This is a genomic window from Mycobacterium montefiorense (assembly GCF_025823255.1).
In the GTDB taxonomy this organism is placed as follows: domain Bacteria; phylum Actinomycetota; class Actinomycetes; order Mycobacteriales; family Mycobacteriaceae; genus Mycobacterium; species Mycobacterium montefiorense.
This window is the reverse complement of sequence record NZ_JACKVL010000006.1, coordinates 458,228-572,493: the sequence shown is the minus strand read 5'-3', so window position 1 is coordinate 572,493 and position 114,266 is coordinate 458,228. Positions and strand designations below refer to the sequence as shown.

Here is a 114,266-nt window from a genome sequence, read left to right as displayed (position 1 = left end):
AACGTGGTGGGCAGGCTATCGGTGCCACCGACCTGGGCGTCGGCGACCCCAGCAATCCGGATGGTCAGCACGGCGCTGCCGGCCGCCGGCCTGGCCGCGGCTCCCGCGTCCGGGATCCCGGGAAGCCTCTTTGGTCCGATGGCACTGGGCAGCCTGACCGGCGGGGCGCTAGGTGCGGCGTCGCCGCAAATCTTCGGCGGCGGCGCCCGCGTCAGAGCCAGCGGCGGGAAGTGTGGTGAGCCTGTCAAACTCGACGATGTCATCGCGAAGCTGCAGAAGGAACCGGAAGCCGTGCAGCACTGGAACGTCGATAAGGCGGGGCTCGACGCGCTGCTCGACCAATTGTCCAAAAAACCCGGCATTCATACAGTGCATGTCTCCCGGGGAGAAACGCCGAAGGTGACCTTGCCCGACGTCCAGCTTCCCAGCACATGAAACTGCTGCCGGCGCTGGTAGTCGTAATTGGCGCGATCGGTCTCGCGACGCCCGCGCACGCCGAGCCGGAGGGCGACGATTCGCTATTTCTGGCCAGGCTCGGCGATGCCGGCATCACCTACAGCAGTCCCAGCCAAGTCATCGCGTCCGCCAAAGCGGTGTGCGGGATGATGGGCAGGGGCGAGACGGGCCTGCAGGTTGTCAGTGACATCAAGGACCAGAACCCGGGGATGACGTTGGATGCCGCGGCCAAATTCGCAGCGCTCGCATCGGATGCGTACTGCCCCCACCACCTGGCACCCAAAGCCGGTTAACCTGAGTCTCGCCAAACGTCCCCGGGGAAGGAGCGCGGTGTGACGCAGACGTTGAGCGTCGCCGATTTCGGGCTCCGGCTCGGCGTCGGGGTGGGATGCGGCGCCCTGGTCGGCATAGAGCGGCAATGGCGAGCTCGCAGGGCCGGGCTACGGACGAACGCTCTGGTCGCCGCAGGTGCAACCCTGTTCGTGTTGTACGCGGTTGCCACCGCGGACAGCAGCCCCACCCGAGTCGCGTCCTATGTGGTGTCCGGTATCGGGTTTCTCGGTGGTGGCGTGATCCTGCGCGAGGGCGTCAACGTCCGGGGCCTCAACACCGCCGCCACTCTGTGGTGCTCGGCGGCGATCGGCGTCCTGGCCGCCTCCGGGCACCTGGTATTCACGTTGATCGCCACCCTGTCCGTCCTCACCATCCACTTGATCGGTCGCCCGCTGGGGCGGGTGATCGACCACGACAACGACGCCGAAGAGGACGAGGGCCGTCAACCCTTCCTGGTGCAGGCCATCTGTCGTCCGAAGTCCGAGAAATACGCCCGCGCCCAACTGATCCAGCACGCCAGCAGCAACGACATGACGCTGCGCGGCATCCATACCGGGCGGGTGACAGACGACGAGATCACCTTGACCGCACACCTTCTCGTGGACGGACATACCCCGGCCAAACTGGAGCGATTGGTCGCCGAGCTGTCCTTGCAATCCGGCGTTCGCGCGGTGCAGTGGTACGCCGGCGACGAGCGACAGCCGGAATGATCGCGCCCGGCTATGGGCGGTCCTGTAGCTCCGGTGCGGCCGCCGCGAGCAGGTCGGCGCGGACGCCGGTCAGCGGGGGATAGATTCGCCTGCGGTTGATGGTCTGCTTGGTGGCCTTGGCGTGCGCTCCCGTCGAGACCACTGCGCGATCCCATCCCTCGGTGTAAACCGCACCGGCCGGCCCGAGATCGAGAACCGTGACATACCAAGGGATTCGAAGGGCCAGCAGGGGCGCGTCAAACAAGTCGCTAATCACGTTGTAGCCGGCATAGCGGCCCATCGGCCGCCCATGCTGACACGACATCACCGACAGGTGTTCGTCATCCATGCGCGCCGCGGCCACGTCACCCGCGGCGAATATCGACTCGACTCCGATCACCCGCAGGTGGTCATCGACGAGCACCCGGCCCGACCGGTCGCGGGCCACCGGCAGCTGTTCGGCGAGCGAACTCGCCCGCATGCCCGCGCACCACACCACGGTTGCCGCCGCCAGCTGCTCACCCGAGGACAAAGACACCGCGGTGGGGCCGACTTCGGTGACACTGGCTCCTGTTCTGGTCTCAATGCCATTGTCCGACAATGCCTTTTCGATCACCGGTCGTGCCGAGGGGCCCATGTCGGAGCCGACCACCGGATTGTGGTCGACGAGAACCACCCGGGGAGTGATTCCGGAGAATAACGCGCGCAACCGGTTCGGCAGCTCGCATGCCGTCTCGATACCCGTCAGCCCGGCACCGACCACGACGACCGTCGCCGCTTCGGGCGCCGGCGGACCGCCGGCAAGTCCCTGCAGATGCCGCTGCAACGCGACTGCGCCGTCATAGGTGTCGACGTCAAAACCGAACTCCCGCAGCCCCGGTATGACCGGTTTGAGGACTCGGCTACCCGACGCCAGCACCAGCCGGTCGTAGCCGAATGTCTCACCGGCCGCGGTTCCGACGGTTCGGGTGTCCGCGTCGACGGTCGTCACCTCGGCGGCGATGTGCGCCACCCCGGCGGGATCGAGCAGCTCGGAGAGCGGGATCCGGCAGGCGCGCAGATCGGCCTCGTAGTTGCGGACCCGGATGTCGTGGCACCCCGTCGCGCTGAGCACGGTGATATCGACCGTTCCCGGCGGCACAGCAAGCTCGTCGAGTCGCCGGGCGGCGCCGAGCGCCGCCCATAACCCCGCGAACCCGGAGCCGACCACCAGCACAGCCGTCCCGCGATTGATCGCCGTCATCAGCCACAGTCTGGACCGTCGAGGCGCCCGAGCGACAGATCGGATTGATGAATGCCGCACCGCAGGCCTTACCCTGTCTGTGTGGGTGCCATCACAGGGTTCTTAGCCGTATTACCTCCGCAAATGCGGGACCCGGTGCTGCTCGCCATTCCGTTTTTCCTGCTGCTGCTGATTCTCGAGTGGACCGCGGCCCGCAAGCTGGAGCATCTGGAGGCGGCCGAGGATCCCCGCCCGGCGTCGGGTGCGTATCTGACCCGCGATTCCTGGGCGAGTATTTCGATGGGGCTGGTCTCGATTGCCACCACCGCCGGCTGGAAGACCCTGGCCCTGCTGGGGTACGCCGCGATCTATGCCTACCTGGCGCCGTGGCACCTGCGGGTGGACCAGTGGTACACCTGGGTCATCGCGATCGTCGGCGTCGACCTGCTGTACTACGCCTACCACCGCATCGCCCACCGGGTGCGACTGATCTGGGCCACGCACCAGGCTCACCACTCCAGCCAGTACTTCAACTTCGCCACCGCGCTTCGCCAGAAGTGGAACAACAGCGGCGAGATCTTGATGTGGGTTCCGTTGCCGCTGCTGGGAATTCCGCCCTGGATGGTGTTCTTCGCCTTCTCGCTGAACTTGATCTACCAGTACTGGGTGCACACCGAACGGATCGACAAGCTCCCGCGGCCGTTCGAATTCATCTTCAACACGCCGTCGCACCACCGGGTGCACCACGGCATGGACAAGGTGTACCTCGACAAGAACTACGGCGGCATCTTCATCGTCTGGGATCGCTTGTTCGGCAGTTTCCAGGCCGAGCTGTTCCGTCCGCATTACGGCCTTACCAAGCAAGTGGACACCTTCAACATCTGGAACCTGCAGACCCGTGAATACGTCGCCATCGTGCGCGACTGTCGGTCGGCGAGCCGGTTTCGTGACCGGTTGGGCTATGTTTTCGGACCGCCGGGCTGGACTCCGCGCCTGGCCGGTCAACCCGATGACTCCGTTCGGCTGGCGACGTCGATGTAACGCCGGCCCCGGCTATCGCGATTAGTTCGATGTCGAAACAGTAACGACGTAATCTCGAGTTGTGGTCGGTGCCCGCGCAGGCCTTGACGGAACGGAGTCCGTCCGTGATGTATCGCATGGCACTTCGCGTACTGGCCGCAGGCGTTGCCGCCCTGGCATTCACCCCCGGTCTGCCGGCCGCAAAGGCCCACGCAGACCCGGTCGCGGTGTTCCCGGGCATGGAGATCCTGCAGGACAACCGTCTGTGCACGCTGGGCTATGTCGATCAGGCCGCCCGAATCGGATACACCGCGGGACACTGCCGCAGCACCGGAAACGTCGTGACCGACAGGAACCGCAACGTCATCGGCCATCTCGCAACCTTCCGCGACGACACGCCCAGCGGTTCGACGGTGGCAGTCGACCAGGCGATCAGCGACTACGAGGCGATCGTGCTCGACGGCAACGTGTCGATGAACGACGTGCTGCCGGGCGGACGGCCGCTGGTATCGAGCCCGAACATCGCGCTCGCGCCGGGGCAGCCGATCTGCCACTTCGGCGTGTCCACCGGAGAAACGTGCGGCACCGTCGAAGCCGTCAATAACGGCTGGTTCACCATGTCTCACGGTGTCCAGAGCCATCCGGGCGACTCCGGCGGTCCGGTATACCTGGCCCCTCCGGGAGGTCCCGGACAGGTCGTCGGGATCTTCAACAGCATGTGGGGCGACTTCCCCGCAGCGGTGTCGTGGCGGTCCACATTCGAGCAGGTCCACCAGGACATGGCAGGGCAAGTTAACGTCGGCTAGGGCGACCCGAGCACAAACACCGGTATCGATGGGGCGGCAGCCCGCAATTGCTCGTCGGTGGATTCCGGCGTCAACCCGGCCACGTGACCCTTAACCTCCCAGTACCACCTGTCGAGGTAGCGCTTCACCAGTTCCGGTTTGCCCGCATCGTCGACCTCGGTCGCCACCACGCTTTGCCGGCGCCAGCGTGGCCCCAGTTCGACGACACCCGCGGCCCTGACGTTGCGTGCCCACTGGGTGTTGCCTCGGGGCGAAACGAGATAGTCGACGCCGTCGCTGGTCAAGACGTTGATCACCACCGCTCGCAGCTTCCCGGTCTTGCGCCCGCGGACACGCAGCGCGCGGGTCCCGGCGATGCTGACCCCAAGGTCGGCGAGCCAGCGGATGACGACATTGCTGGCCCGAGCGGTCCGGTTGGGTTGTTCATAGCGGGTGGACATCGTGGATCCTCTCGGCCGGCCGTTCGAAATTGTGAGAGCAGTGCTCTCTTGCTTGGTCACAATGGCACAACACTCAACGAAAAGCAAGAGCGGTGATCTCGAATTGTGTCAGACTGCCTACGTGGGCAAACGCCAGGAATCGCGCGAACAGATCGAGACGCGCATCGTGGAGCTGGGACGTCGCCACCTGGTCGATCGCGGCGCGTCCGGGTTGTCGCTACGTGCGATTGCGCGTGATCTGGGCATGGTCTCCTCAGCCGTGTACCGATACGTGTCCAGCCGCAACGAATTGCTCACCTTGCTGCTGGTCGACGCGTATTCCGACCTGGCCGAGTCAGTGGACCGGGCCCGCGAGACCGTGGGCGAACTGTGGAGTGACGATCTCGTCGCCATTGCGCAGGCGTCGCGGCGCTGGGCTGTGCAGCATCCTGCGCAGTGGGCCCTGCTGTACGGCAGCCCGGTGCCGGGATACCATGCCCCTGCAGAGCGCACCGTCGGAGTCGGCACCCGCGTAGTTGGAGCCATCTTCGACGCCATTGCTGCGGGAATCACCACCGGTGATATCCGGCTAACGAGTACCGTTGTCCCACAACCGATATCATCAGACTTCGATCGAATTCGGCAGGAATTCAGCTTCCCCGGTGATGACGCCGTCATCACCAAGTGTTTTTTGTTCTGGGCAGGGGTGCTCGGTGCCATCAGCCTCGAGGTGTTCGGGCAGTACGGCACCGACACCCTGACCGACCCGGAGACAGTCTTCAACACTCAGCTCGAGCTGCTGGTGGACGTGCTCGCTCGGCATTGACCGCCGGCGGCCGGAGACCCGGAATTAGAACGTGTTCACCTAACGATTCCGGGCACCGAACCCCGGATTACGGCAAAGATTTTATAGGTCTTTCTGGCGGCCCTCGGACTGGGCTATCCTGCCAGACGATGACGCTTGAAGTTCGATCACCGACACAGATCGCCTGGGTTACCCAGCGTCTTGACGCCACCGAAACAGCTCTCACCGGCTTGTTAGGTGTCCGGAAGTGGGTTCGGATACCCGAGGTGCACTTTGCTCCGGACAGCTGCAGCTACCGCGGTAACCCCGCCGATTTCGTCGCCAGCATCTCGCTGAGCTATCTCGGCGACATGCAGCTGGAACTGATCGAACCGGTCAGTGGCGAGAACATCTATAGTGAATTTTTGCGTGACTGCGGGCCGGGTTTGCACCATATCTGCGCGGAGGCCGACAGCCCCGAGCAATTCGCTGCGACGCTGGCCGACGTCGCGAACCATGGCGCCGCGGTAGTGCAACAGGGCGTGATGCCCGGGGGAATCCAATTCGCTTACCTGGCAGCACCACAGGCGGGTGTGCCGTTTCTGGAGATCGCCTACGTCTCGCCCGAGATGAGGGCGTTTTACGACTACATCAAACAGGAGCAACGGTGAGCCGCGCCAGCAACGATGCAGCACAAGAAAGCAATGTGGGGGCAACTCCCGCTTGCGGGGGAGAGGAGTGGCGCCAATGAGCACCGAGATTCCAGCAACGGTCAACGAGAGCACAGTGACGTCCTGGTCGGACGAAGTCGACGTGCTCGTGATCGGTTTCGGCATCGGTGGTGGATGCGCGGCGGTGAGTGCGGCGGCGGCCGGCGCGCGGGTGCTCGTCCTCGAGCGAGCCGCCGTGGCGGGCGGGACCACATCGCTTGCCGGCGGCCACTTCTACTTGGGTGGCGGCACCGCGGTCCAGGAGGCGACCGGTCATTCCGACTCGTCTGAGGAGATGTACAAGTACTTGGTCTCGGTGTCCCGTGAGCCCGACCACGATAAAATTCGCGCGTACTGCGAGGGCAGCGTCGAACATTTCGATTGGCTCGAAGAGTTGGGTTTTCAGTTCGAGCGCAGTTACTTTCCCGGCAAAGCGGTGATCCAGCCCAACACCGAGGGGCTGATGTTCACCGGCAACGAGAAGGTATGGCCATTCCTGGAGCAGGCGGTGCCGGCACCGCGCGGCCACAAGGTGCCGGTACCCGGCGACACCGGCGGAGCCAGCATGGTGATCGAGCTGCTGCTCAAGCGGGCCGCGAGCCTCGGCGTGCAGATCCGCTACGAGACCGGCGCCAGCGAACTGATCGTGGATGATTCAGGCGCGGTGACCGGGGTGGCGTGGAGGCAATTCACCGAAACCGGTGCGATCAAAGCAAAGTCGGTCATCATTGCCGCCGGCGGATTCGTGATGAACCCGGAGATGGTTGCCAAGTACACGCCGAAACTGGCCGAGAAGCCGTTCGTGCTCGGTAACACCTACGACGACGGCCTCGGCATCCGGATGGGTGTGTCGGCCGGCGGCGCCACCCAGCACATGGATCAGATCTTCATCACCGCTCCGCCGTACCCGCCCTCGATCCTGCTGACCGGGATCATCGTGAACAAGCTCGGACAGCGGTTCGTCACCGAGGACTGCTACCACTCCCGGACGTCCGGGTTCATCATGGATCAGCCGGACAGCTCGGCGTTCCTGATCGTCGACGAGGCGCACCTCGAGCACCCATCGATGCCGTTGGTGCCGCTCATCGACGGCTGGGAGACCGTCGCCGATATGGAAGCGGCCCTTGGCATTCCGGAGGGCAACCTGGTCGCAACGCTGGACCGCTACAACACCTACGCGGCCCGCGGCGAGGACCCCGACTTCCACAAGCAACCGGAATTCCTTGCGGCACAAGACAAGGGTCCCTGGGGCGCGTTCGACATGTCATTGGGCAAGGCGATGTACGCGGGCTTCACCGTCGGCGGACTGGCCACCTCCGTGGACGGTCAGGTGTTGCACGAAGACGGCACGGTGGTGCCCGGCCTGTACGCGGTGGGGGCGTGTGCATCCAACATCGCGCAGGACGGCAAGGGCTATGCCAGCGGCACGCAACTCGGCGAGGGCTCGTTCTTCGGCCGCCGCGCCGGAACGCATGCGGCCCAGGAAGCCGGCGGCGCTTAGCCCCGTTAAGACGCAGCGCCGGAACGCACGTGGGAAAGCAGCGCTAGACCCTCGCGGGCTCCGGACCGACCGGGCCGAGCCGCCACTGGCCGCCACCAAGCAGCTGCAGCTGTTGTTCATGGTGCTGTTCCACGGTATGGCGATGGCTGACACTGACCACGACACAATCCGGTAGCTCACTGCGAAGCAGTTCATAGAGCGCGAATTCCAGACCCTCATCAAGGGCCGAGGTGGACTCGTCGAGGAACACGGCCCGTGGCTTGGTGAGCAGAATCCGGGCGAACGCAACACGCTGCTGCTCGCCGGGAGAGAGCACCTTGGCCCAGTCGTGTTCTTCGCCGCGCCGTTCGATCAGCGGGGCCAGCGCCACCTTGTTCAGCACGTCGTGCAGTTCGTCGTCGGTGATGGAGTCCGGCGAATTCGGGTAGCACACCACGCCGCGCAGATTGCCCAGCGGCACATACGGCAACTGCGACAAGAACATCGTCGCGTTGTCACCCTCGGGGCGGCACAGGGTTCCTGACGCATACGGCCACAATTCGGCCAAGCTGCGCAGCAGCGTGGTCTTGCCGGCGCCGGAACGTCCGGTGATCACCAGCGTGTCGCCCGTGTCGAGCTCTATGTCGAGCGCGTCGATCAGCTGGTCCCCGTCCGGCGTGCGGACCTCGATACCGGCCAGCTCCACCGCCTTTTCCTGGCTCGGTTTCACCAGCACCGCGGGTAGCGCGCGGCCCTGGGCGTTGGCGTCGACCAGCCCGTGCAACCGGATGATGGCGGCACGGAATGAGGCGAACGCGTCATAGTTGTTCCGGAAGAACGACAGCGAGTCATGAATATTGCCGAAAGCCGTTGCCGTCTGGCCGACATCGCCGAAGTTGATCTTGCCGGCGAACAAGCGCGGTGCCTGGATGATCCACGGCAACGGGACGATCGCCTGTGACACCGACCAATTCCAGCCGTTGAAGATGATGGTCCGCCGGACGAACTTGCGGTAGTTACCGATGATCGGCGTGAAGCGCCGCCACAGTTGCGCCCGCTCAACCCGCTCGCCGCGGTAGAAGCCGACCGCCTCCGCGGCGTCGCGCAGCCGCACCAGGGCATAGCGGAATGCAGCGTTGAGCTTCTCGTTGTTGAAGCTCAACCAAATCAATGGGCGCCCAAGCCAAATCGCGACGACCGTCGCGATCAGCACATAGACCACAACCGTCCAGAACATGGCTCTTGGCAGCGTGATGCCGAAGAGGGTCAAGTCGCCGGACAGATTCCACAGAATGGCGGCGAACGAGATCACCGAAGCGACGGCGTTGACGGCCCCGAACAGCAACGTGCTGCCCGTACCGTTGGCTGGATTGTTCGGCGTTCCGCCGGCGTTCGCGGTGAAGATGTCGACATCCTGCTGGATACGCTGGTCGGGGTTGTCAATGGTGTTGTCGATGAAAAGATCTCGGTAGTAAGCCTTGCCGTCCAGCCAGTCATCGCTGAGGTGGGCTGTCAACCAGACGCGCCAGGCGATGATGAACCGCTGGGTGATGTAGATGTCGAGCATGAATCGGACGACGTAGAGCGTCGCCAGCAGGCTGAAAATCAACAGCGACATGTAAAAGCCGTGAATACCAGACTGTTTGACGGCATCATCGCCGGCGGCCGTCCCCTGGACCGCGATCTGCACCGACGTGTACAAGTCGTTGCCCTGGTAACTGAGCAGCACGACGAGCCGCACCGCAAGCAGCACCGACAGCAGCAGCACCCCGAGTAACAGCCACACCTTGACACTGGCCGGGCCGACGAAATACCCGCGGGTGATCCGCCAGAACTGCCGCCCCCAGGGTGTGAAATATCTGAATGCGACCAACACGACGATCAGCGAAACCGCGCCGATCGCCCAGGCAATGGCGACCCACTGCAACGAGTCCGCTAGTGCCGACGACCAGTCGATGGATGGCTTGAATAGCGTGGGACCCAACTTCGACGTCTCCTTGCTATCGAGGCCTCTTGAGGAGCCTCGTGGCGAATGCTTCCCAGCGAAGGTACCCGAGACCGGCGGATAGGCTGCCAGGATGAGCATCGACGCTCCGTCCAGCCAGATCGTCCACGCCGGCCGACTCATCGCCCGACGCCTGCGAGCCAGCGGTGTCGACACCCTGTTCACGTTGTCCGGTGGCCATCTGTTCTCCATCTACGACGGCTGCCGCGACGAGGGCATTCGTCTCATCGATACCCGCCACGAGCAGACGGCGGCGTTCGCCGCGGAGGGCTGGTCGAAGGTGACCAGGGTGCCGGGCGTGGCCGCACTCACCGCGGGCCCCGGCGTCACCAACGGAATGAGCGCGATGGCGGCAGCGCAGCAAAACCAGTCACCGCTGGTGGTTCTGGGTGGCCGGGCACCCGCACAGCGATGGGGGATGGGATCGCTGCAGGAAATCGACCACGTGCCGTTTGTGGCGCCGCTGACTCGCTTCGCGGCCACCGCGCAGTCCGCCGAGGATGCGGGCCGCCTCGTCGACGAGGCATTACGTGCCGCGGTAGGCGCCCCGTCGGGCGTGGGATTCGTCGACTTTCCGATGGATCACGTGTTCGCCGTCTCCGAGGACGACAGCCGTCCGGGCGCGCTGGGCGAGCAGCCACCGACACTGGCTGCCGATGGCAACGCCCTGGACCGTGCCGCCAGCCTGCTAGCGACCGCACAGCGGCCGGTGATCATGGCCGGCACCAATGTGTGGTGGGGACACGCCGAGGCGGCGCTGCTGCGCCTCGCCGAGGAGCGGCGAATCCCGGTGCTGATGAACGGGATGGCCCGCGGCGTCGTACCCGCCGATCATCCGTTGGCGTTCTCGCGGGCGCGGGCCAAAGCGCTGGGCGAGGCGGATGTCGCCCTCGTCGTCGGCGTGCCGATGGATTTTCGGCTCGGCTTCGGCAAGGTGTTCGGGCCCCAGACTGAGCTCGTCGTGGCGGACCGGGCCGAACCAGACCGGGAGCACCCCCGGCCGATCGCGGCGGGCCTCTACGGCGACCTCACCGCCATTCTCTCGGCGCTGTCCGGGCCGAGCACGGCCGACCATCAGGACTGGAATGCTGCGCTGCGGACAGCTGAGACGGCCGCGCGAGATCCGGAAGCAGCCGATCTGGGTGACGACCGAATCCCGCTGCACCCGATGCGGGTCTACGCCGAACTGGCGCCGCTGCTGGACCGCGACGCGATCGTGGTGATCGACGCCGGCGATTTCGGTTCGTACGCGGGCCGGGTGATCGACAGCTACCAGCCGGGCTGCTGGCTGGACAGCGGCCCCTTCGGCTGCCTTGGCTCAGGTCCTGGCTACGCGCTGGCCGCCAAACTGGCCCACCCGAACCGTCAGGTCGTCCTGCTGCAGGGCGACGGCGCGTTCGGTTTCAGCGGCATGGAATGGGACACCCTGGTGCGCCATCAAGTACCGGTCGTGTCGGTGGTCGGCAATAACGGAATCTGGGCGCTGGAGAAGCATCCGATGGAGGCGATCTACGGCTATTCGGTGGTCGCGGAGCTGCGTCCGGGCACCCGCTACGACGAGGTAGTTCGCGCGCTGGGCGGCCACGGCGAACTGGTTTCGGCACCCGCTGAGCTTCGCCCCGCACTGGAGCGTTCCTTCGCCAGCGGCCTGCCCGCCGTCGTCAACGTGCTCACCGACCCGAGCATCGCCTATCCCCGCCGATCGAACCTGGCCTAACGGGTCGGCGCAGCTCACCGCGTACGGTTGACCTGTGTCAAAGACCACCCGCACTCAGCCGGGCCGCCTGAGCAGCAGATTTTGGCGACTGCTCGGCGCCAGTACGGAAAAGAACCGCACCCGCTCCCTCTCGCAGGTCACCGACTCGTCCGAGTACGACGAGAAAGCCGCCGATCTGTCCGACGAGCAGTTGCGCAAGGCCACCGGGTTGCTCAACCTCGACGACCTCGCGGACTCCGAGGACATCTCGCAGTTCCTGGCGATCGCCCGGGAAGCCGCGGAGAGGTCAACGGGGTTGCGGCCGTTCGACGTTCAGTTGTTGGGCGCGCTGCGCATGCTCGACGGCGATGTGATCGAGATGGCGACCGGCGAGGGCAAAACCCTGGCCGGCGCGATCGCGGCGGCTGGGTACGCCATCGCCGGCCGGCACGTGCACGTGGTCACCATCAACGACTACCTGGCTCGCCGCGACGCGGAATGGATGGGCCCGCTGCTGGAAGCGATGGGGTTGACAGTCGGCTGGATCACCGCGGAGTCGACAAGCGCGGAGCGCCGCACGGCCTACGACTGCGACGTCACGTACGCCTCGGTCAACGAGATCGGCTTCGACGTGTTGCGGGACCAGCTGGTGACCAACGTCGACGACCTGGTATCGCCGAATCCCGATGTGGCCCTTATCGATGAGGCCGACTCGGTGCTGGTCGACGAGGCGCTGGTGCCGCTGGTGCTGGCCGGCACCACGCACCGGGAGACGCCGCGGCTGGAGATCATCAAACTCGTCGGCGAACTGGACGCCGACGCCGACTACGACACCGACTCCGACAGCCGCAACGTGCATCTCACCGATGCCGGCGCCCGCAAAGTCGAGAAGAGACTCGGAGGCATCGACCTGTACTCCGAGGAACACGTCGTCACCACGCTCACCGAGGTCAACGTCGCGTTGCATGCGCACGTGCTGCTGCAACGCGACGTGCACTACATCGTCCGCGACGATGCCGTGCACCTGATCAACTCCTCCCGCGGCCGCATCGCGCAACTGCAGCGCTGGCCGGATGGCCTGCAGGCCGCTGTCGAGGCTAAGGAAGGCATCGAGACCACCGAGACAGGCGAGGTGCTGGACACCATCACGGTGCAGGCGCTGATCAACCGCTACACGACGGTGTGCGGAATGACCGGCACTGCGCTGGCCGCCGGTGAGCAGCTGCGCCAGTTCTACAAGCTCGGCGTGTCGCCGATTCCGCCGAACGAGCCCAACATTCGCGAAGACGAGTCCGATCGGGTGTACGTCACCGCCGCGGCCAAGAACGACGCGATCGTCGAGCACATCGCCACCGTGCACGAGACCGGGCAGCCGGTGCTGGTCGGCACCCGGGACGTGGCCGAGTCCGAGGAGCTGCATGAGCGGCTGGTGCGTCGCGGGGTGGCGGCGGTGGTGTTGAACGCCAAGAACGACGCGGAGGAAGCCCAAGTGATTGCCGAGGCCGGCAAATACGGCATCGTCACGGTATCCACCCAAATGGCGGGGCGAGGCACCGATATCCGCCTTGGCGGATCCGACGAAGCCGACCACGACAGGGTCGCCGAACAGGGCGGGCTGCACGTGGTCGGCACCGGCCGCCATCACACCGAGCGGCTGGACAACCAGTTGCGCGGGCGGGCCGGCCGCCAGGGCGATCCCGGCTCGTCGGTCTTCTTTTCGAGCTGGGAGGACGACGTCGTCGCGGCCAACCTCGATCGCAACAAGCTGCCGGAGCAGACCGACGAGGACGGCAAAATCGTCAGCGGCAAGACCACCGAATTGCTCGATCACGCGCAGCGCGTCGCCGAGGGCAGGCTGTTGGATGTGCACGCAAACACCTGGCGCTACAACCAGTTGATCGCCCAACAGCGCGCCATTATCGTGGATCGACGAAACACGTTGCTGCGCACAGCAACTGCGCGCGAGGAGCTTGCCGAGCTGGCGCCGAAACGTTACGAGGAACTGGCCGAAACTGAGGGCATCTCCGAGGAACGCCTCGAGACGATCTGCCGGCAGATCATGCTCTTTCACCTCGACCGCGGCTGGGCCGATCACCTGGCCTATCTCGCCGACATCCGCGAAAGCATCCACCTGCGCGCGCTGGGCCGGCAGAACCCGCTGGACGAGTTCCACCGGATGGCGGTTGACGCGTTCGCGTCGCTCGCCGCGGATGCGATCGAGGCGGCTCAGCAGACGTTCGAAACGGCCAACGTCCTCGAAGAGGAGCCGGGCCTGGATCTGTCCAAGCTGGCGCGGCCGACGTCGACGTGGACATACATGGTCAACGACAACCCGCTGTCCGACGACACGTTGTCCACCCTGAGCCTGCCCGGAGTGTTCCGCTAGCCTGCTCGTCCCGCGGTGCGCACCGCAACGTCACCGGGCTAGTGTCACGGCTCATGGAGCCGGATCCGCCAGACCGGGTACTGACAGTGCCCAATCTCTTGAGCGTCGTCCGCCTGCTGCTCATCCCGGTATTCATCTACGTTCTGATCTTCGCGCACGCCAACGGCTGGGCCGTGGCGATCTTGATGTTCAGCGGGGCCTCCGACTGGGCCGACGGCAAGATCGCCCGCACGCTGAACCAGTCATCGCGGCTGGGCGTCCTGCTGGACCCCGCGGTTGATCGCCTCTACATGGTCACCGTGCCGCTGGTGCTGGCGCTGAGCGGGATCGTGCCGTGGTGGTTCATCATCACGCTGGTGGGCCGCGACATGCTGCTGGCCGCCACACTGCCGCTGCTGCGGAGCCGCGGCTTGTCGGCGTTGCCGGTGACCTACGTCGGCAAGGCCGCGACGTTCGCCTTGATGTCCGGCTTTCCGCTCGTTCTGCTGGGCACCTGGGACGCGTTGTGGAGCCGGGTGATCGGCGCGTGCGGTTGGGGTTTTCTGATCTGGGGTATGTACGCCTACCTGTGGTCATTCGTCCTCTACGCGGTGCAGATGGTCCTGGTGCTGCGCCGGATGCCCAAGGTCACCCAGCATCCGCTCGCCCCCAAGGTGGGTGAGCATGGCTGAACTGGACCGCATGCTCGGCGGCTACGACCCCAACGCGGGCCGCAGCGCGCATACCGCGGTACGCCCAACGCTCATCCCGGTGCCGTCCCTGCTGCGTGCGCTGCTGTCGGAGCATCTGGATCCCGGTTACGCCGCGGCAGCCCAGCGACGCGGCGACACAACCGCCGCACCGACCGGGCGAACGCGCGTTTTCGGCTGGCTGTGGCAGGGCTTGGCGGCCATGCTGGTCGCCACCGTGTTCGCCGCCGCGGTCGCGCAGGCCCGCTCGGTCGAGCCCGGTGTGCGCACCGCCCAGCAGCTACTGGTGCGCAGCGTGCGGTCAACGGAAAACGCTGCCACCAAATTGGCTCAGCAGCGCAGCAAGCTGTCGAGCCAGGTGGACGACGTACAGCGACTCGCGCTGGCCGACGATGCGGAGGGTCAACGGTTGCTGACCCGTCTGGACGGACTCGGCCTGGCGGCGGCCAGCACAGCGATCATCGGCCCGGGCCTGACCGTCAAAGTGACCGATCCCGGTGCCAGCCCGAATCTGTCCGACGTGTCCAAGCAACGGGTGAACGGCAGCCGGCAAATCATCCTCGACCGCGATCTGCAGCTCGTGGTCAACTCGTTGTGGGCCAGCGGCGCCGAGGCCATTTCAGTGGGCGGAGTGCGGATAGGGCCGAACGTGACGATCCGTCAGGCCGGGGGAGCGATCCTGGTCGACAACAACCCCACCAGTAGCCCCTACACGGTCCTTGCGGTCGGGCCGCCGCACGCGATGCGCGACGTTTTCGAGAACAGCCCCGGGTTGCAACGTCTTAGGCTGCTGGAGGTCTCCTACGGTGTCGGTATCGCGGTGAACGTCTCTGACGGTCTCTCGCTGCCGGCCGGATCGGTCCGGGAAGTCAAGTTCGCCAAACAGATTGGGCCCTAGTGAGAAAAGTCCTCGTGAGGCTGGGGGAAATGCGGACGGGAAACCGCCCATGATCGGTATCGCGGCGCTGGTGGTCGGCATCGTGCTGGGCCTGGTCTTCCACCCAGCGGTGCCCGAGGTCGTTCAGCCGTATCTGCCCATCGCGGTGGTCGCCGCACTTGACGCCGTCTTCGGCGGGCTGCGTGCCTATCTCGAGCGGATTTTCGACCCCAAGGTCTTTGTGATTTCGTTCGTGTTCAACGTGTTTGTGGCGGCACTGATCGTCTACGTCGGCGACCAGTTGGGCGTCGGCACGCAGCTGTCCACGGCCATCATCGTCGTGTTGGGTATCCGGATCTTCGGCAACGCCGCGGCACTGCGGCGCAGGCTCTTCGGGGCATAGCGCGCGCCGGCGACGATGCAGAGCGAAGCGATGAGGAGGAGCGGCGCCATGATCCGGATGGGGGCAGCGTGAGCCAGGACCAGCCATCGGGCGCGGCCGACGAAAGTCGTGACGCGCCAACCGGGCACGGGGCTGACGCCGACGACGCTGCGCAGCATGGTCGCCACGAATTGCCCGCGAAGACTCCGCGCCCCGAGATCGGAGCGGTGCGCCGGACCGGCATGTCCGGAATGCTGCGTGGCGGCCGGTCCCGGTTGATGTTCGGAACGCTTGCGGTGCTGCTCTGTCTGGTCCTCGGCGTCGCCATCGTCACCCAGGTACGCCAGACCCGGTCGGGGGACTCGTTGGACACGGCGCGCCCCGCGGATCTGCTGGTGCTGCTGGATTCGTTGCGACAGCGTGAGGGCACACTGAATGGCGAAGTCAACGAATTACAGAACACCCTGAATTCGTTGCAGGCGTCCGGCAACACCGATCAGGCTGCGATCCAAAGTGCACAGGCCAGACTGGCAGCGCTGTCCATCCTGGTTGGCGCGGTGGGTGCCACTGGGCCCGGCGTCACCATCACCATCGACGACCCCGGCCCCGGGGTTTCACCAGAGGTAATGCTCGACGTGATCAATGAACTGCGGGCCGCCGGAGCCGAGGCGATCGAGGTCGATGGCGCACAGAAGTCCGTGCGGGTGGGTGTCGACACCTGGGTGGTCGGCACGCCCGGTTCGCTCACCATCGACAACAAGGCGCTGTCGCCGCCGTATTCGATTCTGGCGATTGGCGATCCGCCCACACTGGCTGCCGCGATGAACATTCCCGGTGGTGCCGAGGACAGCATCAAGCGGGTCGGCGGAAAGATGTCCGTGCAGCAGAGCGACCGCATCGACGTGACCGCCTTGCGACAACCAAAACCACACCAATACGCTCAGCCCGTCAAGTGAGACACCAACCAGAACAGGATTACCGTGAGCGATATCCCACCCGATCTGCACTACACCGCCGACCATGAGTGGGTTCGCCGGAGCGGTGACGACACCGTGCGGATCGGAATCACCGACTTCGCGCAGTCAGCGCTGGGCGACGTTGTTTTCGTCCAGCTGCCCGACGTAGGCACCGACTTGACCGCGGGCGAATCTTTCGGCGAAGTGGAATCGACGAAATCCGTGTCGGATTTGTACGCACCGATATCCGGCAAAGTGACTGCCGTCAACGGCGATCTGGAAGGCGACCCGCAGTTGGTCAACTCGGATCCGTATGGCGCTGGCTGGCTGCTGGATATCCAGGTCTCGGAAGCATCCGAGTTGGAGTCCGCCATTTCGGGGCTGCTTGAGGCCGAGGCCTACCGCGGCACACTCACCGAGTGAGGTGTTGCTAATGTCCCTGCCAGCCCAGCGCATGACAACGCCTGCAGTTGGGAGCGCGCCGGGGAGAGGGGGCCGGCCGGACGATCGCCTTGCGATCCTGCCGGTGGCTAGCACATTCCGAACCACCGCGCGGTACGGTCAACACAACAGCATTACAAGGCAAGTGATCGGCAATACAAGGCAAGTGATCGGCAATACAGGGTTAAGAACCTAGTGGGAAGCCGGCCGAACGGCCCGGTCAGACAACGCCACAGCGGCCAGTGAGGAGCAGCGGGTGACGGACATGGACAACGACCAGACTTCGGATGAAGTCACCGTGGAGACGACTTCGGTATTCCGCGCCGACTTCCTGAATGAACTGGACGCGCCCGCGCAGTCGGGTGCCGAGAGCACGGTGTCCGGGGTTGAAGGACTTCCGGCGGGCTCGGCGTTGCTCGTCGTCAAGCGCGGGCCCAACGCCGGATCTCGCTTCCTGCTGGACCAGGCCATTACCTCGGCCGGCCGGCACCCCGACAGCGACATCTTCCTCGATGACGTCACCGTGAGCCGCCGGCACGCCGAATTCAGGTTGGAAAACAACGAATTCCACGTGGTCGATGTGGGTAGCCTCAACGGGACGTACGTCAATCGCGAGCCGGTGGACTCGGCCGTGTTGGCAAACGGCGACGAAGTGCAGATCGGCAAGTTCCGTTTGGTGTTCCTCACGGGGCCCAAAGGTGACGACGATGGAGGATCTGGAGGCTAGTGAGCGCACCCGATAGCTCGGCCCTGGCCGGGATGTCGATTGGGGCGGTCTTGGACTTGCTGAGGCCGGATTTCCCCGATGTCACGATTTCCAAGATTCGCTTCCTGGAAGCCGAGGGACTGGTGACGCCGCAGCGCGCCGCGTCGGGATACCGCAGATTCACCGCTTACGACTGCGCGCGATTGCGCTTCATTCTCACCGCGCAGCGCGATCACTACTTGCCGCTGAAGGTGATCCGGGCGCAACTAGATGCCCAACCCGACGGTGAGCTACCAGCGTTCGGATCGCCTTACGGCGTACCGCGATTGGTTTCGGTGACCGACGACGACGCCGCCTCCGATAACGGATCCGACGCCGCCGCGGTGGCACCCACCCGGGTCCGGTTGAGTCGAGAAGACCTCCTGGAACGCGCGGGCGTGGGCGAAGATCTGCTTACCGCACTACTCAAAGCCGGGGTCATCGCGAGCGGTCCCGGCGGATTTTTCGACGAGCACACCGTCGTGATCTTGCAGTGTGCGCGAGCCCTGTCTGACTACGGCGTCGAGCCACGGCATCTGCGCGCCTTCCGCTCGGCCGCCGACCGGCAGTCCGACCTGATCGCCCAGATCGCCGGACCGCTAGTCAAGGCCGACAAGGCCGGTGCGCGCGACCGCGCCGACGACCTGGCGCGCGAGGTTGCCGCACTCGCAATTACTTTGCACACGTCGCTGATCAAGTCCGCCGTTCGCGACGTTCTGCGACGCTGAGGACTAGACTTCCCTCAACAGCTTGGTGTTGAGCGGTATGGAGAGAAATGGTGTTCCAGCGGGTCGTCGCGCCGAGCGTAAGTCGGACACGGCGGCATGTGCGGAGGGCAGACGCAAATGGGTGAAGTTCGTGTTGTCGGCATTCGCGTCGAGCAGCCGCAGAACCAGCCGGTGCTGTTGTTGCGCGAGGCCAACGGCGACCGCTACCTGCCGATTTGGATCGGCCAATCGGAGGCGGCAGCCATTGCGCTCGAACAGCAGGGCGTCGAGCCGCCCCGCCCGCTCACACACGACCTGATCCGGGATCTCATTGCAGCCCTTGGTCATTCACTAAAAGAGGTGCGGATCGTCGATCTGCAAGAAGGCACTTTCTACGCCGACCTGGTCTTCGACCGCAACATCACCGTGTCGGCGCGCCCCTCGGATTCGGTGGCGATCGCACTGCGGGTCGGCGTTCCGATCTATGTCGAAGAGGCCGTTCTCGCTCAAGCCGGTCTGCTGATCCCCGACGAGAGCGACGAGGAATCCAGCACCGTCGTTCGCGAGGACGAGGTGGAGAAATTCAAGGAGTTTCTCGACAGCGTGTCGCCCGATGACTTCAAGGCCACCTAAACCCGTGTCGCGGCGGCCCGGCCGCAATGAGTGTGACGAAACAGCGGGTTAGTTGGGGTGCCGGCGCCGGTTAAGCTTGGACGTCGATATCACGGATCCGTCTCAACTGACACTGTGATCTCGACACGCCTACTGGCTAGCACGCCCGTTGCCCTTACGGCAGCCATACTTTGCAAGACGAGTTAGGGCACGGCAGCGATCGAACAGCGTAAGCTCACTAGCACTCGGGCCTTAGCCAACGTGGCTGTCAAGGCAGCCAGTGGACGCAGCTAGTGACGAGCGCGATCGGCGAGAGGAACCACTGTGAGCGACCAGCCACGTCAAGAACAGCTGGAACTTGCTGAACACGCGGATGCCGCAACCAATGGTGAACCGAGCGTCACCGTGGCCAGCGGACCCGTCCAGCCTGGCCTGTTTCCTGACGATTCGGTGCCTGACGAGCTGGTCGGCTACCGCGGCCCGAGTGCCTGCCAGATCGCCGGAATCACCTACCGCCAGCTGGACTACTGGGCACGCACGTCGTTGGTAGTGCCATCGATTCGCAGTGCGGCGGGATCCGGCAGCCAGCGGCTGTACTCATTCAAGGACATCCTGGTTCTCAAGATCGTCAAGCGGCTGCTGGACACCGGCATCTCGCTGCACAACATCCGTGTCGCGGTCGACCATCTACGCCAGCGCGGCGTTGAGGATCTGGCCAACATCACGTTGTTCTCGGACGGCACCACCGTCTACGAGTGCACGTCCGCCGAAGAGGTCGTCGACCTGCTGCAGGGTGGCCAGGGCGTGTTCGGCATCGCCGTATCGGGTGCGATGCGGGAGCTGACCGGCGTTATTGCCGACTTCCCAGGTGAGCGCGCTGACGGCGGCGAGTCGATTGCGGCACCGGAGGACGAGCTGGCCTCGCGGCGCAAGCACCGGGACCGCAAGATCGGCTAGTCGCCGACACTTTGGCAATTTCGTTCACCGCGCTGCCACTCACAGGTAAACTAGACTTCGTATCACGCCAGCGCGGGAGAGTTCTGTGGCAGCCAGCCATGGACGCCGAAGGAGCAACACCTCTCCGTCAACCTCTCAGGCACCAGGGACCGCGCGAAGGTGACGATACCTCTGGAAAGCGGTGCCACGTTGAGTGGTACACCCGCCGATGGGGAAAGGCGCTCGGGGGGACGTGCGCCGAATCTCTCAGGCGCCCGTGAATGGGTGAGGACAGAGGGGGAGGGCCGTTAGTAGTCCCTCCGTCCATGTCAGGGGTGCACGTGTCCGACCACTCAACTTTCGCCGACCGCCATATCGGACCCGATAGCCAGGCCGTCGCGGCCATGCTCGACGTGATCGGCGTCAGCTCGCTCGACCAGCTGGCATCCAAGGCCGTCCCGGCCGGAATTCTCGACAAACTCTCTGAAAGCGGCGTCGCGCCGGGTCTGAGCACACTGCCGCCGGCCGCTAGCGAGGCCGAGGCGCTGGCCGAACTGCGGACGCTGGCCGACACCAACACGGTCGCGGTGTCGATGATCGGACAGGGCTATTACGACACGCTCACCCCGCTGGTGTTGCTGCGCAACATCATGGAGAACCCCGCCTGGTACACCGCCTACACGCCGTACCAGCCGGAGATCAGCCAGGGCCGTCTGGAAGCGCTGCTGAACTTCCAGACCATGGTCACCAGCCTGACCGGCCTCGAAATCGCCAATGCCTCGATGCTCGACGAGGGCACCGCGGCAGCGGAGGCCATGACGCTGATGCGACGCGCTGCCCGCGGCACCGCCAACCGGCTGGCGGTCGACACCGACGTCTTCACGCAGACCGCTGCGGTGCTGACCACCCGCGCCCGGCCGTTGGACATCGAGATCGTGACCGCTGATCTGCGGGACGGCCTTCCGGATGGCGACTTCTTCGGTGCCATCGTCCAACTGCCCGGGGCCAGCGGCCGGATCACGGATTGGTCCGCGTTGATCGCCCAAGCTCACGACCGGGGCGCCTTGGTCGCAATCGGCGCCGACCTGCTGGCCTGTACGTTGATCACCCCGCCGGGTGAGATCGGCGCCGACGCTGCCTTCGGCAGCACCCAAAGGTTCGGTGTACCAATGGGATTCGGCGGCCCACACGCCGGGTATCTGGCCGTGCCGGCCAAGCACGCCCGTCAGCTGCCGGGTCGGCTGGTCGGCGTCTCGGTCGACAGCGACGGCTCACCGGCCTATCGCTTGGCGTTGCAGACCCGCGAGCAGCACATCCGCCGCGACAAGGCGACCAGCAACATCTGTACCGCGCAGGTTCTGCTGGCGGTGATGGCCGCGATGTACGCCAGCTATCACGGCGCCGACGGGCTGACCGCCATCGCCCGCCGGGTGCATGGCCGCGCCGACGCTATCGCCGCCGCACTGGGCGATGTGGCAGTGCATGAGACGTACTTCGACACGGTGTTGGCGCGAGTGCCGAGGCGCGCGGATGAAGTGGTTGCCAAGGCCAAGGCCAGAGGTGTCAACCTCTGGCGCGTTGACACCGACCATGTTTCGGTCGCGTGCGACGAGGCCACCACCGATGCCCACGTGGCCTTGGTCCTGGACGCTTTCGGGGTGTCGCCTGCCGAATCTTCGCCGACCGATATCGCCACGCGCACATCGGAATTCCTGACCCACCCCGCCTTCACGCAGTACCACACCGAGACGGCAATGATGCGCTACCTACGCGCGCTGGCGGACAAGGATATCGCCTTGGACCGCAGCATGATTCCACTCGGCTCGTGCACGATGAAGCTCAATGCCGCCGCCGAGATGGAGTCCATCACCTGGCCGGAGTTTTCCCGGCTGCATCCGTTCGCTCCGGCGGCTGACACCCCGGGGCTGCGCCGCCTGATCAACGATCTGGAGACCTGGCTGGTGCACATCACCGGCTATGACGCGGTATCGCTGCAACCGAACGCTGGATCGCAAGGCGAGTACGCCGGCCTGTTGGCGATTCACGAATATCACGCCAGCCGCGGCGAGCCGGACCGTGACGTCTGCCTGATTCCGTCCAGCGCACACGGCACCAACGCGGCGTCGGCCGCCCTGGCCGGGATGCAGGTCGTCGTGGTGGGCTGCCACCAGAACGGCGATGTCAATCTCGATGATCTGCGCGCCAAGATCGGCGAGCACGCCGATCGGCTTTCGGCGCTGATGATCACCTACCCGTCCACGCACGGGGTGTACGAACACGACATCGCCGATATTTGCGCGGCCGTGCACGACGCCGGCGGCCAGGTGTACGTCGACGGCGCCAACCTCAACGCGCTGGTGGGCCTGGCCCGGCCCGGCAAGTTCGGCGGCGATGTGAGTCACCTGAACCTGCACAAGACGTTCTGTATCCCGCACGGTGGCGGCGGCCCGGGTGTCGGTCCGGTCGCGGCGCGTTCGCATCTGGCGCCGTTCCTGCCGGGTCACCCGTACGCCCCCGAGCTGCCGGGGGGTCACCCGGTGTCCTCGGCGCCCTACGGCTCGGCGTCGATCCTGCCGATCAGCTGGGCCTACATCAGGATGATGGGCGCCGATGGGCTGCGGGCGGCATCGCTGACCGCGATCGCCTCGGCCAACTATATCGCCCGCCGGCTCGACGAGTACTTCCCCGTGCTGTACACCGGCGAGAACGGCATGGTCGCCCACGAATGCATCCTGGACCTGCGCGGCATCACCAAGACGACCGGCGTAACCGTCGACGATGTCGCGAAACGCTTGGCGGACTATGGCTTTCATGCGCCAACCATGAGCTTCCCGGTAGCCGGGACATTGATGGTGGAGCCTACTGAGAGCGAGGACCGCGGCGAGATCGATGCGTTCTGTGAAGCAATGATCGCCATCCGCGGCGAGATCGATCGCGTCGGCGCGGGCCAGTGGCCCGCCGACGACAACCCGCTGCGGGGCGCACCGCACACGGCCGAGTGTCTGCTGGTCGCCGACTGGGATCACCCGTACACGCGGGAAGAGGCCGCTTATCCGCTCGGCAAGGCTTTCCGGCCCAAGGCGTGGCCGCCGGTGCGTCGCATCGACGGCGCCTACGGCGACCGCAACCTCATGTGTTCATGCCCACCCGTGGAGGCGTTCGCATAGAGCGCCCTTTGGCCTGCTAGATCAACCACAGCGCTCGACGATCGCCGCGGCGATTCGATACGGCGCCGCGTGTGATAATCCGATAGCCGGACTCGATGTGTTTTGCGCCAGAACGCAATTGCTGAAGAAGGCCAGAGCGCGGTGTTCTTGCCGGTGGCGGGATGCTGGTACCAACTGCGGCATCCTCCCGCCTGCCAGACGGAATGCACGAGACGTCCCTGCAACCAGTCGTTGAACGCCCGCTCAATCGGCGGCCGAACCACTAACACACCGAGCTTTCGGCGCCGAGCCGTCTTCAGGCAACTCAGGATGTACCGCGTCTGGGCTTCGATCATGAAGATCTGCGAGTTGTGGCCGAGCCCCGAATTGGGACCGAGCATGACGAAGTAGTTTGGGAATCCCGACACGGTGGTGCCCAAGTAGGCCGAGGGGCCCTGCTGCCAGCGATCGGCCAGCCTTTCACCGTCGTGTCCCACGATCTCGATGTCGGAGAATGCGAACTGGGTGTCGAACCCGGTCGCGTAGATGACGACATCGGCACCGTGTGACTGTCCGTCCGCGGTGATCACCTGATCGGCGGTCATCTCGGCGACCGGCGATGTCACCACGGTGACGTTGTCGCGGGTCACCGCCGGATAGAAATCGCTCGATATCAGCAGACGCTTGCACCCGAGGGCGTAGTCGGGCGTCAGCGCTGCCCGCAACTCCGGGTCAGCCACCTTGCGCTGCAACATCGTTCGCGCCAGGCGCTCGGCGTCCGCCATCGGGGCTGAAGGGTCGATGAAGCCTTTGACACGTTGCTCGTGAATCCAGAACAGCCGCGCTCGGGTGTACCAGCGGTAAGGTGCGAATCTCCGCAACTGTTGTTGACGAGGTGAGAACGTTCGATCCGCCTTCGGCACGATCCAACCCGGCGTGCGCTGAATGACGGTGAGCTGCTTGACATCCGCAGCAATGCGGGGCACGAATTGGATTGCGCTGGCACCGCTGCCGATCACCGCGACGCGCTTGCCTTGCAGCGTGACCGAATGATCCCATCGCGCCGAGTGAAACGCATTGCCAGCGAAGATCGAGCGCCCGACGATGTCAGGATACAGAGGGCGACGAAGCAGCCCCGTCGCCGAAACCAAATAGCGGCACTCCAATACGGTTCCCGACGAGGTCTGCACCGTCCAGCATTGTCGGGATTCCTGCCAGCGTGCCGAAATCACCGCGGTGGCGAAATCGATGTGCTGTGTCACGCCTTCCCGCGCGGCGACATCGTGCAGGTACCCCAAAATCTCGGGCTGGCTTGCGAACAACCGCGACCAGTCCGCCCGCTGGGCGAATGAGAAGGAGTACAGCGGTGCGGGGATGTCGCACCCGCATCCGGGATAGGTGTTGTCGCGCCAGGTTCCGCCGAGGTCGTGGGCCTGTTCGAGGACGCGGTAGGAAAACCCGGCACGCTGCAGATGGTGCGCGATGCAAAGCCCACTGACACCGGCACCGATGACCACCACGTCAAGCGTCGCAGGACGAACCTCCCGCAGCGGTGCCTGGCTGCCAGTTCCCCTACTCACCGGCGCGTCCAGCCCGGCTGGGACCGACGTAGAGCGAATTCAGCTGCAACCCGCCGTCAATGCCGATCTCCTGCGCGGTGATGTAGCCGGACCCGTCGCGCACCAGGAAGGCGACCAGATCGGCCACTTCTTCCGGACGCCCGAAGCGGCCGCTGGCCACCGTGGCCCTGATGCGCTCTTGATCGGCCTCGGGCAGTGCCAGCACCGGTGGGGTGGCGATCATGCCGGGCAGTACGCAGTTGGCGGTGATCCCGAGTGAGCAGTTCTCGATCGCGATGGTTCGCACCATCCCGTACAGGCCGGCCTTCGATGCCGCGTAGGCAACCTTGCCCGGCGAACCAAGTTGAGCGGCCATGCTCGAGATCGCGACGATGCGTCCGAAGCGCCGCTCCCGCATCCCCGGCAGGCAGGCCTGGATGGCGCGAAACGATCCGGTGAGATTGACGTCGATATCGCGCGACCACTTCTCCGCCGACATCGAATGCGCCGGGGCGAAGGTGTCGACGACGCCGGCAACGGACACGCATATGTCGACGTCGCGTACCGCGTCTGCCGGAATCGGGTCGGCGGACAAATCCATCACCACGTCGGCTGGGCCTGCCATATCCATCGTTCGCACCGTCACATCGGCCGCACGCAATTGATCGCAAACAGCCGACCCGATCCCTCCGTTGGCACCCGTCACCAGCGCCGTCCGCTTCGTCACATCATCTCCTCACCCAATATGCAGGCGCCTCAGGCTATTTCGCACTGAAGCCCGCGTCGACCGGAAGGGCCACCCCGGCGACGTACTTGGCGTGGTCGCTCACCAACCAAAGCACCGCGTCGCTTACATCTTCGGGCGCGATCATGGAAACCGGAAGAAGGTTCGTGACCGCCACGGTCACTTCCGGGTTGTCGGCCACCCAAGCGCCCACTGCGTCGTTCATGATCATGGGTGTCTCGACGCCGGTGGGGTGGATCGTGTTGACGCGAATGTTGTCGTTCGCCAACCAATGCGTGAAATTCCGCATCAACCCGACGACACCGTGTTTGGTAGCGGTGTACGCGCAGCTTCCCGCGGTCCCGTCGGCACCGACGCCCTTGAGACCCTGGGTGGAGCTGACCAGGACGATCGAGCCGCCCTTGCCTGCTGCCCGCATGCTGGGCACGGCAGCCATGACCGTGTTCCATACGCCGATTAGGTTGACATCGACGATGTCGCGGAATATCTGGCTGGGATCGAATACCTTTTCACCGGGTGCGGCGATTCCCGCATTCGCCACGATGATGTCGATCGGGCCGAGCAGCTCCGTGGCGTCGGCGACAACCCGGTTCATTTGTGCCGCGTCGCGGACGTCCGCCGTTCGGGCAGCGATCCGGCGACCCTGCGCTTCGACCGCCTTGATCGTCTGATCGAGATCCTCAGTAGTCGCCAACGGGTAAGGGACCGAATCGATCTGGTCGCACAGATCGACGGCGACGATGTCCGCGCCCTCCTCGGCTAAACGAATGGCGTGGCTTCGCCCCTGGCCGCGTGCGGCGCCGGTGATTAAGGCAACCTTGCCGTCGAGCATGCCCATGGGTCTTCCCTTCTCGTTGCTATCCGGTGATCGAAATCAGCTGCCGGTCGCATTGCGCGGCACCGCAGCAGTTGCTGCAGGCTGCGACCGCAGGAAATCGAGGGTCAACTCTGCGAACCTCTCGGCGGCTTCCACTTGTGGCGCGTGGCCTACCGCCCGCAAGAGGTGAACCCGGGCGTGTGGAAACAACCGCCGTGACGCGTCGATCTGCCTCCCGGGCAGGAAGCGGTCGTGATCACCCCAGATGATCAACGTCGGACGACGGCGTTTGGACGCCACCGAGATCAATTCGGCTCGCCACTGCGGTCTGACGCCCCGGATGGTGGCAACGGATCGCGCGGTCTCGTGCATAACCGCGCCGGTGTCGGGTCGCCGCGCGAGCGTCACAGCGCGGTCTATGCGCTCATCGGTCGCAAAGGACCGATCGACATAAATCTGTCGTTCCGTCATCCGCGCAGTTGCGCGGTTGGTGTGACGGGTCGCGACGGCGCCAATCAACGGTGTGGCCGCCAACCGCAGTATCGGATGTAATGCGGAACCGAATCCGCCACTGCTGACCAGATTCAGCGTGGCCACCCGGTCGGGATGCAAGGCCAACAACTGCAGCGCGACCGCACCGCCCAACGAGTGACCTATCACGTGCAGGCGCCGGGTCTCACCAATCGCATCAACGGTTTCAAGCACGCCCTGGGCAAGCCCGGGCAGCGTGGTGTAGGTGGGAAGGCGGTCGGAGAATCCGGAGCCCGGCAGGTCAGGAGCAATGACCCGATAGCCCGCCTGTCGCAACGGCACAAACTGCGTCTCCCAATCCTCGATGCTGCGGCCGATCCCGTGCAGCAACAGAATTGGAGGATGGTCTACATCGCCCGCGACGAAGACACGGGTATGTCTACCTTTGACATTGATCGACTTGATTGATTCCACGCGTGTACTCCCTGAAGTGACAACGCTATTCGCGATCGCCTTAGACTCGGATCCGACAACACATCTGTCTCGCAACAGGATTCGAAGTCCTATTGTGTTGTGTGCCGTGACACAATTCGACGAGCAGGTTGATGGTTCGGATTGGTAGACGTTGGTGGGCAATGCCGTATTCCTCGGCTTAACAGCCGGATTCCTCCCCACAGATTCGACGATACGGGGCATCAACACCAGCAAAGAGGAGTTGGCAAGACGAATTGAATATGACTTGCGCCGTTGTCATTGCATCCTCCTTCGTCTCAGAGGCCTCCGATTCGGTTGGCGTGGGCCCACATTGCGTTGCGTTCGGCCTTGGCTGCTGTTCGCATCCACCACCCAATCGTCGAACAGCCGCTCCCGCTGTAACAGGTCGCGAGATTCCTGGGTGGCGTGCACCCACCACATTTCGTCCGCGGTTACCCTGCGGACAGCTGTCGCAGAGCACGTTCGGAAGGCGATCCCGGTTGAGCCCAAAAGGCAACCAGCAGATGCCCGGTGTGATCGAGCCGCATATGTTGGAAGTGCAGCGTCATTGGCCCGACCTCGGGATGCATAAGTTTCGCTCTCCCGCTGTTGTCGTTCGTGACATCGTGGCGGGACCAAAGCATCCGAAACAGCCTGCTTCGATGCAGGAGTTCCTCGATCACGTCGGTTAGACCCGGGTCCGGATTGCGTGCCGCGTAAGCCCGAAGCCAGCACGCCCCCCACCTGGTCAGCTTTTCCCAGTTCCGATAGAACTTCGGCATCTCCGGGTCTAGAAACAGCGACAATGCCGGGTTGTCTCCGGGGGCAAAGTGCGGAAAGACCGCGCGAGCAAGGGGATTGGTAGCCACGATGGTCAGCGAAGAATCATGAATGTACACCGGCGTGAGCGGCCAGCTATCGATCAACGAAGAAATCGCCGGGTTGAGCTCTTTCGCAGGCCACCGTTGCCCAGATCGTGGCCCTCGCACCAGGTCCCGCAGGTATGCGGCGCTGTCGTCATCGAGCTTCAATGCCCGTGCGATGCCGTCCAAGACTTGATCGGAGGGACTTCTTTCGCGGCCCTGCTCAATGCGCAGGTAGTAGTCGACACTCACGCCCGCCAGTGCCGCAACTTCCTCGCGGCGCAGTCCGGCGACCCGCCGCCGGCCTCCGCTGGGTAGTCCCACGTCACACGGCTGAAGTTCCGCGCGACGGTTGCGGAGAAACTGTGCTAACGCTGAGCCTTTTGACGCACACCTGCCCTTGGATGTAGAGCCCGGCCGAATGCCGGTTGAGCCGGGTCTCGGGATCCGGTCGTGCGCCGAGCTGCCACCTACGTCGACGAGTTCTAATCGGCGGCCTAACGCCTCGGTATCGCTCACTGGACCAAAGCCAAGGCGACGGAGCCCATCATGGTGGCGAACGGCACGTCCAGCGCGGGGTTGTCAGCAATGAATCTGGTCCGGCTCATGTCGTCTCCTTTGCTTTCGGACGCCCACACCCCTGCGCCACGCAACACACAACACTGGGGTATTTAGTAACTATTCCTGACTATCTTCAGCAGCTAGTTTGGCTCGAGCGGCGCGGCCAGGTGGCAGCTGGTTCCCACGGGTTCGACCAGGCCTACGGCGTGGGGCGCTCGTGCGCGTCGGTCATTGCGGCGCGCTGGTGATCGATGACGGCCCGAAAATCGGCGAGAAACCCGCGGAACTCGGCGGCACCGAGGTTGCTCGCGTGCCGATCCATCATGTCGGCCATGATCGAGTCGGCGGCATCCATCTGCCGTAGGCCGCGGGCGGTGGGTACGACGAGCTTGGCGCGACGGTCAGCCGGGTCCGGCTTGCGTTGCACATAGCCCATCGCTTCCAGGTCGTCGATGATCAGGCCGATCACCTGCTTCACCTGCCCGGACAGCCGCGCCAGATCAGTCGCCCGAACGCCCTCGGGACACATGTACGCAAGCACCGCGCCATGCCGCGGGACGATATCGTCGAATCCTTCGTCGCGCAGCCGGCGGAAGAGCTCGCCTTGCACCGCGAAAAGTAGGCCACCGGCCAGCGCGCCCAGATCGTTACCTCGACCAGCCTCGCCGTTCATTGCCGCCCTCCACTATCAAGTCATCGGGCCAGCGAGCCGGTTACGGCTACCGAGCCGCATCAATCAGCTTGATGCGGCCGGTGCTGTAATGCCGGACAGGCTCGCTGCTTCAGCCCAAATATGTGCTGAGTGCCGTGGCGAGATCGGGGGAGGCCGACGTCGCAAGGTTCTGGTAGCTGCCGCCGCTGAGCTGGGCGACCGCTTCCCATGTTGCCCGGTCCGGATCGGCGCCGAAGTCGATGATGTTGACGGCGATCGGTTTGGCCGGGTCCGCACTGGCCCGGATGAAATTCTGCAGCCCCGGTCCGTCGAGGGATTGGTCGGTGTGCGGCCCCGCCGTGATCAGAAGAATCGAATTCGTTTGTCCGGCATGGTAATTAGTTTGTATCTCCTGATAGATCATCCGCAGCGTGGTAAATGACACCGCACCGCCGGCCGACGAATATTGCTTGTCAAGGTCGGCGGCCAGCGCGGCCGGGCGAGGCTGGCCGTTGACCTGGTCCGCCAGGGGGCCGGTCGCGACCTCCGAGCGGCCCTCGTGACCGTCGAACGTCCACAACCCCAGAATCGCATTCGGAGGTAGTGCTTTGATCCGGTCTTCCAGCGCAGCGACCACGTTGGCCAGCCGGGATTTTCCGCCTTCATCGCCGGGCATCGACTGGTCCAGCATGATCGTGGCAGCCAGTCCGCTGGACGGGGCGGCCATGGCGTCCGCCAGCGTGGCACGCATGGAGTCGTCACCGACCGACAGCGTGGAACCCAGGGCCGCGAAGCTCGTGACCGGGCTGCTCGGCGGTTTCACGCCGTTGACGCGGAAACCGGCTTTGGCAAGTTTCGCGAGTTGTTCGGGCTTGCGGATGAAGTGGGCGAACTCGCTTGCCGCTGAGGTCTGTTCGCGTGTCAACCAGGATCCGCTGAGCAACACCGTGGGATAGTCGGCGACCGGTGCCGGGCCCTGCGGTAGCCAGGAAGCCAACGTGCTCTTGGCGTCCGACAGCGATTCGCCGCGCGCGAACACCTGCTGCTCGGTGGTGATCACCGCGTGCACCGGCGCGGTTGCCACATCACCGGGCTTCAGCAGCGTGTTCATTGCCTCGGTTAGCGAATTGTCGGCCAGTTTGGGCGCTGCGCCCGTTAAGGAGCGCAGCGCGGCGGTGCCCTGGGTGGCCGGCGCACCAGACGGCACGGACGCGGCCGCCACCGCTTCGCCCGCCAAATAGGAGGCATCGCTGTTGCCGCTCGTCGGCAATGCCAGTCGCAGCGATCCCCACGCCGGTAACTTCAACCCCGCCAATGCATTCGGATTGTTTTGCAGGCCCGGCAGCGCGCCCCAGTTTTGGTTGGAAAGCACCTGCTGCAGTTCGGGCCGAATGGCAAGCAACACCGGCGACGTCACCAGTGAGCGACTGTCGCTGATCGTTTTCTGGCCCGTTGCCGCGGTCAGCCGCGCGGCCGACACCGAACTGCCCGGGATCCACAACGCGGGCTGCGCACCCAATTCCGCAGGCCACTTGCCGATGAAGCCGGCGATGACGGCATCGGAGCCGGCCGGTTTGACGTCAAGAACCATGCAGTGGTCAGCGACGGGGCCGGCCGAAGAGTTGTAGCCCTCCGCGAACTGCTGAACCTGTTCGGCGATCGACGGATCGACGACGATGGCGACGGTCTCCTTGCCTCCGACACAGCGTGCGGCGGCGGTGTGTGAGCGATCAGACAGCGCGTCGCCGAAAAAGCTCCACAGGATGACGGTGCCGACCACCGCGATGACCGCGACCAGAGCCACGATCACGCCGATGCTGACTCCTCGTCGCCCGCCGGCGCTGCGGTGACCACCCCGCCAGTCGCCGAGCACTCGGTGGCCGGACCCGAAGAGACCCGGCCGTGCGTCCTCGGGCGGCCCGGAGCTCTCCGGCCGAGGCGGAAAGTCGGGGTATTCGTCATCGATGCCTTCCGCCGCATACCTATCCTCGGCGGCGGCGAAGTCCTCGTCGGCATAGCCGCCGACCTCATCCGGGTAATCGTCGTAGTCGGCGTCGTCATCCTCGTCGAGGTCATCCCAGTGCGGCTCGACGTGGGGATGATCCTGTTCCTCCTCGAATCGGGAAACAAGATCGCGGGCGGTAAACCTGTTCGTTTCGGACTCGTCGGCAGGCTCGTCGGACGACTTCCCGGGCATGCTGTGCCTACCCATCCCGGCGCCCGCCACCTTTCCGCCGACCCATCAACTTCGCCGTCGCGAAATCGGCACCGAGTCTAGTCATCAGAAGCATCGCCGCAGCTTGAGCCCGAATCAGGCACCGTTGCGGGCCTTGAGCTCACGCCGTCGCCTATGCAGGATCGGCTCGGTGTAGCCGCTGGGCTGCTGCGCGCCGGACAAGATCAGCTCTTGGGCCGCCAAGAACGCGATGCTGTCGTCGAAGTTGGGCGCCATGGCGTGGTAGTCCGCATCGCCGGCGTTCTGCTGGTCCACCATCGGGGCCATCCGCTCCAGACTGGCGCGGACGTCCTCGCTGGTGATAATGCCGTGACGCAGCCAGTTCGCCAGCAATTGGCTGGAGATCCGCAGCGTGGCGCGGTCCTCCATCAGGGCCACGTTATGGATGTCGGGCACCTTCGAGCAGCCGACACCATGGTCGATCCAGCGCACCACGTACCCCAGGATGGACTGGCAGTTGTTGTCGACCTCCTCGCGGATCTCCTCGGGAGCCCAGGCCAGCTCCTTGGCCAGCGGGATGGTCAGCAATTCCTCGATGGTCGTGCGCTTCTTGCCCTCGAGCTCCTTCTGCACGGCGAAGACATCCACCTGGTGATAGTGCATCGCGTGCAGGGTGGCCGCGGTCGGGGACGGCACCCACGCGGTGGTGGCGCCGGCCTTCGGCTGGCCGATCTTCTGCTCGACCATGTCGGCCATCAGCTCCGTCATCGCCCACATGCCCTTACCGATCTGGGCCTTGCCGGACAATCCGGCGGCCAGGCCGATGTCGACGTTGGCGTCCTCGTAGGCCTTGATCCACGCAGTGCTCTTCATGGCACCCTTACGGATCATCGGACCGGCTTCCATCGAGGTGTGGATCTCGTCGCCGGTGCGGTCCAGGAAACCGGTGTTGATGAACACAACCCGGTCGGCGGCCGCCTTGATACACGCCTTGAGGTTGACGGTGGTGCGCCGCTCCTCGTCCATGATGCCGACCTTCATGGTGCCCTGCGGCAACCCCAGCACATCCTCGACACGGCTGAACAACTCGCAGGTGTACGCCACCTCCGCGGGACCGTGCATCTTCGGCTTCACGATGTAGATGGAACCGGTGCGGCTGTTGGTCAGCGGCCCGTTACCGTTGCCGGTCTTGAGGCCGTGAATCGCGGACAGACCGGTGAACAGCGCGTCCTGGATGCCCTCGAACACCTCTTTTTCGCCGTCACCATCGGTTATGACGATCGCATCGTTGGTCATCAGGTGCCCGACATTGCGGACGAACAGCAGGCTGCGCCCGGGCAGCGTGAGTTCGCCGCCGTCGGGGGTGTGGTAGCTGCGGTCCTGGTTGAGTACGCGGGTGAAGCTCTTGCCGTCCTTGCTGACCTCTTCGATCAGGTCGCCCTTGTTCAGACCGAGCCAGTTGCGGTAGCCGAGCACCTTGTCGTCAGCGTCGACCGCGGCCACCGAGTCCTCGAAGTCCATGATCGTGGTGATCGCGGATTCCAGGATCACGTCCTTGATGCCGGCCGGGTCGGTCTTGCCGATCGGCGAGGACGGGTCGATCAGGATCTCGATGTGAAGTCCGTGATTGACCAGCAGCACCGACCAGCTGGGGGCGCCCAGCTCACCGCTGTACCCCACGAATTTCTCCGGGCTGGCCAACTCGGCGGAGTCCGCACTGATGGCGATCTTCAGCTGGCCGTCCTCGATGCTCACGCCCGTCGCGTCTGCCCACGAGCCCGACGCCAGCGGTGCCGCCTGGTCGAGGAACTTGCGCGCGTAGGCGACCACCTTATCGCCGCGAATCCTGTTGTAGCTGTTGCCCTTTTGAGCACCATCATCTTCCGGGATCACGTCGGTGCCGTACAACGCGTCGTACAGCGAACCCCAGCGGGCGTTGGCCGCGTTCAGCGCGAACCGGGCATTGAGCACCGGCACCACCAGCTGCGGCCCGGCGGTCGTCGTGATCTCATCGTCCACGCCGGAAGTCGTGATCGTGAAGTCGTCCGGCTCGGGCAGCAGGTACCCGATGTCGGTGAGGAACTGGCGGTAGGCCTCGACGTCGAGCGGCTCGATGACACGGTGGCGGTGCCACTTGTCGATCTGGGCCTGCAGCTCGTCACGGGTGTTGAGCAAACCCTGGTTCTGCGGAGTGAGATCGGTGACGACCTTGTCGACACCGGCCCAGAAGCTGTCCGGGTCGATACCGGTGCCGGGTAGCGCCTCGTTGTTCACGAAGTCGTAGAGCACTCGGGCGACGCGCAAGTTCCCCGCCGACACGCGGTCAGTCATTTTTCTCCTCCACATATTGCCTCATTGGTCCCATTCGGCCCCCGATTGGCCCCAACTAGCTACGCCATCAGCCTACCGGCCAACAGCGCCAACGCTGGTATTCGACCAACCCGCAACAGCAGGTCACGGTGCACCTGACGGACTTCACCGTGGGGTTCCCGGCGGGCCCCGCGGAGCGCCTTTGGCAACACGTGTGCTGCGGTAAGCACCCAGGCCCCGTCTTGCGCCGGCGCCGTTCAATCATACGGGCTGTACGCGGCCCTCTTCGGGGGGCGGCCCGGCGGCTGGTTTCATTGCGCATCGCGCATGCTGCCGACCAGATCTTCCACCAGGTCCTCCATCGCCACCATGGCGACGCCGCCGCCGCCATCGATCACGAGTGCCAGATGGCTGTTTGTGCGGCGCATTCGCGACAGGGCATCGGCCAGCGGCAAGGTGAGGGGCACCCGTGGCAGCGGGCGCACCAACGCGAGATCGATGACGGTCTGGGGATCGTCGCCGAGCGGCAACATGTCCTTGATGTGCAGGTAGCCGATGAACCGCCCGTCGGCGGCCGCGACGGGAAAGCGGGAGTAGCCGGTCTCGGCCAGGGCACTCTCGACGGCGCCGATCGTCGGCCCGGAACCCGCCGCCGCCACTGGTACCGCCCGGACGTCGTCAAGCGAAACCGCCACATCGCCGACCACCCGGCTGCCGATCTGCAGCGCCCGGGTCAACCGGGTGTGCTCCTCGGGATCCAGCAGGCCTTCGGACACCGATTCGGCGATCATCGCGCTCAGCTCCGCCGGTGAGACCGTGATGTCGATCTCGTCTTTGGGTTCCACCCGCAGCAGGCGCAGGATCGCGTTGGCGCATTTGTTGTAGAAGACGATGAACGGCCGGGCGACCCGGACGTAGGCCAGGTAAGGGGGCACCAGCAGCATCGCCGTGCGCTCCGGCCCCGCCAGCGCGATGTTCTTCGGCACCATCTCGCCCAGCAGCACGTGCAGCGTCACCACCACCGCCAGCGCGATCACGAACGACAAGGTGTGCAGCAACGCCGGGGGCATACTGGTCAGCCCAAACGCCGACTGCAGCAGGCTGGCGACCGCAGACTCTCCGATTCGCCCGAGCAGCAGCGAGGCCACCGTGACGCCCAGCTGCGAGCCGGCCAGCATGGAGGCCAGCTGTTCGCCGGCGCGGATCACGGTGACCGCTCGCTTCTTGCCCTGCTCGGCCAGCGCCTCGAGGCGGTCGCGACGGGCCGAGATCAGCGAGAATTCCGCGCCGACGAAAAAGGCGTTGGTCCCGATCAGCAGGATCGCCAGCAGCACTCCCAGCGTGTTGTTCATCGTCGGCCGTGCTCCACGGGTGTGTCGCTACGACGGCTCAGTTCGGTCAGCTCGAGCAGATCGATCCGCCGGCCATCCATCCGAACCACCGCGGCTTTCCAGCGAATTTCACTGTCCAACAAGCCATCTCCGTCGAGTGCGGTCAGCTCGACCGTTTCACCGACCGTCGGGATGTGACCGATCTCCCGCAGCACCAGCCCGCCGATCGTCTCGTACGGCCCTTCGGGGGCTCGATAACCGGTGGCGGCGGCAACCTCGTCGATGCGCAGCAAGCCCGACACCTGCCAGCCGCTGCCCGCCGCCACGACATCCGGTGTGGCGTCGTCGTGTTCGTCGCGGACGTCGCCGACGATCTCTTCGATCAGGTCCTCGACGGTGACAATCCCTGCGGTGCCGCCGTATTCGTCGACGACCATCGCGGTCTGCAGCGGGTTGGCTCGGATCTCGGCCATCACCGCGTCACCGTCCAGCGTCGACGGCACCACCGGCACCGGCTGCACGAGCGTGGTCAGCAGCGTGCCGGCGCGCTGCGCCCGCGGCACCTTGAATACCTGTTTCACGTGCACGATGCCGACGGTCTCGTCCAGGTCGCCGTCGACCAGGGGGAAGCGGGAGAATCCCGATTCGGCGGCCGTGGCGATCAGGTCGCGGACCGTGTCGTCGGTTTGCAGCGCCACGATCTTCGACCGCGGTGTCATCAGTTCCTCAGCGGTACGGGCGCCGAACTGCAGCGAGCGCCGTACCAGTGCGGCGGTGGCGGGGTCCAGAGTGCCGCTGCGCGCCGAGCTACGCACCAGCGAGAGCAACTCCTGCGGTGAGCGGGCAGACCGCAGCTCCTCGGCCGGCTCAATTCCCATTTTCCGAACGATCCAGTTCGCCGCCCCGTTCGTCAGCCGGATCACCGGCGTGAGCAACAGCGAGAACATCAGCTGAAAACCGGCGACGGCACGACCGGTCGACAGCGGCCGAGCGACTGCCAGGTACTTCGGGACCAGCTCGCCGAACACCATCGACACCGACGTCACGATCACCATCACCATGAACGCGGTGATCCCGTCGGCCACCGGATCTGACACGCCGAGGGCGTCTAGCCACGGGTGCGGCAGGTCGGCCACCATGGGTTCGGTCAGGTAGCCGGTCACCAGCGTGGTGATTGAAATGCCTAACTGAGCCCCCGACAGCTGGAAGGACAGCCGGTCCTGCGCGCGCTGGATGTAGCGGTCGCGCCGGCCACCCTTGCGGGCGTTGGCCTCGACGGTGCTGCGGTCGAGCGCGGTCAGCGAGAACTCGGCCGCGACGAATACGGAGTTGCCGAAGATCAGCACCGCAATGGCGAGGACGCTGATGACGGTGACGGTGAGGTTCATGGTGGGCTGGGCTATCGCGATGGCCCGGGGGCCAGACGTCGAGCCGGGGGAGCTGTGGGTAGCCGCTTCGCCCGGAAACCGACGGGCTCGACGGGTGCCTGCGGCACGTCATCCCTTTCGCTTGATGCCACGCAGCGCGTTGCTGCGGGCGGGAAGATCGGTAAATTCACATGGTAGCGAAGAGATCTGGCCGGACCGGGTACGACGTGCCCTCACCGCGCCGCCGGCGTCACCAGCCCAGGGGCAACGGGTGGCCCTCGGCGAACCCCGCCGCCGATTGGACACCGACGACCACTCGCTCGTGCAACTCGGCCAGCGTCGAGGCGCCCACGTAGGTACAGGTGCTGCGCAGGCCGGAGGTGATGTGGTCGATCAGGTCCTCGACACCGCCACGGTCGGGGTCCAGGCCCATCCTCGACTTCGAAATGCCCTCCTCGAACAACGCCTTGCGGGCGCGGTCGAACGCGCTGTCCGCGGCGGTACGGGCGACGACCGCCCGCTTGGACGCCATGCCGTAGCTCTCCTTGTACGGCTGGTCCTCGCGGTCGCGCATCAGGTCACCGGGTGACTCATAGGTGCCGGCGAACCAGGACCCGATCATGACGTTCGACGCCCCGGCGGCCAGCGCCAGCGCGACGTCCCGAGGATGACGGATTCCACCGTCGGCCCATACGTGCCCGCCGAGATTCCTTGCAGCAGCTGAACATTCAAGTACTGCGGAGAATTGAGGGCGCCCGACACCGGTCATCATCCGGGTGGTGCACATCGCGCCGGGCCCGACACCGACCTTGACGATGTTGGCGCCGGCGTTCAGCAGGTCGCGGGTGCCCTCCGCCGAGACCACGTTGCCCGCCGCCAACGGCAGGCCCAGCCCCAGCGACGCCACCGTTTTGATCGCGTCCAGCATCCGGCGTTGGTGCCCATGCGCGGTATCGATCACGAGCACGTCGACGCCGGCCTCGGCCAGCGAACGGGCTTTGGCTCCCGCATCGCCGCTGATGCCGACGGCCGCGCCGACGCGTAGCCGGCCCACGGCGTCGGTGGCCGGGGTGTACAGACCGGCGCGCACCGCCCCGGTACGGGTCAGCACACCGGCGAGCTTTCCGTCCGCGGTGGTCACGACGGCGACCCCGATCGGGGCGTTGTCGAGCAGGTCGAAAACCTTGCGTGGTTCGGTGCCCAGCGGCGCGCTTACGAAGTCAGACACGGCAATATCGCGAACCCTGGTGAAACGGTCCACGCCCGCACAGGACGCCTCGGTCACCAGGCCGATCGGGCGGCCCTCGAAGAGCACCACCGCGGCGCCGTGCGCCCGTTTGTGGATCAGCGCGATCGCATCCGACACCGAATCGTCGGGGGCCAGCGTGACCGGCGTGTCGAGCACCAGGTCTCGGCTCTTGACGAACTCCACCGTTTGTTGCACCGCGGTAATCGGAAGATCCTGAGGCAGCATCACGATGCCGCCGCGCCGCGCGACCGTCTCGGCCATCCGGCGCCCGGCCACCGCCGTCATGTTGGCGACGACCACCGGGATCGTGGTGCCGGAGCCGTCGCTGGTGGACAGATCGACGTCGAACCGCGACGAGATATCAGACCGGTTCGGCACGATGAAGACGTCGTTATAGGTCAGGTCGTAGCCGGGCCGGTGTTCGTTGAGAAACTTCATCGCAATCGCCCCACCCTTTGCAGCCCCTGTATCAGCCTAGTTGGCCCGCTAAGCCGGCACTTCGCTGCGGTCTCCGCTCCACAGCGTGTGGAAGCGTTTGTCCGGCTCGCTGTCGATGCGCCCATAGGTGTGTGCGCCGAAGAAGTCGCGCAGACTCTGGGTCAGCGCCGCGGGCAGCCGTTCAGTGCGCAGACCGTCGTAGTAGGACAGCGCGGAGGAGAAGCCGGGGATCGGGATGCCGAGCTCGGTCGCCGTCACCACGACGCGGCGCCAGCTGTCGATCGATTCCTCGATGGCCGACCGGAAATACGGCGCGACGATCAGCGACGGCAGGTCGGCGTTCTCGTCGAATGCGTCTTTGATCCGGTTGAGGAACTTCGCACGAATGATGCAACCGCCGCGCCAGATGGTCGCCATGTCGCCGGGCGTGATGCCCCAGTCGTACTCGGTGCTACCCGCCTGGATCTGATTGAAGCCCTGCGCGTAGGCGATGATCTTCGACGCGTACAGCGCCTTGCTCACGTCGTCGATGAACTGCGTCGCATCCGTTGGCTTTTGGCCCAGCTCTCCAGAAGCCAGCCCCGTGGTGGCCTTGCGCTGGGCCACCGACCCGGACAGGGCGCGCGCGAACACCGCCTCGGCGATACCGGTGACCGGCACACCGAGGTCGAGCGCGGACTTCACCGTCCAGCGGCCGGTGCCCTTCTGCTCGGCCTCGTCGAGGATGAGATCCACCAACGGCTTGCCGGTCTTGGCGTCGGTCTGGCGCAGCACCTCCGCGGTGATCTCGATGAGGAAGCTGTCCAGGTCGCCCTTGTTCCACTCGGCGAAGACGTCAGCGATCTCGGGCGCGGTCTTGCCCAGGCCGTCGCGCAACAGCTGGTAAGCCTCCCCGATCAGCTGCATGTCGGAGTACTCGATGCCGTTGTGCACCATCTTGACGAAGTGGCCGGCGCCGTCGGGGCCGATGTGGGTGCAGCAGGGCACACCGTCAACGTGTGCGGATATCTCCTCGAGCAGGGGGCCCAGCGACTTGTACGACTCGGCCGGACCACCCGGCATGATCGACGGGCCCTTCAGCGCGCCCTCCTCGCCGCCCGAGATGCCGGCGCCGACGAAGTGCAGGCCGCGCTCACGTATTGCCTTCTCGCGCCGGATGGTGTCGGTGTAGAGCGCGTTGCCGCCGTCGATGATGATGTCGCCTTCTTCCATGGCGTCGGCGAGCTCGTTGATGACGGCGTCGGTGGGGCCGCCGGCCTTGACCATGATGATCACCCGTCGGGGCTTTTCCAGCGCGTCCAGGAATTCTTCGATCGTCTCGGAGCGGACGAACTTGCCCTCGTCACCGTGCTCTTTGAGCAGCGCGTCCGTCTTGGCGATCGACCGGTTGTGCAGCGCCACGGTGTAGCCGTGGTGGGCGAAGTTGCGGGCGAGGTTCGAGCCCATCACGGCCAGGCCGGTGACACCGATTTGTGCGGTGCCAGTCCTCGATTTGGGCTCGGTATCCGACGAACTCATGTCTTCGCCTCTCAGGTTGGAGAACTTTTGCTACACGGTTTCCGTCACACTGTGGCACAGCGGAGTTCCGGTCTTCCAAAGAGATTCGCGGTGGGCTGCGTCAGAGGTTGAACAGCCGCTTGAGCTCGGTGAGCCACGGCACCGCCAGCGCTACCGTTGGCACCACCAAAACAGCCGCCGCGGTCAGGTAGGCGGCCGTGGAAAGCATCATGCTGTTGCCCCGTCCGGCCAGCCGCCGGACCCGGACCACCGTGCTGGCACCGCCCGCGGCCAGCGCACCCGATGGGGCCCGCCCGGCGGCACAGGCGACCAGCGCCCGGGCCAGGGGAGTGCGTCCGGCGGTGCGCACCGCCGCGTCGTCAGCGAGCAGCTCGACCAGCAGTTGCACCGCGCCCAATGCATTGGAGCTGCGGACGAGGCGCGGGAAGGCGGCGTGCACCGCGGTGAAAGCTTCCAGGACCAGGTCGTGGCGGGCGCGCAGATGGGCCCGCTCATGGGTGAGGATCGCCGAGACTTCGTCGTTGGTGAGCTGGGTCAGCGTTCCCTCGCTGACGACCACGCGACTGCGGACTCCGGGCAGGCAGTAGGCGAGCGGCTCCGCCACCTCCAAAACGCGCAGGTCCCTGCCGCGGGCGCAAGGCTGAGCAAGGACGGCGTCGTGTCCGACCCCGACAAGATCGACCACCATTCGGTGGTGAGCCCGCCGGCGCCGGTTGGCGATGACCACCCGCAGGACTGCGACCACCAGTCGCACACCCACCAACACGGTCAGCGTGAACGCGGCGATGTAAGCCGTCCACAGCGGCCAACCAAGCCGCCCGGCCGCACCGCCGACGCTAGCCGTGGGCCGCCCATCGGGGCCGGGCATCAAAATCCGAGTGGCGATCGCAATACCTGCGCTGAATGCCGACAGCACAGCGGCCACGGCGATGGCTTGCCACAGCACCATCGCCGCACGCGGGGCACGCAGTGGCCAGGACGCTCGCGCCAATACAGCCGGCGCGGGGCCAATCAGCAGTACCGCGAGGAAGGTAAAAGCCAGCGCGGACACATAGCTAGTGTCCCTCAGCCCTCCGGTGAAATGCCAGCGGATGGCGTATTACGTTGATTCGCTTCCAGTTCAGCCAGCGCGCGCCGCAGCGCCTCGGCCTCGTCAGCACCGACACGCTCGACAAAGTGCACCAACGCGGCTTGTCTGCCCCCGGAGTCCTCAGCCTGGGACAGCGCGTCGACCATCAACCCGGCGACCAGTTCGTCACGGCCGTGCACAGGTGCATAGCGGTGGGCACGGTCATCGCGGATCTGGGACACCAAATTCTTCTTGGCCAGCCGCTGCAGCACGGTCATCACGGTCGTATAAGCGAGGTCGCGGCGCGCCGACAAGGCCTCGTGCACCTGGCGGACGGTCTGCGGTTCTTGGGTGGACCACAAGTGGTCCATCACTGCGCGTTCCAGGTCCCCCAGCCGTGTCAGCTTGGCCATAGTTCGTTCATCTCCTGAGAGTCGAAATAAGCGTACTCCGGCTTACTACCGGCGGTCGTATATACCGCCGGCCGATTCGGTGTCCGACAATCGGTGCGCATGCGCCCGGTCGACGTGATCACAGACTACCCCTTGCAAAGTTAGGGCAGCCTTGCCATACTCATGGAGGTCGAGCGCAACAGACCGCCGGAGTGTCCAGAGGGCTGCTGTGACCCCCGGTCTACTCGATCGGCGAGCCCCGTGCCTTAGTGCACGGGGCTCGCCTGTTCTTTATGGCCATTTGCGGCCGACCGTGATCACCAGCTTGCGCGATGGTGTAGACAACAGAGGGTGTCAACGTCTCCAGATGCAGTGATCCCGCTCGGTTTCAACGCACCATTCGATGACCAGCTGGGCCTGCAATTCACCGAACTCAGCCCCGATGGCGTCCGCGCCCAGCTCGAAGTCACGCCCAAATTGCTACAGCCGATGGGCCTGGTACACGGCGGCGTCTACTGCTCGATGATCGAGAGCATGGCCAGCGTGTCGGCCTATATCTAGCTTTCCGCGCACGGTGGCGGCGAGGTTGTCGGTGTGAACAACAACACAGACTTCCTGCGTTCGATTCGCTCCGGGACGGCATTCGGCGCCTCCGAGCCACTTCACCGCGGCCGGCGCCAGCAGTTGTGGTTGGTCACGATCACCGATGACAAGGAGAAGGTCATCGCCCGAGGGCAAGTGCGGCTACAGAATCTCGAGCCCCAGGGCTGAGTAGCAGGCACAGGATTCCCCCAGGCCGGGGTGGCAGGATCACAGACCATGCGCCTGACGCCGCACGAGCAGGAGCGACTGCTGTTGTCCTATGCCGCCGAATTGGCTCGCCGTCGCCGTGCCCGCGGCTTGCGATTGAACCATCCCGAGGCGATCGCGATCATCAGTGACCACATCCTTGAAGGCGCGCGCGACGGCCACACCGTTGCCGAATTGATGGCCAGCGGCTGCGACGTGCTCGGTCGCGACGACGTGATGGCCGGAGTGCCGGAAATGCTGGCCGACCTGCAGGTCGAAGCGACCTTCCCGGACGGCACGAAGCTGGTCACCGTGCACCACCCGATCGCATGATTCCCGGCGAGATCCTCTACGGCAGCGGAGATATTGAGATCAACGCGAGGGCTCAACGCCTCGACATGCTGATCGTCAACACCGGCGACCGCCCGGTTCAGGTGGGTAGCCATGTCCACCTTCCACAAGCCAACTCGGCGCTATCGTTCGATCGCGCCGCGGCTCACGGCTACCGGCTAGATGTACCCGCTGCCACCGCAATTCGCTTCGAACCCGGTGTGCCCCAACATGTTCAGCTAGTGCCATTGTGCGGTAGCCGCGAGGTGTACGGCCTTAGCCTGAATCCACCTGGACGGCTGGGCATCTGATGGCATACCTGTCTCGGGAGCGATACGCCCAACTCTACGGCCCAACCACCGGCGATCGAATCAGGCTGGCGGACACCAACTTACTGGTCGAGATCACCGAAGACCGCAGCGGGGGACCGGGACTGGCCGGCAACGAAGCGGTGTTCGGCGGCGGCAAGGTGCTGCGCGAGTCGATGGGCCAGGGTCGTGCTTCCCGCGCCGAGGGCGCACCCGACACAGTGATCACCGGCGCGGTGGTAATCGATCATTGGGGAATCATCAAGGCCGACATTGGCATTCGCGATGGGCGGATCATCGCGATCGGCAAGGCCGGCAACCCCGCCACCATGACGGGTGTGCACCCGGACCTGGTGGTCGGGCCCGGCACCGAAGTCATCGGTGGCAACGGCAAGATCGTCACCGCGGGTGCGGTCGACTGCCATGTGCATCTGATCTGCCCGCAGCTCATGGCCGAGGCGCTCGGATCCGGGGTCACGACGATCCTGGGCGGCGGGACCGGCCCCGCAGAGGGCAGCAAAGCCACCACCGTGACCCCCGGTTCGTGGCACCTGGCCCGGATGCTCGAGGCGCTCGACGGCTGGCCGGTCAACTTCGGGCTGCTGGGCAAGGGGAACACCGTCAACAGCGACGCCCTTTGGGAGCAATTGCGCGGTGGCGCTTCGGGTTTCAAGCTGCATGAGGACTGGGGTTCCACCCCGGCGGCGATCGACGCCTGCCTAACCGTCGCCGACGCCGCGGGAGTACAGGTGGCGTTGCATACCGACACGCTCAACGAGATGGGCTTCGTCGAAGACACGCTGGCCGCAATCGCGGGACGCTCGATCCACACCTATCACACCGAGGGCGCCGGCGGCGGCCACGCTCCCGACATCATCCGGGTTGCCGGGCAGCCGAATGTGCTGCCCAGTTCCACCAATCCGACCCGCCCGCACACGGTGAACACCCTCGATGAGCATCTGGACATGCTGATGGTCTGCCATCACCTCAACCCTCAGGTGCCCGAGGATTTGGCCTTCGCCGAGAGCCGGATTCGGCCGTCGACCATGGCGGCCGAAGATCTGCTGCACGACATCGGCGCGATCTCGATGATCGGAAGCGACTCCCAGGCAATGGGCCGCATCGGCGAAGTGGTGCTGCGTACCTGGCAGACCGCACACGTAATGAAGCACCGGCGCGGAGCGCTGCCCGGCGACGTCTCCGGTGCTCGGGGTGCCGACAACATGCGGGTGCGGCGCTATGTCGCCAAATACACGGTCTGCCCGGCCATCGCCCACGGACTCGACGGTGAGATCGGCTCGGTGGAGGTGGGCAAACTGGCCGACCTGGTGCTGTGGGAGCCGGAGTTCTTCGGGGTCCGCCCGCACGCGGTGCTCAAGGGCGGCATGATCGCCTGGGCGGCGATGGGCGACGCGAACGCGTCGATCCCGACACCTCAGCCGGTGCTGCCGCGTCCGATGTTCGGCGCTGCGCCCGCAGCGGCCGCGGCCACTTCGGTGCATTTCGTTTCGCCGCAGGCGCTCGAGGCAGGCCTGGCCGAAAAGCTAGCGGTCAACCGGCAATTGGTCGCTGTGCGGAATACCACCGGCGTCGGCAAAGAGTCGTTACCGCTCAACGACGCGCTGCCCGACATCGAGGTGGACCCGGACACCTTCACAGTGCGTATCGACGGCGAGGTCTGGGAAGAGCAGCCAGCAACCGAACTGCCCATGGCGCAACGCTATTTCCTGTTCTGAGACATATGTCTGCATTGGCGACGCTGCTCAACCTGGCCGATTCACGACTGCCGGCCGGCGCCCACGTGCATTCCGGCGGCGTGGAGGAAGCCGTCGCCAGCGGCCTGGTGACGAATCTGGAAACGTTAGAAGCGTTCTTGCGCCGCAGAATTCGCAGCCACGGCTTGGTCACGGCGTCGGTCACGGCGGCGGTTCACCGCGGTGAACTCGACCCCGAGCGGGCTGATCAAGAGACCGATGCCCGAACACCGGCACCGGCGGCGCGGCACGCATCGCGCAGCCAGGGGCGTGGGTTGGCGAGGCTGGCACGACGGGTCTGGCCGAATGCCTGCTGGGACGATCTGGGTTCCCAGCCGCATCTTGCTGTCGTGGCCGGGCGGGTCGGCACCGTCAGCGGCCTGACTCCCGAGCAAAGCGCGCTTGCGATCGTGTACACCACGATGACGGGCTCAGCGACCGCGGCTCAGCGCCTGCTCGCGCTGGACCCGGCCGACGTGGCGGCGCTGACGTTTCGGCTCGCAGATTTGTGCGAGCGCACTGCGGCGCAAGCATCCGTCGAACTGGCCGACTTGTCGGACCCGTTGCTCGATACGTTGGCCCAGCGCCACGCCCAGCGCGATCGACCGCTGTTTTCATCATGAGATATGTTGTGACGCCACTCTTCTCATAGCGGCGTCACCGCTTCGGAATGGCGTCGGCGTGCGGCGCTTCGCTCTTGGCGTGAGCTCCCGTGAAGATGAGGTACAGAATTCCAAAACCGATAACGGTCACCGACATCAACAGAATGATGTAGTCGTCGTACCAGGGCTGGTGGGAGTCCCGCGGCCAGCACAGATTGACGATCGCCGCGACGCCGTAGATCAGCGCGCCGATATTGACGGGCACTCCCCACCTTCCAAGCCGGTACTTGCCGCTCGGCACCCACCCCTTGATCCTGGCGCGCAGGGCGGCCAGCACCACCATCTGGAACGCGATGTAAACGCCGACCGAACCGAAGCTGACGAGCTTGGTCAGCGCGTCGGTGGAGATAAGCGAGCCGACGATCAGGAACGCCGGGATGATGACCGCGATCAGCAACGAGAAAGGCGGCACGTGGCGTTTGTGGTCGAAGCGTGCCAGCAGCTTCGATCCGACGATCATGTCGTCACGACCGTAGGAGTAGATCAGCCGGCTGGCGGCGGCCTGCAGGCTCAACGCACACGACACGAACGAGATCAACACGATACAGAGGACGACCTTGGAGCCGACGCCGCCGAACGCCGTTTTCAGAATGGTGTCGATCGGATCGGCGTCTTTGCCACTGATCACCGCGCCGAAATCGGTGACCGACAGGATCAGGCTCAGGCAGACGAAAGTGGCTGCCGAGCCGCCGATGTAGATAGTACGGCGCATCGCCCTCGGGATTTGCACGCCGGGATTACGGACCTCCTCGGCGACGTCGCCACAAGCCTCGAAACCAAAAAACTGGTAAAGGGCGATCAGGCTGGCGGCCAGGAAGGCGTAGGTGTAGCTGTGGTTGCCTTCGGCGCCGAAGCTGTGGAAAAGCACCCCAAGGTTGTGGTGACGTTGGGTGCACAGCAGCCAGATACCCACTGCCAGAGCGCCGATCAGCTCGGCGCTAAAACCGAAGATGGCGAAGTAGCCCAGCATCTTGGTGCCAGTCAAATTGATGGCTGTGGCAATCGCCAACATGACCAGCGCACACAGAACCGTGGCGTGTTGGGACGGCCTGAAGCCGAACACGTCAGCCACATACGGGCCCGCACCGTAGGCCGCGTCGGCCAGCAGAGCCAACAGTGTGAACATGTATACCCAGCCGGTCATCCACGCCCATTTGCGTCCCCACAACCGTCGCGCCCAGGGATAGACGCCACCGGCCACCGGGAACTGTGCCACCACTTCGCTGAACACCAATGCGACCAACAGCTGCCCGACGCCAGCGATCAGCAGACTCCAAATCATCGGCGGGCCCGCCGCGGACAAGGCGAACGCGAACACCGTGTAGATGCCGACGACCGGTGACAGGTAAGTGAAGCCCAGCGAGAAGTTCGCCCAGGGGCTCATGTCTCGCTTGAAGTCGGACTGGAAGCCAAGGGCCTTGAGCTGCGCCTGGTCCTCGTCGTCGAGCGTCGCCCCGTTGGCAGCATCCGGCAATGACATTGCGGACTCTATATCCTCCTGGACTCCAATGGGTTCCGAGTCGACAGCCATGTCGCTTTCCCAACGTCCCGCAGCCCGTGTGACCGGTTTTGTGAAGAACATCTGTGCTGAGTTCCAATCGTCGATGCGTCAAAACGAGGTGTGCACTTGAAGTTCCGTCACTCGATCAGTGATCAAATGACGGCCGTCACTACTTCTGTGTTGCCTCCTTAATCAAGGTCGCTGCCGTGCGCTTGAGGACATCGCGCTGTCTGGTGACATCGGCCATCGCCCTGCGCAGCGCGATGAGTTCGTCGCGTTCGCTGACCGCGCCGTCGCCGTCCGCGGGCGCCGTCGGCTCGACCCACCGGGCCGCGGGGTCGGAGTGCATGCCCGATTCCGCGGCCGGAATCACCTTGTGGCGCGCGCCGGCCCGGAGTCGGCCCTGGTCGCCTCGCGGTGCATTGACCACACTGGCCACCGGCCCCATCGGCGGCATGCCACCGTAGAAACCCGGCCCGATCGGCCCGGTCTGCGGCGGCGCGGCCAGCCCAGCGGTGGGAAATTGGGCGGCGGCCAACCGGATCGCGGGGGAGCTGCCCCACGACTGTGGTACCGATAATTGGCCCACCGAAGACGCCTCGGCTAAGCCGGCCGACACCCCGCCGTTGCCCAGGCCGGCCGATGCTCCATACGAGTTCGCCAGGGTTGAACCAGAACCCGACACCGATGACGCCGCAGTCGCCGGCGCCGACAACGAACTGACTAACGGATTCCAGGCCGTGGCCACCGGCGGCGCCAGGGTCAGCAAGGCGCCGGACGCGTCGAAGTTCAAACCCTCGGAGAGGATTTGGTAGCCGATGGTGTTTGCGCTGAAATTGTTGAACAAGTCCAACAGCGAACCCCCCGAAGACGCTGCGGACGTCGTGGAAGGCGTGGTGGAAGGCGATCCCGATCCGACGGACTGCAGCAGGTTGGGTACCTGGGAGAGGGTTGATTGGACGCCCTGATTGGTCCCTGACATCGCGGCCCTGGCGACCGTATTGTTCTGGTTCGTCGATCCGCTCGAATCGGTGGTCTGCGGCGCAGAGTCGAATGCCGTCAACCTCGTCGCCGCCGACGAGGCGCCGGCATAGCCGTACATCGCCTCGGCATCCTGGGCCCACATCTCGGAGTACTGCGCCTCGGTGGCCGCGATCGCCGAAGTGTTCTGCCCCAAAGTGTTGGTGGACACCAGCGATGCCAACAACGCCCGATTGACCTCGATCACCGGCGGTGGCACCGTGGCGGCAAACGCCGCCTCGTAAGCGGCCACCGCGGACTCCAGCTGGCCGGCGGTCTGCTGTGCTTGTGCCGCAGTGGTATTCATCCACGACACGTACGGAGCCACCGCGGCGGCCATCGCCCCCGACGAAGGACCCACCCAGGGCTGACCCGTCAGTTCGGATACCACCGCCCGGTAGGACGCTGCCGTCGAGCTCAATTCGGAGGCCAATTTCTCCCAGGCCGCCGCGGCAGTCACCAATGACGCTGCCCCGGCACCCGCGTACATCCGCGCGGAGGTGACCTCGGGGGGCATCCCCGCAAAGTCCATCGGTGCGGTCACAGCATCGCCTCCTTGATCAGGCGGGCTGCCGCGTCACGCTCGGTCGCCGCTTCAGCGATGTCCTTGCGCAGCTTCTCGAGTTCGTCGCGTTCGGCTTCGGTCAGGGCACTGGCGACATGGCGGCGAGCCGGTTGCGGCCGAGCGGCCTGGCCCGAAGCCTGCTCGGCAGCGCCGGACTCGCCGGGCATTGTCGGGACGACCTTCTGATCCGGGCCGCTGCGAGCACGCGGCTGCTCACCCCTGGGGGCGTTGACCAGACTGCCGATCGGGGGAATGCCTCCGAAAAACCCTCCGGGCCCGGCCATCTCGGCCTGCGGCAAGCCGCCTAGTCCGGCGGTCGGCAGCGGCGATGCGCTGGCGGCCAGCCGGACAGCGGGGGAGGTACCCCAGGATTGCGGCACGGACAACTGGCCGACCGTCGCCGACTTGCCCAGGCCCGCCGATACGGTGCTCGCTCCCGCGCCGTGCGAATCGACCAGAGTGCCCAGGCCGGCGTCCGCCGGAGTCACATCGCTGGCCGCCGCCGCGGCCGTCGCCGGCAGCGCGAGGGTGTACAAACTCCCCATCAGCGGCGTGATGCCCGAAGCAGTGAACAACGGCCCACTGATGACAAGGGCCCAGTTCCCGACGTTTTGGGTGAACAGGTTGAGACCGGTGGGGCCGCCGCTGGGGGCATCGAGCAGGCTGCCCAGCCCCGGATCGAGGTCCGCTGGGGTGGCAATCGACCCGGTCGAAAGACTCTGTAGCGCGTTCGGCACATTCGCCAGTGCCGATTGGGTACTCGGCCCGGCCGAGGACGCCGCGGCTTGGTTGACGGCGGCTGCTTGCAGCTGCGTCCCGGATGAATTGGTGGTCTGCGGCGCAGAGGTGAACGGCGTCAACCTCGTTGCCGCCGACGAGGCGCCGGCATAGCCGTACATCGCCTCGGCATCCTGGGCCCACATCTCGGAGTACTGCGCCTCGGTGGCCGCGATCGCCGAAGTGTTCTGCCCCAGAGTGTTGGTGGACACCAGCGATGCCAGCAACGCCCGATTGACCTCGATCACCGGCGGTGGCACCGTGGCGGCAAACGCCGTTTCATAGGCGGCCACCGCCAACCCGAGCTGGCCGGCGGTCTGCTCGGCCTGCGCCGCAGTGGTATTCATCCACGACACATATGGAGCCACCGCCGCGACCATCACCCCCGACGAAGGACCCACCCACGGCCCACCGGTGAGCTCCGACATCACCGCCCGATATGACGCTGCCGCTGAGCTCAGCTCCGCCGCCAACGCATCCCAAGCCGCCTCGGCCGCCACCAAAGGCCCGACCCCCGCGCCCGCATACATCCGCCCGGAGTTGAACTCGGGCGGGAGCGCCGCATAATCCACTAGCTGACCCCCGTAATAAGCCGTCCAGGCGCCAAATCAAACGCACCCGATCCGAATAGGGCGATGGCTTGATGCTCAGGTTCGTGCACGATGAATCGCTCACGAATGGTGCGATACCTCCCCAGGAACGTCGACGCGCGCGCGGATAGAACCGCGCTCTGACGTCGACAATGTCGCACAAATAGGAATATTCACCGATATATCTGTAATTACTATGGTTAACGACTGGCAATTAGCTGAGAGGCATTTTCTAGCTAAGACACCCGCCGCTGGCTGATCGGTGTTGCGACCCGCTGGCGGCGTGTCATCGGTGGCTTAATGGCTATTAAGCTCTCGCTTTGGCCGGGAGCAACGCGCCCGTTCGACCGGGACGGAGCACACCGCGGAGAATTTGCACAGCCCGAACGCCTATTTTAATAGTTTGCTAAACAGCCACTGAGTTATTCACTCACTGGCGCTTATCCCGAAGCCTCTGGAACCACGGGCCCGAAGTAGCCGGGTTAGGCGAAAACAGGCAATTCAGTCACCATGATTCCGGTCGGCAGCATATTCATTGCTCATAGCTCAGCCGATTGCCGGGAGGTGAACGCAAATGGGCGCGCACCTCCTCGCACCCACAAAGCTGCGGCCATCGTTGATCCGGCAGCGGATCTTCATACGCAATCGAGGGGATCACTAGTCGGCGTAGGGTCCCCACGCCTGGCGCTTCAGCGCGGCCGGTTTTTTGCCGAGTTTGCCCGCCCGCACCATGACGGCCAAGCTATCCAGGATGCCCCGGCTGCTCAGCAGCGCGGTCTGCTCCGCCCAGTCGTAGGGCGGCGAGCACTCCACCACCTCGATGCCGTTGAGCCCGGGTTCGGAGATCAGCCGAATCAGGTTGAGCGCTTCGCGCGGCAGCAAACCGCCCGGCTCGGGCCAACCGGTGCCAGGCACGAATCCGGCGTCGATCACGTCAATGTCGAACGACAGATAGACCGCCTTGGCGTCTTTCCACGCGATTTCCAAGGCGGTTTCGGCGATCTTCTCAATCCCGACGCGCTCGACATCCCCGACGGTGATGACGGTGCTGCCACGCTGCCGGCCCACCTGGACGCCCGCGCGCGGCGCCTGCCATCCGCCGATGCCGATCTGTACCAGGTTGGTGGCCGGTGCGTTCTTGATGTTGGTGGCGTGGAACCACGGCGTGGTGTGCATCCGCTCGTCCAGGTCGGTTTCCTGCGTATCGACGTGGCGGTCGAAGTGGATGATGCCGACGTTGCCGTCCATGTGCGGAGCCAGACCGCGCACCGTCGGGAAGCCAATGGAGTGATCGCCACCCAGGATCACCGGGAACACACCCTGGGAGACCACATGCGACATCGCCGTGCTGATCTGGTCGAACGACTTCTCGATGTTGGCGGGAATGGTGACTACGTCGCCGATGTCGACGATGTTGAGCTGCTCTCGGAGGTCGACACCAAGCTCATAGCAATAGGTGCCAAACAGGTTAGTGGAGCGACGGATTCCCATCGGCCCGAACCGAGTACCCGGTCGGTAGGTGGTCCCCGCGTCCAGCGGCGCGCCGAAGACGGCCACCTCGGCGTCCCCCACGTCGTGCACGTCCTCCAGGAACGGGCACTTCAGAAATGTTCCGCGTTCCCCGGCGAAATGCGGCAGCTCGCCGCGGGAAAAAGTAGACAGCGTGCGGTCGTTGATGGTGGGGGCCGCTTCCAGCCCATGGGAAAGGCAGCGCTCGATCTCTTCCTTGTGGCGCCGGGTCGACAGCTCGGCTTCGGCCTGCTGTGCCCAGGCACCTTCACGATTAGGAATATCGGCGTGGCCGGCGAACGGATTGATCATCGTTTTCCTCTCGTCGAGTACCAACTCACGGTGGAGGATGCCCCGACGACCAGGATCAAACGAAAGAAGAGTTCAACGATGGTATTCGGTTGACCGGCGCGCTAGGCATCCCGCTGTCACCGTCTTGTCGCTCTCCGGGTACGGCGAACTCGTCCGGGCGGCCGTCTCGGCGCGCCGCGATTCAAGCTACCTGCTTTGCCTCGGGCTTACGCTTTCGCTAGCCGTCAGACGGCTGTGACTTTCCTGGGAATGACCGCCGATGTATGCCTACCTGAACAAAACGAGCCATCTTTTGGCCTATACGCTGGCATAACACCATGCCGAACGCGAGCGACTCTAATTGCCTTCTGAAAGACACGACATGCCAACACATTCCCACAGCCATCCGCATCCACAGCTCGATCGGCCAAAGCGCGTCCGCCAGCCGGGGGAGCCGCTGCGCATCGGCGTCGGCGGTCCGGTCGGCTCCGGAAAGACCGCGCTGGTCGCCGCGCTGTGCCGCCAGTTGCGCGACGAGCTTTCGGTGGCGGTGCTGACCAACGACATCTACACCACCGAGGACGCCGACTTCCTGCGCAAGCACGCGGTACTGCCGATCGATCGGATCGCGGCCGTGCAGACCGGTGGCTGTCCGCACACCGCGATTCGCGATGACATCACCGCGAACCTCGACGCGATCGACGACTTGATCGCCGCCCACGAAGCGCTGGACCTGATCTTGGTCGAGTCCGGTGGCGACAACCTCACCGCGACATTCTCGTCCGGCTTGGTGGACGTCCAGATTTTCGTCATCGACGTGGCCGGCGGCGACAAGGTGCCGCGCAAAGGCGGCCCAGGTGTGACCTACTCGGATCTGTTGGTCGTCAACAAGACTGACCTGGCCCCGCTGGTGGGTGCCGACCTGGATGTGATGGCGCGCGATGCCGACACGGTGCGTGATGGCCGCCCCACGGTACTGCAGTCCCTGACCAGGGATCCGGCCGCCACCGAAGTGCTGGCGTGGGTGCACTCGCAGCTCGCCGCCGATGCACTCTGAGGTTTTACTGATCGCATCCAGCGATCGCTTGCCGCGCATCCAGTGCAGCGGCGGTATCCAGGCCCGCTGCACCGGGCCCGACACCGTGCATCTGGTGTCGGCGGCCGCCACCCCGTTGGGCGGGGACACCATCACCATCCGGGTCATCGTCGAAACCGGTGGCGTGTTGAAGCTGCGCAGCGCGGCCGCCACCCTGGCCCTGCCCGGCGCGGAAACCCCTACGTCGCATGCGTGTAGGGACATCCAAGTGAGCGGAACTCTCGACCTCGATCTCGAACCGACCGTGGTGGCCGCCGATGCCCGACATGTGTCGGCGGCGACGTTGGTCCTGCGCGACGACGGCCGCATCCGCTTCCGCGAGCGTGTGCAGATCGGCCGATGCAACGAGCGCGAAGGCTTCTGGTCTGGATCGCTGCGAGCCGACCGGGACGATCACCCGCTGTTGCGGCACCGGATGGAATTGGGCGCCGGGTCGGTCGCCGACGACAGCATTGCGGCCCCACGCGCAACGATCAGCGAATTACGCTACCCAGCAACAGAATTCACTGACATGCCCGACGCCTCCACCGTACTCGAGTTGGCGGGCGGCGGGACGCTCAGCACGTGGCAGGCCGACCGGCTGGTCGGCTAACTGGCGGCTCGGGCGGTCTCTGACTCGCGGGCTTCGGCAGCCATTTCGGCCAGCTGTTCGAGCCGTGTCCGGGCAAAAGCCTGCTGATCGGTGATCGTCAGCTGACCACGCCGTGTGCTCAGGAACGTCACCGTCCACGAAAGCAGCGTGGTGATCTTGGTCTTGAACCCGATCAGATACACCAGGTGCAGGACCAACCACATCAGCCAGGCGATAAAGCCGCTGAATTCCAGCGGTCCAATCTTGGCCACCGCCGAGAATCGCGACACCGTGGCCATCGAGCCCTTGTCGAAGTATTGGAACGGCTCGCGCTGCGTGGGGTCGGCCCCGTCGAGCTCTGCCTTAATCGCGCCGGCGACGTACTTGGCGCCCTGAATCGCGCCCTGCGCGACTCCTGGCACTCCGTCGACCGCGGCCATGTCACCGACAACGAACACGTTGGGGTATCCGGGTACCGACAGGTCGGGCAGCACCTTGACCCGCCCGGCCCGATCGAGTTCGGCGGGCGACTGTTCGGCGATGTCACGACCCAATCGGCTGGCCTGCACACCGGCGGACCAGACCTTGCAAGCGGATTCGATGCGCCGGATGGTGCCGTCGGAATCCTTGACCGTAATGCCGTTGCGGTCCACGTCGGTGACCATGGCGCCCAGTTGGATCTCGACGCCCATCTTCTCCAGCCGTGTTTTTGCTCGCTCACCGAGCTTTTCGCCCATCGGCGGCAACACCGCCGGCGCGGCGTCGAGCAGAATCACCCGCGCCTTGGTCGAATCGATGTGGCGGAAAGCGCCTTTCAAGGTGTATTCCGCCAATTCTGCAATCTGCCCGGCCATTTCGACGCCGGTGGGGCCGGCCCCGACGACGGTGAAGGTCAGCAGCTTCTTACGGCGCTCGGGATCACTCGACCGCTCGGCCTGCTCGAAGGCACTCAGAATGCGGCCGCGCAGCTCGAGCGCGTCGTCGATCGACTTCATACCGGGCGCGAATTCGGCGAAGTGGTCGTTCCCGAAGTACGACTGGCCGGCGCCGGCGGCGACGATCAGGCTGTCGTAGGGAGTGTCGTAGCTGTGGCCCAGCAACTCCGAGACGACGCACTGATTGGCCAGGTCGATGTGGGTGACGTTGCCGAGCAGCACCTGTACGTTGCGTTGATTGCGCAGGACAACCCGGGTCGGGGGAGCGATCTCACCCTCGGAGATGATTCCGGTGGCGACTTGGTAGAGCAACGGCTGAAACAAGTGATGCGTGGTGCGGGCGATCAACTTGATGTCGACGTCGGCCCGTTTGAGTTTCTTTGCCGCATTGAGCCCGCCGAATCCTGACCCGATGATGACAACTCGGTGCCGTCGCTTCGGTTCAGCTGTGGCTTCCTGCTGAGGGCTCATTACTCTGGATGCTCCTGGTGGGGCTTCATGTCGTACGGATTCAGTTAGCTGCTACGGTAGTCAACGCGCTGCCGCGATACCCAGGTCGTAAGCCTGTGCAATCAACCACATCATCCCGTCGGCCCTGGTCACGCCGACGTGATTCGCGTCATGTTCGGCGCCGAATGCGACCCCGGTTACATACCGAGCAGTGGTCGCAGCGCCTCGGCGGCAGTCGTGATGACACCTGGGGTATACCCATGCCCGGCGAGGCTAATGATCACACCGTCGATGCCGGTGTCGATCACCTTAGTCCTGATCTGCTCGGCGACGCTCTCCGGGTTGCCCACCACCAGAAACCCTGGCGCGTTGGGAATGTGGTCCACCTTGATGTCCTCGCTGAAGATGATCGTCAGATACGCGGTGGTCTCGAGTGTCGAACGGTCGCGGCCCGCCTCGTCACACCTGTCAGCCAGCGCCTTCAACTTGCCGGGCAGTTCGTCGAGGCCCGCGATGATGTTGAGGTGGTCGGCGTGGCGCGCCGCGATCGCGAAGGTCTTCTTCTCGCCACCGCCGCCGATCATGACCGGGATGCTGTCCCGGTAGCGCGGGTTGGCTAGTGCGGATTCGGTGTTGTACCACTTTCCCGAGAACGTGGGGCGCTCACCCTTGAGCATCGGAAGGATGATTTGCAGCGCCTCGTCGAGCCGGTCGAACCGCTCGCTGAAAGTGCCGTACTCGAAACCGAGCTGCTGGTGCTCGAGCTCAAACCAGCCGGCGCCGATGCCCAGAATCGCCCGGCCAGCGCTGACCACATCCAGCGTGGTGAGGATTTTGGCCAGCAGTGCAGGGTTCCGGTACGTGTTTCCGGTGACCAGGGTCCCCAGCTGAATCCGTTCGGTAGCGGTGGCCAGCGCACCCAGGGCGGTGTAGGCCTCCAGCATTGGCTGGTCAGGCGACCCCAACGACGGCAATTGGTAGAAGTGGTCCATCAGGTACAGCGAGTCGTAGCCCGCCGCTTCGGCCTCGCGCGCCTGAGCGATCACCGCTGGGAAGAGTTCGTCCACCCCGGTGCCGTAGGAGAAGCTCGCAATCTGCAGACCAAGCCGAATAGCCACGGCTCCTACCGTAGCGAGCGGCTATGGAAATGAAACGAAATACGCTCTAGGCGAAACGCGCGAGCGCGCCGTGGCTGACGTGCAGCGTCTGGCCGGTGATGTGGCGGGCCGCCGGAGTGGAGAGGAACAACGCCAACCGGGCAACCTCGTCGGCTACGGAAGGCGATGTGCGCGAAAGACCTTCGTATCCGGCCTGGGTGCTGCGGCCGCTTGCCACGGCGTTCACGGTGATGCCGCGGGTGCCGAAAACGCCGGCCTGCCCAACAATCCAGCCCGACAGTGTCGCTTTGATCGCGGCCTCGACGCTGGCGGCGGGCGGGTTTTCCGGCACGACGCTGATGATGGACCCACCGGAGCGTATGTGGTCACCGACTGCTTGCACCGTCAGCACCGCTGACAGCACGGTCGCGTCAAGGGTGTTGCGCCAGGCGTTGGCAGTGTCAGCCATTGAGTAAGTGCGGGGGTCGCCGGCATCCCAGCTGGGGGCCGGCACGTTGACAATGGTGTCGAGGTGATGGGGGAACAACCCACGGGCCTCTTCGAGGCTGGCCGCGTCGGTGGTGTCGCAGACGATCGCGTCGACATCCAGCTCTTTGGCGGCGACCTCGAGATCGCTGCGCCGTGCACCCACGAGGGTCACCTTGTGACCGTCATCGCGGAAGCCCTCGGCTACTGTCCGCCCCAGATCCGTGTCGCCGCCGGTGACCAGCACCTCCACTGCCATGACCTCCTCGTGTTCAACGTTGAACCCAGACCCTGCACACGGCAGGAGCGATGCCCGGGATCTCAGCGTGTTATGGCGTCGATCTAGGTCGATGTTACTGGACAGTAGCTCTAAGGGGAAACTAAGGACGCCGCGACGCGCGGACAAATTTCGATAACTCTTTGGCCATCACTGCCTAACCATTCGCAAGCTAGGGTCTGACCATGCGTCGGATCGGGATCCTGGCCGGGTTGGTATCGACGATGCTCATCGCGGGATTGGTGGCCTGCGGCCCGAAAGCCCCATCGTCGTCACCGGGCCAAACGCCGCCGGCCGCCGGCTCGATCGTCGTCTTCGCCGCGGCTTCGCTCAAGCCCGCGTTTACCCAGATCAGTCAGCAGTTCAAGACCGACAACCCCGGTAGCGGTGTGGAATTCGAGTTCGCGGGTTCCTCCGAACTCGCCACCCAGCTGACCCAGGGTGCGACCGCCGACGTCTTCGCGTCGGCGGACACCGCGCAGATGGACATCGTCGTCAAGGCCGGGTTGCTGGCCGGGAATCCGGCCAACTTCGCCGCCAACACATTGGTCATCGTGACCGCGGCGGGCAACCCGAAGAAGATCGGTTCCTTCGCCGACCTGGCCAAGCCGGGAATCAGCGTGGTGACCTGCCAGCAGCCGGTGCCTTGCGGAGCCGCGACCCAGCGCATTGAAAACAGCACCGGAGTGCATCTCAACCCGGTCAGTGAGGAACCCAGCGTGAGCGATGTCCTCAACAAGGTCACCACCGGACAAGCCGATGCCGCACTGGTCTACGTCACGGACGCGAAAAATGCCAAAGACAAGGTGGCGACCGTCAACTTCCCCGAGGCCTCCGGTGCGGTCAACGTCTATCCCATCGGGGTGTTGAAGAAGGCACCGCAGGCGACGACAGCGCAAAAGTTCGTCACCCTGGTGACGTCGGACGCGGGTCAGAAAACCCTGGCTCAAGCGGGCTTCGCAAAGCCCTGACCTCGTGCATCAGCCCACGAATCTGCCCCGATGGGTGTTTGTCCCTGCCGCCGTGGGGGCCACTTTCGTGGTGTTGCCACTACTGGCGATCGCGATCAAGGTCGATTGGCCGAATTTCTGGTCGCTGATCACCAGCTCATCGTCGCAAAGGGCATTGCTGCTGAGCGTGAAGACCGCGACCGCCAGCACCGTGCTATGCGTGCTGCTGGGCGTGCCGATGGCGCTGGTGCTGGCCCGCAGCACCGCACCGCTGGTCCGGCTGCTGCGGCCGCTGATCCTGCTGCCGCTGGTGCTGCCGCCGGTGGTGGGCGGGATCGCGCTGCTCTACGCGTTCGGCCGGCTCGGATTGATCGGGCAGTACCTGGAGGCCGCCGGGATCAGCATCGCCTTCAGCACGACCGCCGTGGTGCTGGCGCAGACCTTCGTCTCGTTGCCGTTTCTGGTGATCTCCCTCGAGGGCGCGGCTCGCACCGCGGGATCCGATTTCGAGGTGGTCGCGTCCACGCTCGGCGCGCGGCCCAGCACGGTGTGGTGGCGGGTCACACTGCCGCTGCTGCTGCCGGGGTTGACGTCCGGCGCGGTGCTGGCGTTCGCCCGGTCATTGGGGGAGTTCGGCGCGACGCTGACCTTCGCGGGTTCGCGGGAAGGCGTCACCCGCACCCTGCCGCTGGAGATCTATCTGCAGCGGGTGACCGACGCCAATGCCGCTGTGGCGCTGTCGATTCTGCTTGTCGCGGTGGCTGCGCTGGTGGTGCTCGGCTTGGGCGCTCGACGGTTGACCGGAACAGACGCGAGGTAGTGGGGAAGTGAGCGAGTTAGGGCTCCGCGCGGTCGTGGCAGACCGCCAGTTGGATGTCGAGTTCTCGGTGTCCGCCGGCGAGGTGCTCGCGGTGCTCGGACCCAACGGCGCGGGTAAATCGACCGCACTGCATGTCATCGCCGGGCTGATTCACCCCGATGCGGGCGTGGTGCGGCTGGGGGATCGGGTGTTGACCGACACCACAGCCGGGGTGCACGTGGCGACGCACGACCGCCGGGTGGGGCTGCTACTTCAGGACCCGTTGTTGTTCCCGCACCTGAGTGTCGCGGCCAATGTGGCGTTCGGACCGCACAGCCGCCGCGGCGTCTTTCGATCCGCGCGCGCGAAGGACAAGCAGACGGCGCTGCGCTGGCTGCGCGAAGTGGATGCCGAGCAGTTTGCCGACCGGAAACCGCGGCAACTGTCCGGCGGTCAGGCGCAGCGGGTGGCGATCGCGCGGGCGCTGGCCGCCGAGCCCGAGGTGCTGCTGCTCGACGAGCCGCTGACCGGCCTGGACGTCGGTGCGGCCGCGGCCATCCGCGCGGTACTGCGCAGCGTGGTCGCGCGCAGCGGCTGCGCGGTCATCCTGATAACCCACGACCTGCTTGACGTGTTCACCCTGGCCGATCGGGCGTTGGTGCTCGAGTCCGGGAAGATCGCCGAAGTCGGGCCGGTGCCCGAGGTGTTGACCGCGCCGCGCAGCCATTTCGGGGCCCGCATCGCGGGCGTCAACCTGATCAACGGGACCATCGGGCCGGGCGGCGCGCTGCTGGCCCGCTCCGGCGAGCATTGGTACGGGACCGCGGCCCAGCAGCTGGGCGCCGAGCTGACCAACGGGCAGGACGCGATCGCGGTATTCCCGCCGACGGCGGTCGCGGTCTATCGCGAACAGCCGCACGGCAGTCCTCGCAACAGCGTCGAAGTCACCCTGGCGGAGCTGGACATCCGCGGGCCCGCGGTCATGGTGCGTGGCCAGGAGCAGCCCGGTGGGGCTCCCGGGCTAGCCGCCGAGATCACCGTCGACGCTGCCGCCGAACTGCAGCTGATACCGGGGGACCAGGTCTGGTTTTCCGTCAAAGCTCTGGAAGTGACGTTGTATCCGGCGGGGCCGCGACGCACCCACCCGCGATGAACTGCACAGACTTGGCAAAGGTTGCGCTCCGGCAACATCGGGAAAACCCTCAGCAAGGCATCCTTGCGTCGCCGCGCTAACACGGTAGGTTCGTCGCCATGGATCAGGTGGACTCAAACTCGACACGTCGCAAAGGTCTGTGGGCGACGCTGGCGATCGCCACGGTGACCACTGCCAGTGCCGTCACCTTCGCGTTGCCGGCCCCCGCGAAGGCCGACCCCGAAGTGCCGACTCCGGTTCCGGCAACGACGACCGCGCCCGCCCCGGCCGCCGCTCCGGCACCGACGACGGCGCCTCCCGCGGCGGGTGCCCCGGCGCCTGCTGGGCAGCCCGCAGTGGGCGACCCGAACGCGCCCGTGCCGCCGCCCCCACCGGTCGACCCCAACGCGCCGGTACCGCCGCCAGTCGACCCGAACGCGCCCCCACCCGTGGATCCGAACGCTGCCCGCATCCCCAACGCCGTCGGCGGGTTCACCTATCTGCTTCCCGGCGGCTGGGCCGAATCGGACGCGTCCCACCTCGACTACGGCTCGGCGCTGCTCAGCAAGATGACCGGCCCGCCGCCGGCGCCCAATCAGCCGGCACCGGTCGCGAACGACACGCGCATCGTGATGGGGCGACTGGACCAAAAGCTTTACGCCAGTGCCGAAGCCAACGACGGCAAGGCGGCGGTCCGGCTAGGCTCGGACATGGGTGAGTTCTTCATGCCGTATCCGGGCACCCGGATCAACCAGGAATCCACTCCGCTCACCGGCGCCAACGGAATCACCGGAAGCGCGTCGTTCTACGAGGTGAAATTCAGCGACCCGAGCAAGCCGAACGGGCAGATCTGGACAGGGGTTGTCAGCGCGCCCAATGCGGCCAGTGCCGGTGGACCACCCCAGCGCTGGTTTGTGGTGTGGCTCGGGACCGGCAACAACCCGGTAGACAAGGTCGGGGCCAAAGCACTGGCCGAGTCGATCCTGCCGTTCACCGCGCCGGCCGCACCGCCGCCCGCGCCGGCTCCGGCACCGGGCCAGGCACCCGCCGGCGAGGTCACCCCTACGCCGAGCCCGTTGCCGCAGCGGACGTCGTTTACCGCCTGATCGACAAACATGGCCGTCCTGGCAGCTTCCGAGTACCTGGCCCTTTCACCGCCGACTGCGGTGAGTTGGCTCGCCTACCTCGTCATTGGCGGAATCGCCGGCTGGATCGCGGGCAAGATCGTCAAAGGCGGCGGCGTCGGCATCTTGCTGAACATCGTCGTCGGCGTCATCGGTGGCTTCATCGGCGGGATGCTGCTCACCTGGCTGGACTTCGACGTGGAACGTGGCCGCAAATGGTTTACCTTCTTCACCGCGCTGCTGGGGTCGGTGATCCTGCTCTGGATCGTCGGCAAGGTGCGAAAGCCCCGCTAAGCGCCGCCCCGCCAAGGCAAGTCGCGAATCGGCGATGCGGTTGACCCGACCTCTTTCGGGTATACCTTCCAGGTCCCTCCAGCGGTCAATACTCGAAGGAGCCGATCGTGGTTATGCACATCATCTGGCTAATTGTCTTGGGCCTCATCGTCGGCCTGGTTGCCCGTCTCCTGGTGCCGGGCAAGCAACCGATGGGCTGGGTCGCAACCGTGCTGCTCGGCATCGTCGGCTCGTATGTCGGCGGCACCCTGGGCAGCGTCGTCTTCCCACCGCATCAGTTCACCATCACCCCACCGATCGAGCACTCGTTCCTCGGCGCACTGGTCGGGGCGGTGATCCTGTTGTTGATCTTCAAGTTCGCCACCTCGCGCACCAAGACGTTGTAGGCACAACGCCTTTGCGGTCATGCCAATAGCGGCATGATTGGGTGATGGCTTCAGCGGCGACCACCACGATGAATGCGTGGCGGGTGCGCCGGCCCGGCCCGATGGATACCGACCCGCTGGAGCGAGTCACTGACGACGTGCCGCGGCCCGCACCCGCGGAGTTGCTGGTGGCCGTGCGCGCCTGCGGCGTTTGCCGCACCGACTTGCACGTCACCGAGGGCGACCTCCCGGTGCACCGCGAGCACGTCACCCCCGGCCACGAAGTCGTGGGGGAGGTCGTCGAGGTCGGCTCAGAGGTCAACGCCGATGCCGGCTTCCGGGTAGGCGATCGGGTGGGCATCGCCTGGCTGCGCGCCACCTGCGGTGTGTGCACATACTGCCGGCGCGGCGACGAGAACCTGTGTCCACAGTCCCGCTACACCGGCTGGGATACCAACGGCGGTTACGCTGAATTCGCCACTGTTCCAGCGGCTTTCGCGCATCAACTGCCGGACGGCTACACCGACAGCGAACTCGCCCCGCTGTTGTGCGCCGGCATCATCGGATACCGCTCGCTGCTGCGCGCCGAGCTGCCGCCGGGTGGCCGGCTGGGCATCTACGGTTTCGGCGGTAGCGCGCACATCACCGCACAGGTCGCGTTGGCGCAGGGCGCCGAAGTACACGTGATGACCCGCGGCGAGCGGGCGCGCGAGCTCGCACTCGAGCTTGGCGCCGCGTCGGCTCAGGGGGCTGCGGATCCACCGCCGGCACCACTGGATGCCGCAATCCTGTTCGCCCCGGTTGGCGAACTGGTGCTGCCCGCCTGCGAAGCGCTGGACCGCGGTGGCACCTTGGCGATCGCCGGGATTCATCTGTCGGATATCCCGCCCTTGAACTATCAGCGTCACCTGTTCCAGGAGCGCCAGATTCGTTCGGTCGCGTCGAACACCCGGGCCGACGCGCGGGAGTTTCTCGCCTTCGCGGCGCGCCATCGCATCGAGGTAACGACGCCGAAATATCCACTCGGGCAAGCCGATCGGGCGCTGGCCGATCTCAGTGCCGGCCGTATCTCCGGGGCTGCGGTGCTGCTGGTGTAGCCAGACTCAGTTCGACAGATGCCAGACCAGCGCCGCCGCCAGCGCGCCCAGCCCATTCAATGACCAGTGCAGTGCGATCGGAGCGATCAGACTGCCGCTGCGCCGACGCAACCAGCTGAAGACGAAACCCGCACTGCCCGTGGCCAGCACCGCCAAGGTCACCCCGGCCGCCATTCCGAAAAAGCCGCCGCCGAACAGCCGGGTAAAGCCGACGTTGCTGCTGGTCAGCCCGAGTGACGTGGCGACGTGCCACAGACCGAACAGCAACGAGCCAACGAGTGCGACCCCGCGAAATCCCCAGGCCCGATGCAGCGCGCCGTGCAGCACACCCCGGAAGGCCACCTCCTCGGGGATCACGGTTTGCAGCGGAATGATGACCATCGAGGCGATCAGCGCACCGGAGACCGTCGCGTAATGGTTGTTCAGGAACATCGGCCGCGTCGTGGGCAGCAGCACGCCGACCGCGATGACCGACGCCACAACGGCTACGGCGGCCAGCGCATAGCCCAGGCCAGACTTCCAGTGCTCGCGGCCCAGGCCCAGGTCGACCCAGTCCAGACCGGTGGTGCGCATCAATGCCACCAGCCCGACGGCAGCCACCGGCACGGTCGCGACGCCCGCCCATGGCGTGGTGAAGTGCGCGATCAGGTTCGTCAGCACCAGCACCGCGACCACGACGGCGATGTCGAAGTACAGCCTAAGCCGGTGCAGTGCCGACAATTGCGACACCACCGGGTGGAGGTCAACGGCGTCGAAGGCCGTTGCAGCGTGCTCAGACATCGTCGCCGAGTTTACCTGCGCGTCCTCGTCGCGCAGGTCACCTGGAATTCCAGGTCCAGTGCGCGATGCGCGGGTCGTCTTCGCCGTGCTCACGCGTGTAGCGGCGGGCGTCCAGCCGCGCGTCGTCCATTCGTTGCCGCAGCAGCGCGGCCCGGCCCGCCAATCCGTCGACCCGGTCGATGACGTCCATGACCAGGTGAAATCGGTCGAGGTCGTTGAGCATCACCATGTCGAACGGCGTCGTCGTAGTGCCCCGCTCTTTGAACCCGCGCACGTGGATGTTCGAGTGATTGGTGCGGCGATAGCTCAGGCGGTGGATCAGCCACGGATAGCCGTGGTAGGCGAAGATGACCGGTTTATCGCGGCTGAACAATGCGTCGAATTCCTTGTCGGGCAAGCCATGTGGGTGCTCGGAATCCGGCTGCAGGCGCATCAGGTCGACGACGTTGACCACCCGCACCGCCAGGTCGGGCAATTCACGGCGCAAGATGTCGGCGGCGGCCAGCGTCTCCTGGGTGGGGATGTCCCCGGCGCAGGCCAGCACCACGTCGGGTTCGCCGGTCGCGGTGCTGGCCCACTCCCAGATTCCCAGGCCGCGGGTGCAGTGCGCGATCGCGGAGTCCATGTCGAGGTAGGCCAGCGCGGGCTGCTTTCCGGCGACGATGACGTTGATGTAGTCGCGGCTGCGCAGGCAGTGGTCGGCCACCGACAGCAGCGTGTTGCCATCCGGCGGCAGGTACACCCGCACGATCTCGGCGCGCTTGTTGGCGACCAGGTCGATGAATCCGGGGTCCTGATGCGAGGCGCCGTTATGGTCCTGGCGCCACACGTGCGAGCTCAACAGGTAGTTGAGCGACGCGATCGGCTGCCGCCAGGGCAGCTCGCGGCTGGTGGACAGCCATTTCGCGTGCTGGTTGAGCATCGAGTCGACGATGTGCACGAACGCCTCGTAGCAGTTGAACAGCCCGTGCCGCCCAGTCAGCAGGTAACCCTCCAGCCAGCCCTGGCACAGGTGTTCGGAGAGCACCTCCATCACGCGGCCATCCGGCGCGAGGCCTTCGTCATCGGGCTCGGTCCGCGAAAGCCACACCTTGTCGGTGGACTCGAACACGGGCGAGAGCCGGTTGGACGCGGTTTCGTCGGGCCCCATCAGCCGAAAGCGGTCCGGGTTGCCGATAATGACGTCGCGCAGGAAGGTTCCCAGCACCCGGGTGGCCTCATGAGTGGACGAGGCCGGCTTTTCGACCGGCACCGCGTAGTCGCGGAAGTCCGGCAGGTCCAGCTCGCGCAGCAGCAGGCCGCCGTTCGCGTGCGGGTTGGCGCTCATCCGTCGCCGGCCCTTCGGCGCCAGCTCGCGCAGCTCCGAACGCAGCACGCCGTGGGAGTCGAACAACTCCTCGGGCCGATAGCTGCGCAGCCACTCTTCCAACTGCGCGCGGTGCGCGGGGTTGTCCTTCGTCTCGGAGAGCGGCACCTGGTGTGCGCGCCAGGTGCCCTCGACGTGCTTGCCGTCGGCCTCCTTGGGTCCCGTCCAGCCTTTCGGCGTGCGCAGCACGATCATCGGCCAGACCGGACGGTTGGTCGTGGTGCCGCCCCGCGCCGCGCTCTGAATGCCGGCAATGTCGTCGAAGGCGTCGTCGAGCGCGGCGGCCAGCTCGCGGTGCACGGCGGCCGGATCGTCGCCGGCGACCGTGATCGGCCGGTATCCGTAGCCGCGCAACAGCGATTCGAGTTCGGCGTGCGGGATGCGGGCCAGCACGGTCGGGTTCGCGATCTTGTAGCCGTTGAGATGCAGGATTGGCAGCACCGCCCCGTCGACGGCGGGGTTGAGGAATTTGTTCGAGTGCCAGCCGGCCGCCAGCGGCCCGGTCTCGGCCTCGCCGTCACCGATCACGCACGCGACCACCAGATCGGGGTTGTCGAACGCCGCCCCGAAGGCGTGCACCAGCGCATAGCCGAGTTCGCCGCCTTCGTGGATGGATCCCGGAGTCTGGGCGGCCACATGGCTGGGGATGCCGCCGGGGAAGGAGAACTGGCGGAACAGCCTGCGCAGGCCTTCGGTGTCCTCGCCGATACCGCTATACACCTCGGTGTAGGTGCCTTCGAGATAGGCGTTGGCCACCAGGCCGGGGCCGCCGTGGCCCGGCCCGGTGACGTAGATGACGCTGGCGTCGCGGTTGCGGATGATCCGGTTCAGGTGCGCATAGACGAGGTTGAGCCCCGGGGTGGTGCCCCAGTGCCCGAGCAGCCGGGGCTTGACGTGTTCGGCCGCCAGCGGCTCGGCGAGCAGCGGGTTGTCCAGCAGATAGATCTGCCCGACCGACAGATAGTTGGCGGCGCGCCAATACTTGTCGATCAGGGTGAGTTCGTCGTCGGAGAGTACTTCTGGCGCGGTTGTCGGGGTCTGCGGGCTCACTTGCCCGATTGTCCGCGCCGCCGATGGACGCCGCTAGGAGCGAAAGTCACTCCTCGCCGCGAGCACGGGTCTCGTAGGCCTGGCGCTTTTCAACGTCGATGTCATCGGTGAAGATATGCTCGCCACCCATGACGCGGTTCAGCCCTTCGGAGACGACGCGGGGCAGGAACTTCTGCGAGGCGATCAGCGCGCCGGCCGCCTTCGTGACGCGCACCCGGGGCTTGGGGCGGGCGACGAGCCCGACGATCGCGTCGGCGATGTCGGACGGCTCGGCGTTTCTGAATCCCTTCATGCCCGCGGTACCCGCGACGAGTTCGGTGTTCACGAACGTCGGCAACACCATCGAGAATTTCACTCCGGCCGGGCGGTACTCCAGCCTGGCGGCGTCGGTGAAGCCGATCACGGCGTGCTTGCTGGCGCCGTAGGTCGCCAGTCCGACGGAGTAGATCTCGCCGGCCAGGGAGGCGACGTTGATGACGTGTCCGGATCCGCGGGGGACCATGCGCTGCGCCGCCAGCTTGCTGCCCAGGATCACGCCGTAGACGTTGATGTCCAGAATCCGCCGGGTGACGGCGTCCGGTTCGTCGATGACGCGGCCGATCGGCATGATGCCGGCGTTGTTGACCAGCACGTCGATCGGGCCGAGCTGGCGCTCGACCTCGTCGAGGAATTCCGAGAACGAGTGCGGATCGGTGACATCGAGTTTCCCGTAAACGTCGAGGCCGAGCGCGGCGCCAGACTCCTTGACCCTGACCTCGTCGATGTCCCCGATCGCGACCTTGGCGCCCAGGTTGTGCAGGGCGGTCGCGGTGGCCAGGCCGATTCCCCGTGCACCGCCGGTGATCACGATGACCTTGCCCTGAACTTTGAGGCCGATGGATGCCGTGTCTGCCATCCGCTAAGCACAACACTCGGCTTCGGGTGGCGCAATGACGGCCCGCCGAGCGCGCAACATCAACGGCGGCTGCCGGGTCCCGCGCAGCGGAGTCGATACTGCAAATATGCCCAGCGTGCGACGAGCCGTCCCGGCCGATGCGCATGACGTGGCTGGCGTACACATCCGGTCTTGGCAATGGGCCTACCAAGGGCTGCTCGCGCAGGAGTACCTCGACGGCCTCGAGCCGGAAGCCTGGGCCACCAGATACACCTTTGGCCGGATGGGGTTTGCGCTACCGTCCACCCAGGTCGCGGTCGAGGGCTCGACGGTGTGCGGCCTGGTCACCACCGGTCTTTGCCGCGACGGCGACTTGTCGAATTTCGGTGAGCTGATGGCGATCTACGTCGATCCGCCATATCTGCGTAGCGGCGTCGGCCGCTTGTTGATGACCGCCGCCCGGCTTCGGCTGCGCCGGGTCGGTGTTTCGAACGCCGCGCTGTGGGTGCTGGACGGCAATGCCCGCGCGCGCCGGTTCTACGAACGCGACGGTTGGGGGTGCGACGGGACACACCGCACCTCGGTCTACGGCGACGAGCCGGTCGACGAAGTGCGCTATCGATGCACGCTTTAGCGGACTAGCGCAGGGTCAACCAGGCGAGGCTCCCGGCCCCGAACAGCGCGCAGTAGATGGCGAACGGGATGAGGGTGCGGGTTTCGAAGTACCGGGTGAGGTAGCGGACAGCCAGGTAGGCGCAGATGAACGAGGCGAGGCTGCCGGCCAGGACCTGGCCGCCGATCCCGGCGCCCAGCGGCCCGAACAGATCGGGGATCTTGTACACCCCGGCGGCCAGGATGATTGGCGTCGCCAGCAGGAACGAGAAGCGGGCGGCGTCTTCGTGCGACAGGCCGCGCCATAGGCCCGCCACGATCGTGATGCCGGAGCGGCTGATGCCGGGTAGCAGCGCCAGGATCTGAGCGCTGCCGATCAACAGGCCACGGCGCAGCGGCACCTCGGCAAGCCGGTGGTCGACGGCTTCGCCGGTGTGCACGGCTCGGTCGTCGGCAACATCGGGATCGGGCGCGGCCGCGCGGCGGCGGCGCAGCAGCTCGCCCGCGTACAGGGCAATTCCATTGAGCAGCAGGAAGGCCGCTGCGGGAATCGGTTTGCCCAGCGTGGTCCGAAACAGCTTTTCCAGGAACAGACCAGCCAGGCCCACCGGGATGGTGGCGACCACGATGAGCCAGGCCAACCGCTCGTTGATGGTCTGGATTCGGCGATGTCGCACCGAGGATACGAATCCGTCCAGCACGCGCAGCCAGTCTCGCCAGAAGAACACCAGCAGCGCGGCGGCGGTGGCAACGTGCAAGCCCACGATGAACGCCAGGTACGGCGACTGGGGTGCGGCGACGTCCAAGTCGCGGGCCCATTGGCCACCGACCAGCGCCGGCACCAAAATCGAGTGCCCGAGGCTGGAGACCGGGAACAGCTCGGTCACACCCTGGGCGGCGCCGACCAAAAGAGCTTCGACGTAACTCAAGTGCGCACTCACGAGCCCGGTCTCTCCATTCCTGCGCGTCGGACAACAAACTACGGAGCGTAGCCGGTCGGCGATCCCCATCCGAACCAGGTTGAGCGGCTGTGCATTTGGTCACGGCCGACCGGTACGGTGGGCGGATGGCCGACAGGTTGCTCGCCGGGGTGCGCGTCCTCGACTTGTCGGGCGGGGTCACCGATGCGGTGACCCGCCTGCTCGCAGACCTTGGGGCCGACGTCGTCAAGGTGGAGCCCCCGGGCGGCAGCCCGGCTCGCGACGACCGCCCGACACTGGCCGGCGCCGGCATCCCATTCGCCGTGCACAACGCCAACAAGCGAAGCGTGGTGTGCAACCCGCTCGACGACGACGACCGCCGCACGTTCTTCGAGCTCGTCGGGGACACCGACATCGTGGTAGACGCCGGCCCGGCAAGTCAGGCCGCGGCGTTCGGGACCACGTGTGCCCAGCTGGCGGATCGCTACCCGCACCTGGTCGCGCTGTCGATCAGCGACTTCGGCACGACCGGTCCGCGCAGTTCGTGGCGCGCGACCGACCCCGTGCTGTTCGCGATGTCGGGTTCGCTGTCGCGGTCCGGACCGACGACCGGCACCCCGGTGTTGCCGCCCGACGGCATCGCCTCGGCTACCGCCGCCGTGCAAGCGACCTGGGCCGCACTCGTCGCATACTACGACAGACTACGTTGCGGCACAGGCGATTACATTGATTTCTCGCGCTTCGACGCGGTCGTCATGGCGCTCGACCCGGCCTTCGGCGCGCACGGTCAGGCCACCGCCGGACAGCGCAGCAGCGCGTGGCGGGGCCGCCCGAAGAATCAGGACCCCTACCCGATCTGCCCGTGCCAGGACGGCTACGTCCGGCTCTGCGTGATGGCGCCCCGGCAGTGGCGCGGTCTGCGCCGCTGGCTGGGGGAGCCGGAGGAATTCCAGGACGCCGAGTACGACACGCTCGGTGCCCGATTCGCCGCGTGGCCGCAGATCAGCGTGCTTGTCGATGCGCTGTTCGCCGACAAGACGATGAAGCAGCTGGTCGCGCAGGGGCAGGCACACGGAGTCCCCATCTCGGCGGTGCTAACGCCGTCGCGGATCCTGGCCTCCGAACACTTCCAGGCCGTCGGCGCGATCACCAATGCCGAGCTGGTCGCCGGGGTGCACACCGACGTGCCGACCGGATACTTCGTCGTCGACGACGAGCGCTCCGGCTTCCGGACCCCGGCCCCGGCCGCCGGGGCGGACGAGCCGCGCTGGCTAGCCGACCCAGTGGCAGCATCTCCGACGGGCCAGCCCGGCGAATACCCGTTCAAAGACCTGCGGATCCTCGATCTGGGCGTAATCGTCGCCGGCGGCGAGCTCAGCCGGCTCTTCGGGGACCTGGGTGCGCAGGTCATCAAGGTCGAAAGCGCGAACTACCCCGACGGGTTGCGCCAGTCACGCGTCGGCGCCGTGATGAGCGAGTCGTTCGCCTGGACCCACCGAAACCACTTGGCGCTGGGCCTCGACCTGCGCAGCGAGCAGGGCAAGGAGATCTTCGCGCGTCTGGTCGCCGAGGCCGACGCGGTATTCGCCAATTTTAAGCCGGGAACCCTTACCTCGCTTGGGTTTTCCTTCGACAAACTGCGCGAGTGCAACCCCCGGATCGTGCTGGCGGGCAGCAGTGCATTCGGAAACCGGGGGCCGTGGAGCAGACGCATGGGTTACGGCCCGTTGGTCCGCGCCACCACCGGCGTGACCAGTCTCTGGACGTCCGAGGAAGCTTCCGCGGAAGCGCGTGCCGCCGGCGCGCGGCATGCGTTCTACGACGCGACGACGATTTTCCCCGACCACGTCGTGGGGCGGGTTACCGCCATCGCCGCACTTGCCGCACTGATACGGCGCGACCGGACCGGCGACCCTGCGCACGTGCACATCTCGCAGGCAGAGGTCGTCGTCAACCAGCTGGACACCCTGTACGTCACCCAGGCCGCGTTACGCGCCGGCGTCGCCGAAGTCAGCGATGACACCAGCGTGCACGCGGTCTACCCGTGCGCCGGTGATGACGAGTGGTGCGCCATCTCGATCCGTTCGGACAACGAATGGCGTTGTGCCACTGCGATATTTCAGCAGCCGCAATTGGCCGACGATCCACGCTTCGCGACGGGGGAGTCGCGGGCCACACATCGTGCGGAGTTGGTGGAGCTCGTCACCCGCTGGACCCGCACCCACACGCCGGTGCACGCCGCCGAAGCGCTGCAGGCGGCCGGGATTGCGGCCGGCCCGATGAACCGTCCGCCGGACGTTCTGCAGGACCCGCAGCTGATCGAGCGAAAAGTGCTCAGCGACATGGCGCATCCCCTGGTAGAGCGGCCGCTGCCGGCCGAGACCGGCCCGGCGCTGTTCCGCCACATCCCGCCGGCCCCACAACGTCCCGCGCCTCTGCCCGGTCAGGACACCCGCGAACTCTGCGGGAAACTACTGGGAATGAGCGCAGCGGAGATCGACCGGCTGATCTCCGATCAGGTGCTGTTCGCGCCGGCCACGACGGCCTGAGCCGGCCCTCGCGCCTGGGCACCGAGCCGCCAGCAGGGCCCGCGCCTTCACCAGGATAAATTCGTGCTATGCCCGTCGACCCCAGAACACCGGTGCTGATCGGCTGCGGCCAGGTCAATCACCGTGACGAGATCGACCCCGAAACGCATTCGGTCGAACCTGTCGACCTGATGGTCGCCGCCGCCGCCGAAGCCGCCGATACCCGGGTGCTCGAGGCCGTGGACTCCATTCGGGTGGTGAACGTCTTGTCGGCGACCTACCGCGACGCCGGGCTGCTGGTCGGCGAGCGAATCGGCGCATCGAAGTTCACGACGCTGTACAGCCCGGTCGGCGGCAACGTGCCACAGACGCTGCTCAACCAGGCGTGCCTGGACATCCAGCAGTGCCGCGCCGGGGTGGTGCTTCTTACCGGCGCCGAAACCTGGCGCACCCGGCGTGGACTGAAGGCCAAAGGCAGCAGGCTCGAGTGGACGCCGCAGGACGAATCCGTGCCGATGGCGCGGGTCAGCAGCGAGGACGTGCCGATGGCCGGCGACGCCGAGATCCGGATCAAGTTGGACCGGCCGGCCTACGTCTATCCACTGTTCGAGCAGTCGCTTCGCATCGCCAACGGCGAGTCGGTCTCCGACCACCGCAATCGCGTCGGCGAGCTGTGGGCGCGTTTCAACGCCGTCGCCCTCAGCAATCCGCACGCGTGGATCCGCAAACCGGCGACCGCGGCGCAGATCTGCGAGCCCGGCCCGCAGAACCGGATGATCAGTTGGCCGTACCCGAAGCTGATGAATTCCAACAACATGGTCGATCAGGGCGCCGCGCTGATCCTGACGTCCGTCGAGCAGGCCAAGCGGCTACAGATCCCCGCCGAGCGGTGGATTTACCCGCACGCCGGCACCGACGCCTACGACACGCCTTCGATCGCCGAGCGGTACGAGCTACACCGCTCTACGGCCATCCGGATCGCCGGTGCGCGGGCACTGGAGCTGGCCGGCCTCAGCATCGACGACGTCGACTACGTCGACCTGTATTCGTGCTTCCCGTCCGCCGTTCAGGTGGCGGCGGCCGAACTGGGATTGAGCACCGACGACCCCGCCCGGCCGCTGACCGTCACCGGCGGGTTGACGTTCGCCGGCGGCCCGTGGAGCAACTACGTGATGCACTCGATCGCCACGGTCGCCGAACTGCTGGTGGCCAATCCCGGCCGGCGCGCCCTGATCACCGCCAACGGCGGCTACCTGACCAAGCACAGCTTCGGCGTCTACGGCACCGAACCACCGAGCGAATTCCGTTGGGAGAACACTCAATCCGCGGTGGAGCGGGAGCCAACCCGGGAGGCGTTGGTGCAGTGGGAAGGTGTCGGCACCGTCGAAGCGTGGACGACGCCGTTTGACCGCGACGGGCGGCCGGAGAAAGCCTTCGTTGCTGTGCGCACGCCCGGCGGGTCCCGGGCGCTGGCGGTCATCGCCGACCCCGACTCGGCGCAAGCGACTACTCGTGAAGACATCGGTGGCGCAAAGGTTGCCGTCACCGCGGACGGCAGCGCCACGCTGCAGTAGGCCAGCCGGGAAATAAAACTCGAGGCTAGAGCACTGTTACCGGCGTTACAGTCGCGCAGTGATAGTGGCGCGCATATTGTCGAATCAGACGTTGGGGGAGGTGAGCCCAGGTGCACATCCTGGTTACCGACGCCACCGGCACAGTCGGGAGGCTCGTCGCACGGCAGCTGATTGCTGCCGGGCATTCGGTCACGGGCATTTCTGAGCGCCCCGACGCCCGGTTGGACCCAGCGGTCGAATTCGTCTGCGCACCGCTGAGCGACCCCGTCCTGCAAGAACTGGCCAACGAGGCCGACGCGGTGATCCATCTGACCCCGGTCGATCCCAGCGCACCGGGCAGCGCGGACATCACCGGGGTGGCCCATGTCACGCACACGGCCGGCCGCGCCGGTGCCCGCTTACTGTTCGTCTCCCAAGCCGCAGGCGCCCGCGAGATTTACCAACCGGCCGAGGATCTGGTATCCAGCAGCCTTGGCCCGAGTCTGATCGTCCGAATCGCGCCGCCGGTGGGCCGCCAGCTCGACTGGATGGTGTGCCGCACCGTGGCCACACTGCTGCGCGCCAAAGTCTCGTCGCAGCCGATCAGGGTGCTGCACCTGGACGACCTGGTGCGCTTCCTGGTGTTGGCGCTGAACAGCGACCGCACCGGTGTGGTCGATCTAGCCACCCCGGACACCACCAACGTGGTGACCGCGTGGCGGCTGCTGCGGTCGGTCGACCCCCGGTCCCGAAATCATCGGATTCGCGGTTGGTCAGCGCTGATTCCACCAATGGATATCGTTGCTGCACAGGAAGATTGGATGTTCGAGTTCGGCTGGCCAGCGTTCGATGCGGTCGCCGACACCGCGCGGGGACTCGTCGGCCGCCGACTCACCGCCGACGGCGCGATCAGCCACGGCGTACAGATGGCGCTTCCCGTGGAGGTCGTCCCGCGCCCCGCGCCGTCTGACGAGTTGCGCAGCGCCGCTCCCGAGGGCGTGGAGGGCGAGTTCGACGACCGCATCGATCCACGGTTCCCGGTCTTCGCCACCAACGGCCTCATCGAAGCGCTGCCCGGCCCGCTGACCCCGATAACGCTGGATATCCAGTTGAGCGGGCTGCGCACCGCCAGCCGGGTGATGGGTCAGGCGCTGGCGCTGGGCGGCGTGGTGGATGACGAATGGGGGAGTAGGGCCATCGCGGTGTTCGGTCATCGGCCCTATGTCGGGGTGTCGGCCAACGCCGTCGCCGCCAACCAGCTACTCGTCTGGGATGACAAGGCCCTGGTCCGCAATGCCTTGGTCGATCAGCCGCAGGTTGGGGACGTGCTGCCATTCGGTCGGCCCCGGCTGGCCGGCGGAGCGCTCGGTTCGGTCGCCAAGGCGGTGGCCACGACACGATCGCTGGCTCTGCTGCGCCATCTCAAGGCCAACACGCGCTCCTACAGCGCCGTCTCTAACGTCGAACATGCCGACGCCACGCAGTTGGGCTTGTTGCCCGACGCAGGCCTCGGAGTTCGGGTGCGGCTGCTGCGGGACCGGATTCACCAAGGCTGGATTCTGACGGCGCTGTGGTTGATCGACGCCGGTGTCACCGCGGCGGCGCTCGAGCACACCGCTGCGAGATCCCGCGTGCCCGGGGTGGGCGCGATCATGGAAAGCGACCGCGTCGCCGACGAGATCGCCGAGCTGACGGCCGCGTTACGTGCAGACCCGCCACTGCGTGCGATGGCACAGGAAGGCAACCTCGCCAGCATCCGTGCGTTGTCTTCATCCACCGCCGGTCTGCTGGACGTCGCGATCGGCCGGATCGGGCACCGTGGTCCCGGGGACGCCGAGCTGGCCAGCCAGGTCTTCAGCGACAACCCGGCGATGCTGCTGGCCGCGGCCGCCGAGACAGCCGCCGCACCGACCGAGCCAGACCCGCCGGCGACGTTGGTCCAGCGGATCGCCAACCACGCGCGCATTTCACGCGAGCTCGCCCACGACACCACCCTGCGTTTTACACATGAGCTTCGAATGACGTTGCGCGAGCTAGGCTCTCGTCGGGTCGACGCCGACCTGATCGATACCGTCGACGACGTGCACTACCTGACCTGCGATGAACTGGTCACAATGCCGGCCGATGCCCGGTTGCGGATCAAACGCCGCCGCGCCGAGCGGGAACGCCTGCAGGCCCAGCACCCGCCCGATGTCATCGACCACGACTGGATACCGGTCGACCGATCGTCAGGCCAGCAGATCAGCCAGGGGTGAGGACGGGTCAGCCAGTTTGTCAGGGTCGACGTACACCTTGGACCGGATCAGGGCTTTGACGTCGTCGAGCACATCCCAGATGTTGACGTTCATCCCGACCCGCACCCGGTTGCCAGCGCCGAGCCAGAATGCGACGAACTCACGACCGGCGACGTCGCCGCGGAAGACCACCCGCTCGAAGTCGGGTGCGTGCCCGGCGTACTCCATCCCGAGGTCGTACTGGTCGGTGAAGAAATAGGGTAGCTCCGCGTATTCGCCTGGCTTGCCGAGCATTCCGGCCGCCGCCACCGCGGGTTGCTTGAGGGCATTGGCCCAGTGTTCGGTGCGGATGCGGGTGCCGAACACTGGATGCTCGGCGGCCGCGATGTCACCGACCGCGTAGATGTCGGGGTCGCTGGTACGCAGCGACGCATCGACGAGCACGCCGCCATCACCCATGGACAGCCCGGCCTGCTCGGCGAGTTCGACGTTCGGCTTGGCACCGACGGCCACCAATACGGCATCGGCGGCGACGGTCGAACCATCGCGCATCCGCAGCCCGGTGGCCGTCCCGTCCGCCACGGAGATCTCCTCGACCTGTGCCTGCAGGCGCAAATCCACCCCGTGGTCGCGATGCAGGTTGGCGAACACTTCGCCGACGGTTTCACCGAGCGCAGCCGCCAACGGTTGTTTGGCTGCCTCGACGACGGTCACCGCGACGCCCCGCTGGCGGGCAGCAGCGGCCACCTCGAGGCCGATCCATCCGGCGCCAACCACGGCCAGCGAAGATCCTTCGGTCAGAACAGAATTCAGTCGCTCCGCATCGTCGTAGCTGCGCAGGTAGTGAACTCCGTCGGCATCCGATCCGGGGATCGGTGGGCGCCGCGATGCCGACCCGGTCGCCAGCAGCAGCTTGTCGTAGCTCGCCGTGGTGCCGTCGCGAAGTTCGACGGTGTGCGCGGCGGGGTCCAAGCTGGACACCCGCGATCCCAGCCTCAAGTCGACCTTCTGGCCGAAGTACCAGTCGGAGTTGCGCACCGTGAAATCGGTCAGCGACTTCTTCCCGGCGAGATACTCCTTGGAGAGCGGTGGTCGCTCGTAGGGCAGATGTGCCTCGTCGGCGAATAGAAGGATTCGCCCATCAAAGTCGTTGTCGCGCAATGCTTCTACTGCTTTTGCTCCGGCAAGTCCACCGCCGACGATGACGAATGTATTCGAGCTGGCCATATTCGCTGCTCCGTTCGTGTCGCATTTCCACCCTACTCGCGCCGGGCAAACTCACCAGATCCCGCGGCAACACCCGCGGGATCTGGGCGACTTGCTCATAGATCGGCGCGTACCCGCCACGCACACCGGCAAACAGGTTCGGTTACTTCGGCGGCAGGCCGCGCGCGTACCCGACACCGCGGGTAACCCAACTCTCAAGCTGGCGTTTGGTTTTGACGCCCTCGGCGTCGACACGCAACCACCCCCGGGTTTCGCGGCCGGCCATCACCATCGGGCTGACGTGGGCGCGAGCCACCAGCTTGGCGGTGTCCTGGGGCGGCACCCGCACCATCAATCCGCCCTTGCCGCTGGCCGCTACCGCCAGGTGTCCGCCGACCAGGAAGGCGAGTCCACCGAACATCGACTTCTCGTCGACACCGCGCTGCGCGGCCAGCAACTCGCGGATCCGGTTAGCGAGTTCGACGTCGTATGCCATGCGTCGACGCTAATCGCCCGCACCGACACGCTGACCGGGTCAGTCCAGATCGACCCGGATGGTCAGCAGCTCGCTGCCCATCATGCGGACCACCGCGCTGTTGAGCCGCGGCAGATTGCCCAGCCGCTGCACCGCGTCGTCGTCGGGCAGCAGGTGAGCGGTTCCGTTGCGCCATTGACCGCCGAGACGCACCCGTACGCCCGGGTTGGCCTTGATGTTGCGCACGTAGTCCGAGTGGTCGCCGTGTTCGGAGACCATCCAGAACTTGTTGTCCACCACGCGTCCGCCGACGGGGGTGTGTCGTGGCTGGCCACTCTTTCGGCCGGTTGTTTCGAGCATGGTCACCGGCAATTGCCGGCCTACTGGATTGACCACCAGTCGTTGAACGCGGTGCACTACTTGCCGTTTGAGATCGCCGAGGTCGGTCATAACGCCCATTGTGCATCGGTCGTCAAATGCGCTGCACTTAGCCTAGGCCGACCGCGGGGCGGGGACGCCGACGGCACGCAAAACCCACTCGCGCGGAACAGCGAACGCCAGCGACCGGCGCGGGATAGAGGTCAGCACCGGCTCGGGAATCGTGGTCTTGTAGCGCAGGGACAGCTGACCGGAGAACGCCGGGTCGATTTGGCCGACGTCCAGCTGCAGCACCAGCCCGTCCTGGGAGAACTCGGCTGTCACCGGTCCGTCCTGGGGCGCATCCCAGCGCTGGTCGATGGCCCGGCCGGCGAGTTTGGGAACCGTCGACAAGGTGCCGAGGACCCGCTGGGAAGTTAATACCAGCGCCCCGGCGTAGCTGCGGATATTTCCTTTGGAGACGAATCCCGGTACCGAGCCACTGAAGCGGAAGGTGACGGGCACGAACTCGGCGAGGTGGATGATTCCCTCCGGTTCGACTTCGCTCCGCATATCGGCGGGAAGCTTGCCAATTCGAAGGATTCTGCGCAGCATCAGGACCATCCACGCACTTTAGCGGCTATGGCCGGGATCGCGAAGTGTTTGCTGTGCGATCCCGACCAAACTCACGTCAGGCAGCCACCGTGGCGGTCTGCGCCGCCGGTTCCAATGCCTGCACAACGATCTCCGCCACGTCGGTCATCGGTTTGACGGTCAGCGCCTCGAGCACCTCGGCCGGCACGTCATCCAGGTCCGGCTCGTTTCGCTGCGGGATGAAAACCGTTGATAAACCAGCACGTTGGGCGGCCAGCAGCTTCTGCTTGACGCCACCGATCGGCAGCACCCGACCGTTCAGCGTGACCTCACCGGTCATGCCGACGTCCGAGCGGACCTGACGTCCGGTGGCCATCGACACTAGCGCGGTGACCATCGTGACACCGGCCGACGGGCCGTCCTTGGGCACGGCGCCGGCGGGCACGTGCACGTGGATGCGTCGGTCCAGTGCCTTGGGATCGACGCCCAATTCGGCGGCATGGGAGCGGACGTAGGACAGCGCGATCTGCGCGGATTCCTTCATCACCTCACCCAGCTGACCGGTCAATTGCAACCCGGGCTCGCCGTCGGTGGCCCCGGCTTCGATGTAGAGCACATCGCCGCCCAGGCCGGTGACCGCCAGTCCGGTAGCGACGCCGGGCACCGCGGTACGTTCCGCCGATTCGGGGGTAAACCGCGGCCTGCCAAGGTAATCCACCAGTTCAGGCTCGTCGATGGTCTTGGGGCTCGGGTCCTCGGCCAGCTTGGTCGTCACCTTGCGCAGCGCCTTGGCCAGCAGCCGCTCGAACTGCCGAACGCCCGGCTCGCGGGTGTAGTCGGCGGCTATCTTGCGTAGCGCGGCGTCCGTAACGGCGACCTCGTCGGCGGTCAGTGCCGCCCGCTCCCGCTGCCGGGGCAGCAGATACTCGCGGGCGATGGCGACCTTGTCGTCCTCTGTGTAGCCGTCGATCGTCACCAGCTCCATACGGTCCAGCAGGGCCGAAGGAATGTTCTCAATCACGTTGGCGGTCGCCAAAAACACGACGTCGGACAAGTCGAGGTCCAGATCCAGATAGTGGTCACGAAACGTGTGGTTCTGCGCCGGGTCCAGCACCTCGAGCAGTGCCGCGCTCGGGTCGCCACGATAGTCGGAACCGACTTTGTCGATTTCGTCTAGCAGCACAACGGGATTCATCGATCCCGCCTCGCCGATCGCACGCACGATGCGGCCGGGTAACGCGCCGACGTAGGTACGCCGGTGCCCGCGGATCTCGGCCTCATCGCGCACACCGCCCAGTGCGACACGCACGAACTTGCGGCCCAGCGCCGTGGCCACGCTCTCGCCCAGCGAGGTTTTACCGACCCCGGGCGGACCGGCCAGCACCATCACCGCGCCGGAGCCTCGGCCGCCGACGACTTGCAGGCCACGCTGGGCACGTCGGGAACGCACCGCCAGATATTCGACGATGCGATCCTTGACGTCGTCCAGTCCGTGGTGGTCTGCGTCCAGGATGCCCCGCGCCGCAACAAGATCCGTCGAATCCTCGGTGCGGACGCTCCAGGGCAGTTCTAAAACGGTGTCCAGCCAGGTACGAATCCAGCCGCTTTCCGGGCTTTGGTCACTCGAGCGTTCCAGCTTTCCGACCTCCCGCAGCGCGGCCTCGCGGACGTTGTCCGGCAGTTCGGCGGCCTCCACCCGGGCCCGGTAGTCGTCGGATCCGTCGGGTTCACCCTCGCCGAGTTCCTTGCGGATCGCGGCGAGCTGTTGGCGCAGCAGGAACTCCTTCTGCGTCTTCTCCATGCCGTCGCGCACGTCGTCGGCGATCTTGTCGTTGACTTCGACTTCAGCCAAGTGGTCGCCGGTCCAGTCGATCAGCACTCGCAGCCGCTCTGCGACGTCCACGGTCTCCAGCAGCTGCCGCTTCTGCACATCGGTCAGGTACGACGCGTAGCCCGACGTATCAGCCAGCGCCGACGGGTCGGTCAGGCTGTTGACGTAGTCGATGATCTGCCAGGCTTCGCGCCGTTGCAGCATTGCCAGCAGCAGCTTCTTGTACTCCGCCGCGAGCGTCTTGACCTCATCGCCGGCATCGGCGTCGTCGATCTCGGTCACCTCGACCCACAAGGCGGCGCCGGGGCCCGACGCGCCCGCCCCGATCTGCGCCCTGCGTTCGCCACGCACCACGGCGGCGGTGCCGCCACCGCCGGGAATCCGTCCGAGGGTAAGAATCTTTGCGATCACACCGTGGGACGGGTAGCGGTCCTCCAGCCGGGGGGCGATCAGCAGTTCACCCGAATCACTGGCCCGGGCCGCGTCGATGGCGGCCCGCGAGGAATCGTCCAGGGCGATCGGCACGACCATTCCGGGCAACACGATCGTGTCAGTAACGAAGAGCACCGGCACCGATTTAGGTTCAGACATCTTTTCTCCAAAGGTTTAGTCTGTTGCGCTCAACCTTTGCCAGATGGCTTTTGTTCCCGGCCGATCTCGGGCGTGCGGTGTGACCTAGCTCAATCGGCAGTTCAATTGGCAGAAGCGCGCTGGCGGGCGCGGAATGCCTGAACCTTCACTTTGTTGCCGCAGGTGGCCATGCCGCACCAGTGGCGATTCTTGGCCCGCGAGGAATCGACGTACAGCAGCGAGCAGTTCGGGTGGTCACATCGCTTGACGTTGTCGATGTCGGACCCGGCGAGCAGCTCGAGCAGATCCGCGGCCAGGCTGGCAAGCAGTTGCGACGCGGTGCCCTCGCTGCTCGTCCCGCCGTCGGGCAGCAGCCGTGGTGTCAGCTGGGGTTGCGATGCCTGGGCGTTCAGCAGTTCTACGTCGGCCGGCCTTGGCTTGCGGTCGTCCAGCCGCGCGATAGCGGTCCGGTAGATCGCTTCGCGCACTTCGATCGCGGTGACGAGATCGTCGTCGGTGACCTCGATTCCGGTGTCCACCAGCCCCGCCTGGCGGGCCCATTCCGAGAGCACCGCAGGCTCGGTCAACTGCTCGTCGCGAGAGGTGTTGCGGTGCTTCAGCGTGCCGGCGAAGTTGAGGCACATCCGGCCGCATACGAACCCGAATTTCACGTAACCACCTTGGCAGGTTTCAGGCTGACCCGCAACCGGAACCGGCAGCCGTTCAACGGCCGGCTTGAGCGCATTCCCGCGCCGAGCGTGCGGCCAGCTTCACGTTCGGCCGGCCCGGCTTGCCACGGTTACTCGACCGGCGCCAGCCGCCGTAGCTGCGTCACATGGGCGGGTGACAGCTCCTCGAGGCAGGTCACGCCCAGCAGACGCATGGTGCGCAGCACCCCGGTCTGAAGAATCTCGATGGCGCGGTTCACACCTGCCTCGCCGCCGGCCATCAGTCCGTACAGATACGCCCGCCCCACCAGCGTGCACCGCGCCCCCAGCGCGATCGCGGCCACGATGTCGGCACCCGACATGATGCCGGTGTCCACCAGGATCTCGGTGTCCTTGCCGACCTCGCGCGCCACCGCCGGCAACAGGTGGAATGGCACCGGGGCCCGATCCAACTGGCGGCCACCATGATTGGACAACACGATGCCGTCGGCGCCGCGGTCGACCACCGCACGTGCATCGTCGAGCGTCTGGATGCCCTTGACCACGAGCTTGCCGGGCCATTGCTCCTTGATCCAGGCCAGGTCGTCGAAGGTGAGGCTGGGGTCGAACATCGTGCTCAGGTATTCGCCGACGGTTCCCGGCCAGCGATCCAGCGACGCGAATGCCAGCGGTTCGGTGGTCAGTAGGTCGAACCACCATTTCGGGTGCGGCACCGCGTCGAGCACGGTGCGCAGCGTCAACGACGGCGGGATTGTCATCCCGTTGCGGTTATCACGGAAGCGTGCGCCGGAGACCGGAACGTCGACGGTGGCCAGCAAGGTGTCGAATCCCGCGGCGGCGGCGCGCTTGACCAGCGCCATCGACCGCTCGCGGTCCTTCCACATGTACAGCTGAAACCATTTGCGGCCCTGCGGGACGGCGGTGACGAGGTCTTCGATCGCGCAGGTGCCGAGCGTGGACAGCGAGAACGGGATGCCGGCCTGGGCCGCCGCCGCCGCGCCGGCGATCTCACCCTCGGTGTGCATCAACCGGGTGAATCCGGTCGGCGCGATCCCGAACGGCAGGGCGACCGGCTGTCCCAGCACGTTCCACCCCGCGGTCACCTTGCTGACGTCGCGCAGGATTGTCGGATGAAACTCGATGTCGCGGAAGGCTTGTCGGGCGCGCACGATCGATAGCTCGTCCTCGGCCGCACCGTCGGTGTAGTCGAAGGCCGCCCTGGGGGTGCGTCGTTTGGCGATGCGTCGCAGGTCGTCGATCGTGAATGCGGCGTCGAGCCGGCGCTTGGTGGCATCGAACTGGGGCCGCTTGAACTGCATCAGTGGCGCGATGTCGCGGGCCTTGGGCATGCGTCGTTTGACCACCATATATGCCACCGTAGTCATATGGACTCGACAGACGACCCCTTCGATCTGACACGTTTCGTTGTCGCCCAGGCTCCCGTCTACCGCAGCGTCGTCGAAGAGTTGCGCGACGGACGAAAACGCGGTCACTGGATGTGGTTCGTCTTCCCGCAGTTGCGCGGCTTGGGCCGCAGCCCGACGGCGGTCCGGTACGGCATCTCGTCATTGCAGGAGGCCCGCGCCTATCTCGGGCATGAGCTGCTGGGGCCGCGATTGCGTGAGTGCACCCAACTGGTCAACCTGGTGCAAGGCCGTACCAGCACGGAGATTTTCGGTTCACCCGACGATCTCAAGCTGCACTCGTCGATGACGCTGTTCGCCCTCGCCACCGACGACCGCGAGGACTTCACCACACTGCTGGACAACTACTACCGCGGCCAGCAGGACTCCCTGACGCTGGCCCAGTTGCACGACTAAGCGGGGCGCAGGATTCGCCAGCCGTGCGCCTCGACGGTCACCTCATCGACGATCTCGCTGGGTGGGGCAGCGGAGCCGGCGACCACCTCGACACGCGCCGGACCCAGCTCCGAGGGCATCAGCCGCAACGGCTGGTCCTCGATGTTGAGCGCCACCAACAGCGATTCGTCGCCGCTGCGCGTCTCGTAGACGTAGTGCTGGTTAGCCAGCCGTAGCGATGTGGTGGTGGCCGCATGCAGCCAGGGGTGCCGTCGCCGCAGCCCGACGAGGAATTGGTGCAGTCGCCACATCTCGGCGCCTAAGTCATCCAATGGCATTGGGGGAGAGAAGAACTCCGGGCGCACCGCGTCATCGCCACCGTAGCGCTCCTCTTTGACAGCGCGAAATCCGAACTCGTCGCCCGCGTACACGCTCGGCACACCGCCGATCGTCAACAGCAGCACCAGCGCGTGCGACAGATGATCGACGTTTTCCAGTTGGCTGGCGATGCGGGTGACGTCGTGATTACCGATGAAGGTCAGCGGCGCGAAGCTGGCCAAGAACTCACTGTGCCGCCGCAGGGCCCAGTCCAGCTCGAAGAAGTTGCCGTCGTTGAGGCTGCTCCAGATCGCCTTCCACAACTCGTACTGCGTGGCCGAGTCGAACGTGGCTCCCTCGACGATCGCCGCGTAGTCGCCATGGATGAGTTCGCCGACGAACCAGCCGTCGGGATGCCGCTCGCGCACCTTCGGCAACACCTTCGCCCAGAATTGTTGTGGTACAGCATAAGCCGCGTCCAGCCGCCAGCCGTCCGCGCCCCGCTGCAACCAGTGCGCCATCACGTCGACGACGTAGTCGACGACCTCGGGGTTGTCGTGGTTGAGGGTAATGAGCTCGGAATGCCCCTCGAAGTTATGAAAGCGACCGGGGCGCCCACGAAACCAGCGTGCCGCCGCGTCGTCGTGTGGCGCTCGGGAGTATCGCGAGAAGTCCACACCGACATGGTTGAACACGCCGTCCAGCAGCACCCGCAAGCCGCGGCTACGGGCTTGCGCGATCAGATAGTCGAAGTCCGCGTCGTCACCGAGCCGGGGGTCAATTCGGTAGTGGTCGGTCGTGTCGTAACCGTGTGCGCGCGAGGCGAATATCGGCCCCAGCGCAATTCCGGATGCCCCCAGCTCGATGGCGTGATCGAACCACTCGGCGAGTCGCCGCAACCGGTGTTCGCCCGCGCCCGGCGGGGCCGATCCCTCGGGTGTGGGAAAAGCTCCCACGAAGCCCAAGGGATAGACCTGCCACCAGATCGCATGTGAGACCCAGGTCGGCGTCACGAAGTGACGATCAGCCGACGCTTGCCAGTGTCTCGGCGGTGGTGATCGCCTGGCCCACACCGGAAACGATCGCGGCGGCCTTCAGCGCTTCCAAGATCACTTCGCGATCCACACCGGCCTCACGAAGCGTGTGCTCGTGGGCGACGACGCAGTGCGAGCAGCCGTTGATCGACGACACCGCGAACGACCACAGCTCGAAGTTGGCCTTGTCCACGCCCGGGTTGCCGATGATGTTCATCCGCAATCCGGCGCGCAGGTCGTCGTACTTGCCCTCCAGGAACCCGCGGCCACGGTAGAACACGTTGTTCAGGCCCATGATGGACGCGGCCCCAAGCGCCGCTTGGTACGCCTCTGCAGACAGATTGTCTGCTGCCTCGGACCCAATCTCGGCTAGCACCTGGGTGTTTCGCGTTGCCGCGGCACTGGCCAGCAGGGTGCCCCATAACTGCTCGTCGTTCAGCACGGTAGTACGGGTGATCGAGCCGAGGTTGAGCTTGAGGTCCTTGGCGTACTCCGGCAGCGCTTCCTTCAGATTCTCGATGCTCATCACAACCTCCAGATCTACGCCGAAGCCTTGAGCAGTTCGCCGGCATCCAGGGTCGGGTCGCCCTTACGCCAGTTGCAGGCACACAGCTCGTCAGATTGCAGAGCATCCAGGACCCGCAGCACCTCGTCCACGTTACGCCCCACGGATCCTGCGGTCGCCGAGACGAATTGGACCTCGTTGTTGGGGTCGACGATGAAGGTGACGCGATCAGCCACGCCGTCGCCGTTGAGCACTCCGGTGGCCAAGGCGAGTTCGCGCTTGATGTCCGAAAGCATCGGGAACGGCAGCTTCTTGAGGTCGTCGTGCTGGGCACGCCACTGGAAGTGCACGAATTCACTGTCAACCGAAACGCCGAGCACCTGTGCGTCGCGATCCTCGAACTCGTCGTTCAGCTTGCCGAATGCGGCGATCTCGGTCGGGCAGACGAAGGTGAGGTCCTTCGGCCAGAAGAAGACAATCCGCCACTTGCCCTCGTAGTCGTCGCTGGAGATGGTTTTGAAGTAGTCCTCGGGCTGCTGAGCGTCGACCTTCGACAGGTCGCCACCGATCAGCCCGGTGAGCTCGTAGGCGGGGAACTGGTCGCCGATCGTAAGCAGTGTCATGTCCGCTCCTTATCTGGATTAATTCAAAATTAAGTATCTGTCACCATATTGCCGGGAGCGATGTCTGAAGTAAAGGTGATATATCGCACTATACTTATAGGCATGACCGATAAGAGTTTTCAGCCGACCCTGGCCGGGCTGCGGGCGTTTGCCGCTGTAGCCGAAAGACATCATTTCGGCGGTGCCGCAACGGATCTCGGCGTCAGCCAGTCGACGCTCTCGCAATCGCTGGCGGCGCTGGAGACGGGCCTGGGCACCCGCCTCGTCGAGCGCTCGACGCGGCGTGTCCGCTTGACGCGGGAAGGCATCCAACTCCTGCCGCTCGCCCAATCCGTGGTCGAGGCCGCGGAGGCGTTTACCGCCGCGGCGGGCGGCACCTCGGATCCGCTGCAGGGCACCCTGCGACTGGGCATGATCCCCACCGTCGCGCCGTATGTGTTGCCCACCGTGCTGGCCGGGTTGTCCAGTCGGCTGCCCGCACTGACGCTTCGGGTCATCGAGGACCAAACCGAACGGCTGCTGGCGGCGCTGCGCGAGGGGTCGCTGGACGCGGCATTGATCGCGCTGCCCGACGGCACCAGCGGGATCACCGAGGTCGGAATCTACGAGGAGGATTTCCTGCTCGCGGTGTCACCCGGGCACCCGCTGTCCGGCAAACGCCGGGTGCCGGTATCGGCATTGGCCGACCTACCGCTGCTGCTGCTGGACGAGGGCCATTGCCTGCGCGATCAGGCCCTCGATGTCTGTCAAAAGGCCGGTGTGCAAGCCGAACTCGCCGATACCCGGGCCGCGTCGCTAGCCACCGCGGTGCAGTGCGTGACCGGCGGCCTTGGGGTGACGCTGATCCCGCAGAGCGCCGCGCCGGTGGAAGCCGCGCGCAGCCAGCTCGGGCTCGCGGAGTTTGCGACTCCGCGCCCGGGCCGGCGAATCGGCTTGGTGTTCCGCTCCGCGAGCGGCCGCGACGAATCCTATCGGCGGCTTGCCTCCATCATCGGGGAGTCGATCGGCAGTGAACAACAGGTCCGCCTGGTCATATAACGTCTAATCGGCCGCGGCCGCGAGCGCGTCCATGAATGCGTCGACATTGAGTTGGGGTTGGATTCCCGCCGTGCCCGCGAGGCCCGGAGCGCTGGTGACCATGGCCGCCGGTGCTGCCCCCAACGCGCTCGACGAGCTGGCGACGACGGGAGCGACGGGGGTGACCACGGAGCCGGTAGTGATAGTGCCGCTGTTGATGGCGGTGACGAGGCCGGTGCTGGCGTCGATGGTGACGTCGACACCGGCGCCGGCGGTGACGGAGCCGCTGGGGATGGTGAACCCAGCGCCTTGTACCCAGGGTTGGTACACGGTATAGGTGCCACTCAGCAACGTGATCCCGTAGGACTCCCTGAGCAACGGAGTTCCGAAGCTGCTGACGACCTGCCCTTGGTACATCCAGGTGGCGAGGCTGTCGACTGTGAACGCGGCGCCAGGGCTGGCGGTGACGGGGTTCCCGGGGGTGACGGTGAAGGTCACACCGGGGTCGATGGTGGCGCCGCCGAGTGCGATGTTGGCGGTGCTGCCGGGGGGCAGCGGCGGGTCGACGAGGTTGGACTGCTGCGTGGCGAGGCGCTGGATCATCTGGGTCAGGGATTGGGTGCGGGCGCTGGTGGTGTTGGCCGTGGTTTGGGCCACCGAGTTGGCCTGGTCAGTTTGCCCATTCGGGCTGGTGGTCTGCGGCGGCTCATCAAACGACTGCAGCGTGCTCGCGGTCGCCGAATCGGCGGCGTAGGTGTACATCGCGGCCGCGTCCTGGACCCACATCTGCGCGTATTCGGCTTCGGTCGCCGCGATCGCCGCGGTGTTTTGCCCGAAGAAATTCGTCGCGACCAACGCCATCAACAGCGCCCGATTCGCCCCGATCACCGGCGGCGGCACCGTCATCGCGAACGCCGCCTCATAGGCCGCGGCGGCCGCATACGCCTGCGCGGCCGTGACCCCGGCCTGAGCCGCGGCGGCCTGCAACCACGCCACATACGCTGCCGCCGCGCCCGACATCGCCAGCGACGACGGGCCGAACCAGAACAGCCCGGTCAGCCCCGACGCCGACGAGGAGTATCCCGCGGCAGCCGATTCCAGCTCGGCGGCCACCGCATCCCAGGCCGCCGCCGCGGCCAACAGCGGCCCCGATCCCGGGCCGGCATACATCAACCCCGAGTTGACCTCTGGGGGCAGCAACCCGAAATCTATGGCCTCTAGCTCTCGTCATCACGTGCCAACGCGTTCGTCGACCATCGTTTACCAAAACGACAACGGAACGTTCCGGGACGGACTACTGCATTTTTTGCGCGTCAACGAAGCACTACTGCATTCGCCGTTCGGTCGTCCCATAGCTCGGCGGCGCCGGCTGTAGGTTCCACGTATGGAAAAGGTGATCGCGGTGCTCAGGCGTGCCGACTCGAACGACGAATGGTGTGCCCGCCAACGGGGTCCGGTCGCGGACGCACTGTTAGACCTCGGCCTGCCGGGGTTGGCAGTCAACGTCCGGGACGACGCAGTGCGCAACTCGCTGATGACGATGACGGTGCTGGACCCGCCCGTCGCAGCCGTGGTGAGCATGTGGACCCAGCAGTGCTACGGCGCACAGACGACCGCCGCGCTGAAGCTGCTCGCCGCGGAATGCGAGCAACTCGATGCCTACCTGGTCACCGAATCGACCCCGCTACCCGGTCCAGATGTCGAACCCGGCCGTCGCACAATCGGTTTCGCGAACGTCGTATTGCTGCGTCGGCCGGCCGAGATGGAGGAGGCGTTCTGGCTGGACCGATGGCAGCTACACCAGACATCCGTCGCGATCGAAACCCAGTCGACGTTCGGCTACACCCAGAACTGGGTGGTGCGGGCACTGACTCCGGACGCCGCGGGAATCTCGGGCATCGTCGAGGAGTTGTTCCCCGCGGAGGCGATAGCCGATCTGCACGCATTTTTCGGTGCCGCCGACGATGACGACCTGAAGGACCGCCTGGGCCGGATGGTCGCCAGCACTACTGCGTTCGGCGCCAACGAGAACATCGACTCGGCGGCAACGAGCCGCTACGTGTTCAGGACGCCGTTTCATACGTAAGGGGAACGAGATGACCACACTCAACGACGCTGTGGCACTGGCGGCGGGCGAAAGCGGGCTGGCGGTGATCTCGACGGTGCGCGCCGACGGAACCGTGCAAGCGTCGTTGGTCAACGTCGGTGAGTTACCCCACCCGCAAACCGGTGAAGCCGTCCTCGGTTTCACCACCTACGGCAAAGTCAAACTCGCCAATCTCCGGGAGCGTCCGCAACTGGCCGTCACGTTCCGCAATGGCTGGCAGTGGGCGACCGTCGAGGGACGCGCGGAACTTGCCGGCCCCGACGACACGCAGCCGTGGCTTGCCGACGCAGAGCAGTTGCGGCTGCTGCTTCGCGAGGTCTTCACCGCCGCCGGCGGAACCCACGACGACTGGGACGAATACGACCGGGTGATGGCCAAGGAACGGCGCGCCGTGGTGCTGATTCCGCCAACCCGCGTCTATAGCAACGGGTGAGCTCAGGCAGGCCCCGGCGCGAGGTTAGGCTGCAGCGGTGACGCTGCTGATCGATGACACCAACCGGGTACGCACCCTGACGCTGAACCGGCCCGAGGCGCTTAACGCGTTCAACGAAGCGCTTTACGACGCCACCGCCGAGGCGCTGTTGGCCGCCGCCGACGACCCGGAGATCGGGGTCGTGGTGCTGACCGGGACCGGACGCGGCTTTTCCGCCGGCACCGATCTCGCCGAGATGCAGGCACGCATCACCGACCCCGACTTCACTGCTGGCAAACACGGATTCCCCGGCATGATCGACGCGCTGAGCGCGTTCCCCAAGCCGCTGATTTGCGCCGTGAACGGCGTCGGGGTCGGCATCGGCGCCACCATCCTGGGCTACGCCGATCTGGCGTTCATGTCGTCGACGGCCCGGCTGAAGTGTCCTTTCACCAGCCTGGGCGTGGCCCCCGAGGCGGCCTCGTCCTATCTGCTGCCGCAACTGGTGGGGCGGCAGAATGCCGCGTGGCTGTTGATGTCCTCGGAATGGGTTGACGCGCAAGAGGCCTTGCGAATGGGCTTGGTCTGGCGGGTCTGCGATCCAGAGGCGCTGCTGCCCGAAACTCGTCGGCATGCCGAGATCCTTGCCGCCCGGCCGGTTTCGAGCCTAATGGCGGTCAAACACACGATGATCGAACCGATTCGGCCGGAAATCTTGGCCGCCACCGCGCGGGAAAACGCACACTTTGCCGAGCTGATGGGCACCTCGGCCAACGCCGCGGCGCTGGCCGACTTCGCGGATCGAAAAAACAGTTAAGGCACTGAGCGCAAAAGCAATTGACGAAACGTGGCGCGATCGTTCGCCGCTAGAGCGACACCGCGGGCTCGAGCTCGGCATCGGCTTGCTTGGACGCCTCGATAATCGCCCGCAAGGTGCGCCGGCACCGACCGCAGTCACCGCCGGCACCACACGCCGCAGCCACCTCCTTGGAGGTGGCTGCGCCCCGGGCCACGCATTCGGCCACGGTGTGATTGGTGACGCCGACGCACAGGCACACGTACATCAGCGCACCTCCCATACACCAGCGGTCACCCGGACGAGCATCATCTTAAGAGAGTCTAACCTAAGTAGGTTAGACGAACCTAACCTTGCACAGTAACACTATTTCAGCTAGTGAGCGCAGCCATACCTTGCTGGAACAATTCAAATTTGCGTGGCAAAGTGCTGCTCAGGCCGGCACGGTGAGCTCCAGCCCAGCCCACCTGCCGCGCCCATCCCACGACAGCCCCGACACCTGAGGAGTGATCATGCAAGGGGATCCGGACGTTCTGCGTCTGCTCAACGAGCAATTGACAAGTGAGCTGACCGCGATCAACCAGTACTTTTTGCATTCCAAAATGCAGGAGAACTGGGGCTTTACCGAGATAGCCGGGCACACCCGTGCAGAGTCCTTCGACGAGATGCGCCACGCCGAGGCCATCACCGACCGCATTCTGCTGCTGGATGGACTGCCGAACTACCAGCGCCTCTTCTCGTTGCGTATCGGCCAGACACTGCGCGAGCAGTTCGAGGCCGACCTGACGATTGAGTACGAGGTGTTGAGCCGGCTCAAGCCGGGCGTGATCATGTGCCGAGAGAAAGAGGACAGCACCAGCGCCTTCCTTCTCGAGAAGATCATCGCCGACGAGGAAAACCACGTCGACTATCTGGAGACTCAGCTCCAGCTGATGGAGAAGCTGGGCGAGCCGCTGTACTTGGCGCAGTGCGTTTCCCGGCCGCCGGGCTCAATCGCGTAATCCCGGCTCGCGGCAACTAACCCGCGGCGAGATTGCCGCGGGTTAGCCCTGGGCACCCGTTAGCATCGAACGCCGACGGGAAGGCAGGCATGACGAGCCCGAGAGCAGCATCCACCGCGTCAACCCAGGCCAACCCTGCAGTGGATCCCGCAACCAGCGGCGCGCTCATCACCCCGCAACGGCGAAACCTGATCTTCGTTGCGATCGTGCTCGGCATGCTGCTCGCGGCGCTGGATCAGACCATCGTCGCGACCGCGTTGCCGACCATCGTTGCCGACCTGGGCGACGCCGGACATCAGTCCTGGGTTGTCACCAGTTACCTGCTGGCGTCGACGATCGTCACCGCGCTGGTCGGAAAACTCGGTGACCTGTTCGGCCGCAAGCGCGTATTCCAGGCGGCCATCGTGTTCTTCGTGATCGGGTCGGTGTCCTGCGGGCTGGCCCAGTCGATGGGCATGCTGGTGGCAGCGCGGGCCTTGCAGGGAATCGGCGGCGGCGGGATCACCGTCACGGCCAGCGCGTTGATCGGTGAGGTTGTCCCGCTCCGCGAACGCGGTCGTTACCAGGGCATCCTGGGTGCGGTCTTCGGTGTCACGACGGTCGTCGAGCCGCTTTTGGGGGGTTACTTCACCGACTACCTGACCTGGCGGTGGGCGTTTTGGGTGAACGTGCCGATCTCGGTGCTGGTGATCTTTGTTGCCGCTGCGGCCATTCCGGCGCTGGCCTCATCCACCAAGCCCGCTATCGACTACGCCGGAATCGTGTTGGTCGGTGTGGGCGCCGCCGGCTTGACGCTGGCGACCAGCTGGGGCGGCACCCTCTACCCGTGGGATTCGGGGACGATCATCGGGTTGTTCGTCGGCGCCGCGGCAGCGCTGGCCGCGTTTGTCTGGGTCGAAAGTCATGTCCCGCAGCCGATCCTGCCGACCCGGCTGTTCGCCAGCCCGGTGTTCACGGTGTGTTGCGTGTTGTCGTTCGTAGTCGGCTTCGCGATGTTGGGCGCGATGACGTTTCTGCCCACCTATATGCAGTACGTCAATGGTGTGTCCGCGACGACGTCGGGGTTGCGCACCCTGCCGATGGTGCTCGGGATGCTGGTCACCTCGACGGGCAGCGGCACCCTGGTCGGCAAAACCGGACGCTACAAGGTCTTTCCGGTCACCGGCACCGCGCTGATGGCGCTGGCGTTTCTGCTGATGTCGCGGATGACACCGTCCACCTCGGCACTGATTCAGTCCCTCGACCTGGTCATCCTGGGTGCCGGCATCGGATTGTCCATGCAGGTGCTGGTTCTGATCGTGCAGAACACCTCGAATTTCGAGGATCTCGGTGTCGCCACCTCCGGCGTGACGTTCTTTCGCACCATCGGCAGTTCGTTCGGCGCCGCGATTTTCGGTTCGTTGTTTTCCAACTTTCTCAAAAGCCGGATGGGTGCGGCCCTGGCGGCCAGCGGCGCACCGCCCGAAGCGGTCAGCTCACCGGGAGCCCTGCATCGCCAGCCACCTAACGTAGCCGCTCCCATCGTGGCGGCCTATTCGGAGTCGCTGAGCGAGGTGTTCTTCTGGGCGGCGCCCGTCGCACTGCTCGGCTTTGTCCTCGCACTGTTCCTGCGTGAGATCCCGCTGCGCGACATCCACAACAGCGCAGTCGATCTGGGCGACGGATTCGGGATGCCTAGCACCGATACTCCGGAACGGCTGCTGGAGAACGCAATTGCGCGCATGCTGCGGGGCGACCCGGGCGTCCGGTTGCGCAGCATCGCGATGCGGCCGGACTGTCGCCTCGACGTGGCCGGATTGTGGGGCGTGATGCGGATCTACCGCTTCGGGCAGATGTACGGGACGGCCCGTCTCAGCGATATCGGCGAATCCATGCGGGTCCCGTTCGAGGTTCTAGAGCCCACGTTCGACGGTCTGGTGTCCGGCGGCTACGCACAGCGCAACGGCGATCAGATGTGGCTGACCACGGCCGGAACCCAACAGGTCGACTACGTCTATTCATTGCTGCTGGCCTGGATCGTCGACAAACTGTCCCGCTCGCCCAGCTATCAGGGCCGTCCGGACCGCCACGAAGTCGAAATCGCGCTACAGCGCATCGCTCACCGCGTTCTGGCCCAACGCGATTGGCACGACGACGTGCCCAGCACCGGTCAGCTGGAGGCCGGCGTCGGCGATAGGCGTTAGTAAACGGAGGGCGCGGGCGTACCATCACGCCATGAGCCGAATCGGAACGTTCGCTGACGACGATATCTACAGCTGGGCTACCAAGTCCCCGGACCTCGGCGGCGCGATCGCCAACTTCAGCCAGGCGGTCTACACCAAGAATCGGCTGCCGATGCGCACCCGCGAAATCGCCCGCGCCGTGATCGCCCACGACAACGAATGCACCGTGTGCATGAACACCCGCGACGCCGACGGGCCGGCTGCCGGTGTCGACGAAGAGCTTTACCAGCACGCGCTGGATTGGCGCACCTGGCCGGGGTTCAGCGAGCAGGAACGGCTGGCAGCCGAATTTGCCCACCGATTCGGCACCGAACACACGAAGTTGCGCGATGACGAAGACTTTTGGAGCCGATGCAACGAGCACTTCTCCGAAGAGCTGCTCGCCGACCTCGCCATGTCGTGCGCATTGTGGGTCGGCATGGGACGCATGCTGCGGACCCTCGATATCGGCCAGACCTGCATGCTGACCCTGCCCAGCCGGGCATAGTCGTCAACGGCGTCCGCCGGTAAGGCTGCGATGACCGGCCTGCCGCTGGCGGCCGCGGCGGTCGCCCAGCTGGAAGCCGAGGGCGTCGACACCGTCATCGGCACCGTCGTGAACCCCGCCGGGCTCACGCAAGCCAAAACCGTGCCGATCCGCCGGACCGGCACCTTCGCCGAACCCGGCCTCGGTGCCAGCCCATCGTGGCATGCGTTCGCCATCGACCAGACCGGCATCGCCTTCACCGACAACGTCGGGGTGATCGGTGATCAACGCGTGCGCATCGACTTATCGGCGTTGCGAATCATCGGCGACGGGTTGGCTTGGGGGCCCGCCGGATTCTTCGAGCAGGACGGCACGCCGGTTTCCACCTGCAGCCGGGGAACGCTGCACCGGGTCGAGGCCGCCCTCGGTGCCGCCGGCATCGAGGCTGCCGTCGGCCATGAGATCGAGTTCGTACTGGTCGAACCCGACGGTGGCAGGTTGCCGTCCGCACTGTGGGCGCAGTACGGCCTCGCCGGCGTGCTCGAGCACGAGGCATTCGTCCGTGATGTGATTGCCGCGGCAGCGACCTCCGGCGTGGGAATCGAGCAGTTGCATCCTGAGTACGGGGCCAACCAGTTCGAGATCTCACTGTCGCCGCTGTCGCCGGTGGCCGCGGCCGACCAGTTGGTGCTGACCCGGATCATCATCGGCCGCGCCGCCCGACGCCATGGGATGCGTATCAGCCTGTCGCCGGTGCCATTCGCCGGCAGCCTCGGATCCGGTGCACACCAGCACTTCTCGCTGACCACGGCGCAAGGACCGCTATTCTCGGGCGGCCCCGGCGCCGGTGGCATGACGCCGGCGGGGGAGAGCGCGGCAGCCGGGGTGATTCGCGGAGTGCCCGAGGCCCAAGGTGTGCTGTGCGGATCGATCGTGTCCGGCTTACGCATCCAGCCGGGCAATTGGGCGGGGGCTTATGCCTGCTGGGGCATCGAGAATCGGGAAGCCGCAGTGCGATTCGTCAACGGCAGCAGATACGGGGGAAACGTCGAAGTGAAGATCGTCGATCCGTCGGCAAATCCTTACCTCGCATCGGCGGCTATCCTAGGGCTGGCACTGGAAGGAATCCGGTGCGACGCCGCATTACCACCGGAAACAACGGTAGACCCGGCACGGCTGTCCGAATCCGATCGTGAGCGCGCCGGTATCACCAGCCTGGCCCGATCGCAGGCGGATATAATTGCCGCGCTGGATAATTCAACGTTGCTGCGAAGTATCCTGGGGGAGTCCGCGGTTGACATGGTTGTCGCAGTCCGCCGTCTGGAACATGAAAAGTATGCTGGCCTGAGCTCCGGGCAACTGGCGGATAGATTCCGGATGGCGTGGAGCCTGTAGCGGTGGCTGACCCATCGGCGCTCGCGCAGCACATCGGTGAAGTGGCGTTGATCGATCAACACGTCCACGGATGCTGGTTAGAGCCCGGCAATCGGCAACGATTCGAGAACGCCCTCAACGAGGCCAACACCGAGCCACTCTCGGACTCGGGTTTCGACTCACAGCTCGGCTTCGCGGTGCGTGCCCACTGCGCGCCCATCCTGGACTTGCCTAAACACGTTGCTCCACAGACCTATTGGCAGCATCGCAGCAAATTCACCGAAATCGAGCTGGCCCGCCTGTTTCTGCCGGCCGCCGGAGTCAGCGACTGGCTGGTGGACACCGGAATCGGCGCCGGCACAACAGATATCGCCAAGCTGAGTGCACTGTCGGGAAACCGTGCGCACGAAGTCATTCGTCTTGAGCAGGTGGCCGAACAGGCCGCGCAGGCGCCCCGCGATTACGCGTCGGCATTCGAAGAGATCCTGCACGACCGTGCGGCCAGCGCTGTCGGCACCAAGTCCATCCTCGCCTACCGCGGCGGTTTCGACGGCGACCTGACCGACCCGACCACGTCGCAAGTCGCCGAGGCCGCAAGCCGGTGGCGGGAGCAAGGCGCGACCCGGTTGCAGGATCGAGTGCTGCTGCGTTTCGGGCTGCACCACGCCTTGCGGTTGGGCAAGCCGTTGCAGTTTCACGTCGGCTTCGGTGACCGGGACTGCGATCTACACAAAGCCAACCCGCTGTTTCTACTCGACTTCCTGCGTCAATCCGGCGACACCCCGATCGTGCTGTTGCACTGCTATCCCTACGAGCGCGAGGCGGGCTATCTAGCGCAGGCGTTCAACAACGTCTATCTCGACGGCGGATTAAGCATCAACTACCTGGGCGCCCGGGCACCCGCATTCATCGCCCGGCTGCTCGAGATGGCGCCATTGCGAAAGATCCTGTACTCGTCGGACGGCTTCGGACCGGCCGAACTGCACTACTTGGGTGCCGCTTTGTGGCGCAGGGGGATTCACCGAGTACTGCAAAGCTTTGTCGATGCCGGCGACTGGAGCGAGGCCGATGCGACCCGGGTGGCCGATCTCATTGGGCACCAGAATGCCGCCCGCATCTATCGCCTCGACGGCGCCGGTCACTGAGGCCAGACCTGACCCAACACCGGGCAACGGCTATTGCGCCTTGATTCGATAGATGTTTATATAGATAGATGTCGATTCAGTCGGGGTGTTGTCCGGCGCTTGGCGTGGCCGCCCTGGGCGCGTCGCAGGCAGTCGACCTGGCGGCCATGTTCAAGGCACTAGGCGACCCGGTTCGACTGCGGCTGTTGAGCCTGATCGCCAGCCACCCGGGCGGTGAGGCCTGCGTGTGTGAGATCTCGGCAACCTTCGACGTGTCCCAGCCGACGATTTCTCACCACCTCAAGTTGCTGCGCTCGGCAGGGCTGTTGGACTGCGAACGCCGCGGCACCTGGGTGTACTACTGGGCGATTCCGGCTGCCCTGCAGCAGCTTTCGTCGGTCCTGGGCGTCGCCGGCCCCTAGTTTGGAGATTCGATATGTCCCGCCTGCAACTCGCCCTCAATGTCGACGACCTCGACGAGGCAATCAAGTTCTACTCCAAGCTCTTTGGCGCCCAGCCCGCGAAGGTCAAACCCGGGTACGCCAATTTCGCGATTGCCGAACCCCCACTCAAACTCGTACTGCTGGAAAACCGCGGGCACGGCGGCACCTTGAACCATCTCGGTGTGGAGGTCGAATCCAGCGCGCGGGTGCACCGCGAGATTAATCGGCTCGCGACGGAGGGCATGTTCACCGAAGAGGAAATCGGGACCACCTGCTGCTTCGCCACCCAGGACAAGGTGTGGGTGACTGGACCCGGCGGTGAGAAGTGGGAGATTTACACCGTTGTTGCCGATTCCGACACGTTCGGGCCTCAAAGCGATCGCCCGGACCAATCTTGCTGCACCACATAGCCGTGTGAAAGCGGCGCAATCCGGGTCACACACCCTCAAGTCCCAGCAGCAATTCACCGAGTCTTAGTCAGCTCGAACAGGATTCGTCTCGGCGACATCGCGCGTTGTCAACGCCATCTCCGGTAACAAGGAATTTCCCATTGCCCCCGGCCGTTTGCTGGAATCGAACCAGCATGCAGGGCGGGCTGGTGATGGGGATTCACCTAGGGGGTTGTTGCTTCGATGCGGGCCATGAGCCGGCGGGTTGGCTGGCATCGCCGGCCACGGGTGAGTAGCGCCACCCCCCGCCCGGGATCTCGGGTACGGACCGCGAATTGGCTTACGCACATGGCTCTTCCGATGGTCGCGTTGTGGCTGTTGCTCGACATACCCAAAGTCGACCTGGAATGGGACAACCGGGTGGCGCATTTCGTGTTGGTCCTGTCGACGGCCTTGGTCTGTGTGGTGCTGGGCGCGTTGATTGGCCGCGAAGCGCGGGCACGGGACGACGCCCGTCTCTGGTTGGTGTCCCTGGTATTTACCACGACCGCAGGATTTTTCGGGGTACACGCACTATTTACGCCCGGGGTGCTGATGGATACCTCCGACGCGGAGTTCATGTTGCCGACGCGAATGGGGCTGGTGCTGGCCGGTGTGATCGCGCTGACTTCTTCGATTACCTTCACGCCGGCAAGAAATGCCTGCCTGTGGTCATTGCGCCGACGCTTGTCGGTGCTCGTTTGGGTCCTGATGGGGGTCTGCGCGGTGCTGATCCTGTGCGGCATGCTGGACCGGCTGCCGAATCAGGCGCTGTTGGAAAGCATGGAGCAGGTCGGGGCGCTGGCCGGCGGCGTGCTGTTCGGGGCGGCGGCTCTTGCCTACTTTCCCATCTACCGGCGGCGCCCCGCGGTGGTCGCCATGTCGGTGCTCACCGCCTTCGTGCTGCTGGCGGAGGCCTCAGTGGCGTTGGCGCTCGGAATGAGCTGGCACGCCTCGTGGTGGCTGTGGCACCTGCTCATGACGATGGCCTTCTGCTTCATCGCCTACAGCGCGCGGGTCCAATTCCGTAAGGAGGGCACGGTCCGAGGGGTGTTCGATTCACTGGCCACCCAGCAGACCATCGCGGATCTGCGCCGCGATTACTCCGTGGCGCTCGAAGAGATGGTCGACGTGCTGCAGCGCCGCGAGCGAGGCGATCAGGTGGCGCCGGGCGCCGTTGCCGCACGGCTTGCCGACCGATTCGAACTGTCCGAGCAACAGGTCGCCGTGCTCAAGCGCGGTGCGGAGGCGCTCGGCACCGAGCGCGAACGCGTGCGCAAGCTGGGTGCGCTGATCGCCCTGGGCCAAGAGTCCAGCGTCATCCAGGACGAGGACGCGTTGCTCAGTCGGGTCATGGCGGCCATCGCAGACGCCTTTCCCGACGACCGATTTCGGCTGGGCATCCTGCGCGACGGCAAGCTCAGCTTTTCCGACGGAGCAACCGAGGACGGTGCTCTCGAGCTGCCTTTGATGGTCAAGGGGCAGGTCGCCGGTGTAATCGAGGCGTACCGATCCGGCGCCTTCGCCGACGCCGACGTCGCGCTGCTGCGCTCGTTCGCTATGCAATCCTCGATCGCTTTGGAGAACGCCCGGCTTTACCACCACCTGGACGGCTTGTTCCGTAGCTACATGTCGCCCGCCGTCGCGACTGCACTGCTTGCCGACCCAGATCAGGCTGGCCTGGGTGGTGCGATTGCCGAAGTGACGGTGTTGATGGCCGACTTGCATGGCTTCACCCCGTTCGCCGAAGCCACTTCCCCCGATCAGGTGGTCACCATGCTGAATACCTATTACGGCGCGGTCGTCCCGGTCATCCTCGAGGCGGGCGGAACCGTTCTGCAGTTCGTCGGCGACGCGGTGATGGCGATCTGGGGCGCTCCGGCGCGCCAGGCCGATCACGCGTTGCGGGCCGCCGGCGCCGCGCTTGCGCTGCACACCGTGGTGGAGCAGGCGGCGTGCGGGCACGTGGACTGGCCGCGGTTTCGGGTCGGGATTAACACTGGGCCGGCGCTGGTGGGCAACATCGGTGCCGAACAGATGCGTAGCTTCACCGCGATCGGGGACACCATGAATCTGGCCGCGCGCCTACAGAACTTGGCCAAGCCCGGTCAGGTGGTGGTCGGCCCCAGCACCTCCACCGCGCTCGGTACGACCGCGCGGGTCAGCAGGCACGGCTGGGTGAAGGTCAAGGGCAAGCGTGATCCGGTCCGGCTTTGTGTTTTGCACGAGTTGGCTTCATAGCAATAGCGTTTCGTGTTTTGCGCTGCCTTTCGCGCACCGAACCGAATGCAGCCACGGCACGAAACTCGTTGACGTACTGGGAACCCCAGCTCCATTGGGGGTCGACGTGTCACCGGGGAGAATCATCCTCACAACGAAACACCCTTTGGTTAAGCGGGCTTAACGGCGTAGACTCAACGTTCTCGGGGTACTCGGAGTTCACAAGTCCATATATCGGGCAACAGATCGTTCAAGACGAACGGGGGAAACTGCCATGTCACGTCGTACGAGCAAGATCATTGTCGCCTTAATGCTTTCCTTTACCGCTGTCACAGCGTCGGGGTGCACAGTCCCTCTCACCATCGATTGCTCCCCATTCACCTGCTCGCCCTAATGGCGACCGGCCGGTTACCTCGGTCGCAAGCAAGCTGATCGCGTCGCTCCGGGCGCACCCTCATTGGGTACGTCCGGAGGCGCGGCGTCAGCTGCGGTGCATCCGAAAGCTGTTGCACCGCAGCAACATAAATTTTCCGGCCGCAGAGACCTTTTTAAGTCACGGAAGTTGACGGAAAAGCCGCGCGGGCGATAGCGCGGCGGAGTCGCGCCAAATCATCCATGCAGCACAATGGATTTCGGCAGCTTGAAGGATAAGGCCCCCGCCCGCAGTGCAGCCGGTCCGTGATAGGCATCCCCGATCCAGACGCACCCGGTGACCGGGCCATAGCGAGGAGATCCGCGATAATCCCTGCTCTCACTGGGATTATCGCGGACTCACCCCACGTCTGCTGCCTGCCTTCCTAGAGCGAAAAGGTTAAGCCTGAGGTGCCTGGGTCGAAGGTGAGCGGCACCGTGCACCCCGATGCCGTCAGCGCGGTGAAGCCGAGGATCACGGCGACGGCGATCTTGCTACTAAGACGTGACATGAAAAAGCCCCCGTTCGTCTAAAGGACATTCTGTTGCCAGAGAGCCGTTCTGTTGCCCGAGACACACGAACAATACGATGCCAAAGTCCATGATCACGAGGGTTTTCGCGAAAACTCCCGAAAGTTTTTTCGACTTTCCATTCAACCAGTACGGTTCTGGCCGGTTCGTCATAGACCCGGTATGTCGCAACGTAAATTGTTGGCCCGCAGCGACTTCCGATAGCCCCAAAATCAAGATCAGTTGTCGCACAAGGGGATGCGAATCGGACGCGCGATAAATGACGACAAATCTGACGCGTCAGGCGCCCCGTCTTGTGTCCGCGACTGCCGATTCCACGTCCGGTGCACGGCCAATCAACCCGAGATGCTTGGCGGTACGCGGCGCGAGCGGTGACCCACCGGCGTCACGATACGCATGTTGGCTAGCCCCAATGCGGGGGTACTTCGCTACCTGGGCAGTCGGTGTATTGGCAGCTGATGTCGCGCACCACCCTCCGGACCACATTGCCGTCGTCGTCGCGGATGTACTCGACTGTGGCCTCGGCTGCCCGGCGACAGTGGGGACAGACGTCCATTTCAGTTTCGAAGCGCGGCATCGCCTCATCCTCCCCGTCACTATGTGATTGAGGCGTCGCAGAGGCACGCCCTGTTCATGATCCCGTATGTCCGGCAAGGAATGGCTCGGGATTCGCCGAACCGGCGACGCTCATCGGTGTATGGCTACACCCGAGACTAGAGCAGTGCATAGTGCGCCGCCGACCGCTCTCTCGCCAGCACGCGAAATCCGTCGATGCCCGGGCCGCGAAGTACTCGCTGGCCCGGGCGAACGACAAACAGCCCGCCGCATTGCAGGGGGCGTCGGTGAACTCCCACCCTGTGGCGAACCAACATGATGCCTACCCGAGGGCATCAGGTCGTGGTCAGGGGCTCCGAAGGGGCAACCCACTCAACTGGCGGCTACCCCCGGGCGCCTGGCACACAGTGCGACAAGTCGCCCGGGCTTACATAGATACGGTGATGAGCGAGAAGACCGGCGTACATCCCGTCGCCGACAACGCGGTAACTCCGAGGATTACAGCGACGGTGATCTTGCTGGTGATGCCCGACATAACGCACTCCATTCGTCCCGATTGCGCCCGACTCAATTTGGAACCAGGTCCATGGCGTCAGGAGGCACAAGAAAGACCGCTCCCGACTCCGAACAACAAATAGTCGGCATGAAGGCGCCCACCACCGCATTCAGACCCGATTCGGTCGGTCCAGATACTAACCCGAGATCTGCTTCATACGCCAGTTTTACCGACAAATAATCTGGTCATGTTGATTTGCCAGGTGGTACTCACGGCGGTGCGCGTTACCCAAACATGGACGACGCCTGCTGCCCGCCGCGCGGCCGGACCGCGTTCGAAATACCATGCCAGACAATCTGTTTGTCACAGATTCAGAAAACTCACATCAGAAACATCGGCTAGCATCCTGACGCTGTCACTGCCGTCAGGCCGAGTATCAAAAAAACACTTACTTTGCTGATAATACGCAGCATTTACACTCCATTCGTTCAGTAATTACCCAGCTCGAGCCACACTGGGACGGGCGTCAGCAGGCGCAAAAAATGCTGATTATGACTCCGGACAACAAATAGGCGACATCAAGACGCCCACTGCTGCATTTACACGAATACCGCACAGAACCCGAGGCTCTCGCGGCGGGAGTGAATCACTGTCACAGATAGACCAGCGCCACCCGCCGCGCACATGGGCTCAGCCCGCTTTTCGAGCTTTCGCCAACCGTTGACGGCCCCAACCACCGGGCACGCCAACCAGCGAAGAAACGACGTCTCAGATCAGACCCGAAGCGCCGAAATTTGCCCCACGCGTCAAGGCATTAAAACGAGAAGAGCGACAGGATCGGCGAACATCCTGACGCCGTCACAGCGGTGAAGCCGAGGACCACAGCGACACTGAATTTGGTGGTTACGCGCGACATTCGCACTCCGTTCGTCCAGGTAGGCGCCCGGCTCAAGACAAGCCACGGGCGTGGCATCAGGAGGCACGAAAAATGGCCGCTCCCGACTCCAAATAACAAATAGCTGGCATGACTGCGCCCACCACCGCATTCAGACCCGATTCGGCCGGTGCAGATCATAACCGAGATCTGCTGGACCGCGCTAGATGATACCCACGGGTAACTATTGCCATTAGTCGCAGCCGTAAGTGAACGAAATCGGGCCTAGATCAGACCCGTAGCATCGAAAATCCATGATGTGTCGGCAGTTGCCAGCGCCTCGAAGTGGTTCGGGGGCGCGAAGCTGACCAGGCTGTTCATGTCCCAGTAGTCTTTCCAGACCGTGATCTTGCCGTCCACGACTTTATGTACCGTGACGAATCTGAGCACGCCTCGTTCACCCGAGGTGAAGGTCCAGGTTTCGGAGTGCTCGTACATCACATCGGCGCCATTCGATAACAGCACACCGTCGTGGTTCTGGTAGCCCGCGAGCGGCTCGAGCCCCATCTTGAGTCGCTTCACGGTGTCTTCCGGACCACGCGCCGCCAACGCGGGCACCGGCATGTCGACGTAGAGGCAGTCTTCGGCGAGGAACGACTGGACTGCATCCCAGTCCCGGCGTGAAAGCGCCCGCCACAGCCCTAGTACGACCTCCTCGACCGCGATCATAGAAACGTCTGTCATAGCGGCAAATAAACTCGATCGCTGCACGGGTGTCAACCGCCGCGGCGCAGGCGGATACTCGCCAAGGTGAACCCGCTGCAGCGTTACATCGCCGACGAGATCGCCACCGACCACGTCGACGGCTTGCTGACCAGACGCGAGGCCATGCGGCGGCTATCGCTGCTAGGCCTGAGTGGCGCAGCCGCGGCCGCACTGCTCGCGGCGTGCTCCGTGCCGCACGAACAGTCCGAAACTTCCAAAGCCACGTCGGCCCCCGAAACATCAACTGGCCCAATGCAACCGCCCGGTATGGCGAACGCGCTAACCCCATCGTCGATCTCGTGGAGTGAGTCGACGGGGCAACTGCAAGGGGCGTGGGCGCAGGCGGCAGATCCCAAGGGCGCCGTGCTGGTCATCCACGAGAACAAGGGACTCACCGACTGGGTGCGATCGGTCGCCGGCCGGCTGGCCGGGGCCGGGTATTCGGCGCTCGCCATAGACCTGCTCTCCGCCAACGGCGGAACCGCTGCGTTCCGGGATCCGGCGGAGGCCACCGCGGCGCTCAGCTCTATCGCGCCGAAGCAGTTCACCCACGACATAAACTCCGGCGTCGCCGAATTGAAGCTCCGCGCGCCGGCGCAAAAGGTTGGGGTGGTGGGTTTTTGCTTCGGCGGGGGACTGGTGTGGCAACTGCTGGCCGCCGGCGCTCCGGGAGTCTCGGCTGCCGTTGCGTTCTACGGGCCGTTGCCACCCAATCCCAACTTCACCGGAGCCAAAGCAGCAGTGCTTGGTATCTACGGCGCCCTGGACACCAGGGTCACCGGTTCTCGCGCAATAGCTAAGGCTGCTCTCGACCAGTATGGGCTGGTCAACGACCTGGTGATCGAACCCGACGCCGACCATGCCTTCTTCAACGACACCGGCCCTCGCTACAACGCCGTGGCCGCGACTGACGCCTGGCAGCGCCTGTTGGACTGGCTGAGCCGCTACCTGGCCCAGCAATGATCGGCACCTAGGCGTCTAGCGGTGCCATCGCTCGCGCCCGCCCCAGCGCTACCGGCAGGCTCGACCAACCCCGCAGCACTCGGGTGGCGCGCCTGGTCCCGGCACCGGCCGGACGCACCTCGGGGAAGCGATCGAAGAAGGCCCGCAACCCCACCTCGCCCTCAGCACGGGCAAGCGCGGCGCCCAGGCAGAAGTGGCGGCCCCCGGAAAACGCGAGATGCCTACCCGCATTGGGGCGTTCGATGTCGAAGCGATGCGGGTCGGGGAACACCGACGGGTCCCGGTTGGCGGCGGCCAGGTAGAGCAGCACCATGTCTCCGCTGCTGACCTGCCTGCCGGCCAGCTCGACGTCGTTGAGGGCCTTGCGCACCGTGAGTTGCACCGGCGAGTCCAACCGCAGGATCTCTTCAACAGCGTTGGGCCACAACTCGGGACGTTCGCGCAACGTGTCGAGATGCTCGGGCGCGTCGAGCAACATACGAATCCCGTTGCCCAACAGGTTTACCGTGGTTTCGAACCCTGCGGCCAACACCAAGGCGGCAATCGCGGTGAGTTCGGCTTCGTTGAGATGTGTTTCGTCCACGCCACTTTCGGCTGTCTGAATCAGCTGACTCATCAAATCGTCACCGGGCGAGCGGCGCAATTGCTGCAGGTGACCGACGAGCCATGCGTTGAATCCGGCGATCCCTTGTTGCACCATGCGGTATTGGCGCCACGGCAATCCGATGTCCAGACTCGGAGCTGCCAATTCGCCGAACTGCAGGACGCGCGGCCGGTCGTGCTCGGGCACACCCAAGATATCGCTGATGATGGCGACCGGAAGCAGCGAGCAATACCGTCCGACGATATCCACGACACCGGACTCATCGGCCAACTCGTCGAGGAGGTTGGCCGCGGTTTCCTCCACCCGATCACGCAACGCGGCGACTGCCCGCGACGTGAACACGGCCGACACCGTCTTGCGGTAGCGCGTGTGATCCGGCGGCTCGGTCGCCAGCAGCGAGGGCTCGCGCAACGGATGCAGCAGATCATCGCGCGCCCGGCGCTCCAGCCATCGCACCGGCCCCGGCAGATTCGATCCCAGCACCACCACCCGGAAGTCGTCGGAGCGCAGCAGACCATGGATCACTGCATGGTCGACGGCCAAATAGCCGACGCGGCCTCGCACCATTGGGCCCAGCGCATGCAGTTCGTCGCAGAATGCGATCGGGTCGGCGGGCACCGTCGGGTCGGCGATCAGCCTGGCCTGCATGTCACCGCGCCGGAGCCCGATCGTCGCGACGCCCCGAATGAACCCGTGCATCGCAAGCCAGTGCAATCGCTCCTTCACTGCGCCTCCCTCGGCCAGGCGGGTGTATCGCAGAAGCGTATGCCGGGGGCGGCCCGGAATCCCCGTCGCTAACCGGTCAATTTCAGCAGTCCGCGGTGATCTTGAAGTCCGTGGTGATGACCTTGTTGGGATTGCTGTTGTTGATGCCGTAGGCGCTGCCGGAGATCGTGTACGCACTGTTGGTTGCGTCGGCGTGCGCTTCGCCCACCCCGCCTTGCCAGAAGCTTCCGGTGAACCCGTTAATGTTGCGGATCTTCACCCACTGGGGGATGACCCGAGATGCGCTGAACAACACCACCGCTTCCACCTGGCCGTCACGGTCGCGGATGTCGATGGTCCGGTAGGACTGCAACTGGCTGCACGCGGCCGGACGTGCCGCGTGACTGGTGCCGTCGATGGTCAGGTGCGCGGCAGCACGCGGCGTCGTCTGGGGCTCGGCACAGCCGGCGACACCGGCGACAAGGGCAAACCCGACCGCGACCAACCTGTACTGCATCACTTCGGCTCCTTTACTGCCGCTTCGGCATCAACCCGGGCAGCGATTTGGCGATGCGGCCGCGGACAAACTCCGGGCTCAGGCCTTTCAGCAGGTCGATCATGCGAATGCTCTTCGGCACGTACCAATGCAACCGCTTCGGGCTGTGGTAAGCCTGCCATGCGGCTTCGGCCATGCTGGCCGCCGGCATCAGCCGCAGCATGCCCTTCTTAGGCGCGGTGGCGCGCAGCTCGGCTGCGGTCATCGGCGCGCCACCATCAGCGGAGTGGTTGGGCGTCGTGGTCAGAATGGCGGTGTCGATCAGACCCGGCAATACGTCGGCGACGCGAACCCCGTGGCGCTCCCATTCAACGCTAAGCGCCTCGGTCAGCCCTTTGACCGCGTGCTTGGTCGACGAGTAGACCGCGATGCGCGGCATGCCATAGGTCGCCGACGACGATGACGTCGAGAACATCAGGCTGCCGGGGGCTCTCTTGAGGTAGGGCAGCGCGCCGTAGGCCCCGGTCAGCACGGCTTTGTAATTGACCTCGACGACCCGCATGGTGGCCTCGTAGGGCACGTCCTCGAACCAGCCGGATTCGCCGACCCCGGCGTTGTTCCACATCATGTCCAGGCCGCCGCCGGCATTGTCGGCGCAAAAGTCGGCCAAGGCGCCGTCCAGATCCGCCTTGACCGTCACGTCGACGGCGCGAGTCCACAGGCGCTCGTCGCCAAGCTCGCCGACCAGAGCCGCCAGACCGTCAGCGTTACGGTCCACCGCTGCCACCCGCCAGCCGTTGGCGTGGAAAAGCCTGACCCCTTCTCGGCCCATGCCACTGCCCGCACCAGTGATGAAGACCGATTTGACGACGCCTGGCATACCACCCTTCCCTGTCAGCCCGCCTCAACCACATCTTTGATGCGGTTCAGCGTCTTGGTCATATCACGGACGTTCCGGCGCTTGCGCAGAAAGCCGCCAAACAACCAGTAGACGCCGAGCCACGGCGCCGGGCTGAGCCGAAATGACTCAGTCACGTCCGTGCCGGCGCCCGATGGAGCCAACCGGTAGTGCCAGTTGTTGACCGGTCTGTCGTTGAGACAGACCGCGAATCCGAATTCACGGCCGGGTTCGCATGCGGTGACTTCGCAGGTCGTCCAATAAACCGGCCCGATCTCGTTTCTCTTCACGTGGCCGCGGAATTTGGCGCCCAGGGCCGGGCCGGTCGCATCACCCAGCCACTCGGCTTCAAAGACCTCCGGTGAGAACTTTCCGGTGTTGCGGACGTCAGAAATCACGTTCCAAATCGTGTCCGCAGGTGCCGCCATATGTACGGTTGCCGAACCTTCCATCGCCCGATCCAAACACATGCTCGGCCGTGAACCTAGGCCGCGCCCGATTTGATCATCAGTGCGGCATGGCGGCCTGGATCAGCCCGTTGATGAGCTCCTTGATGCCCTGCGCAGGGTGCGAGTACCACCCGATCGGGAGGCCGGACTGAGCACCGCACTTGGGCCAGGGCTCCACACCCTGGTCAGCGAAAAGCCGGTTGGCAACCGCGATTTGTTGCTCGCGGGATGCCGCGGCAGGGTTGCCGACACCGCCGTATCGGGCCCAGGTGGCCGGCTTGAATTGCAGTCCGCCGTAGACTCCGTTTCCGGTGTTGGCGTGCCAGTTGCCGCCGGATTCACACTCCGCGATCGCGTCCCAGTTGGGAGTCGGCGCCGCGCCAGCCTCGGCGGTCGCCGGGCCTAGGGTCGCTGCAATGAACCCGCCCATAATCGCGTACTTGACGAGAGGCTTCCCCAAGTTTCTCATGTCAAGCAATTCGGCATGTGTGTAGAAAGCGTTACCGATTCGATTGGTTCGCGAGATAAGAAGTTTATGGCATTTCTATGGCAATGAAATCGGCACGTCACAAGCTATTTACGGCACCCGTGCAGCCGATAGTTAAGCGCAATAAGCCTGCGTCGCCAGCGATAAGGCCTGCTGGTAGAGGGTGTCGAGCTGCCGAATTCTTATAACGACAGCCCGCGCGGCGTCGAGCTGCGAGCCACACGCCGGCGCGTGCAGAAGGTCCCAGTGGGCGACTATCTGACTCATCATCGTCTGGTTGAGGCCGTCGATCTCCGACCGTGACGCCGACAGGTCGGGCGAACCAGCAGGCGCATTCGACGGATTGAGCTTCCACCCCGCGAAGCGGGTGTACTCGATCGCTTCGGTGGCGTTGATCTGGTCACCGAACACCCGGGTGACATAGGACGGGTCGATGTGTTCACCGGCGGCATCGGCAGTCAACTTCGCGAGTTCTTCTTGAACGCGGCCCGGGTCCTCGATGGCGCCGTGCGAATTCCATTTGAATGCGGCGACCGGCTCGGCAATTTGCAGCCGGTGCGCGGCGGCATCGACCAGCTCGGTCAATGCGCTGGTGTCGGCTCGTGCCGATGTTGGCAGCAAAGTGGCGGCCGACAGCGTTAGCACCATGGCCAAAAGGGCCCTTGACGCGCTACTGCGCCTGACGATTTCCGTCAAGCGCAGTAGCGAAATCCCTTGCGGCACAGGCCGATTATCCGCCGCCTCCGGGGGAAGCACCCAAGCTGCTCTGCAGGTCACCCTTCATCGCATTGAGCTGAGCACCCCAGTACTCCCAGCTGTGGGTTCCGTAAGGCGGGAAGTTGAACACGGCGTTGTGGCCGCCCGCGGCGTTGTAGGCGTCTTGGAACTTCTTGTTGACGCCGATCATGAAATTGCTCTCGAGGAACGTGGCCGGCAAATTGGCACCGCCCAGTTCGTTCGGCGTCCCATTACCGCAATACACCCAGAGCCGGGTGTTGTTGGCGACGAGTTGGCCGACGTTGACCAAGGGGTCGTTGCGTTGCCACGCGGGGTCGTTATCGGGCCCCCACATGTCTTCCTTCTTGTAGCCGCCGGCATCGCCCATCGCCAGGCCTATCCAGCCCTGGCCAGTGGACGGACTCAGGTAGCCGGACAGCGAACCGGCGTAGACGAACTGTGCCGGGTGGTAGATCGCCAGATTCATTGCCGATGCACCCGCCATTGAGATCCCGATCGCGGCACTGCCGTTCGCCTTGACGCCCTTCTGCGACGACAGGTATCCCGGCAGCTCGCTGGTCAGGAACGTCTCCCACTTGTAGGTCGAGCAGCCAGACTTCCCGCACGCGGGGCGGTACCAGTCGGTGTAGAAGCTGGACTGTCCACCGACCGGCATGACGACCGACAGGCCGGACTTGTAGTACCACTCAAAGGCGGGAGTGTTGATGTCCCAGCCGTTGTAGTCGTCCTGGGCCCGCAATCCGTCGAGCAGGTACACGGCAGGCGAGCCTTCGCCGCCGCTCTGGAATTGGATCTTGATATCGCGGCCCATCCCGGCGGACGGCACCTGCAAATATTCAACGGGCAAGCCTGGGCGGGAGAAAGCTCCCGCGGTGGCCGCTCCGCCGGCAAGACTGATCAGGCCCGGCAGGGTGACAGCCACTGCCGCACCGACTAAAAGCCGGCGCCCCCAGGCCCGGATCTTCTCGCTCACGTCTGTCATACCTGCGCCCCTTGTCGGTCGTCTGTAGTCGCGTGGTGCCCTCGCAGAATTTACCGTGCGAATAGGTCAAATGTCGATTGGGACGCGTTGTCATCTCGGTTTTGTATCGGGAACTGCAAAAAATTCACCGAGACCGATAGCTGATCGCCAAAGCCGGAGCCCGCTTCCGCGGCCTAATTTGGCGCCATCGCTTGGCAAACCACCAGGTAGAGGACGCAACGCCAAAACCAAGGCGCCAGGGGAGTGGTGTGCGACAACAAAGGCTACAAATGTTGTCTAATCAAGATCAGCTGCCGATTTCGACACGCCTACGGCGACCGCCAATCGGCCCAACGGTTAGCTGCATTGACAGTTGGTACGGCGGCGGACCACCGCCCGCGAGGCGGCGCCGATGCGGCTGACGCGTTCGATAATTAGTTCGATTCCGCCGTCAGCTGGGCCTGCGCGTGGGATTTCCCGGGAACTGATATCGGTGCAGCCGAACCCGCCACGACCGCGTAGGCTCTCTCGAAGCAAGCCGATGGAGACCGAACGCAAACCCGGTCCGTTCCGGCCCTCTCGAATCACCGCACCAGCGGACTTTATGGTGCGGTGATGGTTAGGCAGGGCCTCGGAGTCCGGGACGATTGAGGTGCAAACTTTGGACACGGTACTAGGGCTATCACTGACGCCGACCACCTTCGGGTGGGTCCTCGCTGAGGGGCACGGCGCAGACGGCACCATCCTGGATCACCAGGAATCGGCGCTGCACGCCGATCACGGCGTGCCCGCTGTGAGTACCGCAGAACAGGTGGCACAAGAGGTCTTGCGGGTAGACGCGCAGGCCAACGCGAGCGATCACCATTTGCGCGTCAACGGGGTGACGTGGAACGACGATGCGGCCGCGCAAGCCGCACTGCTGCTAGAGGCGCTGACCGACGCCGGCTTCGACAACGTGGTGCCGGTTCGGTTGCTGGAGGCCGTCGAGACCCTGGCGCGGGCTATCGCTCCGGTCATCGGGTACGAGCAGACCGCGGTCTGCCTTCTCGAACACGAGCGGGCGACCGTCGTCATGGTCGACACCCACGACGGCGAGACTCAAACAGCCATCAAACACGTCAGCGGCGGCTTCGACGGGCTGCGATCCTGGCTGACCGGAATGTTCGAACGCAGCGGATGGCGCCCGGGAGGCGTGGTTGTGGTCGGCGCTGACAGCGACATCGATGGATTCTCCTGGCAGCTCGAAAAGGCCCTGCCGGTCCCGGTCTTCGCGCAGACCATGGCGCAGGTGACAGTCGCACGCGGCGCGGCGCTGGGTGCGGCTCGAAGCACCGAGTTCACCGACGAGCAACTCGTCGCGCATACCAGCGAACCCGCGCCCGCCGCGCCGCCACGGCGACCCGGACACTTGTCCTACGCGGGGGCCGTGACCGCATTGGCCGCCGGCGCGGTCACCTTCGTCTCTTCGCTAGCAGTTGCCGTGGGTATCCAGCTCGCTCCCGACGCAGGGCACGCATCGGCGAAGCATTCGGTGCACGCGCCGACACCAGAAGTTGCCGAGGCCGCGAAGCACCCGGTCGCACCACCGGCAGCCGCGACACTGGCGCCGGGCCAGGCTGAACCGGTTTCGAGACCCGGGGCACCGGACGAGCAAGGCACTCTCGCCGAGCAGCAGCCCGACCCGAATGGCCCGCAACCGTATTTGACGCGGGTGCTCGAACACATACCGGGCGACACCGGCGATCCGACCACGCCGGCCGAGCCGACCCAGCCCTAGGTCCGTGCCGGGCGCCTAGGGCTGCCGAATCGCAGTGCAGTAGTAGGCGTCTGCGGCAGGATCGCCTGCGACCGAAGGCATTTCGGCTAGACCGTTGTCCGCGAACAATTGATTCAGCGTCCTAACTTCCGTCTGCCAGCCGTGGCTTTCCAGATATGCGCCAACATCGCTGCGCTCAACGTCATAGCGCAAGTCGGCGAGTACCACGTCGAACCCGTACTCACGCCAGCGCTCGCCGGCGACAGCAACCATGTCCGGCGCCTGATCACCGTTTTCATCCGGCCGGCTGCCGAAAATCTCAGCAGCCAAACGACTTCCGGGCGTGGCGAGATCGGTGATGTTGTCCAACAAGCGATCCTGGGCATCGGGTGGCAAGAATGCCAACAGCCCTTCGGCGATCCACGCACTGGGCTGGGTGGCGTCAAAGCCCTTTTCGCGCAATGCCGTTGGCCAATCGTCTCGCAGATCGATCGGCACTACCCTCAACGCCGTCGCCGGTTGCACATCCAGATCGGCAAGCGTGGAGTTCTTGAACTGCAACACTTCGGGCTGGTCGATCTCGAAAACCGTGGCACCGGCCGGCCAAGACAACCGATAGGCCCGTGCATCCAGTCCGGACGCCAGGATCACGGCCTGGCGGATGCCCGCGTCCATCGCATCGCGGAAGAACGCATCGAAGTACGGCGTGCGGACACCCATCAGGTCGGCCATCCGCTGCAAACCCCATGCCTCGTCGGCAACGTCGATATCGGCCGCATCGATTTCGCCATTGGCCCAGCGTGCGAGGAATTCGATTCCGACAGCTCGCACCAGCGGTTCGGCGAAGGGATCGTTGATCAGCGGCTTATCGGCCTTCGTAGCGACCGCCCGAGCAGCTGCCACCATGGTGGCGGTCGCTCCGACACTGGTCGCCAGATCCCACGAATCGTTGTCCGTACGAGGCATTCCGACCCCTTTCGACGAGGCAAAACAATAGATACTTAGCTGAATTAATGAATCTCCTGCCGAGGATACACTCGGCAGCCGGTACCGCCAGTGGGACTCAATAGTCCTTGGCGTGCAGCGCGGTGAAAGACAACGCGACGTCGTCGGCGACCTGCACCGAGCCCATCAGCAGCGAGTACGGCTTGATGCGGTAAGCGGACTGACGAACTGTGGATCCGGCGGACATTCTCCATGAGTCTCCGAGATCCTCTGTGTGCAAATCGATTACGTGGTCGCGCTGGATGCCGCGGATCGCCAGCGTACCGGTCAGCCGGTAGCCCTTTTCGGTCTCTTCGATGACGGCGGCGGCGAAGCAGATTTCGGGGAAGTGGCTGGCGTCCAGTGAGCTGAGCGCGTTGGAACGCACCAAGGCCTTCTCGGGACCCGAGAGCCCCTTGACGCCGCCCTGACTGCTGATCACCTCGAACGAGCCCGCCTCGATTACGAGTTCGGCCGCAACGGGATTGGCATCAGCCCATCGCACCGTTGCCTGCCAGCGTGTCATCGCGATCGTGAGGCGGTGGCCCATCCGCGCGGCCCGGCCCTTGACGCCGGTACGAAGAAGCAGTTCGCCGTCGGCAGCGTTCATTGTCCACAAGTCAGTCACAGACCGACTGTATTCACCTGGTCAACACGGTGCGGTAGTGCGTCCTGTCACGGCCCGGTTGCCTGGCTAAAATCTCTGCCAGATCCAAAGACTCACCGGGGAAACGCATTTCGACAGCTTGATGCGTGGGCATCGGAGTACCCCCGGTCGAATCAGTGCCTTAATGCGCGACGGGGCACTTTCCATCCCCATTGGTGTGGTAGTCGACCCGCCAATGTTTGATTCCATTGAGCCAACCCGACCGCAGTCGTTCGGGTTGGCCAACCGATTCCAGATCGGGCATCGCGTCGGCAATCGCGTTGAACATCAAGTCGATCGTCATGCGCGCCAAGTTGGCCCCGATGCAGTAATGGGCACCGGTACCGCCAAATCCCACGTGCGGGTTGGGGTTACGCAGGATGTTGAAGGTGAACGGGTCGTCGAAGACCTCCTCGTCGAAGTTCGCTGAGCGGTACACCATCACCACCCGCTGCCCCTTCTTGATCTGCACCCCGGACAGCTCGTAGTCCTCGAGCGCGGTGCGCTGGAACGACGTCACCGGGGTAGCCCAGCGGACGATCTCGTCGGCGGTGGTGGCCGGGCGCTCCCGTTTGTACAGCTCCCATTGATCCGGGAAATCGGTGAACGCCATCATGCCCTGGGTGATGGAGTTGCGGGTCGTTTCATTTCCGGCCACGGCCAACAGGATCACGAAGAAGCCGAACTCGTCGTCGGACAGCTTGTGGCCGTCAACGTCGGCCTGAACCAGCTTGGTAACGATGTCGTCGCCCGGGTTCTGCGCCCGGTCTGCCGCCATCTGCATCGCGTAGGTGATCAGTTCCACCGAAGCGCCCATCGCATCGTTGCGGGCGAACTCGGGATCCTGGTCACCCACCATCTGGTTGGACCAATGGAATAGCTTCATACGTTCCTCTTGGGGCACCCCCATCAGCCCGGCGATGGCCTGCAGCGGAAGCTCACACGACACCTGCTCGACGAAATCGCCGGAGCCTTCGGCGGCAGCCGTCGCGACGATCTGCCGGGCGCGCTCGTTGAGGTCGTCGCGCAACCGCTCGACGGCGCGGGGAGTGAAGCCGCGCGAGATGATCTTGCGGAGGTGAGTGTGCTGAGGGGCGTCCATGTTGAGCAACACGAACTTGCCCGTCTCGCGCTGCTCGCGGACCGTGCCCTCGCGGTAGCGAGGCAGGGCGGTGTTCTCCAGGCTGGAGAACACGTCGCTGCGTATCGAAACCTCTTTGACGTCCTTGTGCTTGGACACCACCCAAAAGCCACCGTCGTCGAACCCGCCGGAACCATCGGGCTGTTCGTTCCACCAGATCGGCTCGGTACGTCGCAGCTCAGCCAGTTCTTCCACTGGCAGTCGCTTGGCGTGAATGTCTGGATCGGTGAAATCGAACCCCGGAGGGAGGTTGGGGATCGGCTTGGTGGTCGTCATTGGCCCACTCCTCGATACGAAGTCTTCTAGTCGTGTGTCTTGTGCCAAATAAACCACTGCAGCACCACTGTTGGGAAGCATTGACACAACTTCGACCGACCAAATTGCAACATGTTCACCGGTGCTGAGTTCCGGGCATCGCCGTCAGCGACTTCGTGAGTCTTGGCGGGGTCGTCCAAGCACCGGGCGGCCCGGGGCAGGACACCGGCGGCGGTGGGCCGGCGAAGACGGCGCACGAACGGCCTTGTGGCGCGCGGCGCAATCGATATGCTTTGGTCCAGGTCACCGCCACACCGACGGACCAGGTGACGCTCACGCGAAGGGGTGTAGCGAATGATTCGCGAACTAATCGGCGTCGCTGCGATCACGGCTAGTGCCGTCGCAGTGGCACCGTCTGCAGCAGCCGGTTACGAGGGCGACGTGCCAGGGATGAACTATCAGGCTTCGTTGGGTGCGCCGTGCGATAACTACGAAAGCTTCATCTTCGGACGCGGCCCCAGCGGTCAGGCCGAAGCGTGTCATTTCCCGCCGCCTAACCAGTTCCCCGCGGCGACCACCGGGTACTGGGTGACCTCGTATCCGCTGTTTGGAGTCCAGCAAGCCGGCGCGAAGTGCCCCGGCCCGCAGACCGCGGCACAGTCGGACCGCGGACTTCCAATGCTCTGCCTGGGAGCTCAAGGGTGGCAGGAAGGTTGGTTCACCGGCGCAGGGTTCTTCCCGCCTGCCGGATAACGACCATGCGCGAACGCCGGCCGGCCCAAAGCCCGATTCCACGATGGCTGCGCTTCGTGCTGACGTTCGACCGCGCCGGCTCTGCCTGGTACATCGGGACCGGGTTCTTCTTCGCTCCGGTGCTCGCGGTGCTATCGCCGTGGCCCAGCGTCACCGCCGTGCTGTGGGCGGTTATCGGATTGGCGGGCCTGTGGCTGGGTCTGCTCGGCATCGCGATGGCTGTGGGGTTGGCGCAGGTGTTGCGTTCCGGCGCCGAAATCCCCGAGGACTACTGGCGCACCCTGGTCGATTACTGACCCTCTAGAGTCGTACCGAGTTCTTTTCAAGTCCGCAACGATAGGAGACTCCGGTGGCGGTCAACCCCAAAGACGCCGTGGACGCGGTCAAGGACATCGCGACCAACGCAGTCGAAAAGGCTTCAGACATCGTCGAAAACGCCGGCGATATCATCCGAGGCGACCTCAAGGGCGGGGTCAGCGGCATCGTCGAGAATTCGATCGATATCGCGACTCACGCCGTCGAGAAAGCCAAGGAAGTCTTCTCCGGCGGTAAGTACGACGTAGACGAGGACTAGCCACCGTTAGACGACGGCAGCCTCGTTGAGTTCGTCGAGCCGGTTCGTCGCCTCCAGGTACTCCTGCACCCAGCGTTCGATCACGGTCGACGTCTTCTCCACCTTGTTGAATTGCCCGACAACCTGACCGACCGGGTTGAACGCCACGTCGACGGATTCGTTGGGGTACCTGTTCGTCGCCCGCACGGCCATGCCGGAAACCATGTACTGCAACGGCATACCGAGAGGCTTCGGGTTGTCCGGGTTCTCCCACGCCTCGGTCCAGTCGTTGCGCAGCATGCGTGCCGGCTTGCCGGTGAACGAACGGCTACGCACGGTGTCGCGGCTACCGGCCTTCACGTACGCGGCCTGTTGAACCGGGGTGTTCGAGGATTCCTCAACCATCAGCCACTGCGAGCCGGTCCACGCGCCCTGGCAGCCCAGCGCCAGCGCCGCGGCGATCTGCTGGCCACTACCGAT

At 65.2% G+C, this 114,266-nt stretch carries 109 protein-coding genes, 1 pseudogene and 3 riboswitches (2 of these 113 running past the window's edge); of the genes and pseudogenes, 56 read left to right on the top strand and 54 right to left on the bottom strand.

Going from position 1 to position 114,266, the window contains the following annotated elements:
* The 3 genes in view from H7K34_RS04575 to H7K34_RS04565 are tightly spaced (at most 39 nt apart) and all read left to right on the top strand, a layout consistent with a single transcriptional unit that may run on beyond the window.
* On the top strand, window positions 1-435 hold the 3' end of the coding sequence (locus tag H7K34_RS04575) for a PPE family protein (RefSeq protein WP_264060409.1). 963 nt of this gene lie to the left of the window's left edge; the window shows 435 of its 1,398 coding nt (coding positions 964-1,398); the start codon falls outside the window, past its left edge; it ends in the stop codon at window positions 433-435.
* Window positions 432-749 carry a DUF732 domain-containing protein gene (locus H7K34_RS04570; protein ID WP_264060408.1) on the top strand — a complete coding sequence of 106 codons (318 nt, stop codon included), beginning with the start codon at window positions 432-434 and terminating at the stop codon, window positions 747-749. The genes H7K34_RS04575 and H7K34_RS04570 overlap by 4 nt, the downstream gene beginning before the upstream one ends.
* 39 nt (window positions 750-788) lie before the next feature.
* Window positions 789-1,499 carry an MgtC/SapB family protein gene (locus tag H7K34_RS04565; RefSeq protein WP_108923446.1) on the top strand — a complete coding sequence of 237 codons (711 nt, stop codon included), beginning with the start codon at window positions 789-791 and terminating at the stop codon, window positions 1,497-1,499.
* A gap of 10 nt (window positions 1,500-1,509) precedes the next feature.
* Here the strand turns inward: H7K34_RS04565 and H7K34_RS04560 are convergent, their stop codons facing one another.
* Window positions 1,510-2,721, bottom strand: coding sequence for an NAD(P)/FAD-dependent oxidoreductase (locus H7K34_RS04560; protein WP_264060402.1), 1,212 nt, complete (start codon window positions 2,719-2,721; stop codon window positions 1,510-1,512).
* A gap of 81 nt (window positions 2,722-2,802) precedes the next feature.
* Between H7K34_RS04560 and H7K34_RS04555 the strand changes: the two genes are divergently transcribed.
* The gene (locus H7K34_RS04555; RefSeq protein WP_264060397.1) at window positions 2,803-3,741 is read left to right on the top strand and encodes a sterol desaturase family protein; all 939 of its coding nucleotides are present in this window, start codon (window positions 2,803-2,805) and stop codon (window positions 3,739-3,741) included.
* 107 nt (window positions 3,742-3,848) lie between these two features.
* On the top strand, window positions 3,849-4,526 hold the full coding sequence (locus tag H7K34_RS04550) for an Rv1815 family serine proteinase (protein WP_264060556.1): 678 nt from the start codon (window positions 3,849-3,851) through the stop codon (window positions 4,524-4,526).
* On the opposite strand, the gene H7K34_RS04545 is transcribed toward H7K34_RS04550, so the two are convergent.
* Window positions 4,523-4,966, bottom strand: coding sequence for a nitroreductase family deazaflavin-dependent oxidoreductase (locus tag H7K34_RS04545; RefSeq protein WP_264060395.1), 444 nt, complete (start codon window positions 4,964-4,966; stop codon window positions 4,523-4,525). The genes H7K34_RS04550 and H7K34_RS04545 overlap by 4 nt on opposite strands.
* Before the next feature lie 121 nt (window positions 4,967-5,087).
* On the opposite strand from H7K34_RS04545, the gene H7K34_RS04540 reads away from it, so the two are divergent.
* From H7K34_RS04540 to H7K34_RS04530, 3 genes are all read left to right on the top strand, one after another.
* Window positions 5,088-5,771 (top strand): TetR/AcrR family transcriptional regulator, encoded by a 684-nt coding sequence (locus H7K34_RS04540; protein WP_264060393.1) that lies wholly within the window; start codon window positions 5,088-5,090, stop codon window positions 5,769-5,771.
* Between the two features lie 128 nt (window positions 5,772-5,899).
* Window positions 5,900-6,400 (top strand): VOC family protein, encoded by a 501-nt coding sequence (locus tag H7K34_RS04535; protein ID WP_264060391.1) that lies wholly within the window; start codon window positions 5,900-5,902, stop codon window positions 6,398-6,400.
* 76 nt (window positions 6,401-6,476) lie between these two features.
* Complete coding sequence (locus H7K34_RS04530) at window positions 6,477-7,940, top strand: FAD-binding protein (RefSeq protein ID WP_264060389.1); 1,464 nt, start codon at window positions 6,477-6,479, stop codon at window positions 7,938-7,940.
* 43 nt (window positions 7,941-7,983) lie between these two features.
* Here H7K34_RS04530 and H7K34_RS04525 read toward each other — a convergent pair whose 3' ends face one another.
* Window positions 7,984-9,903: an ABC transporter ATP-binding protein/permease gene (locus tag H7K34_RS04525; protein ID WP_264060387.1), complete on the bottom strand. Its 1,920-nt coding sequence runs from the start codon at window positions 9,901-9,903 to the stop codon at window positions 7,984-7,986.
* 94 nt (window positions 9,904-9,997) lie between these two features.
* On the opposite strand from H7K34_RS04525, the gene H7K34_RS04520 reads away from it, so the two are divergent.
* The 12 genes from H7K34_RS04520 (at window position 9,998) to gcvP (ending at window position 23,518) form a co-directional block, all read left to right on the top strand.
* The gene (locus H7K34_RS04520; protein WP_264060385.1) at window positions 9,998-11,641 is read left to right on the top strand and encodes an acetolactate synthase; all 1,644 of its coding nucleotides are present in this window, start codon (window positions 9,998-10,000) and stop codon (window positions 11,639-11,641) included.
* A gap of 34 nt (window positions 11,642-11,675) precedes the next feature.
* Window positions 11,676-14,006 carry an accessory Sec system translocase SecA2 gene (gene secA2, locus H7K34_RS04515; RefSeq protein ID WP_264060383.1) on the top strand — a complete coding sequence of 777 codons (2,331 nt, stop codon included), beginning with the start codon at window positions 11,676-11,678 and terminating at the stop codon, window positions 14,004-14,006.
* 53 nt (window positions 14,007-14,059) lie between these two features.
* On the top strand, window positions 14,060-14,677 hold the full coding sequence (locus H7K34_RS04510; RefSeq protein ID WP_264060381.1) for a CDP-alcohol phosphatidyltransferase family protein: 618 nt from the start codon (window positions 14,060-14,062) through the stop codon (window positions 14,675-14,677).
* A complete protein-coding gene (locus H7K34_RS04505; RefSeq protein WP_264060380.1) occupies window positions 14,670-15,593 on the top strand; it encodes a DUF881 domain-containing protein in 924 nt (307 codons plus the stop codon). Before H7K34_RS04510 ends, H7K34_RS04505 begins: the two co-directional genes overlap by 8 nt.
* Window positions 15,594-15,642: 49 nt before the next feature.
* A complete protein-coding gene (locus H7K34_RS04500; protein ID WP_036469126.1) occupies window positions 15,643-15,975 on the top strand; it encodes a small basic family protein in 333 nt (110 codons plus the stop codon).
* 68 nt (window positions 15,976-16,043) lie between these two features.
* Window positions 16,044-16,910 (top strand): DUF881 domain-containing protein, encoded by an 867-nt coding sequence (locus H7K34_RS04495; protein ID WP_372510679.1) that lies wholly within the window; start codon window positions 16,044-16,046, stop codon window positions 16,908-16,910.
* A gap of 24 nt (window positions 16,911-16,934) precedes the next feature.
* Window positions 16,935-17,333, top strand: a complete 399-nt coding sequence (gene gcvH / locus H7K34_RS04490) for a glycine cleavage system protein GcvH (protein ID WP_264060374.1) — start codon at window positions 16,935-16,937, stop codon at window positions 17,331-17,333.
* Window positions 17,334-17,616: 283 nt separating this feature from the next.
* The gene (garA, locus tag H7K34_RS04485) at window positions 17,617-18,078 is read left to right on the top strand and encodes a glycogen accumulation regulator GarA (RefSeq protein ID WP_276059284.1); all 462 of its coding nucleotides are present in this window, start codon (window positions 17,617-17,619) and stop codon (window positions 18,076-18,078) included.
* Window positions 18,078-18,824: a transcriptional regulator FtsR gene (ftsR, locus tag H7K34_RS04480; RefSeq protein ID WP_108923476.1), complete on the top strand. Its 747-nt coding sequence runs from the start codon at window positions 18,078-18,080 to the stop codon at window positions 18,822-18,824. Before garA ends, ftsR begins: the two co-directional genes overlap by 1 nt.
* Window positions 18,825-18,941: 117 nt before the next feature.
* Window positions 18,942-19,436 carry a bifunctional nuclease family protein gene (locus H7K34_RS04475; RefSeq protein WP_108923478.1) on the top strand — a complete coding sequence of 165 codons (495 nt, stop codon included), beginning with the start codon at window positions 18,942-18,944 and terminating at the stop codon, window positions 19,434-19,436.
* A 303-nt stretch (window positions 19,437-19,739) separates the two neighbouring features.
* A complete protein-coding gene (locus H7K34_RS04470) occupies window positions 19,740-20,372 on the top strand; it encodes a MerR family transcriptional regulator (RefSeq protein ID WP_108923480.1) in 633 nt (210 codons plus the stop codon).
* Window positions 20,373-20,435: 63 nt separating this feature from the next.
* Window positions 20,436-20,534: riboswitch (glycine riboswitch) on the top strand.
* A riboswitch (glycine riboswitch) is annotated at window positions 20,535-20,656 on the top strand.
* 36 nt (window positions 20,657-20,692) lie between these two features.
* On the top strand, window positions 20,693-23,518 hold the full coding sequence (gcvP, locus tag H7K34_RS04465; protein ID WP_264060372.1) for an aminomethyl-transferring glycine dehydrogenase: 2,826 nt from the start codon (window positions 20,693-20,695) through the stop codon (window positions 23,516-23,518).
* Here the strand turns inward: gcvP and H7K34_RS04460 are convergent.
* The 14 genes from H7K34_RS04460 to H7K34_RS04395 all read right to left on the bottom strand — a co-directional run bounded on the left by H7K34_RS04460 (window position 23,464) and on the right by H7K34_RS04395 (window position 41,510).
* Complete coding sequence (locus tag H7K34_RS04460) at window positions 23,464-25,077, bottom strand: flavin-containing monooxygenase (protein ID WP_264060371.1); 1,614 nt, start codon at window positions 25,075-25,077, stop codon at window positions 23,464-23,466. The two genes, gcvP and H7K34_RS04460, sit on opposite strands and share 55 nt — an antisense overlap.
* Entirely contained in the window at window positions 25,070-25,783 is a 714-nt protein-coding gene (locus H7K34_RS04455; RefSeq protein ID WP_264060370.1) for an SDR family oxidoreductase, read from the bottom strand. Before H7K34_RS04455 ends, H7K34_RS04460 begins: the two co-directional genes overlap by 8 nt.
* A gap of 34 nt (window positions 25,784-25,817) precedes the next feature.
* Window positions 25,818-26,639: a mycofactocin-coupled SDR family oxidoreductase gene (locus tag H7K34_RS04450; RefSeq protein ID WP_264060369.1), complete on the bottom strand. Its 822-nt coding sequence runs from the start codon at window positions 26,637-26,639 to the stop codon at window positions 25,818-25,820.
* 36 nt (window positions 26,640-26,675) lie between these two features.
* Entirely contained in the window at window positions 26,676-27,563 is an 888-nt protein-coding gene (locus H7K34_RS04445; RefSeq protein ID WP_264060366.1) for an alpha/beta fold hydrolase, read from the bottom strand.
* Between the two features lie 452 nt (window positions 27,564-28,015).
* Entirely contained in the window at window positions 28,016-28,849 is an 834-nt protein-coding gene (locus H7K34_RS04440) for a helix-turn-helix domain-containing protein (RefSeq protein WP_264060547.1), read from the bottom strand.
* A gap of 337 nt (window positions 28,850-29,186) precedes the next feature.
* Window positions 29,187-29,660, bottom strand: a complete 474-nt coding sequence (locus H7K34_RS04435) for a MarR family winged helix-turn-helix transcriptional regulator (RefSeq protein ID WP_264060364.1) — start codon at window positions 29,658-29,660, stop codon at window positions 29,187-29,189.
* Window positions 29,661-29,769: 109 nt separating this feature from the next.
* On the bottom strand, window positions 29,770-31,851 hold the full coding sequence (locus H7K34_RS04430) for a substrate-binding and VWA domain-containing protein (RefSeq protein ID WP_264060363.1): 2,082 nt from the start codon (window positions 31,849-31,851) through the stop codon (window positions 29,770-29,772).
* Between the two features lie 99 nt (window positions 31,852-31,950).
* Window positions 31,951-34,146, bottom strand: a complete 2,196-nt coding sequence (locus H7K34_RS04425) for a malate synthase G (protein ID WP_264060362.1) — start codon at window positions 34,144-34,146, stop codon at window positions 31,951-31,953.
* A 290-nt stretch (window positions 34,147-34,436) separates the two neighbouring features.
* Window positions 34,437-35,477, bottom strand: a complete 1,041-nt coding sequence (locus tag H7K34_RS04420; protein ID WP_108923496.1) for a hemolysin family protein — start codon at window positions 35,475-35,477, stop codon at window positions 34,437-34,439.
* The gene (locus H7K34_RS04415) at window positions 35,474-36,844 is read right to left on the bottom strand and encodes a hemolysin family protein (RefSeq protein WP_264060361.1); all 1,371 of its coding nucleotides are present in this window, start codon (window positions 36,842-36,844) and stop codon (window positions 35,474-35,476) included. The genes H7K34_RS04420 and H7K34_RS04415 overlap by 4 nt, the downstream gene beginning before the upstream one ends.
* 229 nt (window positions 36,845-37,073) lie before the next feature.
* Window positions 37,074-38,510: a GuaB1 family IMP dehydrogenase-related protein gene (locus H7K34_RS04410; RefSeq protein ID WP_264060359.1), complete on the bottom strand. Its 1,437-nt coding sequence runs from the start codon at window positions 38,508-38,510 to the stop codon at window positions 37,074-37,076.
* 48 nt (window positions 38,511-38,558) lie between these two features.
* Window positions 38,559-40,028 carry an NADP-dependent phosphogluconate dehydrogenase gene (gene gndA / locus H7K34_RS04405; RefSeq protein ID WP_264060358.1) on the bottom strand — a complete coding sequence of 490 codons (1,470 nt, stop codon included), beginning with the start codon at window positions 40,026-40,028 and terminating at the stop codon, window positions 38,559-38,561.
* Window positions 40,029-40,128: 100 nt separating this feature from the next.
* Complete coding sequence (locus H7K34_RS04400) at window positions 40,129-41,079, bottom strand: M56 family metallopeptidase (RefSeq protein ID WP_264060357.1); 951 nt, start codon at window positions 41,077-41,079, stop codon at window positions 40,129-40,131.
* 14 nt (window positions 41,080-41,093) lie between these two features.
* Window positions 41,094-41,510 (bottom strand): BlaI/MecI/CopY family transcriptional regulator, encoded by a 417-nt coding sequence (locus H7K34_RS04395; RefSeq protein ID WP_264060356.1) that lies wholly within the window; start codon window positions 41,508-41,510, stop codon window positions 41,094-41,096.
* 330 nt (window positions 41,511-41,840) lie between these two features.
* Here H7K34_RS04395 and H7K34_RS04390 point away from each other — a divergent pair.
* The 5 genes and pseudogenes from H7K34_RS04390 (at window position 41,841) to H7K34_RS04370 (ending at window position 45,293) form a co-directional block, all read left to right on the top strand.
* Window positions 41,841-42,260: pseudogene (locus H7K34_RS04390) on the top strand (PaaI family thioesterase).
* Between the two features lie 48 nt (window positions 42,261-42,308).
* Complete coding sequence (locus tag H7K34_RS04385; RefSeq protein ID WP_264060350.1) at window positions 42,309-42,611, top strand: urease subunit gamma; 303 nt, start codon at window positions 42,309-42,311, stop codon at window positions 42,609-42,611.
* Window positions 42,608-42,919 carry an urease subunit beta gene (locus H7K34_RS04380; protein WP_264060346.1) on the top strand — a complete coding sequence of 104 codons (312 nt, stop codon included), beginning with the start codon at window positions 42,608-42,610 and terminating at the stop codon, window positions 42,917-42,919. The genes H7K34_RS04385 and H7K34_RS04380 overlap by 4 nt, the downstream gene beginning before the upstream one ends.
* Complete coding sequence (locus tag H7K34_RS04375; protein WP_264060333.1) at window positions 42,919-44,652, top strand: urease subunit alpha; 1,734 nt, start codon at window positions 42,919-42,921, stop codon at window positions 44,650-44,652. Before H7K34_RS04380 ends, H7K34_RS04375 begins: the two co-directional genes overlap by 1 nt.
* A gap of 5 nt (window positions 44,653-44,657) precedes the next feature.
* Entirely contained in the window at window positions 44,658-45,293 is a 636-nt protein-coding gene (locus H7K34_RS04370; protein ID WP_264060330.1) for an urease accessory protein UreF, read from the top strand.
* Between the two features lie 34 nt (window positions 45,294-45,327).
* Here the strand turns inward: H7K34_RS04370 and H7K34_RS04365 are convergent, their stop codons facing one another.
* The 4 genes from H7K34_RS04365 to H7K34_RS04345 form a co-directional block, all read right to left on the bottom strand.
* A complete protein-coding gene (locus tag H7K34_RS04365; protein WP_264060325.1) occupies window positions 45,328-46,812 on the bottom strand; it encodes an APC family permease in 1,485 nt (494 codons plus the stop codon).
* Between the two features lie 190 nt (window positions 46,813-47,002).
* Window positions 47,003-48,397, bottom strand: a complete 1,395-nt coding sequence (locus H7K34_RS04360; protein WP_264060323.1) for a PPE family protein — start codon at window positions 48,395-48,397, stop codon at window positions 47,003-47,005.
* Complete coding sequence (locus H7K34_RS26610) at window positions 48,394-49,767, bottom strand: PPE family protein (RefSeq protein ID WP_308205432.1); 1,374 nt, start codon at window positions 49,765-49,767, stop codon at window positions 48,394-48,396. The genes H7K34_RS04360 and H7K34_RS26610 overlap by 4 nt, the downstream gene beginning before the upstream one ends.
* A 675-nt stretch (window positions 49,768-50,442) precedes the next feature.
* The gene (locus tag H7K34_RS04345) at window positions 50,443-51,606 is read right to left on the bottom strand and encodes an agmatinase family protein (protein ID WP_264060322.1); all 1,164 of its coding nucleotides are present in this window, start codon (window positions 51,604-51,606) and stop codon (window positions 50,443-50,445) included.
* Between the two features lie 113 nt (window positions 51,607-51,719).
* A riboswitch (guanidine-III (ykkC-III) riboswitch) is annotated at window positions 51,720-51,782 on the bottom strand.
* A gap of 185 nt (window positions 51,783-51,967) precedes the next feature.
* Here H7K34_RS04345 and ureG point away from each other — a divergent pair.
* Together ureG and H7K34_RS04335 are read left to right on the top strand one after the other, a co-directional pair.
* Complete coding sequence (ureG, locus tag H7K34_RS04340) at window positions 51,968-52,642, top strand: urease accessory protein UreG (RefSeq protein WP_264060320.1); 675 nt, start codon at window positions 51,968-51,970, stop codon at window positions 52,640-52,642.
* Complete coding sequence (locus H7K34_RS04335; RefSeq protein WP_264060318.1) at window positions 52,632-53,273, top strand: urease accessory protein UreD; 642 nt, start codon at window positions 52,632-52,634, stop codon at window positions 53,271-53,273. The genes ureG and H7K34_RS04335 overlap by 11 nt, the downstream gene beginning before the upstream one ends.
* Here the strand turns inward: H7K34_RS04335 and H7K34_RS04330 are convergent.
* The 3 genes from H7K34_RS04330 to H7K34_RS04320 form a co-directional block, all read right to left on the bottom strand.
* The gene (locus H7K34_RS04330; protein WP_264060316.1) at window positions 53,270-54,658 is read right to left on the bottom strand and encodes an NAD(P)/FAD-dependent oxidoreductase; all 1,389 of its coding nucleotides are present in this window, start codon (window positions 54,656-54,658) and stop codon (window positions 53,270-53,272) included. The genes H7K34_RS04335 and H7K34_RS04330 overlap by 4 nt on opposite strands.
* A gap of 176 nt (window positions 54,659-54,834) precedes the next feature.
* Window positions 54,835-55,755, bottom strand: a complete 921-nt coding sequence (locus H7K34_RS04325; protein ID WP_264060314.1) for an LLM class F420-dependent oxidoreductase — start codon at window positions 55,753-55,755, stop codon at window positions 54,835-54,837.
* 46 nt (window positions 55,756-55,801) lie between these two features.
* The gene (locus tag H7K34_RS04320) at window positions 55,802-56,479 is read right to left on the bottom strand and encodes an SDR family oxidoreductase (RefSeq protein ID WP_264060312.1); all 678 of its coding nucleotides are present in this window, start codon (window positions 56,477-56,479) and stop codon (window positions 55,802-55,804) included.
* 203 nt (window positions 56,480-56,682) lie between these two features.
* Between H7K34_RS04320 and modA the strand changes: the two genes are divergently transcribed.
* The 7 genes from modA (at window position 56,683) to H7K34_RS04285 (ending at window position 62,258) form a co-directional block, all read left to right on the top strand.
* Complete coding sequence (gene modA / locus H7K34_RS04315) at window positions 56,683-57,468, top strand: molybdate ABC transporter substrate-binding protein (RefSeq protein WP_264060309.1); 786 nt, start codon at window positions 56,683-56,685, stop codon at window positions 57,466-57,468.
* A gap of 4 nt (window positions 57,469-57,472) precedes the next feature.
* Complete coding sequence (locus H7K34_RS04310; RefSeq protein ID WP_264060302.1) at window positions 57,473-58,267, top strand: ABC transporter permease; 795 nt, start codon at window positions 57,473-57,475, stop codon at window positions 58,265-58,267.
* Between the two features lie 7 nt (window positions 58,268-58,274).
* A complete protein-coding gene (locus tag H7K34_RS04305; RefSeq protein WP_264060297.1) occupies window positions 58,275-59,399 on the top strand; it encodes a sulfate/molybdate ABC transporter ATP-binding protein in 1,125 nt (374 codons plus the stop codon).
* A 98-nt stretch (window positions 59,400-59,497) separates the two neighbouring features.
* Window positions 59,498-60,484 (top strand): alanine and proline-rich secreted protein Apa, encoded by a 987-nt coding sequence (locus H7K34_RS04300; protein ID WP_264060296.1) that lies wholly within the window; start codon window positions 59,498-59,500, stop codon window positions 60,482-60,484.
* Window positions 60,485-60,493: 9 nt separating this feature from the next.
* On the top strand, window positions 60,494-60,796 hold the full coding sequence (locus H7K34_RS04295) for a GlsB/YeaQ/YmgE family stress response membrane protein (protein WP_264060294.1): 303 nt from the start codon (window positions 60,494-60,496) through the stop codon (window positions 60,794-60,796).
* Between the two features lie 107 nt (window positions 60,797-60,903).
* A complete protein-coding gene (locus H7K34_RS04290) occupies window positions 60,904-61,182 on the top strand; it encodes a GlsB/YeaQ/YmgE family stress response membrane protein (RefSeq protein ID WP_264060292.1) in 279 nt (92 codons plus the stop codon).
* Window positions 61,183-61,226: 44 nt separating this feature from the next.
* The gene (locus H7K34_RS04285) at window positions 61,227-62,258 is read left to right on the top strand and encodes a zinc-binding alcohol dehydrogenase family protein (protein ID WP_276059187.1); all 1,032 of its coding nucleotides are present in this window, start codon (window positions 61,227-61,229) and stop codon (window positions 62,256-62,258) included.
* A gap of 6 nt (window positions 62,259-62,264) precedes the next feature.
* Here H7K34_RS04285 and H7K34_RS04280 read toward each other — a convergent pair whose 3' ends face one another.
* Genes H7K34_RS04280 through H7K34_RS04270 form a run of 3 tightly spaced genes read right to left on the bottom strand, consistent with a single transcriptional unit; the run spans window position 62,265 to window position 66,349 of the window.
* The gene (locus H7K34_RS04280; RefSeq protein WP_264060289.1) at window positions 62,265-63,038 is read right to left on the bottom strand and encodes a CPBP family intramembrane glutamic endopeptidase; all 774 of its coding nucleotides are present in this window, start codon (window positions 63,036-63,038) and stop codon (window positions 62,265-62,267) included.
* 37 nt (window positions 63,039-63,075) lie between these two features.
* Entirely contained in the window at window positions 63,076-65,454 is a 2,379-nt protein-coding gene (locus H7K34_RS04275) for a phosphoketolase family protein (protein WP_264060288.1), read from the bottom strand.
* A 46-nt stretch (window positions 65,455-65,500) separates the two neighbouring features.
* Complete coding sequence (locus tag H7K34_RS04270; RefSeq protein ID WP_264060287.1) at window positions 65,501-66,349, bottom strand: SDR family oxidoreductase; 849 nt, start codon at window positions 66,347-66,349, stop codon at window positions 65,501-65,503.
* A 34-nt stretch (window positions 66,350-66,383) separates the two neighbouring features.
* Between H7K34_RS04270 and H7K34_RS04265 the strand changes: the two genes are divergently transcribed.
* The gene (locus H7K34_RS04265; protein ID WP_235616790.1) at window positions 66,384-66,962 is read left to right on the top strand and encodes a GNAT family N-acetyltransferase; all 579 of its coding nucleotides are present in this window, start codon (window positions 66,384-66,386) and stop codon (window positions 66,960-66,962) included.
* Window positions 66,963-66,966: 4 nt separating this feature from the next.
* Here H7K34_RS04265 and H7K34_RS04260 read toward each other — a convergent pair whose 3' ends face one another.
* A complete protein-coding gene (locus tag H7K34_RS04260; protein WP_264060285.1) occupies window positions 66,967-67,881 on the bottom strand; it encodes an undecaprenyl-diphosphate phosphatase in 915 nt (304 codons plus the stop codon).
* A gap of 125 nt (window positions 67,882-68,006) precedes the next feature.
* Here H7K34_RS04260 and H7K34_RS04255 point away from each other — a divergent pair, with 125 nt between their 5' ends.
* The 3 genes from H7K34_RS04255 to H7K34_RS04245 all read left to right on the top strand — a co-directional run bounded on the left by H7K34_RS04255 (window position 68,007) and on the right by H7K34_RS04245 (window position 74,196).
* Window positions 68,007-70,409 carry a CaiB/BaiF CoA transferase family protein gene (locus H7K34_RS04255; protein WP_264060279.1) on the top strand — a complete coding sequence of 801 codons (2,403 nt, stop codon included), beginning with the start codon at window positions 68,007-68,009 and terminating at the stop codon, window positions 70,407-70,409.
* A gap of 68 nt (window positions 70,410-70,477) precedes the next feature.
* Window positions 70,478-71,962, top strand: coding sequence for an acetyl-CoA acetyltransferase (locus tag H7K34_RS04250; protein ID WP_264060269.1), 1,485 nt, complete (start codon window positions 70,478-70,480; stop codon window positions 71,960-71,962).
* Between the two features lie 110 nt (window positions 71,963-72,072).
* Entirely contained in the window at window positions 72,073-74,196 is a 2,124-nt protein-coding gene (locus tag H7K34_RS04245; protein WP_264060267.1) for an NAD(P)H-binding protein, read from the top strand.
* Here H7K34_RS04245 and H7K34_RS04240 read toward each other — a convergent pair.
* From H7K34_RS04240 to H7K34_RS04210, 7 genes are all read right to left on the bottom strand, one after another.
* Window positions 74,170-75,402 carry an NAD(P)/FAD-dependent oxidoreductase gene (locus H7K34_RS04240; protein WP_264060265.1) on the bottom strand — a complete coding sequence of 411 codons (1,233 nt, stop codon included), beginning with the start codon at window positions 75,400-75,402 and terminating at the stop codon, window positions 74,170-74,172. The genes H7K34_RS04245 and H7K34_RS04240 overlap by 27 nt on opposite strands.
* A 142-nt stretch (window positions 75,403-75,544) precedes the next feature.
* Window positions 75,545-75,877 (bottom strand): TfoX/Sxy family protein, encoded by a 333-nt coding sequence (locus H7K34_RS04235; protein ID WP_264060264.1) that lies wholly within the window; start codon window positions 75,875-75,877, stop codon window positions 75,545-75,547.
* 39 nt (window positions 75,878-75,916) lie between these two features.
* The gene (locus H7K34_RS04230) at window positions 75,917-76,306 is read right to left on the bottom strand and encodes a nitroreductase family deazaflavin-dependent oxidoreductase (protein WP_108923558.1); all 390 of its coding nucleotides are present in this window, start codon (window positions 76,304-76,306) and stop codon (window positions 75,917-75,919) included.
* A 42-nt stretch (window positions 76,307-76,348) separates the two neighbouring features.
* On the bottom strand, window positions 76,349-76,837 hold the full coding sequence (locus H7K34_RS04225; protein WP_264060262.1) for a hypothetical protein: 489 nt from the start codon (window positions 76,835-76,837) through the stop codon (window positions 76,349-76,351).
* A gap of 67 nt (window positions 76,838-76,904) precedes the next feature.
* On the bottom strand, window positions 76,905-79,229 hold the full coding sequence (gene lon / locus H7K34_RS04220; RefSeq protein WP_264060260.1) for an endopeptidase La: 2,325 nt from the start codon (window positions 79,227-79,229) through the stop codon (window positions 76,905-76,907).
* 101 nt (window positions 79,230-79,330) lie between these two features.
* Window positions 79,331-79,879, bottom strand: a complete 549-nt coding sequence (locus H7K34_RS04215; RefSeq protein ID WP_264060258.1) for a CGNR zinc finger domain-containing protein — start codon at window positions 79,877-79,879, stop codon at window positions 79,331-79,333.
* Window positions 79,880-80,007: 128 nt separating this feature from the next.
* Complete coding sequence (locus H7K34_RS04210; RefSeq protein WP_264060256.1) at window positions 80,008-81,243, bottom strand: alpha-hydroxy acid oxidase; 1,236 nt, start codon at window positions 81,241-81,243, stop codon at window positions 80,008-80,010.
* An 18-nt stretch (window positions 81,244-81,261) separates the two neighbouring features.
* Here H7K34_RS04210 and H7K34_RS04205 point away from each other — a divergent pair, with 18 nt between their 5' ends.
* Window positions 81,262-81,696 carry a DUF1810 domain-containing protein gene (locus H7K34_RS04205; protein WP_264060249.1) on the top strand — a complete coding sequence of 145 codons (435 nt, stop codon included), beginning with the start codon at window positions 81,262-81,264 and terminating at the stop codon, window positions 81,694-81,696.
* On the opposite strand, the gene H7K34_RS04200 is transcribed toward H7K34_RS04205, so the two are convergent.
* Genes H7K34_RS04200 through H7K34_RS04190 form a run of 3 tightly spaced genes read right to left on the bottom strand, consistent with a single transcriptional unit; the run spans window position 81,693 to window position 84,155 of the window.
* Window positions 81,693-83,006, bottom strand: a complete 1,314-nt coding sequence (locus H7K34_RS04200) for an alpha-amylase family protein (RefSeq protein WP_264060245.1) — start codon at window positions 83,004-83,006, stop codon at window positions 81,693-81,695. The genes H7K34_RS04205 and H7K34_RS04200 overlap by 4 nt on opposite strands.
* 10 nt (window positions 83,007-83,016) lie before the next feature.
* Complete coding sequence (locus H7K34_RS04195; RefSeq protein WP_264060243.1) at window positions 83,017-83,553, bottom strand: alkyl hydroperoxide reductase; 537 nt, start codon at window positions 83,551-83,553, stop codon at window positions 83,017-83,019.
* A gap of 14 nt (window positions 83,554-83,567) precedes the next feature.
* Entirely contained in the window at window positions 83,568-84,155 is a 588-nt protein-coding gene (locus tag H7K34_RS04190) for a peroxiredoxin (protein WP_264060241.1), read from the bottom strand.
* A 102-nt stretch (window positions 84,156-84,257) separates the two neighbouring features.
* Between H7K34_RS04190 and H7K34_RS04185 the strand changes: the two genes are divergently transcribed.
* Window positions 84,258-85,193 carry a hydrogen peroxide-inducible genes activator gene (locus H7K34_RS04185; RefSeq protein WP_264060239.1) on the top strand — a complete coding sequence of 312 codons (936 nt, stop codon included), beginning with the start codon at window positions 84,258-84,260 and terminating at the stop codon, window positions 85,191-85,193.
* A 3-nt stretch (window positions 85,194-85,196) separates the two neighbouring features.
* Here H7K34_RS04185 and H7K34_RS26605 read toward each other — a convergent pair whose 3' ends face one another.
* Window positions 85,197-86,342: a PPE family protein gene (locus tag H7K34_RS26605; RefSeq protein WP_276059268.1), complete on the bottom strand. Its 1,146-nt coding sequence runs from the start codon at window positions 86,340-86,342 to the stop codon at window positions 85,197-85,199.
* 214 nt (window positions 86,343-86,556) lie between these two features.
* Between H7K34_RS26605 and H7K34_RS04175 the strand changes: the two genes are divergently transcribed.
* From H7K34_RS04175 to H7K34_RS04165, 3 genes are read left to right on the top strand one after another with little or no spacing between them, the layout of a single operon-like run.
* Window positions 86,557-87,258, top strand: coding sequence for a hypothetical protein (locus H7K34_RS04175; protein ID WP_264060237.1), 702 nt, complete (start codon window positions 86,557-86,559; stop codon window positions 87,256-87,258).
* A gap of 10 nt (window positions 87,259-87,268) precedes the next feature.
* Window positions 87,269-87,712: a PPOX class F420-dependent oxidoreductase gene (locus tag H7K34_RS04170; RefSeq protein WP_264060235.1), complete on the top strand. Its 444-nt coding sequence runs from the start codon at window positions 87,269-87,271 to the stop codon at window positions 87,710-87,712.
* A 37-nt stretch (window positions 87,713-87,749) separates the two neighbouring features.
* Window positions 87,750-88,508, top strand: coding sequence for an enoyl-CoA hydratase/isomerase family protein (locus H7K34_RS04165; RefSeq protein WP_264060233.1), 759 nt, complete (start codon window positions 87,750-87,752; stop codon window positions 88,506-88,508).
* Between the two features lie 49 nt (window positions 88,509-88,557).
* On the opposite strand, the gene H7K34_RS04160 is transcribed toward H7K34_RS04165, so the two are convergent.
* Complete coding sequence (locus tag H7K34_RS04160; protein ID WP_108924351.1) at window positions 88,558-88,755, bottom strand: (2Fe-2S)-binding protein; 198 nt, start codon at window positions 88,753-88,755, stop codon at window positions 88,558-88,560.
* A 244-nt stretch (window positions 88,756-88,999) separates the two neighbouring features.
* On the opposite strand from H7K34_RS04160, the gene bfr reads away from it, so the two are divergent.
* From bfr to H7K34_RS04120, 8 genes are all read left to right on the top strand, one after another.
* Window positions 89,000-89,488: a bacterioferritin gene (gene bfr, locus H7K34_RS04155; RefSeq protein WP_264060229.1), complete on the top strand. Its 489-nt coding sequence runs from the start codon at window positions 89,000-89,002 to the stop codon at window positions 89,486-89,488.
* 89 nt (window positions 89,489-89,577) lie between these two features.
* The gene (locus H7K34_RS04150; RefSeq protein ID WP_264060228.1) at window positions 89,578-91,671 is read left to right on the top strand and encodes an MDR family MFS transporter; all 2,094 of its coding nucleotides are present in this window, start codon (window positions 89,578-89,580) and stop codon (window positions 91,669-91,671) included.
* 31 nt (window positions 91,672-91,702) lie between these two features.
* Window positions 91,703-92,197, top strand: a complete 495-nt coding sequence (locus H7K34_RS04145; RefSeq protein ID WP_264060223.1) for a carboxymuconolactone decarboxylase family protein — start codon at window positions 91,703-91,705, stop codon at window positions 92,195-92,197.
* A gap of 30 nt (window positions 92,198-92,227) precedes the next feature.
* Window positions 92,228-93,571, top strand: coding sequence for a type I glutamate--ammonia ligase (locus H7K34_RS04140; RefSeq protein WP_264060215.1), 1,344 nt, complete (start codon window positions 92,228-92,230; stop codon window positions 93,569-93,571).
* Window positions 93,572-93,573: 2 nt separating this feature from the next.
* Window positions 93,574-94,695, top strand: a complete 1,122-nt coding sequence (locus H7K34_RS04135) for an amidohydrolase family protein (RefSeq protein ID WP_264060212.1) — start codon at window positions 93,574-93,576, stop codon at window positions 94,693-94,695.
* Window positions 94,696-94,763: 68 nt separating this feature from the next.
* Window positions 94,764-95,096, top strand: coding sequence for an ArsR/SmtB family transcription factor (locus H7K34_RS04130; RefSeq protein ID WP_264060211.1), 333 nt, complete (start codon window positions 94,764-94,766; stop codon window positions 95,094-95,096).
* 14 nt (window positions 95,097-95,110) lie between these two features.
* Window positions 95,111-95,527, top strand: a complete 417-nt coding sequence (locus H7K34_RS04125; RefSeq protein WP_264060210.1) for an ArsI/CadI family heavy metal resistance metalloenzyme — start codon at window positions 95,111-95,113, stop codon at window positions 95,525-95,527.
* Window positions 95,528-95,854: 327 nt separating this feature from the next.
* Window positions 95,855-97,786, top strand: a complete 1,932-nt coding sequence (locus H7K34_RS04120) for an adenylate/guanylate cyclase domain-containing protein (protein WP_264060209.1) — start codon at window positions 95,855-95,857, stop codon at window positions 97,784-97,786.
* Window positions 97,787-98,562: 776 nt separating this feature from the next.
* Here H7K34_RS04120 and H7K34_RS04115 read toward each other — a convergent pair.
* The 3 genes from H7K34_RS04115 to H7K34_RS04105 form a co-directional block, all read right to left on the bottom strand.
* Window positions 98,563-98,688 (bottom strand): hypothetical protein, encoded by a 126-nt coding sequence (locus tag H7K34_RS04115; RefSeq protein WP_264060208.1) that lies wholly within the window; start codon window positions 98,686-98,688, stop codon window positions 98,563-98,565.
* Between the two features lie 422 nt (window positions 98,689-99,110).
* Window positions 99,111-99,284, bottom strand: a complete 174-nt coding sequence (locus H7K34_RS04110; protein WP_264060207.1) for a 5'-phosphate oxidase — start codon at window positions 99,282-99,284, stop codon at window positions 99,111-99,113.
* Between the two features lie 1,633 nt (window positions 99,285-100,917).
* Window positions 100,918-101,361: a limonene-1,2-epoxide hydrolase family protein gene (locus tag H7K34_RS04105; RefSeq protein WP_264060543.1), complete on the bottom strand. Its 444-nt coding sequence runs from the start codon at window positions 101,359-101,361 to the stop codon at window positions 100,918-100,920.
* Between the two features lie 81 nt (window positions 101,362-101,442).
* On the opposite strand from H7K34_RS04105, the gene H7K34_RS04100 reads away from it, so the two are divergent.
* Window positions 101,443-102,360 (top strand): dienelactone hydrolase family protein, encoded by a 918-nt coding sequence (locus H7K34_RS04100; RefSeq protein ID WP_264060206.1) that lies wholly within the window; start codon window positions 101,443-101,445, stop codon window positions 102,358-102,360.
* A gap of 7 nt (window positions 102,361-102,367) precedes the next feature.
* Here the strand turns inward: H7K34_RS04100 and H7K34_RS04095 are convergent, their stop codons facing one another.
* The 7 genes from H7K34_RS04095 to ag85B form a co-directional block, all read right to left on the bottom strand.
* Window positions 102,368-103,690: a cytochrome P450 gene (locus tag H7K34_RS04095; RefSeq protein ID WP_264060204.1), complete on the bottom strand. Its 1,323-nt coding sequence runs from the start codon at window positions 103,688-103,690 to the stop codon at window positions 102,368-102,370.
* An 82-nt stretch (window positions 103,691-103,772) separates the two neighbouring features.
* Window positions 103,773-104,186 carry a lipoprotein LpqH gene (locus H7K34_RS04090; protein WP_264060203.1) on the bottom strand — a complete coding sequence of 138 codons (414 nt, stop codon included), beginning with the start codon at window positions 104,184-104,186 and terminating at the stop codon, window positions 103,773-103,775.
* Between the two features lie 13 nt (window positions 104,187-104,199).
* Window positions 104,200-105,045 (bottom strand): SDR family oxidoreductase, encoded by an 846-nt coding sequence (locus H7K34_RS04085; protein WP_264060201.1) that lies wholly within the window; start codon window positions 105,043-105,045, stop codon window positions 104,200-104,202.
* Between the two features lie 14 nt (window positions 105,046-105,059).
* Complete coding sequence (locus H7K34_RS04080; RefSeq protein WP_165839836.1) at window positions 105,060-105,533, bottom strand: SRPBCC family protein; 474 nt, start codon at window positions 105,531-105,533, stop codon at window positions 105,060-105,062.
* 37 nt (window positions 105,534-105,570) lie between these two features.
* Window positions 105,571-105,981, bottom strand: a complete 411-nt coding sequence (gene rpfC, locus H7K34_RS04075; RefSeq protein ID WP_264060198.1) for a resuscitation-promoting factor RpfC — start codon at window positions 105,979-105,981, stop codon at window positions 105,571-105,573.
* A 132-nt stretch (window positions 105,982-106,113) separates the two neighbouring features.
* Complete coding sequence (locus H7K34_RS04070; RefSeq protein ID WP_264060197.1) at window positions 106,114-106,653, bottom strand: chorismate mutase; 540 nt, start codon at window positions 106,651-106,653, stop codon at window positions 106,114-106,116.
* Window positions 106,654-106,729: 76 nt separating this feature from the next.
* A complete protein-coding gene (gene ag85B / locus H7K34_RS04065) occupies window positions 106,730-107,719 on the bottom strand; it encodes a diacylglycerol acyltransferase/mycolyltransferase Ag85B (protein WP_264060196.1) in 990 nt (329 codons plus the stop codon).
* Window positions 107,720-108,359: 640 nt separating this feature from the next.
* Here ag85B and H7K34_RS04060 point away from each other — a divergent pair.
* Window positions 108,360-109,475, top strand: coding sequence for a DUF7159 family protein (locus H7K34_RS04060; RefSeq protein WP_264060194.1), 1,116 nt, complete (start codon window positions 108,360-108,362; stop codon window positions 109,473-109,475).
* A gap of 15 nt (window positions 109,476-109,490) precedes the next feature.
* On the opposite strand, the gene H7K34_RS04055 is transcribed toward H7K34_RS04060, so the two are convergent.
* The 3 genes from H7K34_RS04055 to H7K34_RS04045 all read right to left on the bottom strand — a co-directional run bounded on the left by H7K34_RS04055 (window position 109,491) and on the right by H7K34_RS04045 (window position 112,501).
* The gene (locus H7K34_RS04055) at window positions 109,491-110,420 is read right to left on the bottom strand and encodes a class I SAM-dependent methyltransferase (protein ID WP_264060193.1); all 930 of its coding nucleotides are present in this window, start codon (window positions 110,418-110,420) and stop codon (window positions 109,491-109,493) included.
* A gap of 97 nt (window positions 110,421-110,517) precedes the next feature.
* The gene (locus H7K34_RS04050) at window positions 110,518-111,048 is read right to left on the bottom strand and encodes a YceI family protein (protein ID WP_264060541.1); all 531 of its coding nucleotides are present in this window, start codon (window positions 111,046-111,048) and stop codon (window positions 110,518-110,520) included.
* A gap of 178 nt (window positions 111,049-111,226) precedes the next feature.
* Window positions 111,227-112,501, bottom strand: coding sequence for a cytochrome P450 (locus H7K34_RS04045; RefSeq protein WP_264060191.1), 1,275 nt, complete (start codon window positions 112,499-112,501; stop codon window positions 111,227-111,229).
* Window positions 112,502-112,834: 333 nt separating this feature from the next.
* On the opposite strand from H7K34_RS04045, the gene H7K34_RS04040 reads away from it, so the two are divergent.
* From H7K34_RS04040 to H7K34_RS04030, 3 genes are read left to right on the top strand one after another with little or no spacing between them, the layout of a single operon-like run.
* A complete protein-coding gene (locus H7K34_RS04040) occupies window positions 112,835-113,233 on the top strand; it encodes a hypothetical protein (protein ID WP_264060190.1) in 399 nt (132 codons plus the stop codon).
* A 5-nt stretch (window positions 113,234-113,238) separates the two neighbouring features.
* Window positions 113,239-113,529, top strand: coding sequence for a hypothetical protein (locus H7K34_RS04035; protein ID WP_264060187.1), 291 nt, complete (start codon window positions 113,239-113,241; stop codon window positions 113,527-113,529).
* A gap of 53 nt (window positions 113,530-113,582) precedes the next feature.
* Window positions 113,583-113,807, top strand: a complete 225-nt coding sequence (locus tag H7K34_RS04030; RefSeq protein ID WP_264060186.1) for an Rv1893 family protein — start codon at window positions 113,583-113,585, stop codon at window positions 113,805-113,807.
* A gap of 6 nt (window positions 113,808-113,813) precedes the next feature.
* On the opposite strand, the gene H7K34_RS04025 is transcribed toward H7K34_RS04030, so the two are convergent.
* A protein-coding gene (locus H7K34_RS04025; protein WP_264060184.1) for an NAD(P)H-dependent flavin oxidoreductase crosses the window boundary here: on the bottom strand, window positions 113,814-114,266 show its final stretch. The gene runs 678 nt beyond the window's last position; the window shows 453 of its 1,131 coding nt (coding positions 679-1,131); its start codon lies beyond the right edge, outside the window; the stop codon is at window positions 113,814-113,816.

Coding starts and splice junctions, on each gene's coding strand:
- H7K34_RS04345 (WP_264060322.1), bottom strand. CDS start 51,606: ATGATCAATCCGTTCGCCGGCCACGCCGATATTCCTAATCGTGAAGGT.
- H7K34_RS04380 (WP_264060346.1), top strand. CDS start 42,608: ATGATTCCCGGCGAGATCCTCTACGGCAGCGGAGATATTGAGATCAAC.
- H7K34_RS04450 (WP_264060369.1), bottom strand. CDS start 26,639: ATGGGCATGCTCGACGGCAAGGTTGCCTTAATCACCGGCGCCGCACGC.
- H7K34_RS04210 (WP_264060256.1), bottom strand. CDS start 81,243: ATGGTGGTCAAACGACGCATGCCCAAGGCCCGCGACATCGCGCCACTG.
- modA (WP_264060309.1), top strand. CDS start 56,683: ATGCGTCGGATCGGGATCCTGGCCGGGTTGGTATCGACGATGCTCATC.
- H7K34_RS04130 (WP_264060211.1), top strand. CDS start 94,764: ATGTCGATTCAGTCGGGGTGTTGTCCGGCGCTTGGCGTGGCCGCCCTG.
- H7K34_RS04320 (WP_264060312.1), bottom strand. CDS start 56,479: ATGGCAGTGGAGGTGCTGGTCACCGGCGGCGACACGGATCTGGGGCGG.
- H7K34_RS04055 (WP_264060193.1), bottom strand. CDS start 110,420: ATGCCTCGTACGGACAACGATTCGTGGGATCTGGCGACCAGTGTCGGA.
- H7K34_RS04510 (WP_264060381.1), top strand. CDS start 14,060: ATGGAGCCGGATCCGCCAGACCGGGTACTGACAGTGCCCAATCTCTTG.
- H7K34_RS04505 (WP_264060380.1), top strand. CDS start 14,670: ATGGCTGAACTGGACCGCATGCTCGGCGGCTACGACCCCAACGCGGGC.
- H7K34_RS04195 (WP_264060243.1), bottom strand. CDS start 83,553: ATGAGCATCGAGAATCTGAAGGAAGCGCTGCCGGAGTACGCCAAGGAC.
- H7K34_RS04080 (WP_165839836.1), bottom strand. CDS start 105,533: ATGTGTTTGGATCGGGCGATGGAAGGTTCGGCAACCGTACATATGGCG.
- H7K34_RS04375 (WP_264060333.1), top strand. CDS start 42,919: ATGGCATACCTGTCTCGGGAGCGATACGCCCAACTCTACGGCCCAACC.
- H7K34_RS04050 (WP_264060541.1), bottom strand. CDS start 111,048: ATGAACGCTGCCGACGGCGAACTGCTTCTTCGTACCGGCGTCAAGGGC.
- H7K34_RS04235 (WP_264060264.1), bottom strand. CDS start 75,877: ATGGCATACGACGTCGAACTCGCTAACCGGATCCGCGAGTTGCTGGCC.
- H7K34_RS04520 (WP_264060385.1), top strand. CDS start 9,998: ATGAGCATCGACGCTCCGTCCAGCCAGATCGTCCACGCCGGCCGACTC.
- H7K34_RS04415 (WP_264060361.1), bottom strand. CDS start 36,844: ATGAACCTCACCGTCACCGTCATCAGCGTCCTCGCCATTGCGGTGCTG.
- H7K34_RS04410 (WP_264060359.1), bottom strand. CDS start 38,510: ATGAAGTTTCTCAACGAACACCGGCCCGGCTACGACCTGACCTATAAC.
- bfr (WP_264060229.1), top strand. CDS start 89,000: ATGCAAGGGGATCCGGACGTTCTGCGTCTGCTCAACGAGCAATTGACA.
- H7K34_RS04570 (WP_264060408.1), top strand. CDS start 432: ATGAAACTGCTGCCGGCGCTGGTAGTCGTAATTGGCGCGATCGGTCTC.
- H7K34_RS04435 (WP_264060364.1), bottom strand. CDS start 29,660: ATGAACGGCGAGGCTGGTCGAGGTAACGATCTGGGCGCGCTGGCCGGT.
- H7K34_RS04205 (WP_264060249.1), top strand. CDS start 81,262: ATGGACTCGACAGACGACCCCTTCGATCTGACACGTTTCGTTGTCGCC.
- ag85B (WP_264060196.1), bottom strand. CDS start 107,719: ATGACAGACGTGAGCGAGAAGATCCGGGCCTGGGGGCGCCGGCTTTTA.
- H7K34_RS04300 (WP_264060296.1), top strand. CDS start 59,498: ATGGATCAGGTGGACTCAAACTCGACACGTCGCAAAGGTCTGTGGGCG.
- H7K34_RS04265 (WP_235616790.1), top strand. CDS start 66,384: ATGACGGCCCGCCGAGCGCGCAACATCAACGGCGGCTGCCGGGTCCCG.
- H7K34_RS04140 (WP_264060215.1), top strand. CDS start 92,228: ATGACCGGCCTGCCGCTGGCGGCCGCGGCGGTCGCCCAGCTGGAAGCC.
- H7K34_RS04430 (WP_264060363.1), bottom strand. CDS start 31,851: ATGGGTAGGCACAGCATGCCCGGGAAGTCGTCCGACGAGCCTGCCGAC.
- H7K34_RS04545 (WP_264060395.1), bottom strand. CDS start 4,966: ATGTCCACCCGCTATGAACAACCCAACCGGACCGCTCGGGCCAGCAAT.
- H7K34_RS04425 (WP_264060362.1), bottom strand. CDS start 34,146: ATGACTGACCGCGTGTCGGCGGGGAACTTGCGCGTCGCCCGAGTGCTC.
- H7K34_RS04280 (WP_264060289.1), bottom strand. CDS start 63,038: ATGTCTGAGCACGCTGCAACGGCCTTCGACGCCGTTGACCTCCACCCG.
- H7K34_RS04110 (WP_264060207.1), bottom strand. CDS start 99,284: ATGCCGCGCTTCGAAACTGAAATGGACGTCTGTCCCCACTGTCGCCGG.
- H7K34_RS04045 (WP_264060191.1), bottom strand. CDS start 112,501: ATGACGACCACCAAGCCGATCCCCAACCTCCCTCCGGGGTTCGATTTC.
- H7K34_RS04225 (WP_264060262.1), bottom strand. CDS start 76,837: ATGGTCCTGATGCTGCGCAGAATCCTTCGAATTGGCAAGCTTCCCGCC.
- H7K34_RS04175 (WP_264060237.1), top strand. CDS start 86,557: ATGGAAAAGGTGATCGCGGTGCTCAGGCGTGCCGACTCGAACGACGAA.
- H7K34_RS04150 (WP_264060228.1), top strand. CDS start 89,578: ATGACGAGCCCGAGAGCAGCATCCACCGCGTCAACCCAGGCCAACCCT.
- H7K34_RS04105 (WP_264060543.1), bottom strand. CDS start 101,361: ATGATCGCGGTCGAGGAGGTCGTACTAGGGCTGTGGCGGGCGCTTTCA.
- H7K34_RS04120 (WP_264060209.1), top strand. CDS start 95,855: ATGGCTCTTCCGATGGTCGCGTTGTGGCTGTTGCTCGACATACCCAAA.
- H7K34_RS04170 (WP_264060235.1), top strand. CDS start 87,269: ATGACCACACTCAACGACGCTGTGGCACTGGCGGCGGGCGAAAGCGGG.
- H7K34_RS04240 (WP_264060265.1), bottom strand. CDS start 75,402: ATGGCCAGCTCGAATACATTCGTCATCGTCGGCGGTGGACTTGCCGGA.
- H7K34_RS04085 (WP_264060201.1), bottom strand. CDS start 105,045: ATGCCAGGCGTCGTCAAATCGGTCTTCATCACTGGTGCGGGCAGTGGC.
- rpfC (WP_264060198.1), bottom strand. CDS start 105,981: ATGAGAAACTTGGGGAAGCCTCTCGTCAAGTACGCGATTATGGGCGGG.
- H7K34_RS04535 (WP_264060391.1), top strand. CDS start 5,900: ATGACGCTTGAAGTTCGATCACCGACACAGATCGCCTGGGTTACCCAG.
- H7K34_RS04370 (WP_264060330.1), top strand. CDS start 44,658: ATGTCTGCATTGGCGACGCTGCTCAACCTGGCCGATTCACGACTGCCG.
- H7K34_RS04255 (WP_264060279.1), top strand. CDS start 68,007: ATGGCCGACAGGTTGCTCGCCGGGGTGCGCGTCCTCGACTTGTCGGGC.
- H7K34_RS04475 (WP_108923478.1), top strand. CDS start 18,942: ATGGGTGAAGTTCGTGTTGTCGGCATTCGCGTCGAGCAGCCGCAGAAC.
- lon (WP_264060260.1), bottom strand. CDS start 79,229: ATGTCTGAACCTAAATCGGTGCCGGTGCTCTTCGTTACTGACACGATC.
- H7K34_RS04395 (WP_264060356.1), bottom strand. CDS start 41,510: ATGGCCAAGCTGACACGGCTGGGGGACCTGGAACGCGCAGTGATGGAC.
- H7K34_RS04385 (WP_264060350.1), top strand. CDS start 42,309: ATGCGCCTGACGCCGCACGAGCAGGAGCGACTGCTGTTGTCCTATGCC.
- H7K34_RS04090 (WP_264060203.1), bottom strand. CDS start 104,186: ATGCAGTACAGGTTGGTCGCGGTCGGGTTTGCCCTTGTCGCCGGTGTC.
- H7K34_RS04335 (WP_264060318.1), top strand. CDS start 52,632: ATGCACTCTGAGGTTTTACTGATCGCATCCAGCGATCGCTTGCCGCGC.
- H7K34_RS04145 (WP_264060223.1), top strand. CDS start 91,703: ATGAGCCGAATCGGAACGTTCGCTGACGACGATATCTACAGCTGGGCT.
- H7K34_RS04285 (WP_276059187.1), top strand. CDS start 61,227: ATGGCTTCAGCGGCGACCACCACGATGAATGCGTGGCGGGTGCGCCGG.
- H7K34_RS04530 (WP_264060389.1), top strand. CDS start 6,477: ATGAGCACCGAGATTCCAGCAACGGTCAACGAGAGCACAGTGACGTCC.
- H7K34_RS04250 (WP_264060269.1), top strand. CDS start 70,478: ATGCCCGTCGACCCCAGAACACCGGTGCTGATCGGCTGCGGCCAGGTC.
- H7K34_RS04035 (WP_264060187.1), top strand. CDS start 113,239: ATGCGCGAACGCCGGCCGGCCCAAAGCCCGATTCCACGATGGCTGCGC.
- H7K34_RS04550 (WP_264060556.1), top strand. CDS start 3,849: ATGTATCGCATGGCACTTCGCGTACTGGCCGCAGGCGTTGCCGCCCTG.
- H7K34_RS04230 (WP_108923558.1), bottom strand. CDS start 76,306: ATGACCGACCTCGGCGATCTCAAACGGCAAGTAGTGCACCGCGTTCAA.
- H7K34_RS04040 (WP_264060190.1), top strand. CDS start 112,835: ATGATTCGCGAACTAATCGGCGTCGCTGCGATCACGGCTAGTGCCGTC.
- H7K34_RS04295 (WP_264060294.1), top strand. CDS start 60,494: ATGGCCGTCCTGGCAGCTTCCGAGTACCTGGCCCTTTCACCGCCGACT.
- garA (WP_276059284.1), top strand. CDS start 17,617: ATGGACAACGACCAGACTTCGGATGAAGTCACCGTGGAGACGACTTCG.
- H7K34_RS04420 (WP_108923496.1), bottom strand. CDS start 35,477: ATGAACAACACGCTGGGAGTGCTGCTGGCGATCCTGCTGATCGGGACC.
- H7K34_RS26605 (WP_276059268.1), bottom strand. CDS start 86,342: ATGTATGCCGGCCCGGGATCGGGGCCGCTGTTGGCCGCGGCGGCGGCC.
- ureG (WP_264060320.1), top strand. CDS start 51,968: ATGCCAACACATTCCCACAGCCATCCGCATCCACAGCTCGATCGGCCA.
- H7K34_RS04330 (WP_264060316.1), bottom strand. CDS start 54,658: ATGAGCCCTCAGCAGGAAGCCACAGCTGAACCGAAGCGACGGCACCGA.
- H7K34_RS04115 (WP_264060208.1), bottom strand. CDS start 98,688: ATGTCACGTCTTAGTAGCAAGATCGCCGTCGCCGTGATCCTCGGCTTC.
- H7K34_RS04365 (WP_264060325.1), bottom strand. CDS start 46,812: ATGTCATTGCCGGATGCTGCCAACGGGGCGACGCTCGACGACGAGGAC.
- H7K34_RS04560 (WP_264060402.1), bottom strand. CDS start 2,721: ATGACGGCGATCAATCGCGGGACGGCTGTGCTGGTGGTCGGCTCCGGG.
- H7K34_RS04190 (WP_264060241.1), bottom strand. CDS start 84,155: ATGACACTGCTTACGATCGGCGACCAGTTCCCCGCCTACGAGCTCACC.
- H7K34_RS04125 (WP_264060210.1), top strand. CDS start 95,111: ATGTCCCGCCTGCAACTCGCCCTCAATGTCGACGACCTCGACGAGGCA.
- gndA (WP_264060358.1), bottom strand. CDS start 40,028: ATGAGTTCGTCGGATACCGAGCCCAAATCGAGGACTGGCACCGCACAA.
- H7K34_RS04160 (WP_108924351.1), bottom strand. CDS start 88,755: ATGTACGTGTGCCTGTGCGTCGGCGTCACCAATCACACCGTGGCCGAA.
- H7K34_RS04185 (WP_264060239.1), top strand. CDS start 84,258: ATGACCGATAAGAGTTTTCAGCCGACCCTGGCCGGGCTGCGGGCGTTT.
- H7K34_RS04500 (WP_036469126.1), top strand. CDS start 15,643: ATGATCGGTATCGCGGCGCTGGTGGTCGGCATCGTGCTGGGCCTGGTC.
- H7K34_RS04270 (WP_264060287.1), bottom strand. CDS start 66,349: ATGGCAGACACGGCATCCATCGGCCTCAAAGTTCAGGGCAAGGTCATC.